Below are 111127 nucleotides of genomic sequence, written 5' to 3' on the forward strand. Positions count from 1 at the left end.
AGATCGCCGGGGTGCCTTTCGACGCCGACCGCCAGCTGGTGCGCGGCGATCCGGCCGGCGGCGCCTTCTCCGTCTTCTTCTCCGTCTTCCATCTGAGCGGCGACAGGATCGTGGCGGTGGAGGCGGTCAACGCCCCCGCCGACTTCATGGGCGGGCGTTTGCTGATCGGGAAGGCGGCAGCGGTGGACGACGCCCTGCTGGCCGACCCGACAGTGTCGATCAAGGCGGTCGCCAAGCCCCAGGTGTGACCTGCGTGTGACACCTGTTTCGCAAGTGCGATTTAATCGCAGGAGTCAGATTGTCGCACCCTGAAATGGTGCTAATGCGAGCCGGTCTCATTCATTGACCGGTTCCTCCCCATGTCCGACACTCGCTCCGCCGCCCTCAAGGCGCTCCTGTTCGCGTCCAGCGCCGCCGGCATGCTGTGCGCCGCGCCCGCGATCGCGGCGGCTGACCAGGCCGCGCCCGCCGATGGGGTGATCAGCCAGGACGCCACCAACCTGGGCACGGTGGACGTGCACGGCCATCGCGTGAAACGCGAGCCGAAGGAGCCGCAGTTCGTCACGCCTCTGGTCGATACGCCGCGCACCGTGACGGTGATCCCGCAGCAGATCATCGAACAGACGGCCGCCACCTCCTTGCAGGACATCCTGCGCACCTCGCCGGGCATCACCTTCGGCGCGGGCGAGGGCGGGCAGCCCCTGGCCGACCGGCCCTTCATCCGCGGTCAGGCCTCGGGCAACAACATCTTCGTCGACGGCATCCGCGACACCGGCGGCCAGCAGCGCGAGGTCTTCAACCTGGAGCAGGTCGAGGTCATCAAGGGCGCCGATTCCGTTTACTCGGGCCGGGGGTCGGGCGGCGGCAGCATCAATCTGGGCTCCAAGTCGCCGCGTCTGACCAACTTCGTCCACGGCTCGGCCGGCGTCGGCACGGACGACTATCTGCGCGGCACGGTGGACGCCAACTGGCAGGTCGGGCCGACCGCCGCCATGCGCCTGAACGTCATGGCTTCGCAGGGCGACGTGCCGGGTCGCAACGGCGTCGATTTCGACAAGTGGGGCGTCGGGGCTGCGGTCGCCGTGGGTCTGGGCACGCCGACGACGCTGACGGCCAGCTACTACCATCTCGACAGCAATCAGACGCCCGACTACGGCGTCCCGCTCTACACCAAGCTGGGTGGGGCGAACGCGCCGCGTCCGGACGCCTCGGGCATCCTGGACGTGCCCTATGACAGCTTCTACGGCCTGAAGGCGCGCGACTATCTGAACAATACGGTCGACAGCCTGACGCTGGAGGTCGAGCATCGCTTCAGCGACACCCTGGCCCTGCGCAACGTCACCCGCTACTCGCAGACGCTGAACGACTATGTCGTCACCAACCCCGGCGACGGCGGCGCGGCCCAGCAGATCAACGGCGTCTGGTGGATGAAGCGGGGCCTGAAGTCGCGCTGGAACCCGGCCGAGACCCTGGCCAACGTCACCGACCTGCACGGCTCCTTCCTGACCGGTTCGATCAAGCATGACTTCGACGTCGGTCTGGAGCTGTCGCGCGAGAAGAACCGCAACGCCTCCTATACGGTCACGACCCTGACCGGCGCGGCCTGCCCGGCGCCGCTGACGGGGCTGGACTGCACCCAGGTCTATGCGCCGAACCCGAACGACCCGTGGACGGGCACGATCACGCGCGGTCTAGTCAGCACGACCGACACGGATTCCGTGGGGGTCTACGCCTTCGACGCCATTCACCTCAGCGACAAGCTGATCGTGAACCTGGGCCTGCGCTGGGACGACTACTCGGTCGACGCGGTCAACGCCTCGGGCACGGTTTCGGCGCCGGTCTACAAGCCGGTCAGCAGCGGCTGGGACTTCGTCAACTATCAGGTCGGCCTGGTTTACAAGCCGACGGCGAACAGCAGCATCTACGCCTCCTATTCCACGGCCTCGACGCCGCCCACCATTTCAGCCGGGGATCAGAACGGCGGCACGGGGACGGGATCGGGCGATCTGGCCAATGTCGTGCTGGACCCGGAAGAGACCGAAAACTTCGAGATCGGCGCCAAGGCCAATCTGTTCGGCGACCGCCTGGCGCTCAGCGGCGCCCTGTTCCACCTGACGCGCAAGAACGCGGCCATCCTGATCTCCGGCTCCGACTATGAGCAGGTCGGCGAAGCTAAGGTCCAGGGCCTGGAACTGGGCGTGTCGGGCAACGTCACCGACAAGTGGCAGGTCTTCGGCGGCTACACTTGGATGGATTCCGAACTGGTCAACGGCGCGGTCAACAAGGGCGCGCAACTGGCCAATACGCCAGAGCACAGCGCCAGTCTGTTCACCACCTACCGCGTCCTGCCGAAGCTGAGCCTGGGCGGCGGCGTCTATTACGTCTCCAAGTCCTGGGGCGGAAACCAGGGCGGGGCCGGCGGCGGCGCCAACCGCGTCTATGCGCCGGAATACACCCGCGTCGACCTGTTCGCCTCCTACGACATCAGCGACCGCGCCTCGGTGCAGCTGAACGTCCAGAACGCCGGGGATGAGGAGTACATCATCCGCACCAACGGCGTGCACCACGCCGATGTGGCCCCGGCGCGCCAGGCGATCCTGACGCTGAACGTCCGCTACTAAGAGGCCGCGTTTCGCGCCATCATGTCGGCCCCGTCGTTCGTTCGAGCGGCGGGGCCGATGCGTTTCCAGACGGTGAGAGAGCCATGCTGCTGCATATCCCCGAAGTCTTCACCAAGGCCGAGGTGAAAGCCCTGCGCCAGACGCTGGAAGCCGGGCCCTGGGCCGACGGCAACATGACCTCGGGCCATCAGTCGGCGACGGCCAAGCGCAATCAGCAACTGCCCGAGGACAGCGCCCAGGCGCGCGAGGTGTCGGCGCTGGTGGTCCAGGCCCTGAACGCCAATCCGATGTTCGTCTCGGCCGCCTTGCCGCACACGATCTTTCCGCCCCTGTTCAATCGCTATGAGGGCGGCGGCGAGTTCGGCACCCACGTCGACAACGCCATCCGCCAACGCGACGGCCATCGCATCCGCAGCGACCTGTCGGCCACCCTCTTCCTGTCCGAACCCGAGGACTATGACGGCGGCGAACTGATCATCGAGGAGATGTACGGCGCCCAGTCGGTCAAGCTGCCGGCGGGCGATCTGGTCCTCTATCCGTCCAAGAGCCTGCACCGGGTGACGCCCGTGACGCGCGGCGCGCGCGTCTCCAGCTTCATGTGGCTGCAGAGCCTGATCCGCGACGACGCCGACCGCGAGAATCTGTTCCGCCTCGACGTGGCGATCCAGCGGGTGAATCTGGACAAGGGGCCGAAGGATGCGGCCGTGATCGAACTGACCGGCGTCTATCACAACCTCCTGCGGCGCTGGTCCGAGGTGTGACGCCTCGGCGCGCTCAGGCCGCCTGCGCCGCCTCGCTGCGCGACAGGACTAGGCGGACGGCGTTCAGCAGGGCCTCGGGCTGGATCGGTTTCTGGGCCACGCCGTCCATGCCCGCCGCCAGATAGTTCGCCTCGTCGCGCGGATCGGCGTTGGCGGTCAGGGCCAGAATGGGCAGGGTTGCGACCGGGCCAGGCAGGGCGCGGATCGCCCGCGTCGCCGCCACCCCGTCCATCACCGGCATCTTCACATCCATCAGGATCAGGTCGAACGGCGCAGCAGCCGCGCGCTCCACCGCTTGCCGGCCGTTCTCGGCCGTTTCATGGGTGCAGCCGAACAACTCCAGCACCTTGCCCGCCACGAAGCGGTTGGCGGCGTTGTCGTCCACCACCAGCACATGCAGGGTCGCGTGGGCGGTTGGGTCGGCGACGGCGCCGTCTTCGCGCCGTCCGTCGGCCTCGGCCAGCGGCAGGCGCAGGTCGAAGCGGAAGCGGGCCCCGCCCAGGGGCGAGCGCTCGACGCTCAGACGCCCCTCCATGCGGTCGATGATCTGGCGACAGATGGCCAGGCCCAGCCCCGCGCCGGCGCCCTGGCGGCCCGCCTCGCCGGTGTTGAACGGCTCGAAGATGGCGCGCGCGGCGTCTTCGCTGACGCCGGGGCCGCTGTCGTCGACCGTGGCCGACAGACACACCTGTCCGTCCTCCAGCGCCGTGTTCACGCGCACCTCGACGGCGCCGCCTTCCGTGAACTTCAGGGCGTTGCCGATCAGATTGTTGAGCAGCTGCTTCAGCCGCATTTCGTCGCCGAGGATCCAGCGCGCGGCGCGCAGATCGCCGTGGACGCGCAGGTCCAGCGCCTTCTCTTCGGCGCGGGGGCTCCACAGGGCCGACAGGTCCGCCGTCACCGTCTGCAGGTCCAGCGGGGCGGGCTCCAGCGTCAGCATCCCGGCTTCGGCGCGGGACATGTCCAGCGCATCGGTCAGCAGGCGCAGCAGGCTGTTTCCGGAGTCCAGTATGGTGCGGACATGGGGGCGCAGATCCTCCTGCGTCAGTTGGCGCTCCATCAGGGCGGCCACCCCCAGCACGCCGTTCAGGGGCGTGCGGATCTCATGGCTCATGACGGCCAGGAATTCGGATTTGGCCCGGCTGGAGGCGCGGGCCTCGGCCTCGGCGCGGACCAGGTTCTGGGCCAGCTCGGCCATGGCCTCGGCGCGGCGCTTGTGAATCTCCACCCCGGCCTGAAGCACGTGCAGCCCGGCGCCGACCCCGACATAGCGGCCGCGTGAGACGACGATGAACCCTTTCAGCAAGGCGCCCAGCCCCGCCGTGTCCATCGAGGCGAACAGGACGTCGGCGGAGGCGTCGGCCTCGACGATCATGGGCGCCGGGTCCATCAGCGCAGAGACCGGGCGCCGGGCGTAGAGGGCGCGGCCGAACTCGGCGGCCAGCTTCAGGGTGAAGGCGTTGCGCTCGATCAGGCCGGCGGGCCGCCCGTCGGCGTCGGCCACGGCGATGACCAGGGTCTCGGGCTCGGCCTCGAAACGGGCCAGGGCGTCGGCCCCCGGCGCGTCCGGCGCCATGGGCGCCGAGGCGTCCATGAAGTCTCCGATCCTGGCCATTTCCAGCCGTCTCCTGCATCTTGCGAGAGCAGGGTTAGGCCAGGGCGCTTAACAGGCGATTTGCCGGAAGTGAATGTTTTGCAAGGTTAATCTGACAGATGATCCGAGAGCGGATGATCAGAGGCGCGCCAGCAGTTCGGCCGCGAAGGTCGACAGGCTGTCGTCGCGCGCGCCCATGACCACGATCCGGTCGCCGGGCTGGGCGATCTCGACGATGCGGTCGCCGCAGTCGGCGCGCGTCGCCAGCGCCTGCGCCTGACGACCCGCCGCGCGGACGCCCGCCGCGATGTCCTCGCTGCCGACGCTGCGGTCGGTGGTGCCGCCGTAATAGACCGGCTCGGGCATCAGCAGCACGTCGTCACGGCGCATCAGACCGGCAAAGCCTTCGATGAACTCGCGCTGCATCAGCTTCAGCGGGCCGAAGCCGTGCGGCTGGAACAGGATCAGCAACCGCCCGTCGAAGGCGTGCAGGGTCTTCAGGGTGGCGGCGATCTTGTCCGGGTTGTGGGCGAAGTCGTCGATGACGGTGACGCCGTTTCGCGCGCCCACCACTTCCAGCCGCCGCCGGATGCCGCTGAAGGTCTCCAGCGCCGCGACCGCCTGATCCATGCCGACGCCCAGCGCCTTGACCGCGCCCAGCGCCGCCAAAGCGTTGGCGACATTGTGCGCGCCCGGCACGTTCAGCCGCGCGGCCCGCGCCGCTTCGCCGCGCGCGCGCAGTTCGAACGTCATTCCGGTGGGCAGCGGGTGCAGGTCGTGCGCCGACAGATCGGCCTCTTCCTCGCCCAGGGCGAAGGTGATCGCCTTGCTTGTCTCAAGCGTTTGCGCCAGCGCCGCCGTCTCGGGGTTGTCGAGGTTCAGCACCGCCGTCGTCGCCCGACCGACGAAGCCGCCGAACAGATCGCGCAACTCCTCCATCGACTTGTGGTCCAGCGAGATGTTGGAGACGACCGCCACCGTCGGGTCATAGCGGGCGATGGAGCCGTCGCTCTCGTCCACTTCAGCGACGAACAGATCAGGGCCGCCGATCAGGGCGCTGGCGAACGGGTGGTCTGCGTCGGCGAAGTTCTTCATCACGGCGCCGTTGACCACGGTCGGCGCGCGGCCCGCCTGATCCAGGATCCAGGCGACCATGCCGGTGATGGTGGATTTGCCGCTGGTGCCCGCCACGCCGATCGAAGTCGGAGCCGCGTTGAACAGTTCGCTCAGCAACTGAGGCCGGGTCTTGATGAGTGCGCCGACGCGCTTGGCCGCGCCGATGTCGGGCACCGTGTCCTCGACGGCGCCGGTGGCGACGACGATCTGATCCGCGCTGACCACGCCCGATCCGTCCTGCGGGTGCAGAGTCACGCCGTGGGCGCGCAGCCAGTCGAACTTGTCCGGCGTGCGGCCCTGATCCAGGGCGCGATCGGAGCCCGCGATGCGGTTGCCTTGCGCCTGAACGATCATCGCCAGGGGCAGCATGCCGGAGCCGCCGACGCCGCAGAAGAAATAGTCTTTGTTCATCGGCTTGATTTCAGGGCTGGAAACCGGGGAATGTCCGGCGGCCTGACTAGCACGTGAGGCGCCCGAGGCCACCCCGTCCATGCAGACCAGACCGTTCCGAATCGGCGTCGTCAACGCCAGCTCCCGCCTGGACCCCGCGCGGGGCGAGGCGATCCGGGCCTGGGCGGCGGCGACCTGGCCGAACGGCGAGGTCGAACTGGTGCTGCATCCGGCCCTGTTCGAGGCGCACGGCCATTTCGGCGGCGACGACGCCACCCGCGCCCGCGCCTTCGTAGAGACCGCCAACGACCCCGATATCGACGCCGTCTGGTTCGCGCGCGGCGGTTACGGCGCCTGCCGCATCGCCGAGGCGGTGATCCCCGAGTTGACCGCCCCCGCCTACGCCAAGCGTTACCTCGGCTATTCCGACGCGGGCAGCCTGCTGGCGGCGCTGTATCGCGCGGGCTTCCCCCATGTCGCGCACGGGCCGATGGCTTCGGACGGATCGCGCCATGACGCCACGGGCCTGCGGGCGGTGAACTGGCTGCGGAGCGGCGACGCGGCGTCGCTGGAGCCGTCCCTGCTGACCGATCCTCGGCCCGCGGTCGGCTTCAACCTGACCATCCTCAATGAACTGGTCGGCACGGCGATCGAGCCGGACCTGACCGGCCACGTCCTGATGCTGGAAGAGGTGTCCGAGGCCCTCTATCGCGTCGATCGGATGATGTTCCACCTGACCGGTCAGGCATCGATCCGCCGGGTCGCGGGCATCCGTCTGGGCCGGGTGTCGGACGTGACGGCGAATGATCCCGACTTCGGCCTGACGGCGGAGGAGATCGTGCGCTACTGGTGCGTGCGCTCCGGCATTCCCTATCTGGGCGACGCCGACATCGGCCATGACCGGGACAACAAGGTCGTGCCCTTCGGTCGGCGCGGCTGAGCGCGTTCAGCCCCTCAGGATCAGGCCGTCGGGTCGCGCCTCGAAGGCCGACAGGCGGCCGAGGAAGCTCATGCCCAGCAGGGCCGCAGGCATGTCGCGATCGACGACCAGGGCCTCGACCGAGGTCATCTCGACCCCCGCCACCGAGAGGGAGGTCAGCAGCACCCGCGCGGCGGGCACCTGGCCCGAGGCGGTGTTCAGCGTCTGGTTGAAGTCGTGCGGTTTCAGCCGCACGCCCAGCCGTTCGGCGTCGGCGCGGCTCAGCGTCACCACGCTGGCGCCGGTGTCGACCAGCATCCGCATCGGGCGCCCCTCGACGGTCGCGTCGGCCCAATAGTGGCCGTCGGCGGCGCGCGTCACCGACGGCGCCTCGTTCATGGCCACGGCGGCGTAGGCCTGGGCCGGGCCTTCCCACCACATCAGGGCGCCGGCGCACGCCGAGGCCGACGCCAGGGCGGCGGCGAAAACGACGGCGGAGCGCGGGTCAAAGCGGATCATGAAGCGGACTATGCCGCCTTGGTCTTCCCATGCGGTGAAGCGACGTGGCGAACGAAAGGTTGACGACCCAGGGTCTTCATTCGCCCAGCAGGCGAGGATCGATCCGCCCCTTGCGGCCCGGCAGGTCGGTCATGACGGCGGCGCGGGCCTCGTCCGTCATCCGGCTCCAGGTCGCGATCTCCTGAAGCGTGCGGAAACAGCCCAGGCACAGGCCCGAGGCGCCGTCGACGGTGCAGACCATGACGCATGGGCTGGCGACGGGGCGCGGCGGGCGAGGGACGGGGGCTTCGGTCATGATTCGTGACGCTATCGCTACAATGAGTCCGAGAACGGACTATAATTCTTGACTTTTTCCACAGCTTCGCTATCTTCATCATCGACGCGAAACGACTGACAGGGTGAGAGTCCCAGTAAGCACGACGTGTCTTCTTTCATCGTTCAGCGAAAGGAGACGCCAAAAATGAACGAAAACAAAGAGCGCAATCTCCAGCACGCCATGCTGTCCTTCGCCCTATTCGGCGGGATGCTGGTGAACACGAAGCAGATGAACGGCGCAGGCGACCGCGTGGTCAGCCATCCGTCCAACTTCGTGCCCATAACGATCAAACGGCCGCGCGCGTAGTCGCGAGACTGGATGATCCAGCAAGAAGCCCCGGTCAGAACGACCGGGGTTTTTCAATTCCGCCCTTGCCGTCGCGCTGCGCCCTGACACTCTCACGCGCCTTGTTCATCCCATCCGTCATCCTCGGGCTTGTCCCGAGGATCCAGACGCTCCGCCGAAAACAATTCTGAGCGATCAGCTTAACCCAGGCTCACGTCGAATGTCTGGATCCTCGCCACAGGGGCGAGGATGACGCAGGTTTAAGCGACGTCGCCATTAAACAGTTCATCAAGAGGAAGCCCGCCATGAGTCTGATCGTCCAACAGCGCAAAGGCGCGGTCATGGTCTGGACCCTGGATCGGCCCGACCGTCTGAACGCCCTGCCGGACCTTGAGGACGGCGAGGCCTTCGCCGCCGCCTGCGACGCCGTCAACGCCGACCCTTCGATCCGCTGCGTGGTGATGACGGGGGCCGGGCGCGCCTTTTCGGCGGGCGGCGACCTGAAGGCGATGAAGGACCGCCGCGATCTGTTCGAGGGCTCGGGCGCCGCCATCCGCGAACGCTATCGCCGTGTCGTCCATCGCATCGTGCGCGCCCTCTACGGCCTGGAGGTTCCGCTGGTCAGCGCCGTCAACGGCCCGGCCATGGGGCTGGGCTGCGATATCGCCGGGCTGGGCGACATCCGCATCGCCTCGGACCGCGCCAGCTTCGGCGTGCCCTTCATGAAGCTGGGCATCATCCCCGGCGACGGCGGCTCGTGGCTGCTGCCCCGGAACATCGGCTACAACCGCGCCGCCGAACTGTTGTTCACCGCCCGCTCGATCGACGCCGCCACGGCCGAGCAATGGGGTCTGGTCAATCGCGTGGTCCCGCATGAGACCCTGATGGACCAGGCGATGGAGACGGCCGGTCAGATCGCCGCCCAGCCGCCCCAGGCCCTGCGCATGGCCAAGACCCTGTTATGCCAGGGCCGCGACATGAATTTCGACCAGATGCTGGAGCTGTCCGCCGCCATGCAGGCCCTGGCTCACCTGACCGACGACCACATCGAGGGCGTGACGGCGGTGCTGGAAAAGCGGAGTGGCGAGTTTACAGGGCGCTGAATCCCCGTTCACCCGAGCGGACGCCGGGATGAGCGAGAGAGTAGGCGGAAACAAAAAAAGGGGCCTCTTGCGAGGCCCCTTTCCTTATGCGGCGTGCGCCGGTCTTAGGTGCGCGCCGGCGTCTTCATGGCGCGGGCAGCGGGCACGCCGGTCGAGGCGGTCTCGCGCTTGGCGCCGGCCGTTTCGCCCGGCTTCATGAACTTCACCAGGACGCGCTGACCGATCAGCAGCGGAGCTTCGTCGACGGCGACCACCACCTCGACCACGCGCTCGTCGGTGCGTTGCGAAGGATCGTCCGAAGCCAGCTTGCGGGCGCCGAAGACGGCGGCGCGGCGCAGCACCTTGCCGACATAGACCTTGGACGGGTCGCCTTCGGGGGTGATCTCGACGGCCTGATCGACGGCGACGTTGGGGATGTCGGCCTCGACGATCTCGGCGCGGGCGATGCGCGGGGCGGCCGGCTCCAGGTCGAACATGTTCGACACGTTCAGGGTCGAGGCGCCGGCGCCGGGGTTGGCGTAGCGACGTACGATGCGGCCGTCGGCGGGGGCGCGGATGACCGTCATCTCGACGTTGTAGGCGGCTTCGTCGCGACGGGCGCGGGCGCTCTGCACCGCCGACTGCTGCGAACCGAGGCGGGCCTGGGCCTGGGCGATGGCGTCGCGGGCCTGGTCCAGACGCTGGGCGGCGACGAAGTTGGTGGCGACCAGCTTCTGCAGGCGGTCATACTCGCGCTGGGCCGTGGCGATGTCGACGTTGATCAGGCGCAGCTGGCTTTCGGCTTCGCCCAGGGTGGCCGAGGCGGTCTGCAGCGCCAGGCGCGGCTCGTCGTCTTCCTGACGGGCCAGGATCTGACCGGCCTTCACCAGGTCGCCTTCCTGCACCAGAACCTCGCGCACCACGCCGCCGCGGCGGGCTGCGATCTGGATGATGCCGCCCTCAATGTCGATCTTGCCGTTAGCGATGGCGGAGTAGGGGCTTTCGACCTTCTTCTCGGCGGCCTGCGCCAGCTCGGCCTTCTTCGCGGCGCCGGCCTTCTGCATCATGCTGAAGCCGACGATCAGCACGATCAGCAGCGCCAGGCCGATCCAGAGCCATTTGTTTTTCAGAAATGCGGGCATGTGAGTCCTCAGAGGATCGGGGTCAGTGCGAGGCCAGGACGGCTTCGGGATTGGGGGTGCGGCGCTGATCGTCGGTAATCACGCCGTCTTCGATGTGGATGACCCGGTCGGCCCAGGCTTCCAGGCGCGGGTCGTGGGTCACGCAGATGACGGCGGCGCCGTGCTCGGTCGCCGCTCGTCGCAGCAGGCGGATCACGATCTGGCCGTTCTCGCCGTCCAGAGCCGAGGTCGGTTCGTCGGCGAACAGGATCTGCGGATCCTTGGCCAGGGCGCGGGCGATGGCGACGCGCTGCTTCTCGCCGCCGGACAGGGCCGCCGGGCGCTGATGCAGGCGATGGCCGAGGCCGACCTCCTCCAGCGCCAGGGTCGCGCGCTTCCTGGCCCTATCCGGCGACAGGCCCTGATATTTGAGCACCGTCGTCACCTGCTGCAGGGCGGTCAGCGCCGGAAACAGGTTGAAGCCCTGGAAGATGAAGCCGCAGTGATCCAGGCGGAATTTGTCGATCCGACCGGCCGACAGCTTCCACAGGTCGTCCACGTCCAGGGCGTCGACGCGCCCTTCCTCGGGCCGCAGCAGACCGGACAGGGCGGCGATCAGCGTCGACTTGCCCGAACCCGACGGCCCCATGACCATGGTCAGGTCGCCGTGGCGGGCGTCGAAATTCACGCCCTTCAGCACCTCGACGAAGGAGCGGCCGGACTTGAACCGCTTGGTCAGTCCCTTGGCCTCCAGGGCGAACTCGCCGTGCTTGCCGTGGACCTTGGTGTGTCCGAGTGACAGGTCGTTCATCGCAGCAGGTCCGCAGGTTGGCTCTTCTTGAGGATGCCCATCGACAGGAACCCTGACAGCATGGAGATGCCGATCAGGCCGCCGCCGACCACGAGCAGCAGGCTCGGGGGCATGGAGATGATGACGGCGTTGGACAGGGCGAACAGCGACAGCAGCCAGGTCAACAGGATGGCCGCGCCGACCCCGACCATGCCGACCCAGAAACTCAGCTCCATGACGATGCGGCGCAGGGAGCCCATGCCGACGCCCAGGGCGCGCAGGGAGGCGAACTCCTTGATGTTGGCCATGATGGCGCCGCGCAGGGTCTGCCAGGTGATGGCCACGCCGATGATGATCCCCAGCACGACGCAGCCGCCGATGATGATGACCAGTATGCCTTCCTCGAACATGGCGCCGGCGTTGGCGTCGGCCAGTTGCTGACGGGTCCAGGCCTTCCACTGGCCGTTGCCCATGGCGTTCAGCTGGGCCACCACATGCTCGGCGCGGGCCGGATCCTTGACCTTGATCATCAGCGGGCCGACGCGCGGGCCTTCGAAGGCCTGGCCCAGCATCCGCAGGCTGTCGCGCGACATGACGATGGTCGGCTGCATCATGTTGGGATAGCCGCGCAGCACCCCGACCACCGTCACGGTCTGGCCGTTGAACAGGGCCTTGTCGCCCAGCTTGACGCCCAGCGGCGTCAGCGCCGTCTCGTCCACCGCCACGGTGAAGGGCTGACGCAGGGCCTCGACCAGTTCCTCGGAATAGTCGCGCGGGATGGTGACCGAGCCGGGCGCCGTGTCGATGATGTTGACCAGGACGCTCTTCTGCTTGGGCGCGCCCTGCTTGGCGCGGTCCGCCGCCGACATCGTCGGGTCGACATCCTTGATGTTCTGGAAATTGCCGCCCGACATGTCGAGCGTCTTCACCTCGACCACCTCGGGATGGTTGTAGGCCAGGGGCACGAAGCGGCGCGGCATGCCCATCGGGCCGCTGAACAGCGCCTTGGCGCCCGGCTGCATGATGAAGATGTCGGCGCTCGAGCGCTCGATGGCGGCGGTGAAGCCCTTGCCGATGCCGATGAAAACCCCGGTCATGGCCAGCACGAGCAGACCCGAAAGGGCCAGCGCCATGACGGCGGCCATATAGCGGCGCCACTCGAAGAGCAGCGTGGATAGCGCGAGCGACATGACGCGTTCTTATTCCCCTGACTTGCGCTGTTATCTGACCGCGCGCTGGTCCGGGGCCAAGTTAAATCGGGGTAAGGCTTCGGCTTCCCCCGGACGGCTTGCGGGATTAAGGGGGCTTGAGGCGCGTCCTTCGACGGCGCTAGTTATAAGATAACAATTGCGGGGCGTTGGGCCCTGCGCTCCGGGAGAGCCTGAATGTCGCTTCGCCGCACCGTTTCCTTCACCGCCTCGCTGGCCGCCCTTGGCGTGGCCGCCGTGGTGGTCAACGCTCCCGCGTCGGCCGCGCGCGCTGACGAGGGCATGTGGACCTTTGACAACTTCCCCATCCAGACGGTGAACGACAAATACGGCACGCGCATCGACCAGTCGTGGCTGGATCGCGTGCGCAATGCGGCTGTGCGCCTGCAGGGCTGCTCGGCCTCGTTCGTGTCGGGCGAAGGCCTGATCCTGACCAACCACCACTGCGTCATCTCCTGCGTCCAGGATCTGTCCACGGCCCAGAACGACTACGTTAAGAACGGCTGGATGCCGGCCACGCGCGAGGAAGAGAAGACCTGCCCCGGCCAGACGGCGGAAGTCCTGACCGACATCACTGACGTCACCGAGCGCGTCCTGGGCGCCGGCTCGGGCCTGGAAGGCGCGGCCTTCGTCGCCGCCCGCTCGGCCGAGATCGACGCGATCCAGAAGGAAGCGTGCGGCGACGACCGCAAGCTGACCTGCCAGGTCATCAGCTTCTATCGCGGCGGCAAATACGCCCTCTACAAGTTCCGCAAGTATGAGGACGTGCGTCTGGCTTTCGCGCCGGAGTTCCAGGCGGCCTTCTTCGGCGGCGACCCGGACAACTTCAACTTCCCGCGCTACGCCCTCGATGCCGCCTTCCTGCGCGCCTATGAGGACGGCAAGCCGGTCGCCTCGCCGAACCATCTGAAGTGGAACCCCAACGCCCCGGTCGACGGCGAAGTCACGTTTGTGGCGGGCAACCCTGGCTCGACCTCGCGTCTTCTGACCATCAGCCAGTTGGAGCGTCTGCGCGACCAGCAGATCCCGATCACCCTGATCCAGAGCGCCGAACTGCGCGGCCGTCTGGTCGAATATTCGACGACCGGCGAGGAAGAGAAGCGCGTCGCGCTGGACCCCATCTTCGGCCTGGAGAACAGCTTCAAGGTTTATTACGGCCAGCAGGGCGCCCTGACGGACCCGACCTTCATGGGCAAGAAGCGCCAGGAAGAGGCTGAACTGCGTCAGCGCGTCGCCGCCGACCCGGCCGTGGCCGAACGCATCGGCGACCCGTGGGGCGATCTGGAGAAGGTGCAGGTCACGGCTCGCGACCTCTATCTGCCCTATCGCCAGCTTGAGGCGAATGCGGGCGGCGGCTCGACCCTTTATTCTTACGCTCGCGCCATCGTCCGCGCCTCCAAGGAACGCGCCAAGCCGGTCGCCGAACGCCGCGCCGGATACGCCGACAGCGACATCGCCGCTCTGGGCCGCCGTCTGGCCTCAGAGGCGCCGATCCCGGTCGGCGTCGAGGAGATCCAGCTGTCGCACTGGATGCTGAAGACCCGCGAATATCTGACGGTCGACAGCGCTGACGTGAAGACCATGCTGGGCGCCGAAAGCCCGGAAGTCATCGCCGCTCGTCTGGTGCAGAGCCGCCTGATCGACCCGGCCTATCGCGCGCAGGCCCTGGCCATGACGCCGGAGCAGCTGGCCGCCTCGGGCGACCCGATGATCGCCTTCGTCCTGGCCAACGACAATGCGGCGCAAGCGATCCGCACCCAGTGGGACGCCGGCGTCAACGCTCCGACCGCCCGCGCCGCCGAAAAGGTCGCCCAGGCCCGCTTCGCCGTCTATGGCGACAATCTCTACCCCGACGCGACCTTCTCCTTGCGCCTGTCCTACGGTCAGGTGAAGGGCTGGACCTATCGCGGCGTGACCGTGCCGTCCTTCACCCACATGGGCGGCCTGTACGAGCGCGCCACCGGCGCCGAGCCTTTCAACGCCTCCGAGCGTTTCGTCGCGGCGCAGGACCGGATCAACAAGAACGTCGTCTACGACTTCGTCTCGACCAACGACATCATCGGCGGCAACTCGGGCTCGCCGGTGATCAACGCCAAGGGTGAAGTGATCGGCGCCGCCTTCGACGGCAACATCCACTCCCTGGGCGGCTCGTTCGGCTACGACGGCGAGCTGAACCGCACGGTGTCGGTCTCGACCGCCGCCGTCACCGAGGCCCTGCGCACCGTCTACAACCAGCCGCGCCTGCTGCGTGAACTGGGCGTGCGTCGCTAAGCCTGTCGGATTCAGGTCCGGGATTTGAGGGGCGTCTTCGGGCGCCCCTTTTTCTTGACCTGCTTAGGACTACTGCGGCTTGCCCCGGCTTTTCTCGACGAGCACCGCCTGCTGCCAGCGACTGGGCGCCTTGTCGGTGCGGTGGATGCATCCCGCCCAGCAGCAGGGCCGCCGCTTGCCTTCGCGCAGTTCCTCGACCGCACGCTCGATCCGCTTCTGGCGGGTGGCGTCCTGTTTGGCGTCTTCGACCCAGCAGATGAACTCATTGCGGCCCAGCGGGGTCAGGCCTCGCCACAGGGCCAGGATGTCGGCGTCGGAGGACAGCCGCGCCTGCATGTCTTTTCCGGCGACGTGCACCACGCCTTGGGGGAAGTCGTCAGACATGGCGTCAATCCCGTCCCGTTTCGTTATTCGCCGAATCTAGACCCGCGAACGCGCGCTGTGAATGCGCTCGTCAGGGGTTGCGGTTTCACTCCAGGTTCTGTTCAGACTGACCGCAAGACGGCTCTGGTTTCCAGAAGCTGCAACCTGGGCCTCGACGAGGGTCGAGGCGGCGACGCCGAGGATATTTCATGCGCCCTGCTCACACCCTTTCGCTTTTCGCCTCGGCCGCTGTCCTGGCCTTCGCCGCCGCGTCTTCGGCCAAGGCGGAGGAGGGCATGTGGACCTATGACAACTTCCCCATCGCTCGCGCCAATCAGACGCTGGGCACGAGCATCGACCAGGCCTGGCTGGACCGCGTTCGCCAGTCGTCGGTGAAGTTCGGCGGTTGCTCGGCGGGCGTCATCTCGGCCGAGGGGCTGGTGATGACCAACAACCACTGCGTCGCCACCTGCGTCGCCAACCTGTCCACGCCGCAACTGCAATACGCTGAGACCGGCTTCACCCCGAAGAGCCGCGAGGAAGAGCTGAAATGCCCCGGCGGCTCGGCCGAGATCCTGACCGACATCACCGACGTCACCGCGCGTGTCCAGAAGGCCGGCGAGGGCCTGGACGGCCAGGCCTATACTCAGGCGCGTGAGGCCGAGGCCGGCCGTATCGAGACCGAAGCCTGCGGCTCTGATCCCAAAATCCGCTGCCAGGTCGTCAGCCTGTATCGCGGCGGTCAGTTCAAGCTCTACAAGTTCCGCAAATACTCCGACGTGCGACTGGCCTGGGCGCCGGAAGACCGCGCCGCGACCTTCGGCGGCGACCTGGACAACTTCTCCTTCCCGCGCTTCGCCATCGATGCGGCCTTCATCCGCCTGTACGAAGACGGCAAGCCCGCCGCGACGCCGACCCATTTCACCTGGAACCCGAACAAGCCGACCGAGGGCGAACCCGTCTTCGTCACCGGCAACCCCGGCTCGACCCAGCGCCTGCTGACCCAGGCCCAGCTGATGACCATTCGCGACGTGGTGCTGCCGCTGGATCAGCTGATCGCGTCGGAGCTGCGCGGCCGTCTGATCCGCTATTCGGAAGAGGGCGAGGAACAGGCCTTCATCGCCATGGATCCCATCGTCGGCGTGGAGAACACCTACAAGCGCGGACGCGGGCGCATGGCCGCCCTGATCGACCCGGCCTTCATGGACCAGTTGGCCGGTCAGGAGACCGTCTTCCATCGCCGCGTCGCCGAGAATGAAGCCCTGTCGGCTGAGGTCGGCGATCCCTGGGCCGCCCTGGCCGAGGTGCAACCGATCGCGCGCGAGCTCTATGCCCCGATGGCCCTGCTGGAAGGCGGCACGGGCATGGGCACGACCTCGGTCGCGGGCGGCTCGCCGCTGTTCAGCTGGGCGCGGGCCATCGTGCGCGGGGCGCAGGAGCGCGCCAAGCCGTCGGACCAGCGTCTGCCCGAGTTCGCCGACAGCCGTTTGCCGGGCGTGCAGTCTAGCCTGTTCGCCGAGCGCCCGACCTATCCGGAGTTGGAGCAGATCCGTCTGGAGTGGTGGCTGTCCAAGACCCGCGAATGGCTGACCGTCGACAGCCCCTACGCCCGCACCCTGCTGGGCAAGGAAAGCCCCGAAGTTCTGTCGGCGCGCCTGATCGAAGGCACCAGGCTGGCCGACCCCGCCGTGCGCCGCGCCCTGTGGGAAGGCGGCCTGCCCGCCGTTCAGGCCTCGACCGATCCGCTGATCCAGTATGTCCTGGCCATCGACGCCGACGCCCGCGCCGTCCGCACTGAGTGGGACAACAAGGTCAAGGCGCCGACCGACCGCGCCTCCGCGCAACTGGCCGCCGCCCGCTTCGCCGTCTTCGGCGACGCGGTTTATCCGGACGCCACCGGCACCCTGCGCCTGACCTACGGCCGGGTCGAGGGCACGGACGTTCCGGGCCAGCGGATCGGCGCCTTCACCACTTTTGCGGGCCTGTGGGATCGCGCCACGGGCGCTGAACCGTTCAACGTCGCGCCCAAGCTGCTGGCGGCCAAGGACCGCATCGACCCCAACGCGGTGATGAATATGGCCGTCTCATCCGACACCATCGGCGGCTCGTCGGGTTCGCCCGCCGTCAACGCCAAGGGCGAGATCATCGGCGCCAATTTCGACTCCACCGTCCTGACCCAGCGCAACGCCTACGGCTATGATCGCAACGTCAACCGCAGCGTCATCGTCACCACCCAGGCCGTGACCACGGCCCTGCGCGACGTCTACAGCATGGATCACCTGATCCGGGAGCTGGGCGTCCAGTGAGCGAAGCGACCTTCCGCCCTGCGGCACCGGACGATGTTCCGGCGCTGCACCGCCTGATCGAGAGCGCCTATCGCGGCGACAGCGCCAAGGCGGGCTGGACCCATGAAGCCGACCTTCTGGATGGCCAGCGCACGGATGAGGCGGAGCTGCGCGATATCCTGACCGATGCGTCGCGGGTGATTCTGCTGGCCGAAGTCGAGGGTGTTCTGACCGGCTGCGTCCAGGTGGCCGATCAGGGGCAGGGGCTGTCCTATCTGGGTCTGCTGACCGTCGATCCGGGGCGTCAGGCAGGCGGTCTGGGCCGTTTGCTGATCGACGCCGCCGAGGCCGAGGCCGCCGCCCGCTTCGCCGCCACGCGGATGGAGATGACGGTCATCCGTCAGCGCGCCGAGCTGATCGCCTGGTACGAGCGGCGCGGCTATGGCCTGACCGGCGAGACGCGGCCCTTCCCGGTGGATGACGAGCGTTTCGGCCTGCCGCGCACACGCGAGCTGGAGTTCGTGGTGCTCGAAAAGACGCTCTGACGTCCTTCTCCCACGAGGAGAGAAGGAGACTACAGATCCCGCATCTGCTTTTGCGCTGCGCTGAAATACTGCCAGCCGGTCCACAGGGTGACGATGGCGGCCAGCCAGATCAGGGCGTCCGAGAACAGCTGGAAGGCTGGCAGATAGTCGAACGGCAGACCCCAGCCGTCCCAGTTGCGAGCGAACAGCTGGCAGCCCAGCGCCACCATCTGCAACGTCGTCTTCCACTTGGCGGCCAGGGTGACAGGCAGGTTGATGCGCCCCGCCATGGTCTCGCGCAAGGCCGAGACCGCGAACTCGCGGAACAGGATCAGGCCGCACGGAATGATGATCTGCTGCACCGAACCCGAGGTCAGCACGCCCAATACGGCGCCTGTCACAAGAATCTTGTCAGCGATCGGGTCCAGGATGGCGCCCCAGCGCGTCGTGGCGTTCCAGCGACGGGCCAGATAGCCGTCGATCCAGTCCGTCGAGGCGGCGATGACGAAGATCCAGAAGCCCGTCCGGTACATGGCGAACTGGTCGTCGGGGCTCAGCCAGGCCGAGACGAAGGGGAAGCCGCTGGTCGCGCCCGCCAGCAGCAGGAACATGACGATCCCCGCCGCAAGGCGCAGGCTGGTCAGGATGTTGGGGATGGCTTTGTAGGCAGGGGCCATGACGTCTTCCGTTGCAACACGCCGGGTGTGCCACGGTTCGCGGCCAGAGGCGAGGGCGCCGCGCCGGACCGAACGCCTCAGTCCAGCCGCTCGAACCGTCCCGGTCCCGTCAGCTTGGACAGGATGCCCAGCGCGATGCCGAAATGCAGGCCGCTGAGCTTCAGTTCGCCCGCCGCCTCCTTCTCCGCGATCCAGGGGAAGGTGCGCAGATTGTCCAACGACAGGCGCACCACGGCTTCTTCGGCGGCGCACTCGACCTGTTCGGCGGGCAGGGCCTCGACCGCGCGGCGCACGCTGGGGGCGGCCTGCTCGACCCACGGGGCGACGAAGTCCTGACAGTTGGCCGGGGCGCCGTTCAGCATGGCGTTCACCCCGCCGCAGGAAGCGTGGCCCATGACGACGACGTGTTTGACCTTCAGCACATTGACGCCGAACTCCAGCGCCGCCGAGACGCCGTGCAGCTTGCCGTCGGGCTGATAGGGAGGGACCAGATTGGCGACGTTGCGCACCACGAACAGTTCGCCCGGCGCCGTGTCGAAGATCAGCGCCGGGTCGGCGCGGCTGTCGGAACAGGCCACGACCAGGGTGTGCGGCTTCTGACCGTTGGCGGCCAGGGCTTCGTATTCGGCGCGTTCGGACGGCCACCGGTTCTGGCGGAAGCGGTGATAGCCCTTGGTCAATTCGTTGGTCATGAAGCGTTTCCTAGACCCGCGACGGTTGGTCGCTCAACCCGAAATCGGCGTCCCTCACGACTTGTGAAAGAAGCCGTGGATGCGTTCGGCCAGCGCCTGGCTGACGCCGTCCACCTTGACCAGATCGGCGACCGAGGCGCGGCCGACCCCCTTGGCCGAGCCGAAGGCGTGCAGCAGGGCCTTCTTGCGCCCCGGCCCGACGCCCTCGATTTCGTCCAGCGGGTTCTTCTTGATGTCCATGGAGCGGCGCTTGGCGTGGGCGCCGTTGGCGAAGCGGTGCGCCTCGTCCCGCAGCCGCTGGATATAGTAGAGGGCCGGGCTCTTCAGCGGCAGCATGAAGGGCGGCTTGCCGGGCATGAAGAAATGCTCCTTGCCCGCGTCGCGGTCCGGCCCCTTGGCCACGCCGACCACGGCGATGTCGTCGACGCCCAGATCGGCCATGACGGCCAGCACCTCGGCCAGCTGGCCCGCCCCGCCGTCGACCAGCAGCAGGTCGGGGCGCTCGACCGCCTCGCCCGCTTCCTCGTCCTTGACCATCTTGCCGAAGCGGCGGCGCATGACCTCGCGCATCATGCCGTAGTCGTCGCCGGGCGTCAGATCTTCGCCCCGGATGTTGAACTTGCGGTACTGGTTCTTGCGGAAGCCCTCCGGCCCTGCGACGACCATGCCGCCGACGGCGTTGGTCCCCTGAATATGGGCGTTGTCATAGACCTCGATCCGCTCGGGCGGGGCGTCCAGGCCGAAGGCCTCGCACACCTCGTCCAGAATCTTCGACTGGGCCGAGTTCTCGGCCAGCTTGCGGCCCAGCGCCTCGCGGGCGTTGGTCAGGGCGTGGTCGACCAGACTGGCCTTGCCGCCGCGTTGGGGGCGGGCGATTTCGACCTTGTGTTCGGCCTTCATGCTGAAGGCTTCTTCCAGCAGTTCCAGCTCATGCGGGCGGACGTTGGACAGGATCAGGCGCGGGACCGGCTTGTCCTCATAGAACTGCCCCAGAAAGGCGGCGAGGATTTCCGGGTCGCTGTCGCTCTTGTCCACGCGCGGGAAATAGGCGCGGCCGCCCCAGTTCTGGCCCGCGCGATAGAAGAAGACCTGAACGCAGGCCTGACCGCCCTCGGCGTGCAGGGCGAAGACGTCGGCCTCGGCCACGCCTTCGGCGTTGACGCTGTTCTCCATGGCGATGGCCGACAGGGCGCGGATACGGTCGCGCACCCGGGCGGCGGTTTCGAAGTCGAGGTCGTCGGAGGCCGCCTGCATTTCGGCGGACAGACGGCCGATGACGGCGCGCGACTTGCCGCGCAGGAACTGCTCCGCCTCCGTGACCAGATCGCCGTAATCCTCCAGCGAGATCAGGCCGGTGCAGGGCGCCGAGCAGCGCTTGATCTGGTGCAGCATGCAGGGGCGGGTGCGGGTCTCGTAAACGCTGTCCGAACAGGACCGCAGCAGGAAGGCCTTCTGAAGCGTGTTCAGCGTGTGGTTGACCGCCCAGGTCGAGGCGAAGGGACCGAAGTAGTCGCCGGGAATCGTATGGGCGCCGCGGTGCTTGCGGACCTGGGGCGCGCGGTGGTCGCGGCGGATCATCAGTTCGGCGAAGGACTTGTCGTCGCGCAGCAGGACGTTGAAGCGCGGCTTCAGCTTCTTGATGAAGTTGGATTCGAGCAGCAGGGCCTCGGTCTCGGACGCCGTGACCACCAGCTCCATCGAACGGGTCAGCGACACCATCAGGCCGATGCGCTGGGTGTGGAACCGGCCTTGCGCATATTGAACCACCCGCTTCTTCAGCGACTTGGCCTTGCCGACATAGAGGCAGGCGCCGTCCTCGCCATACATCCGATAGACGCCGGGCTTGTCAGGCGCGCGCCGGGCTTCGTCCGCGATCAGTTCGGCGGCCTGAAGCGGAAGGGCGTTCGCCTGCGAGTCGGGCGTCTCCGGGATGTCGGGTGTCGGGTCGGTCATCAGGCGGGATATAGGCTCAGCCGCGCCGGACCAGAAGCACCCCGCCGATCACCAGCAGCACCCCGGCGACGCGGGTCAGGCTGATCGACTGCTGAGGCACGCCCATGACGCCGAAGTGGTCGAGTATGAGGCTCAACGCCAGCTGGCCCGCCACCATCAGGGTGATGGTCAGCGCCACGCCGATCTTGGGCACGCCCCAGGCGGCGGCCACCACGAAGACGCAGCCGTAAAGGCCGCCCAGCCAGGCCCAGGCGGGCAGGGCCTTCATCGCCTGCACGTCCGGCCGGGCCTGCAGCGTCACGGCGACGAGGGCCAGGGCGACGGTTCCCACGAAGAAGGAGACGAGCGCCGCATTGACCGGCGAGCCGACGGCGCTGGCCAGCCGCGCATTGGTCGGTCCCTGCAGAGCGGTGGCGGCGCCGCCCAGGATCATGGCCAGCAGGGCGAGGACGGGAAGCTGCATCGGCGGTCTCACCAGTTCGGATCGGGTGCGGCGCCGTCGAATATCTCGGCCAGACGGTCGCGGGTGGCGCGGGTTGTGTCTTCGGGCAGGGCGTCGGGGTGAAACCAGCCGATCTCGGCGATCTCGCCGTGGCTGGTGCGCTCGGTCAGGTCGAAGGCGTCGATGCGAAAGACCAGAACATGATCCCCCGGAAAGAAGCGCTCATTGGAGTGCACCGACAGCAGGCGCGGCTCGCCCCGGACGATCAGTCCGGCTTCCTCGCGCAGTTCGCGGATGACGGCGGCTTGCGTCGTCTCGCCCTTGTCCACCCCGCCGCCGGGCAACCACCAGCCTTCCAGATAGGTGTGCTTGACCAGCAGCACCCGCTCCTCGCCGTCGACCGCCGCGCCGCGCACGCCCAGCGTCATCCCCCGGCTCATCCGCGACCAGGCGAAGAACAGCGGTCGGGTGAAAGGTTCGATGCGGGTGCGCCAGTTTGCCATGCGGGAACGATAGGCTGTCGCCGGGCGGCTTGAACAGGGGCGCGCTTGCCCCTATTCGGGGGCGGAACAGGAGACCCATCATGCTGGCCATCGCCACCATCTTCGCCTTCATCGCCGTCGTCGCCGCCTTCAACTACTTCGAGTTCGGCCGGGTTGACTGAGCCCAGGTCGGCTGACGCCCCTTCGAGGGGCGTGGCGCTGGTCACGGCCGCCTCGCGCCGGATCGGGGCGGTGTTGACGAAGGCGGCGGCCCAGGCGGGCCATGACGTCGTCGTCCACTATCGCTCGGACGCGCAAGGCGCGCAGGCCGTGGTCCAGGGCATCGAGGCCATGGGACGGCGCGCCGTCGCCGTCCAGGCCGAGCTGACGGACGCCGGGGCGCGCGCCGCCCTGATGGATCAGGCCGCCGCCTTCGGGCCGTTGCGGGCGCTGGTCAACAACGCCTCCCTGTTTGTCTATGACCAGCTGGAGACCTTCCAGGAGGCGGACCTGCGCCTTCATCACGAGGTCAACGTCCTGGCGCCCCTGGCCCTGATCCGGGACTTCGCCGCGCGCCTGCCTGACGGGGACGAGGGCGTGGTGGTCAATATGCTGGACTATAAGGTCACGGCGCCGAACCCCGACTTCTTCTCCTATACCGTCAGCCGCGTGGGCATCGCCCATATGACCGGGGCCTTAGCCCTGGCCCTGGCGCCGCGCATCCGGGTCTGCGGCATCGCGCCGGGTCTGACCCTGCCTTCCGCCGGATGGCCCGAGGCCGACTATCAGGCGGGGGCCGAGGCCACGCCGCTGAAGCGGCCGGTGGCGGTCGAGGATCTGGCGGCCGCCCTGACCTTCATCCTGACGGCGCGCAGCCTGACGGGGCAGAACCTGGTGGTGGACGCCGGCGCCGGCCTGACCCGCCGCGAACGCGATCTGGAATTCGCCTGAAGGCGTTCGTCGTCACATGACCTTTATTTGCCGATAGGTTGGTGCTTTAGCTGCCGCCATTCATCCTGAGACCTTCATGCCTGCTGTCCGTTTCACTCGCCGCTTCTCGATGGCGCACCGGCTGATCGCCGATGCGGGGTCGAAATGCGCCGTGCCGCATGGGCACAATGAGTTCGTGACGGTGACGCTGGAGCCGACGGCAGAGATTGCCTTCGGCGGGGCCAATTACGCAGCCTCGTTCGAGCGGCTGAAGGCGCGCTGGCACGGTTTCGTCGACCGCAGCCTGGACCACGCCTTCCAGCTGAACCGCGCCGACCCCCTGCTGGCCTGGTTCCAGCAGCACGAGCCGCATCGCCTGAACCAGGTGCTGACCGTGGACGGGGATCCGACGACCGAGGCCCTGGTCATCGCCCTGTGGCGCAAGCTGGAGGCCATCCTGGCCGCCGAGGGCCTGCCGTTCCGCCTGGCCGAACTGGCCATCGAGGAGACGCCGACCAACACCGTTCTGACGCGCGGCCTGACCGAGGCGGAGCGGGCCTGGGAGTTGGGCGCCTGGTGCGACCGGGCCGATTTCAGCATCAATGATCTTCTGCCGCCGGAGACCTGGTCTTGAGCGCCGTCGTCACCCCCCTGCCGTCCGTCGAACCGCGCCGCCTGGGCCTGAAGGTCATGGTCCGCGCCCTGAAGGTCGAGGCCTCTATCGGCTTCTATGATCATGAGCATGGGCGGCTGCAGCCCCTGGTGGTGGACGTCGAACTCGACCTGGGCGCCGCGCCGGTCGAGCGGCTGGCCGATACGCTGGACTATGACGGCGTGGCCCGCATCGTGCGCGAGTTGGCGGCCGGGCCGCACATCGCCCTGATCGAGACCTTCGCCGAGCGCGTCGCCGTCGCCTGCCTGGCCGATCCGCGCGTGCTGAGCGTCGTCGTGCGGGTCGAGAAGCCCGGCGCCATTCCCGATGCGGCGGCCGCCGCCTGCGAAGTCGCCTATTCGCGCTGAGGCCGGTTGCGCGGGATCGTCCGTCCCGCCATCATCCCGGCCTGACAAGAGGTTCCGATGGTTCAGTCCGGCGATTACAGCAGCAACAGCGGCGGCGAGGTCTCGGCCGATCTGACGGGTCTCTATGCGGGTTACGCCCTGATCCTGCTGGCGGCGCCGACCTTCGGCGCGGCGGCGGCGATCGGCCTGCTGCGCGTGTGGCGTCGGCCCGCGCCCGTCGATCCGATGCTGCGCAGCCACTTCGTCTTCCAGCAGCGGACCCTGCTCGCGGCGGTGGTCGCCATCATCGCCGGGGCGGTGCTGATTCTGGTCAACGTCGGGGTCTTCGTCCTGTTCGTCATGGCGGTGTGGACCATCGTGCGCGGCGCCCTGGGGCTGAAGGATCTGCTGACCGGGCGACCCATCGCCGAGCCGCGTCGTCTCTTTTACTGAAAGGCCCGCCGTCATGAGCGATCAGAACACCGCCGCGCCCGTCGCGGGCCGAGACGGCGCCGTGGTGGCGTGGATCCTCTATATTCTGTCGATCCCCAGCGCGAACCTGCTGGTGCTGGTCGGGCTGGTGCTGGCCTATGTGAACCGGGGCTCGGCGACGGGGCTGGCGGCCCAGCACGTCGAGGCGCAGATCAGGCTGTTCTGGTCGGTGTTCTGGATCAGCGCCGTCCTGTGGGTGTTGGTGGCGGTCAGCGCCGTGGCCTCGGCCTTCCTGATCGGGATTCCGTTCCTTCTGCTGTTCGGGCTTCTTTTGCTGCTGGTGTCGATCTGGTTCACGGTGAAAAGCGTTCTGGGTCTGCTGGCCCTGCTGAATGATCGGCCGGCCTGAACTGACTTATTCGGGAGGAGCCGCCGTGCCCGCCTTCAAAGACCACGCCGCCGACCGCCGCTTCCAGCAGATGTTCGCAGACGCGGACGGGACCGAGCATCCCGTCTGGGCCGAGTATGCGGTGCGCGGCCACGCCCGCGTCATTCTGCACGTTGAGGCGCATCCGGCCCTGCGCGGGACGGGGGCGGCGGGCCGCTTCATGCAGGCCCTGGCCGAGCACGCTCGCGCCGAGGGGCTGACCCTGATCCCGCATTGCAGCTATGCGGTCGCCTGGCTGAAGCGCCATCCCGAGTACGAAGACGTCCTCGGTTCCTAGCGGGCTGCGGTCAGAAGGCTCCGCCTTGCGGCTGCTTCTCGCCGCCCTTCGGGTCGACCCGACGCGGCCTGGCGCTTCGCGCGCGCTCAAACAGCGAGCCGCCGCGCGGCGAGCGGTAGCACCCTTAAATCAGGAATGACTCTTCGCCACGATGGCCTTCATGGTCTCGGCCTTGGCGGGCAGATCCTGGACCAGGCGGGCGGCCAGTTCGCGGGCGCCGACGGGATAGGCGTCGCCGCCGTCGGCGATCTCCTTGGCCATGTCGGCGGCGTTGCACAGGGCGACTTCAAGGGCCTCGACCTGTTCAAGCGCCAGGGCGCGGGCTTCGGCCTGCAGGCGCTTGACCCGTTCGGCGGTGGTTTCGGGCGCGCGCATCAGGTCATAGACCTCGGCTTCCGGCGAGGAGACCACGCGCAGGGCGGCGCGGGCGTCGGATTCATTGCTGGACTTGGTCATCGGCGTCTCTCCTTAACGCACCATGCCGCATTTTCGCCGCAAGGTCGCATCCCATTTTGCGGCCAAGCTCAAGGGCGCGCCGCCATGTTGCCCGCAAGCCTCATGAACTGGGCCTCATGAACTGGGCCTCATGAATCGGGCCTCATGAATCGGGCCTCATGAATCGGGGATGAAGGGCGGCCGAAAGCGAGAACTCTTACCGCCCCTTCCTGAACGCCTCCGCCTTCTCGGCCGCCGCCTCTTTCCGCCAACGTTTCGGCGCTGACCTGTCGACCTCTTCCCCCGCGCCCGTCAGGGCTTCGTTGGCGAATTCGAGGTCGAGGAGCTTCATCTTCTTGATCTCGTCGCGCAGACGGGCGGCTTCCTCGAACTCGAGGTTGGCGGCGGCGTCGCGCATCCTGCCTTCCAGATCCTTGAGGGCGGCCTGGAAGTTGGAGCCGACGAAGGGCTTGGCCTCCTCGGCGACGCCGGGGCGGGTCAGGCGGTCCAGGTCGCGGGACTCATAGGGGCTCTCGAGGATCTCCTTGATGTCGCGCTTGACCGTCTCGGGCGTGATGCCGTGTTCGAGGTTGTAGGCCTGCTGCTTCTCGCGGCGGCGGTCGGTCTCGGCGATGGCGCGCTCCATCGAGCCGGTCATGCGGTCGGCGTAGAGGATGACGCGGCCGTCGACGTTGCGCGCGGCGCGGCCGATGGTCTGGATCAGGGAGGTCTCCGAGCGCAGGAAGCCCTCCTTGTCCGCGTCGAGGATGGCGACCAGGCCGCACTCGGGGATGTCCAGGCCCTCGCGCAGCAGGTTGATGCCGATCAGCACGTCGAATGAACCCAGGCGCAGGTCGCGCAGAATCTCGATCCGCTCCAGCGTATCAACGTCGGAGTGCATGTAGCGGACGCGCACCCCTTGCTCATGCATGTATTCGGTCAGGTCTTCGGCCATCTTCTTGGTCAGGGTGGTGACCAGGGAGCGGTAGCCGGCGCGGGCGGTGGCCTTCACCTCGTCGATGACGTCGTCGACCTGGTTGCGGGTCGCGCCGGAGACGGGGCGGATCTCGACCGGGGGGTCGATCAGGCCGGTGGGGCGGATGACCTGTTCGGTGAAGACGCCGCCGGTCTTGTCCAGCTCCCAGGCGCCGGGGGTGGCCGAGACGAAGACGGTCTGGGGCCGCATGGCGTCCCATTCCTCGAACTTCAGCGGGCGGTTGTCGATGGCCGACGGCAGGCGGAAGCCGTACTCGGCCAGGGTCGACTTGCGGCGGTAGTCGCCGCGGAACATGGCGCCGATCTGGCCGACGGTGACGTGGCTCTCGTCCACGAACAGCAGGGCGTTGTCGGGGATGTATTCGAAGAAGGTGGGCGGCGGCTCGCCCGGCGCGCGGCCGGTCAGCCAGCGGCTGTAGTTCTCGATGCCGGCGCAGGAGCCGGTGGCCTCCATCATCTCCAGATCGAAGCGGGTGCGTTGTTCGAGGCGCTGGGCCTCCAGCAGCTTGCCGTTCTCGACCATCCAGTCGAGCGTCTCCTTCAGCTCGGCCTTGATGCCGTTGACGGCCTGATTGAGCGTCGGGCGCGGGGTGACGTAATGGCTGGCGGCGTAGACGGTGACCTCGTCCAGCGCATTGGTCTTCTTGCCGGTCAGGGGGTCGAATTCGTCGATGGCCTCGATCTCGTCGCCGAACAGGCTGATGCGCCAGGCGCGGTCTTCCAGGTGGACGGGGAAGATTTCGAGCGTGTCGCCGCGCTTGCGGAACATGCCGCGCTCGAAATGGACGTCGTTGCGCTTGTACTGCAGGGCGATCAGGTCGGCGCGCAGCTTGGCCTCGTCGATCTGGTCGCCGACCTTCAGGTTGAAGGTCATGGCGGTGTAGGTCTCGACCGAGCCGATGCCGTAGATGCAACTGACCGAGGCGACGACGATGACGTCGTCCCGCTCGAGGATCGCGCGGGTGGCGGCGTGGCGCATCCGGTCGATCTGCTCGTTAATCGAGCTGTCCTTCTCGATGTAGGTGTCGGTGCGCGGGACGTAGGCCTCGGGCTGGTAGTAGTCGTAGTAGCTGACGAAATACTCGACCGCGTTGTCGGGGAAGAAGGCCTTGAACTCGGAATAAAGCTGGGCCGCCAGCGTCTTGTTGTGGGCCAGGATCAGGGCCGGGCGCTGGGTCTGTTCGATGACCTTGGCCATGGTGAAGGTCTTGCCCGAGCCGGTGACGCCCAGCAGCACCTGCTCGCGATCCCCCTCGTCCGCCTGGGCCACCAGTTCGGCGATGGCCGAGGGCTGGTCGCCGGCGGGCTGGTATTTCGTCTCCAGCCGGAAGGGGATGCGCTTCTTGTTGGTCGGTCGATCGGGGCGGTGAGGAACCCAGTCGGCGGGGGCGGCGGGGGCTTCTTCAGGCGTCAGGCGCGGGCCGTTCACCGGCGCAAACATCGGCGCGCGGCCGTGGTCGAAGGCGACCGGCGCCTCGCTGAGACCGGGATTGGGCGTGTGGACGGGCTTGGTCGGTTTCGCGGGAGAACGGGCCATGAACATCAAGGTAATGCGCGCGCGCGCAAGGCGCTAGGGTCGAGCGAGCGGAGATTGAGGTCGGTGCGGCCGTCACGGCTTCGACGAAGCGTCGCCATAATCAGGCGATGAGGCTGCCGCATTTGAGGCGGTAATGGCTCAATGGGGACATATTTCGGAGAAAAATGTCCAAATTGGACAATATATCGGTATGAACTCGGCATTCGAGCGTCAAAATTGCCTCACAAATCTGCCTAACAACGATTTTTTGAAAGATTTTGGTTGATGGTATGTCGTTGCATCCATAGCCATGCTTTCAGCCAAGAAACGTAAAGTCGAACATTGGTATTCGCCTACGTTCATCGAACGTGGTGATGTTTATTAGTAATCGTACAGGTACACAGAGGCATATGCGCACTCGTAAAGACTACCTGCTTGGCACGACGATGGCGGCTGGAGCCGCTGCACTGTCGATGGCCATGCTTGTTCCGGGGGCGGCGCTTGCTCAAAGCGCCACGAACACTGACCAGGAAGCGACCCAAGTCGATGAAATCGTCGTCGTCGGCTCGCGCATTCGTCGCGACAACTACAATGCGCCGTCGCCGACCCAGGTCGTGACGCGCGAAGAAGCCACGCTGCAAGGCTTCGCCTCGACCACGGAAGCTCTGCAGAGCACGGCCGTCACCGGCGGTTCGTCGCAAGTGACCAACGCCTACAGCGGCCTTGTTACGGACGGCGGACCGGGAGCCAACACGATCGGCCTGCGCGGCATGGGCCCCAGCCGCACCCTGGTGATGCTGAACGGCCGTCGCGTCTCGCCGGCCGGTTCGCGCGGCTCGGTCGGCTCGGCCGACCTGAACGTCCTGCCGACCGCCATGATCGACCGCGTCGAAGTCCTGCGCGACGGCGCCTCGTCGGTGTACGGCTCGGACGCCGTGGCCGGCGTGGTCAACATCCAGACCCGCAAGAATTTCGAAGGCCTGATCTTCGAGGCCCAGCACAACGCTCCCATGGAAGCCAACGGCAACGGCGGCTCGACGCGCCTGTCGCTGACGGCCGGCGCCCGTGGCGACCGCTGGCGCGCCGCCGGTTCGATCGAACGCTATGAGCGTGACGAACTGACCATGCGCGACCGTGAATTCACGCGCTGCCAGACCGACGGCCGCCGCAACGGCCGCGACTACATCGATCCGATGACCGGAATGTCGAAGTGCTATCCGATCACCGGCACGGGGTCGAACGGTTCGTCGATCAACACCATCGGCACTGGCGCCCTGACCAGCGACGCCATGCTGGCCGGTCTGGGCGGGATCGCCCTGCGCCCGGACCTGGTGGCCGCCGCAGGCGTGCCGGCAGGAGCTTTGGCGAACGGCGCTTATTTCGACCGCTGGCGCCCGAATGTCGGCGCGACCACGGGCGTGGAGGGCTTTGAAGCTGTCGGCGGCGCCTATCTGGTCGATCGCAACGACCCGGACAAGGGCCTGGCGGCGCTGAACTCCAACATCCGCGACACCTTCGACGATCGGATGCTGAACCGCTCGTTGATTTCGCCGGTCGACATCACCACCCTGTACGGTGAAGCCGGCTATCAGCTGAACGCCCTGGGCGACGCCGAAGTCTACGGCGAGTTCCTGCTGAACGTGCGCGAGTCGTCGCAGACGAGCTATCGCCAGCTGGCGCTGGACTACGCCAAGGACAGTCCGCTGATCCCGGGCAGCCTGACGTGGAGCACCTTCTCGGCCGATCAGGGCCTGAGCAAGGACAAGGACGTCGGCGTGCGCGCCTTCATCGGCTTCGGCAACGACCGTTCGACCCAGGAACAGCGTTTCAACCGCAACGTGATCGGCATCAAGGGCGACTTCTTCGTCCCGGAATGGCGCTATGACCTGTCGGCCAGCTATTCCAAGTCGCGTTCGGAATACACCAGCCAGCAGTTCCTGACCGATCGTCTGAGCGAGAGCCTGGACGTTGTCAGCAACGGCGCCGGCGGCTTCCAGTGCCGCGAGCTGGCGTCAAACCCGGGCTGCGTCGCGGCTCCGGCCCTGACGTCCCAGACCATCGGCGGCGTCCTGCCGAAGGATTGGGTCGACTACGTCTTCCGTCCGATCACGGGCGTCACCGAATACGAAGAGAAGATCGTCAGCCTGGGTCTGGACGGTCCGCTGTTTGACCTGCCGGCCGGCAAGGTGATGGGCTTCTTCGGCGCCGAATGGCGCGACTCGGAAATCGACGACACGCCGGCGTACGACTCGCAAATCGGCAACACCTACAACTTCTCGACGGCCGCCATCACGCGCGGCTCCGACTCGGTGTGGGAGGTGTTCGGTGAAATCGAAGCGCCGCTGCTGGCCGACGCGCCGTTCGCCAAGGAACTGACGCTGAACGCCTCGCTGCGCTACACGGACTATGACTCCTACGGCGACGACACGACCTACAAGATCGGTCTGGTCTACCGTCCGATCGACTGGGTGACGGTCCGCGGCACCTACGGCACCTCCTACCGCGCCCCGGCGCTGTTCGAGCAGTTCGTGGGCGCCACCACCGGCTTCCTGTCGGCAGGCGCGGACGTCTGCAACGACTATACCGGCGGCGACGTCAATCCGAACCGCGCCGCCAACTGCGCCGCCGACGGCTTGCCGTCGGGCTTCAACTCCAAGAAGGGCGTGACGGTCATCAACGAGGGCGGGGCCGCCGCCGGCCTGGCGGCTGAAACCTCGACCAATATGACCATCGGTCTGGTGCTGCAGCCGCCGCTCCCGCTGGCCTGGGGCGACCTGGCCTTCGCCGTCGACTACTATGAAATCGAAGTCGAGAACGGCGTGGCCCAGTACGGCGCGACCAACATCATGGAGCGGTGCTACGATTCCAATCCGGAAGACTACGCGGCGGGCGTTGGTTTCTGCTCGCTGGTGGACCGCGGGGCCGACCTGGCGCTGACGGTGCAGAACGGCTACGTCAACCTGGCGACCGACATCGTCAAGGGCCTGGACTACACCGTGCGTTACCGCAAGGATGTTGGACCGGGGACGGCCCTGCTCAACCTGGCTGTGACGCAATACACGGAAATGTCGAGCAAGCTGTTCGCTGAAGATCCGCTGATTGACTACAAGGGCATGTTGAACACGCCTGAGTTCACCGGAACGGCGGACGTATCCTATGCCTGGGATCAATGGCGCGTTCGCTATGGCGTCGAGTGGATCCAGGGCATGGACAGCTACGACTACTATCGCCAGAATCCGTCGACTAGCCAGTACGACCTGGAGGTCGATGACTACTTCCAGCACAATGTCTCCGTGCAATATACGAGCGAAGGCTGGACGGTTACCGCCGGCGTACGCAACTTGCTGAACGAAGACCCGCCGACGATCTCATCGGGCTACTACAACCGGGTCGGCAACGCCCCGCTGTACTCGGGCTACGACTACCTGGGACGGACGGCCTTCGTGAACCTCACGAAGTCCTTCTAAGCCTGACCTGATTTCAGGTTGAGGAGAGGGCGGCGGACTTCGGTTCGTCGCCCTTTTTGCACGTCGCAATATGGCGAAAATGTTTCATCTGAAGGGCAAATATCAAAATATCGACGTTATGCGAACGTAATCGCTTGCGCAGCGGAGGCGTTCGAGCGGAAAAGTCGCGCGTTGCGGACGAGGGGTCTTGCAACGCGTCTAGGAAAAACAAAAATGCTCAGCAAAAATAAGCTGTTGGGATCGACTCTGATCGCCGGTATGGCGATCGCTGGCGGCATGGCCGTCGCGCCGACCGTCGCCTACGCCCAGGACGAACAGGTGAGCCAGGTCGACGAGATCGTGGTCACCGGTTCGCGCATTCGCCGTAGCCCGGCCAACTCGCCCACGCCGCTGATCCAGATCGGCCAAGAGGAGCTGATGCAGTCGGGACAAGTCAACGTCATCGACTTCCTGGCTGATATTCCCGCCCTGTCGACTTCTGTCGTGCCGGAAGACACCACTGGTTCGAACCTGAACGACGGCGGTCTGTCGCTGCTGAGCCTGCGCGGTCTGGGTTCGGTGCGCACCCTGACCCTGGTTGACGGCCGTCGCCACGTGGGCTCGTCGCCGGGCGGTCTGTCGGTGGACGTCGACACCATTCCGCGTTTGCTGGTCGCCAGTACGGAAGTGATCACCGGCGGCGCCGCCGCCGTTTACGGCGCTGACGCCGTTTCGGGCGTGGTCAACTTCGTTCTTCGCAAGGATTTTGACGGCCTGGAGATCGACGGATCAATCGCCGAGATCAACCAGGACCACCAGCTCAGCCAGCGTCTGTCGGTGCTGTGGGGCCAGAACCTCCTGAACGACCGATTGAACTATTACGTATCGGGCGAGTATCAGCGCAGCGACGAGGTGCTGGATTCGGATGTCGACTGGCGTCGTGAATCGTGGGCCCTGATCGGCAATGACTCCGATCCGGCCTCGGCGCCGTCGGACGGCGTGCCGGACCAGATCCTGATCCGCAATGCCCGCACTTACATCCGCGGCACCAACTTTGGCGGCATGACCGTGCTGGCCACCGGCGTGAAGCCCAGCCTGTCCAGCGATCCAGACGTGCCGTTCGGTAGCTGCTCGTCGACCTCCTTCGCCGCCAACTGCTTCGGCCTGGCGCCCGACAACCGCCCGGACAACGCCTATCTCTACGATGAAAACGGCGTGTCGCGCGGCGTCACCTTCGGTTCGATCCGTCAGGGGACGGGCATCAATCGCACCACCAGCAACGGCGGCGAAGGCCAGGTGTCGAACACCGAGCAGGGCCAGGCCAGCCGCTTGCCGGAATCGACCAATTACCGCTTCCAGACGGGCCTGAACTTCGACATCACGAACAACATTCAACTGTTCGCTGAAGCCAAGTATGTCGAGGAAGAAACCTACGACGCCGGCCAGCGCGTCTTCCATGACTTCAACATCCGCCAGCTGGCGCCGAACACCATGGGCGCCATCACCAGCACCTCGGCGTTCGAGATCGGTCTGGATAACGCCTACCTGCCGGAAAACGTGCGTACTGCGATCCAGAACAATCGTCGTGACGTATACAACTCGGCCGGCGTCCTGACAGGCAACGTCGCCGACGCGCGCGCGCAGCACAAGCTATACGGCCCGGCCCGCAATCAACTGAACAACCGCGACCTGCAGCGCTACGTCGTTGGTCTGCGTGGTGATCTGGGTGACATCGGTTTCGTCAAGGACGTCAACTGGGAAGCCGGTTACACCTATGGCGAGATGAACAACAAGAACCGCGAACTGGGCGTGGACGTTGTCCGCTATCAGGCCGCCGTGGACGCCGTGGTCGACACCGCGGGCATCGTCAACGGGCGTGCGGGCGAGGTCGTCTGCCGCGTGCAACTGATGAAGGCGCGGGGCGTCGCCGTGCCGGACGCCCGCGTGACCAGCGGCGGCGTGACCACCACCTACTCGCGTCAGGGCGCGGTCATCGACGAGTGCGCGCCGATCCGCGTCTTTGGTCCGGGCGGCTTCAGCCAGGAAGCCCTGGAGTACATCCAGGCCTCGGTCACGGTCACGGATCAGAACAAGCAGCACGACTTCATGACCTATGCTTCGGGCAAGTTGTGGGACTTCTGGGGCGCCGGCCCGATCGGCGCATCGATCGGTTATGAATACCGCAAGGAACTCACCAGCGGCACCGGTCGCGACCGCGATCGTGCGGGCCGGTATCTGTTCCTGAACGCGGGGCCGGACTTCCCGGAAGCCAGCTACGACACCAACGACATTTTCGCTGAAGTCAGCATTCCGCTGCTGCGCGACTCCGTCCTGGGCCGCTCGGCTGAGATCAGCGGCGCCTATCGCTTCTCTGACTACTCGCACGTCGGCAAGCAGGACACCTACAGCGCTCAATTCCAATGGCGTCCGGTCGATCAATTCATGTTCCGCGCCACGACCGCAACCGCGATCCGCGTTCCGAACCTGGCCGAGACGCATGACCCCTACAGCCAGACCTTCGCAAACGGTTTTGTTGATCCCTGCAGCGCTACGGTCATCAATAACCTGGCTGACCGTTCGATCGCTACGAACCGTATTGCCAACTGCGGCGCTCTGGCCAAGGCGGCGGGCCTGGATCTGAGCTTTGCGGATCCCTCTGCGGCCAACGCCTATCTGCCAAACTATGGCAGCGGCTCAGTGACGGGCCTGGCGGGCGGCAACCGCCTGCTGAAGCCTGAAACTTCTGAGAGCTTCACAGTTGGCGGCGTCTGGACTCCTGACTTCCTGCTGCCGAACCTGCAGGTCGTAATGGACTACTATGACATCGAGATCAGCGATGCGATCGACGCGGTGACGGCGCAGGACGCGGCAAATCAGTGCGTGAACGGTGACGCTGTGAACACCGGCGCGTGCGCCACCCAGACCCGCGACGCCACGTCCTTCCTGGTCACGAGTTTCGTTCAGGGCTCGTTGAACTATGCGGCGCTGACGGCCAAGGGTGTGGATTTCACGGTCTCCTACCGCACTGACCTGCCGGAGTTCTTCGGTCGTCCGTGGGGCGAATTCAGTCATTCGGTCCGCGGCAACTGGTTGATCGAGCAGCACGACTTCGTCAACATTGAGGATCCGTCGGATGCGGACATCAATGAGGACACTGTCGGGAATCCACGCGTGCGCTTCCTCTCGACCGTAACCTGGTCGCCGACCTCGACCCTGGCCTTCTCCTGGGCTTGGGACTGGCAGGCCAGCCAGGAAATCCTCGACATCGACAACATGCGGGATAACCCGGACCTGTACGCGACCTCGAAGTACCTGGAGACGGGCGACTTCTCCCAGCACGACTTCTCGGTCCGCTGGGCGGCGCGGGACAATCTGACGATCCGCGCGGGCGTGGTGAACGCGTTCGACGCTGAGCCGGCGCGTTGGCTGGGCAATACGACCTCGGACAACTTCGACCTGTTCGGACGTCGTTTCTTCCTGAGCTTCAACTATCGTCCGTTCTAAGCCTGACCTGATTTCAGGTTGAGGAGGGGGCGGCGGACTTCGGTCCGTCGCCCTTTCTGCTTTTGAAACGGCAGTTTCTGGGTTGTGCGAAGCGGGGCGGGTCGCCAAGCTTCGCGCCATGAGTGAGCTTCGTGACGTCTTCATCACCGGGACCGGCGCCGTCCTGCCCGGCGAGCGGATCGGCAATGATCGGATGGAGGACTTCATCGGCCGCATCGGCGGGCGGGCGTCCGCCGTGGGGCGGCGCGCCCTGCGCTGGAACGGGATCGAGGGGCGGCATTACGCCCTGAACGCCGAGGGGGCGCCGTTTCATTCCAACGCCTCCATGTGCGCGGACGCCGTGCGGGCGGCGCTGGATGGGGCGGGATTGAGCCTCGGCGATCTGCAGCATCTGGGCGCGGCGGCGACGCAGGGCGACTATCTGGTGCCCGGTCACGCCAGCGCGGTTCAGGCCGAACTGGGCGCGGGGCCGCTGGAGGCGTTCAGCTATCAGTCGGTCTGCGCCAGCGCCCTGATGGCGGCCAAGGGGGCGTGGCTGAGCGTGCGCGCGGGGGAGGCGGACGTGGCCGCCGCCTGTGCGGGGGAGTTTTCATCGCGCTGGTTCCGGCCGGCCTTCTATGAGGGCACCGCGCTGGTGGACGAGAAGGGGCGGGCGCGGATCGAGGCGGATTTCCTGCGCTTCACCCTGTCGGACGGGGCGGGCGCCGTGGTGATGGAGCCGAGGCCCAAGCCCGACGGCCTGAGCCTGAAGGTCGAGTGGATCGACATGACGTCGCTGGCCGGGCGCTTCGATCCCTGCATGTGGGCCGGATCGACGCCGGAAGCGCGCGCCGACATGACCAGCGCCTGGAGCCACGCAGGCCCTGTGGCCGCTCATGCGGCGGGGGCGGTGGCCCTGTTGCAGGACTTCGACCTGCTGAAGATCGTCATCCGCGCCTGGATCGGCGTCTGGCTGGAGAAGGTGGACGCCGGAAGGATCGTCCCGGATCAGGTCGACCACCTGCTGTGTCACTACTCGGCGCGGTCGCTGCGTCAGGAGATCGTCGGCCTGCTGGAAAGCACCGCCGCGATGATCCCGGAAGAGAAGTGGTTCACGACGTTGGCCGACAGCGGCAATGTCGGCTCAGCCTCGATCTGGGTCATGCTGGACGCCTTCCTGAAGTCGGGACGCGGCAAGCGTGGAGACAGGGTGCTGTGCATCGTGCCCGAGAGCGGGCGGGCGATGATCGGCTTCATGATGCTGGAGATTGTGTGATGGCGGAACAACTGGCCGAGGCGGCGGTCGCCGACACCCTACGGAAGCTGGCGGTGGTCTTCGCCGACTTTGAACAGCGGCTGGAGGCGACGCCGCTGATCCGCAAGTTGACGCGCGGGCGGTTCGAGGTCGCCGACTATCACGCCTTTCTGATCAACCTGCGCCAGCAGGTGAAGGACGGGGCGCTGTGGATGAGCCGGGCGGCCTCCAACATCGGCGAGAACCATCTGGAGCTGCGCTCGACCCTGATGCGCCATGCGGTGACGGAGCATCGGGACTTCCGCCTGCTGGAGGCTGATTTCACAGCCTCGGGCGGGGCGCTGGAAGACATTCAGTCGGCGCCGAAGAACGTGGGGTCTGAGGCCCTGTCGGCCTGGATGTTCCATGAGGCGTCGAAGCCCGACCCCTTCGGCCTGCTGGGCGCCATGTTCATCATCGAGGGGCTGGGCTCGATCAAGGCGCGGCCGTGGGGCCTGAAGGTGCAGGAGCGGCTGGCGCTGCCCGACGAGGCGGTGCGCTTTCTGCTGTATCATGGCGACAACGACGCCGAGCACATGAAGGAGTTCGAGGAGATGCTGGGCATGGTGCTGCCCGATCCCTTCATCGCCGAACGCATCGTGACGACGGCCAAGGTGACGGCTCGCCTCTACGCCTTGCAGATCGAGGAGATCGCGGCGTGAGATACTTCAAGCCGGGGGAGGATCCGTTCGACCCCGCGCGGTTCGATCCCAAGGATCCCGATCCGTGGATGGCGCTGTATCTGGATCACAGCCTGCCGATCGACGACGGGGCCAAACGCGACCTGTTGCTGGGCGCGCGATCGCGGTCGCGGCGCTGGCTGTTCCCGGTGGCGCGGCCGCTGGTGTTCCTGTTCTTCTGCCTGGTGAAGGTGCTGCGGGTCATCTCGCCCAAATATCCGAACCTGAACGGCCTGTTGCACAAGACCATCCACTGGGGCCTGCGGACCTTTGTGACGCCCGAGGGCAACCGGGTGATCCTGCGTCACTTCCACGTCGGGTCCGAGCTGACCGCCTTTGTGCGCGAGAACGCGGGCGTGGGCGACAAGGTGACGAAGTGGCCCCTGACGCCGACGCGGCTGAAGGACATCGAGCCGGACCTGTTCCTTCAGCACGACCTGAACATCTTCAACTTCGTCATCGAGATGAACGCCGCCCTGCGCGCCGAAGGGCGGGAGCTGATGCCGCCCGAGCGGATCGACTTCTCCATGATCTCGGACGAATTCCCGCCGTTCGAGGAGTTTCCGCGCAAGTGGCACAACTTCGTCGACGTGCAGACGGCGGTGGAGTTCTACACTCCCATCTATGCGCTGATGCTGCCGCGCGACGACTTCGTGCGGGCGTCCAGTTCGCTGCAGCTGGACGAGGTGATGGCCATCTATATCGCCCGCATCCTGGGCACGAGCTATCACATGGCCTTCGTCAAGAACGGCCATCCGCTGGTGGCGCTGTCGACGCTGCAGGCGGGCTATCGGCTGATGATGCACGGGCTGGATTCAGAGGCCATGCACGGCTGGCTGCGGGTGATGAAGGCGCGTCAGGCGGCGGGCCTGCCGCTGGACCCGGCCAACTCGGGCGCGCCGAAGTAGGACGCTGCGGTCCAACACCGTCACCCTCGGGCTTGTCCCGAGGGGCCACGGCGGCTGCAAGCTCAAGGGCGCGTCGTTTTCATACCGGCGCCTCCACATCCCGCGCCAAGCCAAGAGGAACCCTGGGCCCTCGGGACAAGCCCGAGGGTGACGAGGGAAGAGGGTTGATTTCCGCTGGCGCGCGGCGCGGCGGCTGCTAGCGTGGCCGATATGAAATCGGCGCGCTCCTTTCTGACCTCCCTCAGCACGATGGTGCTGCTGTCGCTTGTGCTGGGCCTGCTGGCCGGGGCGGCGGCGCAGACTTGGGGTCTGCCGGGCGGCCATGTCACGGCGGACTTCATCCAGGCGCTGGGCCAGCTGTGGCTGAATGCGCTGCGGATGACGATCATCCCCCTGGTGTTCAGCCTGCTTGTGACGGGCATCGCCTCCATCGCCGATGCGGCGCGGACCGGGCGGCTGGCGCTGAAGGCGGTGTCGTGGTTCGGGGGGCTGATCGTCTTTGCGACCATCTATGCGGTGGCGGCGGCCTATGGCCTGCACGCCCTGTGGCCGATCGACCCGGAAGGCGCGCGCCTGTTGCTGGCGATCAAGCCGGAGGGCGCCGAGGGGCTGGGCGCGGGCGCGCCGTTCAGCGAGTTCCTGAAGACCATCGCCCCGTCCAACCCGATCCGTGCGGCGGCCGAGGACGCCATCCTGGGCATGGTGGTGTTCGCGGTCTTCTTCGGCTTCGCGGCGTCGGGCCTGCCCGAGCGGTTGCGGGTTCCGCTGATCACCTTCTTCGAGGCGGTGGGCGAGACGATGATCGTCATTGTCCGCTGGGTGCTGAAGGCGGCGCCGCTGGGCGTCTTCGCCCTGTCGATCGGGGTGGGGCTGACGGCGGGGGCCAGCGCAGCGGGGGTGCTGCTGCACTATGTGGCGCTGATCTCGCTCGCCTGCATCGGCATCGGCCTGATCTTCTATCCGCTGGCGGTCCTCTTCGGTCGGGTGTCGCTGGGCCGGTTCGCGCGGGCGGCGGCCCCGGCGCAGGTGGTGGCCTTCTCGACCCAGTCGTCGCTGGCCAGCCTGCCGGTCATGGTCGAGCGGGCGGTCGACGAACTGGGCGTCAAGCGGGCGACGGCGGGCCTGGTCCTGCCGCTGGCGGTGGCGGTGTTCCGCATCACCAGCCCGGTCGCCAATCTGGGCGTGGCCATCTATTGCGCCCATCTGTTCGGGCTGGAGCCTTCGGCGGGGCAGCTTCTGGCGGCCATGCTGACGGCGGTGCTGATCTCGATCGGCACGGTGGGGTTGCCGGGGCAGGCCAGCTTCTTCGCCTCCATCGCCCCGATCTGCATCGCCATGGGGGTGCCGTTGGAGCTGCTTCCCCTGTTGCTGGCGGTCGAGGTCGTGCCCGACATCTTCCGCACCCTGGGCAACGTCACGGCCGACCTGGCCGTGGTCCGCATCGTCCAGGGCGGAGAGGTCGAAACTTCAGACTGAACGTCGGTTGACGAGGCGCGCGCGCCGAGGCCAAGCTTCCCCACGGGGCATAAGGGAAGCGACCATGAACAAGACGATTCTGCGTGCCGCCGCCGCGATGGCGACGGTCGCGGCCATGACCTGCGGCGCAGCGGCGCCCGCCCAGGCCCAGCAGGCGGCGACGGTCGAGGCGCGCTCGGCGCCCGGCGGAGTGGCCGTGACCTGGCGCCTGGCCGAGCCGACGACGCGCGCGGCGTTCCTCAATCAGAACATCGTCCGCACCGAGTGGACTATGACGACGCCAGGCCTGACCTTGACGGATGGGGCGGTCGAGGGCGAGGCGCCGTTCCAGTCCTTCGAGATTCTGATCACGCCCGATACGACCGAGCGCGACCGCGGCTACCTTGCCTTGTCGCGGATCGGATCGGGAAGCATCCTGTACGGACCCGCCGTGGCGTTGCGGGGCATGGACGCCGAGCTGACCGCGCGCCCGGCGGCGGGCGAGACGACCCTGCCGACGACGAAGGCGGAGAGGGGCTCTGTCTATCTCGGCCCTCAAAGCCAGGTCGAGACCTATCCAGGCGCCAAGCTGGTGATCGGCGAGACCGTATCGCCGACCTTGGCTGGGATCATGCGCGACGGCTTCTTCGCGGCCCAAGCCTTCTTCGGCGCGCGGCTGGGACGGGATCTGCCGTATGAGCCGGTGCTGCTGGTGACGACCGACAGTCTGGGGCCGGTGGATTTCCGTGGCGACGTGAGCGACAGCGGCGTCATCTCGACCCGGTTTCACGGGGCGGCCTGGGACGAACCGCCAGCGCACGTGGCGGCCGGCCTGGCGACCTTCGTCTGGCATGAGACCTTTCATCTGTGGAACGGACATCGGCTGGAGAACCGGGACGGCGAGGCCGCGCCCTGGCTGCATGAGGGTGCGGCTGAATACGGCGCCTGGGCGGCGGCGGTCTTCACCGGCGCGGTGACGGAGACGGCGGCGCATGAGGCCCTGTCGCAACGGTTGAACGGGTGCCGGAAGGCGCTGGGCGACCGCGATTACGACCCGGCGCGGCTGCGCTCGGGGTCGGCGGTCTATGATTGCGGGACGGTGGTGCAGTGGCTGGCCGATCTGGAGACGCGCCAAGCGTCGTCAGGCGCGCGGGACGTTTTCGACCTGTGGAAGGACATTTTGGATCAGGGCATGGCGGGCGACGGCTACGGCGTCGCCGAGTTCCGCGCGCGACCCGAGGGCGAACGCGCGGTGGCTTTGTTGATGGACGGTTCAGGGGCGACGCGCTGGGGCGGCGTCGCCGCGCGGCTGGCGACGCTGGGCGTCACCCTGGAGGAAAAGCCTTCGCCGGACGAGTACCGCGCGGCGGCCCTGTTCCACCTGAACGGCGAGAACTGCAGCGGGGGGAGCACAGGCTTCTATCGGACCGAGAAGGGCGTGCGGCTGGATACGGGCGACAAGTGCGGCGTGCTGTCGGGGGATCCCTTGCTGGCGAAGGTCGAGGGCCATGATCCGATGGCGGACGCGACGGCCATGTTCTTCGCCGTCCAGGCGCGCTGCGCGTCCGCCTCGCCTGTGCGCTACAGCACGCAGGAGGGGCGGGTGGTCGAGGCGAAGTGCGACAGGCCTTTGGTCGCTCCCCGGGCTTGGAGCGTTACGGCCGCCCCGCCGTTGGCGACGCGGGCGCAGTGATCGCCGGGAAATCGTAGCGGATCGCGCTGCGCTGGACGGAGGGCCAGGGCAGGAAGGCGTAATGGCGGCGCTCTGTCCGGGTCTGGATGATCAGGCCGCCGTCAGGGCCGACGGACACGACGCCGAGGGCGCGGGTCTCGGTCATGGTCTCATACTGGGTGCGGACGGCGCTGAGGCCGATCCACAGTCGTCCGTTTGCACAACCGGCGACGCGGGAGCCATGGGCCGACCAGTCGGGGTCCAGGGGGGCGGGCGCTCCATCGGCGGCCAACAGAGCCTCGCCATGGGCGTCGGACAGGAGCCAGGCGTCGTCGCCTGCGGCGCGGGCGATGGTCACGGTCGCGGCCGGTTCGGCGTTCACGGCCAGCAGCCGCGTAAGGCCCAGCTCACGGCCGAGCACGGACTGAAGCGCCGCCGCCTTCGTCTCGTCGCCCTGGGCCTGGCCGGTCGAGTCGTAGGCGCCGTCGAGGGTCGGGCAGTCGCCGGACGGAGCGGTCACGACCGGCGGGCCGTCGGTGCGCCACTGCACGGGCAGGCCGCCCACGGTGGAGGCGCAGCCGCTGAGCAGGACGGCGCTCGCCAACAGGGCGGGCCAGGCGGTGCGGCTCAATCCTCCATCGCCTCGAACATGGCCTCGGCCTCGTCGAAGGTGTCGTAGTCGAGGCGCTCGGGCGGGCGCAGGATGACGAAGCGGCTGATGACGGGCGCGTCCGGCTCGGGGCGACGATCCCACTGCCAGAAGCTGCGGTCGATCCGGCTTTGCAGCAGGGTCCAGTCGCCGTCATCGGCGGGCGGTTGCGGCGTCTGGACGGTCATGCGTGGTCAACTCCCCTGCGGGTGAAGGCAGCAAAGCCTGTGCGGGGGCGAGTGTCAAAGCCCGCCTGCTGTTCCTTCTCCCCTTGTGGGAGAAGGTGGCCGAACGGAGTGAGGTCGGATGAGGGGTTGCGAGACCTTAACCTCGGCCTCTCGTCAAACCTCAAACAGACTCCTCATCCGTCCGGCTTCGCCGTCCGCCTTCTCCCACAAGGGGTGAAGGGCGGTTAGTCGCCCTTCGTCCCTGACGTATGCGCCGGGCCGCGGAAGACGGCGTTGAGGAACAAGGGCTTCAGCCCTTCCAGGAAGGCGCGCATGGTCACGTCTTGGGTGAAGGCGACGACCTGGCCGCGACCGACTTCGGAGGCCATGGCGACGGGCTTGTAGGCCAGTTGACGGCGGTTTTCGGCCCACAGCTGGCCGGACGCCAACACCTGGTCCGGTCCGGCCAGACGCACGACATTGGTTCCCTGGTCGCGGGCCAGCGGGGTGTAGATGTCCGAGCCGCGCACCATGACGCTGAGGGTCGGGGCGACGCCCGCGCCCAGCCAGTGTTCGTTGTCGACCACGGCGCTGGCCAGGACGCCGGCGACTGGATCGGGCGCGCCGCCGTGGTGGCCGGTCAGGGCCAAATATTCGGCGTCGGTGGCGATTTCGCTGCCGCCGTCCTTCTCACTCTTGTCGCCGTCGCCGGAGACGGCGCTTTCGCGGCGGCTTTCCAGCAGCTTGGAATCGGGGTCGGTCAGCAGGCGGCTGGCCGAGCCGACGCCGATCAGGACGCCGCCCGCCTGGACCCAGGCGCGCAGGTTGGCGACGCCGCTCTCGCCCAGGATCTGCTCATAGTTTCCACCGGACGGCAGGATCAGCACCTGGTAGCGGGACAGGTCGGCGTTCGCCAGGCGGCGGGTGCGGACGGCCGTGACCGGCCAGCCGTATTCGCGCTCCAGCACATGGCGGATGGAGCCGGCGGATTCCGGCTCGGTCGGGTCGTCCCAGGCCATGGCGACGCGCGGGGCGACGATGACGGTGGCCTTGTCCGAACCGACGCTGGGGCCGCTGGAGACCCAGGAGGTGGCCAGGGGAGTCACCTGGGCGCCGCTGCCGGCGGCCAGGCGGCGCACGCGCTCGTCCAGGTCGGCGGGCGAGCCGGCGCGCGGCACGATGAAGGTTCCGCCCGGATAAGCGCGGCCGTCCAGGGTGAAGGGCTCCTCGACCGAGCGGACCGGCAGCTTGTCGGTCAGGGCGGCGGTCAGGAAGCGCATCCCCGCCGTGCCCGGATGGATGGCGTAGCCGTAGGTCGCGTCGCCTTGGGCCACGGCGGCCGGGCGGATCAGTTCGGGGCCGACGGCGGCCGTCTGGACCGAGGGAGCGCCGGTGCAGCGCTGGCTCGGCACATTGAACAGCAGAGGCAGGGACCAGCCGGTCAGGTCGTAGATCTCATCGCCCAGGCCGCGCGCGCGGCGGGCTTCCTGTTCGGCCAGGAATTTGGCGTCCAGCGGTACGTCCTTGGCCAGCAGGGTCTCGGCCATGCGGCGCTGGGGCTGGGCCAGGTTCACGATATAATCGCCCGCCTGATAGGTCTGACCGCAGGCGGAGAAGGATGCGGTGGCGCGCCCGACCTCCAGCCCCGAACGCACCAGCAGGCCCGCCAGCTTGTCGGCCGCGGCCGGATCTGCGGCGGCGGAGCGCGACAGGACATAGGCGCCGCGTCCGCCCGCGATCCCGTCGCGGTGGAAGGCGTAGAAGTCGCTGAGCAGCTTCTCGCGGTCGCGGGCGGCGGTCTCGATGGTCGACAGGGTGGCGGTCAGATGGCCCTTGACCGTGTCGGCGTAGGTCAGCATTTCGCCCGACGATCGGCGCGCCAGCAGACCGCGCGACGAGCCCTGCTCATAGGTCATGGAGACGGCGCCGAAATAGGCCGGCCAGCCGTCGCCGTAGCCGGGATAGAAGGCGTCGAAGGTCTCGCGGGTGAAATAGTCCAGCCCGGCCTGGTCGAAGCGCCCGGCGGTGTTGCGGCCGAACCGCTCGCGCGCGTCCAGGATCGGCGGATAGATCCAGGGGTTCAGCGGCTGGGCCTCGGGCGGGAAGAAGAAGCTGGAGTCGGTGCCCATCTCGTGGGAATCGACCACCACTTGCGGCCGCCATTCGCGGATCAGGGCCGAGTGGCCTTGCGTCTCCGGCTGGGACTGGATGAACCAGTCGCGGTTCAGGTCGAACAGATTGTGGTTGAAGCGGCCGGACGGCCACGGCTCGGCCCGCTCGGCCGACAGGGGGTCGCCGTTGGGCTGGGCGCCGAGGCCCGCCTCGAAGCTGTTGATGAAGCGCTCGCGCCCGTCGGGGTTCTGGGTCGGGACGAAGACGACCACGACGTTCTCCAGCCAGCCCTGCGCCTCGGCGTCGAGGCTGTCGGTCAGGCGGCGCGCGGCGATCAGGGCGGCGTCGGCGGGGCTGATCTCATTGCCGTGGACGGAATAGGCCATCCAAACGATGGCCGGGGTGTCGTTGATCAGGGCGCGGGCCTGTTCGGGTGAGGTCTTGCGCGGATCGGCCAGGGCGTTGGTCGCGGCCTTGATGGCGTCCAGCCGGGCGATGTTGCGCGGCGAGCCGACGGCGGCCCAGAACAGGGGGCGGCCTTCCCACGACTGGGCGTAGTCGCCCATGACCATGCGGTCGGGATTGGCGGTCCGCAGCGCCTCGAAATAGCGGCGCACGTCGGCCGAGCGGGTGATGCGCTCGCCGCTGTCGTGGCCGACGACGGCCAGAAGTTCGGGCGGATTCTGTTGCGCCAGGGCGGGCGCGGCGCCCAGGGCCAGGCTGAGCGCCAGCAGAGAACAGGCGACGCGGCGACGATACGGCATGAGAATACTCCCCCTACGGAACGCCGACCTTAACCGTGGAGCCGAGGGGAAGGGAAGCGGCGTCGCGCCGTCATTTCTTCCGCTTTTAAGCCAGAACTCAGCGGTAAGCGCAGGCGCGGCGCAATCGCCGAGCGACCTTCTCTCCGCCGATAACAGGTGCGCCCTTATGACGAATGGGTTGAAGCCGTTATCCGGCCTATGGGCGTGATCTCCCGTCGCAAGCGCGTGTTTCCTCCATGATTTCCCTGCAGAACCTCGAAGGCTCCGTGGTCGTCGTTTCCGGCGCGGGCAGAGGCTTGGGCGCAGCCCTGGCCATCAGTCTGGCCGAATCGGGGTGCCGGCCGATCTTGTGCGGCCGCCGTCGCGAGGCGCTCGAGGGCGTCGCCTCGACCATTCTGGAGCGCACGGGTTTTCAGGCGACTGTCGTTGAACTCGATCTCGGCGACGCCGCCAGCGTGGCGCGGGCCGTGGCGCAACTGAAGGCCGAGCACGAGGTCGTCGACATCCTGATCAACAACGGGGCGATGTGGCTCGAAGGGAGCGCGGAGGACCATCGTGCCGAAGAGGTGCTCGGCGTGGTGAACGCCGCCGTCTCAGGAACCTTCCTTCTGACGCAGGGGCTGATGCCCCTGCTGCGCGGATCGAGCCGCCCGGACATCGTGACCATCGGGTCGATCAGCGGCCTGCCCGGCGCGGCGATCCAGACCGCGTCCTTGCCCTTTTACGCCGCCAAGCGCGCGCAGGCCGCCCTTGCTGAAGGCTTCGCCCAGATGCTGGCCGGGACGCCGGTGCGATCCCTCGTCGTTCACCCGCCCTATCTCGATGACGTCGAGCCGGGCGCAGAGGCGTGGGAGACTGCGTCCGAGCGCCGCAAGGGCGAGCGCGCCACCAATCGGGACATCGTGGAGGCGGTGCTGTTCGCCGTGACGCGGCCCCGGCACGTCTCCCTGTCGATTGTCGTCGACGCCGACGAGGGCGGGCGCTTTTCACATCTCTAGGCGCCGATGATCGCCTCTGCGGGCGATCATGCGCTGATGTCAGATAGCGAAGGTCGTTGACAGTCTCATACGGTATGCCGCATACACTGTGTATCACACACTATGTGACGGCAGGTGAGGCGGCGACGTGGATCGGGAACTGTTCGAGACGATGCGGCTGGAACTGCGGCGCGGGACGCTGGTCCTGGCGGTGCTCGCCTGCCTGCGGACCGAACGCTACGGCTACACCCTGCGGCAGGCGCTGGCGGCGGACGGGCTGGAGATGGAGGAATCCACCCTCTACCCCCTGCTGCGGCGGCTGGAGGGGCAGGGGCTGCTGACCAGCGAATGGCGCGAGGAGGAGAAGCGAAAGAAGCGCTTCTACGTCCTGTCGCCGGGGGGCGAGGCCATGCTGGCCGCCCTGACCGAGGAATGGCGCGGCATCAACGCCTCGCTGGAACGAATTCTCTAAAAAGGGATGGGAGAGGGCGCGATGGACATCATCGAACGCTATCTGGAGGCCGTGGCGGCGCAACTGCCGACCGAGGACCGCGAGGACATCGTCGCCGAACTGCGCGACCTGATCCTGAGCCGCGTCGAGGCGCGCGAGGAGGAGCTGGGCCGGGCGCTGAACGACGAGGAGAAGGAGGCGATCCTGCACGAGATCGGCCACCCGCTGATCGTCGCCGCCCGCTATCGCAAGGGGCCGGACAGCCTGATCGGCCCGGAGCTGTTCCCCTACTGGCTGTTCGGGGCCAAGGCCGGGCTGATCGTCATCGCGGCGGTTCAGGCGCTGGGGCTGCTGATCAGCGTGCTGGGCGCGCCGGCCGATTTCGGGCGGGCGATCAGCCAGGCCTTCCACGGCTTCTTCTCCGGAGCGCTGACCCTGCTGGGGGCGCTGACCCTGGCCGGGGCGATTATGGAGCATTACGACATCAAGCCGAAGTGGTTGACGAAATGGCGGGTGCGCGACCTGTCGGCCTTCGGTCTGGCGGATCCGGCGAAATGGGGCGCGTCCCTGTCGGGGTCTGAGAAGGCCAAGGCTGAGTGGTTGCCGAAGGGCGCGCGCGTCTGGGGCGTGACGGCGAACGACAAGCCGGGGCTGGAGGCGCTGGCCTCCCTGATCGTCGGGGGCGTCTTCGTGATGTGGTGGATCGGCGTGATCCGCTTTCCGGGCCTGGGCGAGTTCTCCTTGAGAAGCGGCGCGGTGGGGATCGAGGCGGCGCCGGTGTGGGCGGCCCTCTACGGCCCCATCCTGGCCCTGGCCGTCGGCGGCATGGCGGTGGACGCGGTCAGCCTGATCCGCGGGCGCGAGGGGCGGTTGACCTGGCTGCTGAAGATCCCGCTGGCGGGCGCGGCGCTGTGGGTGCTGTGGCGGCTGTTCGATGCGGGCTGGTGGCTCACCCTGACCCAGGGCGCGGCGAGCGCCCGCGTCGAGGGCGGGGCGACGAACATCAATCTGGACGCCCTGCGCGCGGTGAGCGAGGCCAGTCGTGACCTGGATGGCACGGCCCTGACGCTGGGTACGGTGCTGACCTGGGTGTTCGCGGTGATGGCGATCAGCTTGGTCGTCAATATCGCGACCTATGTTTGGCGGCTTGCGACGACGCGCGAGGGGTGAGCCGTTGAGCTGCGGCGCCGTCATGTCCGAAAACCGCGAGACAGGGCGGCGCGGCGGGCGCATGTTACGGGTATGGAAAACGCCCGCGACATGCTGGATCAGGAGGCCTGCTACCGGGCCGTCCTGACGCGCGACCCGCGCTTCGACGGGCGCTTCTTCACCTGCGTGAAGTCCACCGGAATCTATTGTCGCCCGGTCTGTCCGGCGCGGACGCCCAAGCGCGAGAACATGCGCTTCGTCGCCAGCGCGGCGGCGGCCGAGGAGGCGGGCTTTCGCGCTTGCCTGCGCTGTCGACCCGAAACGGCGCCCGACATGGGGGCGTGGCGCGGGACGTCCAATACGGTCAGCCGGGCGCTGAACCTGATCGAGGCGGGCGCGCTCGATGAAGGCGACGTCGACGCCCTGGCCGCCCGTCTGGGCGTGGGCGAGCGGCACCTGCGCCGCCTGTTTCGCCAGCATCTTGGCGCCGCCCCGGTCAGCGTGGCCCAGACGCGCCGCGTCCTGCTGGCCAAGGCCCTGATCCACCAGACCGATCTGCCGATGGCCGAGGTCGCCATGGCGTCCGGCTTCGGCAGCGTGCGGCGCTTCAATGAGACGTTTCAGGCCCTGTATGGACGGCCGCCGTCGGCGCTGCGGGCGCGGGCCGAGCGGCCGTGGGATGGAGGCGTGCGGCTGAGCCTGCCCTATCGTCCGCCCTATGAGGTCGAGGCCATGCTGACCGCCCTGAAGGCGAAGGGCGAGACGGTCGAGGGCGGGGTCTGGCGCCGCGTTCTGGCCCCGGCGACGGACGGGGCGGCGGGCGAGGTCTCGGCCCGGTTCGAGGCGGAAAACCGACTGGCGGTGACGGCGGCGCTGGATGACCTGAAGGCCTTGCCGGGGGTGCTGGCGCGGGTGCGGCGGCTGTTCGACCTGTCGGCCGATCCCGAGGCGATCCGGCGCGACCTGTCGGCGGACCCTATGCTGGCCCCGCTGGTCGAGGCGCGGCCGGGGCTGCGTCTGCCGGGCCTCTGGAGCGATGAGGCGGCCGACATGGCCAGCGACCGGCTTGAGGACGAGCGGCTGGCGGGGCGGGCCGAGCAATGGCGGCCCTGGCGGGCCTATGGCGTGCTGCACCTGCGCGAGGCGGGGATCGACGGCTCGCAAATCATGGAGAACGACGATGAAAAAGACGCAGCCTGAAGCCTTCACCCTGGACCGCATCGCCACGCCGGTCGGCGAGGTGCTGCTGGTCACGGACGCGGACGGCGCCGTGCGCGCCTTCGACTTCACCGACTATGAGGCGCGGATGATGAAGCTGCTGGCCCGCCACTACGGCGAGGCGCGGCTGACGCCGGGGCGGGCGCCGGAAGCGGTGCGGAGCGCCGTCGCCGCCTATTTCGACGGCGATCTGACGGCGTTGGACGGCCTCGCCGTGAAGACGGGCGGCACGGAGTTCCAACGCGCCGTCTGGGCGGCGCTGCGGACCATTCCGGCGGGACGGACGTGGAGCTACGGTCAACTGGCCCAGGCCATCGGCAAGCCCGCCGCCGTGCGCGCCGTGGGCCTGGCCAACGGCGCCAATCCGATCGGCGTCATCGTGCCTTGCCACCGGGTTGTCGGCGCCAATGGAACCCTGACCGGCTATGCGGGCGGGCTGGAACGCAAGCGGTGGCTGCTGGCGCACGAAGCGTCGCAGGAGGGAACGGTGCAAGGGGCGTTTGCGCTAGACTGACAGCGCCCTCCCTTTCGGCGCTCATTTCTGGAGTCTGATGATGAACCTGCCCAACGGGGCCCTGGTCGCCGTCGCCGACGGCGAGAAGCTGAGCCTGTTCCGCAACACCGGCCACAACCTCGACATCCAGCTCAAGCCGATGGCGACGCCCGAGATCCCCGAACGCCTGTCCGGCGCGCCGGGCCGCCGTTCCAGCGACGCCAACCCCGACAACGACACCCAGGCCGAGGACGGCTTCGCCATGGGCGTGGCCGAGGCGCTGAACCACATGGCGCTCACCAACAAGATCGAGGCCCTGGCCGTGATCGCCGCGCCCAAGACCTTGGGCCAACTGCGCAAGCATTGGCACAAGACGCTGGAGGAGCGACTGGTCGGCGAGATCCCCAAGGCCCTGGCCGGCCATCCGGCCGAGAAAATCGCCGAGGCGATCAGCCGGGCGTGAAGCCGGCGCTGCGGCGTTGACATCGGCCGCCGTGCCTTTTCTGGTTCCGGGCATGACGACGCCGCGGCGCAAGGCCCTGATCGATTCCCTCTGGTATGTGATCCCGCTGGCGATCGCGGTCGTTCTGAACGCGGTGGTGCGCCCGGTCATGGCCGAGCGTCTAGGCGGCGAGATGATCCGCAGGGGCGCCGGCGTCAGGGGCTCGGATACATGGTGGACGTTCGACGCCCCCACGCGCGCCGCCCATCCCTGGCAGACCGGCTTTCTGGAGATGTCGCACGGGGCGGTGGCCTTTGTGACGATGGGGGTGATCGCGGTGCTGTTCGTCTGGCGCTGCGTCGCTCGGCCGAGGGGTTAGGACGCGCCGTCCAGGAACAGGCGACAGGCCGGGTTGTCCGTTTCGTCGACGTAGGGGTAGCCCAGTTCGTCCAGCGCCGCGTTGAGAGCCGCCTGCTGGTCCGGGGGGACGCTGACGCCCGCCAGCACCCGGCCCGCGTCGTCGCCGTGGTTGCGGTAGTGGAACAGGGTCAGGGCCCAGGCGGGCTGAAGGCTGTTGAGGAAGCGCAGGAAGGCGCCCGGCCGCTCGGGAAACTCAAAGCGCAGCAGCCGCTCGTGCGGCAGGCCGATGGTGCGGCCGCCGACCATGTGGCGGACGTGCAGCTTGGCCGTCTCATTGTCGCTCATGTCCACGACGGAATAGCCGTCGGCGGTCAGGTGTCTGAGCAGGCTTTCGCGCTCGACGGCGCCGTCGCGCAGGGCCACGCCGACGAAGATCTGGGCCGTGCCGTCGCCGGACCAGCGGTAGTTGAATTCCGTGATCGAGCGGCCGTCGAGACTGCGCAAGAAGCGGTGATAGTCGTCGCGCCGGTCGGGCATGGAGACGGCGAACAGGGCCTCGGCGCCCTCGCCGATCTCGGCCCGTTCGGCGACGTGGCGCAGGCGGTCGAAGTTGACGTTGGCGCCCGAGTTGATCGCGACCAGCGCGCCTGATCCGGGGTGGCGCGCGGCCCACGCCTTGAGGCCCGCCAGCGCCACGGCGCCTGACGGCTCGGCCACTGCGCGCACGTCGTCGAAGATGTCCTTGACCGCTGCGCAGATGGCGTCGGTGTCGACCAGAACGATCTCGTCCAGCAGGTCGCGGCACAGGCGGAAGGTCTCGGACCCGGCGCGGCGCACGGCCACCCCGTCGGCGAACAGGCCGACCTGATCCAGATCGACGACGCGCCCGGCCTCGATGGCGCTCTTCATCGTCGGGGCCTCGGCCGGTTCGACGCCGATCAGCCGCGTCTCGGGCCGCAGAAAGCGGACGATGGCCGCCACCCCCGCCGCCAGCCCACCGCCGCCGATGGGGATGAAGACGGCGTCGATGGGGTCCGGGTGCTGGCGCAGGATCTCCAGCCCGACCGTGCCTTGCCCCGCGATGACGTCGGGGTCGTCGAAGGGATGGACGAAAGTCGCGCCGGTCTGTTTCTCCAGCGCGCGGGCGTGGGCGTAGGCGTCGTCGAAGCTTTCGCCGTGCAGCACGACCTGGCCGCCCAGCCCCTGAACCGCCGCCACCTTGATGCCCGGCGTGGTGGTCGGCATGACGATAGTCGCCGCCGCCTCGCGTCTGGCCGCCGCCAGCGCCACCCCCTGCGCGTGATTGCCCGCCGAGGCGCAGATGACGCCGCGCACCAGCTCGGCCTGCGTGAGGGCTGCGATCCGGTTGTAGGCGCCGCGGATCTTGAACGAGAAGACCGGCTGCAGATCCTCGCGCTTCAGCAGGGCGGGGCGCCCGATCCGCGCCGACAGCCGCTTCAGCGGGTCGAGCGGGGTCTCCTCGGCCACGTCATAGACGCGGGCGGTCAGGATGCGGCGGACGGTGTCTTGCACGATGATCTCGGTCAGGCGGCGCAGGAGAGGATGAAGCGTGTCCCGGTCTAGGCGATGCTGCGGCGCATGAGAACGAAAATTGCGTTCTAGCCTTCTCCCCTTGCGGGAGAAGGAAGGTTGGGGTCTTGCGATGTAACCCGTAGGTGATATGTAACCTGTAGGTGTCATGTGAGGGGCGGATGAGCGACGAACTCGAAAGAGCGAAGGCGAACGAACGGCGTCGGGTAAGGCGGCTGCGGATGATCGCGGCGCTGGGCGGTGTTGGTCTTGCAGTTGCTTTCTGCGGTGTATTTCTGGCCCAGCGTAGCGAAGAGCACGCAGCGACCGTTGGAGCTATCCTCGCCTTGCTCGGACTCTGCGCTGTCGTCGCTTCGGCGGTGCTCGGAATGCACAATGGGCCGGATTCCGACACCATCCGGGTGGAGCGCGCCAAGGAAGGCTATCGCGACCGCGTTCAGAAGAAGCGCGCTGTGTCGATGGCGATCATGCCGTTGACGTCGCTCATTCTCGTTTATCTGGGCACGAAGTCCGCGTGGGCTATCGCCGGAGGGCAGGGGGATTCGGGCGATTGGCACATGGCTGCACTGTCGCCGGTGGTTTCCGGCTTGTTGCTGTCGATGGTCACGGGTTTCGACATTCGCGCGGACAGAAGGCTGAAGCGGCTGCTGGAGGACGAACTCACCCTGTCGTTCCGGCGTTCGGCGCTGAACGCAGCCCTGGGCGTGGCGCTGGCGGGGATGGTGGTCGTCTTCGCCCTCGGCCTGTGGAAGCCGCAGGCGGCGGTGGCGGCCATGCCGGGGCTGATGTTCGTCACGGCCTCGGCGGCGGGGCTGCGTTACTGGCAGCTGGACCGGCGGGCCGCCGGTGGCTGATCCGCGTCTGGTCGTGAAGCTGAAGGCCGTCCGCACGGCGGCGGGCCTGACGCAGCAGGAACTGGCCGACCGGGCCGGGCTGTCGCGCAAGACGGTGAATACGGTGGAGAACGGGGTCTTCACCCCTTCGGTGCTGGTGGCCCTGACGCTGGCGCAGGCGCTGGGCGTGCCGCTGGACGCTTTGTTCACCCTGGAAGACTGAGCCGATTTCCCTTGCGCCGTGTGCGGAACAGCCTACATTGCGCCTGCTTATGCTAAGTTTGAGCATAAGTCGGGGCCGCGCAGACGGTCGTTGAGGGAGTAGGGACGATGGCGGACGGCGCTTTCGGTCTGTCGCAGGAACTGGCGGAAGAAACCGCCCCGGTGTGGGAGAAGGTCAAGGACCACGTCACCCCGCTGGAGTGGCCGCAGCAGGCCCGACTGATCAGCGAGATCAACCGGCTGAAGCGCGAGCGCGACGCGGTCATCCTGGCCCACAACTATATGACCCCCGAGATCTTTCACGGCGTAGGCGACTATGTCGGCGACAGCCTGGGGCTGGCCAAGGAGGCCGCGCGCTCGGACGCCAAGGTGATCGTTCAGGCGGGCGTTCACTTCATGGCCGAGACCTCCAAGATCCTGTCGCCGGACAAGACGGTGCTGATCCCTGACCTGCGTGCGGGCTGTTCGCTGGCGTCCTCGATCACGGGGGCGGACGTGCGGCTGATCAAGGAGCGGCATCCGGGCCTGCCGGTCGTCACCTATGTGAACACCACGGCCGATGTGAAGGCCGAGACGGACATCTGCTGCACCAGCGCCAACGCCGTTCAGGTCGTCGAATGGGCGGCCAAGGAATGGGGCGTCGACAAGGTCATCCTGATCCCCGACGAATATCTGGCGCGCAATGTGGCGGCCCAGACGACGGTGGGCATCATCGCCTGGGCGGGTCACTGCGAGGTGCACAAGCGCTTCACCACGCAGGACATCGCCGACATGCGCGACGCCTGGCCGGACGCCGAGGTGCTGGCTCACCCCGAATGCCCCGAAGAGATCCTGCGCGCCGCTGACTTCGCCGGTTCGACGGCCGCCATGACCGAATATGTCGAGCAACGCCGGCCCAAGCGGGTGGTGCTGATCACCGAATGCTCGATGGCCTCGAACATCAAGGGCGACGTGCCCGAGGTGGAGTTCGTCGGCCCCTGCAACCTGTGCCCGCACATGAAGCGCATCACGCTGGAGAACATCCGCGACTGCTTGCTGCACATGCAGTTCGAGGTGACAGTTCCGGACGAGATGCTGGAGAAGGCGCGGCTTGCGGTGCAGCGGATGATCGACCTGCCGCCGCCGTCGAAGCCCGCGCGCTATGATTTGGTCAAGGCGCGGCATCATGTCGATGTGGAGCTGATCTGACGGCCCTGCGGCGACGCGGCCCGTTGCGGGGCCGTCGCCGTGCGCCCAGTTCGAATCCATGAGCGACACAGACAACACCCTTCCCCCCGGCGGCCGCAGACCCGGACCCTGGGATGCGCGGCCGGAAGAGACGACGCCTGCGCTCGCGCGCGAGACGCCCCGCTACAGCGCGCGCCATGAGGCGCCGCAGGAGGACAAGGGCCAGCACCCGGTCTGGGCGGTGGTCTCGACCCTGCTGATGGCGGGTTTCCTGTGGTTCCTGACCGGCAGCTGGGTCGTGGCGGGGGCGGTGCTGTTCGGCCTGTTCGTGCACGAGTACGGTCATGTGCTGGCGATGAACCGCGTCGGCATGGGCCCGGCGCGCATCTACATCATCCCCTTCCTGGGCGGGCTGGCGAAGGGCCAGCGCGAGCCGAAGAGCGAGTGGCACGGCGTGTTGGTGTCGCTGGCGGGACCGGCGTTCGGGCTTCTGGCCATGATCCCCTTCGTGGCCGTGGGTCTGGCGATGAAGTCGCCGGAATGGCTGATGGGCGCCTTCTTCATCGCCATGATCAATCTGCTGAACCTGCTGCCTGCGCCGCCGCTGGACGGGTCCAAGGCGCTGGGCCCGGTGCTGACGCGAGTGCATCCGCGGCTGGAGCAGGTGGTGTTGCTGCTTATCGGCGGCCTGGCCGTGTGGTGGGGCGTGTCGACGGGGCGGTTCATCCTGGCGGTCTTTCTGGGGTTGGCGGTGTTCGGCCATCTGAAGCGCGGCGTCTGGCGCGCGGCGTGGGGACGGCTGAGCTGGCCCGAGGCGGGGCGCAGTCTAGCCCTCTATCTGCTGACGGCCGTGGTGTGCGCGGCGGCGGCGATCGGCGCCCTGCTGCCGCTGACGGGCGGGGCGGTTGAACCGGCGTTCGAGATGGGCCTGCGGTTCTTCGGCTTGGGAGGCCGCTAGGCGAATGGCGCGGATCCGGCATGACGGACCTCTGATCATCGGCGGCGGGCTGGCGGGCCTGTCGGCGGCGCTGGAGGCCGAAGCGGCGGGCGCGGAGGGTCTGGTGGTGACGCCCGAGCCGTTGTTGAGCGCCTGCTCCTCGGCGTGGGCGCAGGGCGGGATGGCGGCGGCCCTGTCGCCGCAGGACAGCGCGGCCCTGCACGCCAAGGACACCGAAGGCGCGGGCGCCGGTCTGGTCGAGGCCGAGGCGGCGCGCGCCCTGACGATGCGGGGACGCGAGACGGTCGAGTGGCTGGCCGCGCTGGGCGCGCCCTTTGATCGCGACGACGACGGCGGTTTTTCGGTCAGCCTGGAGGCGGCGCACAGCCTGCCGCGCGTGGCGCGGGTGGGCGGCGACGGCGCGGGGCGGGCCATACTGTCGGCCGTGGTCGCCGCCGCGCGGGCGACGAAGGCCATTGAAATCTGGGAGGACGGACGGCTGCGCGGCCTGATCCGCGACATCGACGGCCGGGTGCGCGGCGCGGTGATCGAGCGGCGCGGCGGCCGTCTGGATGAAGTGTTCGCGCCCGCCGTGGTGCTGGCGACCGGGGGGATCGGCGGCCTGTTCGAGGCGACGACCAATCCGTCGGCCCTGCGCGGCGAGGGGCTGGCGCTGGCGTATCAGGCCGGGGCCGAGGTGCTGGACCCCGAGTTCGTGCAGTTCCACCCGACGGCCATAGACGTGGGGCTGGACCCGGCGCCGCTGGCGACCGAGGCCCTACGCGGCGAGGGGGCGCGGCTGGTTGACGGGCAGGGCGGCTTCCTGCTGGGCGACCATCCCGACGCCGATCTGGCGCCGAGGGACATCGTGGCGCGGGCGGTTCATGCGGCGCGGGTCGAGGGGCGCGGCGCTTTCCTTGATGCGACCAGGGCGGTGGGCGAGGCCTTTCCGCATGAGTTTCCGGCGGTCTTCGCCGCCTGCATGAGGGCGGGGCTGGACCCGCGCGTCAGTCCGATTCCGGTGGCGGCGGCGGCTCACTATCACATGGGCGGGATCGTCGCCGACGACGAGGGGCGCACTACGGTTCCCGGCCTGTTCGCCATCGGCGAGTGAGCGGCGGCGGGGGTGCATGGGGCCAACCGGCTGGCGTCCAACTCCCTGCTGGAAGCGGGCGCCTTCGGACGGCGCGCGGGCCGGGCGGCGGCGGCCGAGGTCCAGCCCGAGCGGCGGCCGCTGGCGGCGGCGCAGGCGATGACGGATCTGCCGCCCGAGGCGCTGGCGACCTTGCGCGCCGCCATGACGCGCTATGCGGGCGTGGTGCGGGACGAGGCGGGGCTGACGGCGCTGCTGGCTCTGATCGACGACCTGGCGAAGGCGCATCCGACGGCGGCGTGCCTGACGGCGGCGCGGCTGGTGGCCGAAGGGGCGCTGAAGCGGCGCGAGAGCCGGGGCGGCCACTATCGCCGCGACTTCCCCGACAGCCTGCCGAGGGCCGAGCATACGCGGATGCGTGGGACGGTTGAGGCTGGCCTTGCGCACGTCGGCTCCACCCCCGCCGTCATCCCCGGGCTTGTCCCGGGGATCCAGAAACGCTCAGCGTGAATGTCAGACGTCGCCGTTTTGAATATCGGCCTCGGCGAGTCTGGATTCCCGGGACAAGCCCGGGAATGACGAAGACAAGAAGACAGTAAGAAGGACGCTCCCGTGACCCGAACCCTGCCGGACCTGCTGATCGAGCCCGTGGTGCGCATGGCGCTGGCCGAGGATCTGGGCCGCACCGGCGACGTGACGGCGCAGGCCTGCATCCCCGAGGACGCGCGCTTCAGCGCCGTCTTCTGCGCGCGTCAGGCCGGGGTGATGGCGGGCGGGGCGGTGGTCAGGACCGCCGTCCACGCGCTGGACCCGCAGGCGACGGTGACGGTGAAGGTCGCCGACGGCGAGGCGTTCGAGGCCGGAACCGTGCTGGTCGCCGTCGAGGCGAACGCGCGCGCCCTGCTGTCGGCCGAGCGGACGGCGCTGAACCTGCTGGGCCGGATGTGCGGGATCGCGACCCTGACGCGGACCTATGTGCAGGCGGTCGCCGGGACGCACGCGCGCATCGCCGACACGCGCAAGACCACGCCGGGTCTGCGCGCGCTGGAAAAGCACGCGGTGGCCTGCGGCGGCGGGCTGAACCATCGCTTCGGTCTGGATGACGCCATCCTGATCAAGGACAACCACGTCGCCGTCTGCGGCGGGGCGGGCGAGGCGGTGCGCCGGGCCAAGGCCTTCGCCTCCCACCTGATGAAGGTCGAGGTCGAGGTCGACGGTCTGGATCAGCTGGACGAGGTGCTGCCCGAGCGGCCGGACGTCGTCATGCTGGATAACTTCAGCCTGGACGACATGGCCGAGGCGGTGCGCCGCGTGCGGGACAGCGCCTTCGGGCCGGTGGTGCTGGAGGCGTCGGGCGGGGTGAACCTGAGCACCGTCGCAGGCATCGCTGCGACCGGCGTCGACGTGATCTCCGTGGGCGCCCTGACCCACTCGGTCATGCAGCTGGACATCGGCCTGGACGCCGGCTGAGCGGACGCGGACCGAGGTTTTTCGGGGAACGGGCCCGGCGGGGGGCCGTTTTCATGGGGCGGGAGGGCGCGACCCCTAAGGAGAGACGCCATGACCAGGGCCCCGCAGCCGCCCAGGGAGCAACGCAGCTTCGCCGATCACGGCGTGCAGTCCGGCCAGCCGGGCGACGCGGACGTCAACCTGAGCCAGCAGGGGCGCTACGGCAATCTGCAGCAGAATCTGACGACCCACCGCAAGACGCACCCTTAAGGCGCGCGATCAGGCTTCGGCGTTGAGCGTGGCGGTTGCGGCGGGCTTGGCGGAGGCCGGGGTCACGGCGACCGGGGCGGCGGGCGTCGCCGCAGCGCGCGGCGCGGCGGCCGGACGCTCTTCCGTCTTGGCCGACGTCAGGGCTTCGCGGGCCAGGACGGCGGTGTAGGCCACGGCGCCCGAAGCGTTGCGGGCGGTCTCCACCGGATCGAGGCTGGCCTGGATCAGGCGCGGAGCCTGCTCGACCGGACCCGACGGGCGCGGGTTGTAGGCGAAGGCCTGGTTGGCGCCCGAACGACCGCCGAAGCGGTAGAACAGGTGGTCGCCGACCTGGTTCACACGCACCAGGCTGTTGCGCCACGACGGCGAGACGGCGGTGGTGTGGAAGTGGGTGGCGTTGCCGACGGCGGCGAACACCTGGCCCGACAGGGCCTTGGTCGCCACGTCGCGGGCGCGATCCCAGGCGGCGCGGTTGACCCGGCCGCGCATGGCGCCGTTGCAGGTGAAGCTGAACTGGCAGCCCGTGCCGCGATTGGCGCCCTGATAGACGACGGCGCAGACGGTGTTGGGGAAGGCGGGGTGGCGGGCGCGGTTCAGCACCACCTGGGCCACGGCCTTCATGCCGTCGCGGCCTTCGCCGCGCGCTTCATAATAGGCGGCCTGGGTCAGGCAATCGAGGTCGCGCGACCGGTCCAGGGCGCCGTCGAGGCGGAAGGGACGGGCGGCGGAAACCTTGGTCGCGGACTCACGGCGCAGGCCGTCCTGGCCCTGAAGCTGTTCCAGGCGGGCGGTCAGCAGTTCGGCCTGGCGATCACGCTGGGCCGAGCCGGCGACGGAATAGGGGTCGTGGCGATGGGCGATGGTCAGGGCGCTGGCGTCCAGGCCGCCGGCCGCTTCGGCCAGGGCTTCCTGAGTATAACCGCCGGCGCCGGCGCCCTGCAGGCGCTCGGCCTGGGCGCGCACGGTCGAGGCCTGGGCGGCCAGGCCGCCCAGATAGGCCCCTCCGACTGCGAGGCCGACGACGCCGCCGAACGCCGCCGCAGCCGTCGTGGGGCGCAGGCGGAATGAGCGGGCGGCGTGCATCAGCGCACGCGTCTGCGAGGAGAGAAACAAAGGCGTAGTCCTGTACAACAGGGCGAGGATGCCGCCCCCGTAGATCCCGAACCCCGGCGACAAGGACGCGTCGCGCTTAAGCAGGTCGGGCGAACGCCGACTGAACGCCGGCCCTCGAAGGCGGGCCTTTATCCATCCGATCATGGCCTCAATGTGACTGATTCGCTAGAATTGTAATTTCCTCAGCATAGAGAAGGTGGTGTTTAGTCGTTGTTTTGATTGTTTTTAATCATGACGAAATTGCGCCTTAGCATTTCTTGCAAGAACTGTATTTGTATGCTGGTGGAAGATTATCTCTGATGTTCGTGGTGCGCGAATAAGCTATTGGGCGAGGTATGACATCTTGTTCGTCAGAGTCGCGCCATAGATGGGAACTCGCCTGCGACTCTCGCGTTCCAAGCTGTGCTATTTCAAGGAGTTGACCCATGACCCGCATCGCTTCCCGTCTGGCCGTCCTGGCGCTGGCCGGCGCCGGAGCCCTGGCCCTGTCGGCCTGCGGCCACAGCATTGAACAGAAGGCGGCTACCGGCGCGGTCGCCGGGGCCGTGGTGGCCGGTCCGGTCGGGGCGGCGGTCGGCGGCGCCGCCGGCGCGGCCGTCGGCCACGCCCAGAAGCCGCACTGATCCATCGACATGGATACGGCCGCGTCGTGCGGCCCCATTCTGCGTCCTGGCGGCCCCATTGCCGCTAAATCCCATGAAAACGGGCCGTAGAGCTTGATTTCGGCGCGAAATTCGGCTTTGGCCTCGCGCCGGGTCGAGCGCGTCGAGATGCGTCTCCCGATCTGATCTATGGCCGTCGCTCCGGCGATCGGCCTTTTTCGCCGTCTCCATTCCCTATCAAGGACACCCGCCTCTCAGCATGCGCGACCTCAAGAACACCGGCTTCAACGACCGCCTGTCCGCCCAGAAAGACGCCAAACAAGCCCTGCTGGCCCGGTTCAAGCCGAAGCCGACGGTTCAGGATCCCGAGTTCGAGAAACTGGCCGAAAAGCGCGCCGCCGAGAAGGAGGCGATCCGCCAGCAGCACGAACTGGCCAAGGCCGAGGTGCGCCGCGAGAAGGCCGAGAAGGAGGCCGCCCGTCTGGCTGCCGAAATGGCCGCTCAGGACGAGGTCGACGCCGCCAAGCGCGCCGCCCGCAAGGAGCGCAAGCAGCTGACCAAGGAAGAGCAGAAGGCGGCCCGCGACGCGCGCTACGCCGCCCGCAAGGCGCGCCAGCGCTGAGTAGAAGTCGCCCCGGCCTAGGCCGGGGCGCACACATGCGGTTTACTGATAGATGGTGCCTTTGCTGGAGCAAGTACCGGTTCGGATGAGCTCGTAGTGGGAGGTCACCGTTCCGGTGGCGAATTCAGCTACGCCAGCATAGCCGTTGTAGCAGACGCCCACATGGTAGCCGACCTGAACCGTCTTGGTTGCGTCGCTGTAGTAGATGTAGTCGTAGAGGGGTTCGGACCATGGCGTGGCGAGCGCTGCGGTGGATAGAGCCGCGCTTACGATCGCCGTCACGCATGCAATAGCCTTGATTGAACGAGTCATCTTCGGGTTTCCGTTGATTATCGATCCGTCACGCTCTCATGGAAAATGATGGTTTCTCAAATCGCAAATCCGTGATCTTTGAGTTCAACGCTGGATCGCGCTGTGCGAAAGCAACGAGGGCATGGCTTCAGCGTTACAGGGGCGAAGATTCCTGCGACGCGTCGCCGCCCGCCCCTTGGATCGTGCGTTCGACGACCTAACTGCAAGGCTGATCTTCACCCAGCACTGCCAACGGGAGCCGTCATGAACGCCATTGACACCGGTTTGAAGCCCAAGGAGCGCGCCGACGTCGCGCGCGAGCTGTCCAAGGCTCTGGCCGACAGCTACGCCCTCTATCTGAAGACGCACGGCTATCACTGGAACGTGCGCGGGCCCGAGTTCTTCAGCCTGCACAACCTGCTGGAAGAGCAGTACCGCGAGATCTGGGCCGCGCTGGACGATATCGCCGAGCGCATCCGCGCCCTGGGTGAGCTGGCCCCGCAGAGCGGCTCGGCCTTCGCCAACCTGACCTCGATCAAGGACGGCGATCCCGAGAAGGATTCGTCCGAGATGCTCAAGGAGCTGATCAAGGACCACGGCGTGGTCATTTCGACCGCCCGCGCGGCCCTGGACGCCGCCGACGAGGTGGGGGATGAGGCCTCGGTCGATCTGATGACGCAACGCCTGGCCGCCCACGAAAAGGCCGCCTGGATGCTGCGCTCCAGCCTGGGCGATCGTTAAGGCGAAGGGGATGGCCGCTTCCGCCTCACGGAACGGTAATCTTCGCGTCTGAAAAGCGCCGGATTGGGCGGTCATGCAGATCGCTGATTTCCGGCGCCGCCAGACGCCGCTATACGGACATCGCATGAAACTCGGCCGCCTCACGCCGCTGAAGACGACCGGACGCCGGGCAGCCGCTGCGGCGCCCGCCGTCATGGCCGTCACCGTGGCGGTTATGGGCGTGGCCATGTCGGCCAGTTCGACCCCCCGTCCCGACATCGACCGCACCGCCGAAGCCGTGGCCCGCGCCACCGGCGGTGACCTGGGGCCGGACGGTCTGGCCGCCGTGACGGCGCGGATGGATGCGGGACAACTGGCGATCGCGCGTCGGCACGACCCGGCCCTGGGCCTGCCCGAGCTTTACGGCCTGACCCCCGGCTGGGAGAGCCTGACCCTGGGCGGCAAGCCCTCTCTGGATCAGGGCGTGGCGGGCGTCGCCGCGCAGCAGTTGAACGCCGCCATGCCCAACGCCTTCGGCGCGCTTCAGCCCGCGCGGCCCTTCCTGTTCCGCCCGGCGGACGAGGCGTCGCGTCGGCGCGCCCTGCGCTGCCTGACCCAGGCCGTCTATTACGAGGCGGCGCTGGAGCCGACCGAGGGGCAGGAGGGCGTGGCCCAGGTCGTGTTGAACCGGGTGCGCGATCCCAACTATCCCTCCAGCATCTGCGGCGTCGTCTATCAGGGCGCCGAGCGGACCACGGGCTGCCAGTTCAGCTTCACCTGCGACGGCTCCCTGGCGCGCGGGCCGGTGCGCTGGGCTTGGGACCGGGCCGAGAGGGTCGCGGCCCGCGCCCTGAACGGCCATGTGTCCGAGCGCGTGGGTACGGCGACCCATTACCACGCCGACTACGTCCACCCCTGGTGGTCGCCCAGCCTGGCCAAGATCACCCAGGTCGGGGCGCATATCTTCTATCGCTGGAAGGGCGCGGCCGGAGAGACCGCCGCCTTCGTCACCGCCTATTCCGGCCGCGAGCCGACGATCGACGAGGCTCGCTTCGCCCAGTCGCGCGTCCTGCTGGCCACGGCCGCCGACAGCGTCGAAGCGGCGCTGGACGGCGCCAAGTCGGGCGAACTGCGCACGGTCGAGATCGACGGCCAGACCCGCGTGGTGGGCGTCGCCAGCCTGGGCGGCCGCCGTCAGGCCGGCAAGGACGAGATCGCCGCCATCAACGAACGGCTCAAGGCCTTCGAGACCGGCGCCGTCCCCAGCGTGACCGTGACCGCCCCGCCGCCCGCCGGCGTCACCCCCATGGCCGTCGAAGAGGTCGGCAAGCCGCAGGGGTGAGGGCGCGGGCGAGATCGCCCTATTCGGCCTGCTTCCGGCCATACTATCGTCGCTTCGAGCTTCACCATATGCCGGTGATCCGCGCTGGAGGGAGTGCGGGGGGTGTTGTCGAAAGGGGAAGTCATGGCGTTGCGTTTCGGAGACGGGCGGCTCGGCCTGGCCATGGGGCTTGTCCTGTTTTCGGCGGAGGCCGCCCTGGCGCAGGTGAGACTGGACGCCGCCTCGGCCACGACGGTCTTCGGACAGGCCCAGGCCTTGTGCGACGCGGACGCCGGTCGGGCGTGGGGCGTGTCGCTATGCGGGCCGATCCTGATCGCCGATCCGGCGTCGCGCGACTTCATCGCCAATGCGGACGGCGTCGATGCGCCCCTGGCGCAGGAGGGCGCGCTCTTCATAGGGCGGCTGCCGGACGCCGTGCCCATCGCGAATACGGCGGTGCGCTGGAACGGTCGGGTCTGGACCATGCTGATGACGCCGCTGCCGGAAGATGAGGCGGCGCGGTCCATCCTGCTGATGCACGAGGCCTGGCATCGTATCCAGGACCAGATCGGTCTGAAGACGACCCATGCCGACCAGCCTCAACTGGAGACCGAGGCGGGTCGGCTGTCCCTGCGTCTGGAGTTGCGGGCCCTGTCGGCGGCGCTCGCGGCGGTCGAGCCGGCGGAGCGCCGTCGGGCGGTCGAGGACGCGCTGGTTTTCCGGGCCTGGCGACATGCCCGATTCCCGAAGTCGCAGGCCGCCGAGGACGCCATGGAGCGGAACGAGGGCGTTGCCGAATACACCGGCCGCCTGTTGTCGCGCGATGATCAGATGATGTCTCGCCTCGCCGCCCACCTGGCCAGGGGCGACCGGGTACGCGCATACGCCCGATCCTTCGCCTATTACACCGGCCCCGCCTATGGCGTCCTTCTGGATGAGGCTGCGCCGGGCTGGAAGGCGGACTGGGATCGTCGCGAGGGACTGGTGCGGATGCTGGCGCGCGCGCTGGAGTTGGCGGTCGCCGTCGATGACGAGGCGTTCGCGGAACGCGGCGCGCGATACGGGGCGGCGCAGATCGAGGCCGAGGAATCGGCAAGGGCGCGCGAACAGGCGGCGCGCGTCGCCGCCCTGAGGGCCGGACTGGTGGACGGTCCCGTTCTGACGGCGCCCGTATCCGGCGCCAGCTTCAGCTTTGACCCCAATCAGGTGACCCCTCTGCCGCCGGAAGGGTCGGTCTATGGCGTCATTCGCGCCGCGGCGGACTGGGGCGTGCTGGAGGTCAAGAAGGGCGGCGCCCTTCTGTCGAGCGATTGGTCGCGCCTGTCCGTGGCCATTGCCGAAACGAGCGCGACGCCGGACGGGATGACGGGGGACGGCTGGACCCTGACGCTGAAGCCGGAGTGGATGGCGACGCCGGGACCGCGCGAGGGAGATTGGACGATCAGGCGGCGGCCCTGATCGGGAACCGCCGCCCTTCGAGTGGGGAAGGATCGGCCGCCGGGGCGGCCGAGGTTCACCAGGCGCCGATCTTCTCGGCTTCCTTGTGGCTGATGGGGTGTTGGGCGGCCTTGTGGTCTTCCTCGGCGAGGAAGCGGGCGGCTTCCAGGGCGGCCATGCAGCCCATGCCCGCCGCCGTCACGGCCTGGCGATAGACGTCGTCGGTGACGTCGCCGGCGGCCCAGACGCCCTCGATGGCGGTCGCGGCCGTGCCCGGCTTGACCCGCAGATAGCCGCCGGAGTTGGTTTCCAGCTGGCCCTTGAACAGTTCGGACGAGGGGGCGTGGCCGATGGCGATAAAGACGCCGTCGGCGGGGATTTCGCTGATCTCGCCGGTCTTGACGTTCTTCAGGCGCACGCCGGTGACGTTGCGGGCCACGCCGTCGACCACGCCGACCACTTCCTCGACGGACACGTCCCAGATCACCTTGATCTTGGGATGGGCGAACAGGCGGTCCTGCAGGATCTTCTCGGCGCGGAACTCGTCGCGGCGGTGAACCACGGTGACGGTCTCGGCGAAGTTGGTCAGGAACAGGGCTTCCTCGACGGCGGTGTTGCCGCCGCCGACCACCACCACCTGCTTGCCGCGATAGAAGAAGCCGTCGCAGGTGGCGCAGGCCGAGACGCCGAAGCCCTGATACTCAGCCTCGGAGTCCAGGCCCAGCCACTTGGCCTGGGCGCCGGTGGAGATGATGACCGTCTCGGCCAGGATTTCAGTCCCTGAGTCCAGCGTCAGGCGGAAGGGGCGCTGGGACAGGTCGGCCTGGGTGACGATGTCGTGGATGACCTCCGTGCCGACGTGTTCGGCCTGGGCCTGCATCTGCTGCATCAGCCAGGGGCCCTGGATGGTCTCGGCGTAGCCGGGATAGTTCTCGACGTCCGTGGTGATGGTCAGCTGGCCGCCGGGCTGCAGGCCGGCGATGATCACCGGGTTCAGCGAGGCGCGGGCGGCGTAGATGGCGGCGGTCCAGCCGGCGGGGCCGGAACCGATGATGGCGACGCGGACGGTGCGGGCTGGGGCTTTGGCTTGGGTCATGGCTCCTATTTAGGCGCTGATTCCCGATTTCGCGACGCCTGTCGTTCCGTCACGCTTCGTGGAGGGATATGAAACGGGCATGACCGCAGAAACGCCCGCCGCCGCCCAGACCCGAAACCTGCTGCGTCGTCTGCTGGTCAGCGCTCGGCGCGGCGTGGATCACGCCGAGGCCGCCGCCGCCGTCTATGAGAACGGCGGGCTGAGCGGCCGCTATCTGATGATGACGGTGATCTCGGCCGCCATCGCGGCCCTGGGCCTGATGCTGTCGTCGCCGGCGGTGGTGATCGGGGCCATGCTGGTGTCGCCGATGATGGGGCCGATCGTGGCTCTGGGCTTCTCCCTGGCGCTGCTGGACTGGAACGAGCTGAAGCAGTCGCTGACGGCGCTGGGCGTCGGGGTGGGGCTGGCCCTGTTTGTGGCGATCCTGCTGACCCTGCTGTCGCCGCTGAAGGAGCCGACAGCCGAGATTCTGGCGCGCCACCCGGCCCAACTTCTTCGACCTGCTGATCGCGGTCTTTTCCGGCGTGGCGGGCGCCTACGCCGTGATCCGACAGCGCGGCGAGACCATCATCGGCGTGGCCATCGCCACCGCCCTGATGCCGCCCGTCGCGACGGTGGGCTTCGGCCTGGGGACCGGCGACCTTTCGATCGCGGCGGGCGCCTTCTTCCTGTTCATGACCAACCTGGTGGCCATCGCCTTGGCGGCGACGGTGACGGCGGGCTTCTACGGCTTCCGGCCGCGCCTGCTGGAGCGGCCCAAGCCGTGGCGCGGGGTGGCGGTCATGGTGGTCTTCGTCCTGCTGGCCGTGCCGCTGGCCCTGTCGCTGCGCAGCATCGCCCTGGAGAGCCGGGCCACGGCCGAGACCCGGCTGGCGGTCGAGGACATCTTCGCCGGCGCCGAGTCGCGCATCACCCTGCTGGACGCGCGCAGCGAAGGGAAGGGCGTGACCGTCTCGACCCTGGTCAGCACGCGCAAGCTGGTGGCTGACGCCCAGGCGCGGCTGCAGGAGCGGCTGACGGCGGCCCTACATGTGCCTGTCACCGCCACCCTGGACCAGATCGTCGTGGCCGATCCGCAGGCGGCGGCTCGCGCCGTCCAGACCAGTCAGGCGAGCGCGCCCGATCCGGCGGCGGCCCTGCGCAACCGTCTGACCGACGCCGTGCCCTTCGCCACCGATGCGGTGATGACCGACGCCGAGGGGCGGCGGGCCATCGTCCTGCTGCGGCCCGACGCCGGGTTGGATCTGGACAGCGCCTATGCGCTGGAGGCGGCCCTGCGGACGCGGTTCGACGGGGTGGACGTGTGGGTGACGCCGCCGGTGCAGGAGCCGAAGGCGGTCGACCTGGGCGACGCCGAGGCGCGCGCCCGCATGGTCTGGGCCCTGGCGCGCTGGCGCGCCGCGCCGACCGTGAGCCTGTGCCGACCGGCGCCGGGCGCGCCCGCGGCCGAGGGGCGCGAGGCCCAGCCGGACGCCGGACAGGTCTTCCTGGCCGAACTGGCGGCGGCGGGGGTGTCGATCCGTTCCGAGAGCGGGCCGACCTGTCAGCGCGGCGATCAGAATCTGGCCCGGCTGTCGCTGGGCTAGGTCGGGACTTCAACGAGGGGAGACGAGATGAAGCAGGTGAACAAGGCGGCCTGGATGCCGGTCGGCATCGGCGCGGGCATCGCGATCGGCGCCGGGATCGGCGCGGCGACCGACAATCTGGCGATGTGGCTGGCGCTGGGCGTGGCCATCGGTTCGGGTCTGGGCGTGGCCCTGATGGGGCTGAGCGGCGTCAAGCGAGCGGACAATAAGACCGAAGAGGCTGCACCGCTGACGGACGGCGTTCCCAGCGTGAACAGCCACCACAGCGACGGCGGCGGCGACTAGGCTCGACGTATCGCCGCCAGCACGGCGCGGGCCGCGCGTTCGGTCTCGTTCAGCGGTTCATAGATCCACGACGCCAGCGTGCCGTCGAACGCACGGGCGGCGCCGCGCGCCTGAAGATGGGCGTGCAGGCGGGCGAACTTGCCCGGCGCCTTCTTCGCGACCATCGGCAGGATGTGGACGGGCTTGCCGGTCGAGGCGGCCTCGGCGGCCATGTTGGCGCTGTCCTCGGTGACGAGGATGTGGTCGGCGCCGTCCAGCATGGCGAACAGGGGATTGTCGCCCTCGCCGTCCCAGATCCAGCCGGGCAGGGTCGACAGGCGTTCGCTCATCGCCGCCTTGGCCGCCTGCGGCGTGCGGCGCGAATAGGTCAGCAGCAGGGCGCCGTTCGCGGCGGTCACGGCCTCGGCGATCCGGTCGGCCAGATCGGCGGCGTGGGCGGGCGGCAGGTCGAAGGCGGCGGACGCTCCGCCCACCATCACCGCCACGCGCGGATGGGACAGGGGGGCGATGCGCGCGGCGAAGGCGGGCGCCGCCTCGGCCAGACGCTCGCGGGTGATGCGGTGGGGGCTGCCGGTGATCGACAGGACGTTGGGGCCGCTGAGGCCGTCATGGGCGGGGGCGACGATCAGGTCGTAGCGGTCGTTGCGCCAGCGCGGGTTCTGGGTCTGGACGACGAAGGTCTTGCCGCCGCTCCAACCGCGCACGCGCGCCGACAGCGGCAGGCTGGCGCGCCCCGTGGCGATCCAAAGGTCGGGCCATTCGGTCACGCCGCGCGGATCGAACGACCCCGGCGCCAGCATGGCGGGGGTCTTCAGCGCCGACGGCCAGCGGTCGAAGGCGGGGCGCCAGCGGACGGTCTGGATCTTGATTTCGGCCGGGGTCAGGCGGGCGACGGCCTCGGCCAGCCCTAGGGCCTGATTCTGGATGCCGGTGCGTCCGTCGGACACGACCCAGATGGAAAGAGGGCGCGCGGCTGTGCCGCGCGCCCTGCCTTCAGCCTCGATGTCGGCGGAGGTTACTTCCACTCGACCTTGAGGATCTCATAGGCCTTCACGCCGCCGGGCGTGTTGACCTCGACCACGTCGCCGACCTCTTTCGAGATCAGGGCGCGGGCGATCGGCGAGGCGATGGAGATCTTGCCCAGCTTCACGTCGGCTTCGTGTTCGCCGACGATCTGATAGACGCCCTCTTCCTCGGTGTCCTCGTCCACGAAGGTGACGGTGGCGCCGAACTTGACCTGGCTGCCCGACAGCTTGGACACGTCGATCACCTGGGCGCGCGACAGCTTGTCCTCGATCTCGGCGATCGAGCCTTCGATCCAGCCCTGGCGTTCCTTGGCTGCGTGGTATTCGGCGTTTTCAGACAGATCGCCATGTTCGCGGGCTTCCGCGATGGCGGCGATCACGCTGGGTCGTTCCACCGATTTCAATTGCTTGAGTTGATCGTCGAGGGAGCGATATCCCTCGGCCGTCATCGGCACTTTTTCCATTGTGTCGTGAGTTTCTTGCTACGCCCGAAGACAGGTGAGAGACGTTCCGGTACCGCTGCGGCCACGGGGGCGTTGCGTGACCGGCCAAGGAAGTTAGGGCGCCCGACGCCCAAACTCAAGATGGCGAAACGACGCCGCCCGGCGCGGCGCAAACGCGCAGCCGTGTTTCAGTGTTTTCTTACGGCCCGGAGGGCGGCGCGGGCGGGGACGACGGCCCGCGATCCTTGCTGAACGCGCGTCGCAGGGCCGTCCAGGCGATGAAGCCCAGGGCGGTGACGGCCAGAAGCATGAAGACGCCCGATACGACCGCGACCCCTGCGGCGATGAAGGCGATGACGAGACAGACGGCCGCGAACAGGGCGGCGATGACCTGGATAACGGACAGACGCATAAGAGGTTAACGCGGACGGCCGATCGAGGTTTCCTCTGCCTGATACAGTGCGGTCAGCGGCGCCGTCCGCTCCAGCGCTGACGCCGGTGCGGCGCGCGGGCGGCCCCTCCGCCCGGCGGCGCGCCCTGGATCGGCGCGCGGCGGCTCTTCCACAGCCGCCAGGCCAGGGTCGCCAGGGCGATCTTGCCCGCGTGGCGGGCGGCCAGGCTGCGTCCTCGGCGTGACAGCAGCAGGCCGCCCAGCAGGGTGGAAAGGCGAGACAGGGACATGGGCGGCGTTTCCTCTGGAAGCGGGTTCCTCAGAGGAACGGCCGGGACGCCGCCGGGTTCAGCGCCCTTGCCTGGCGTTTGGGCATCAGGGCTTCTGCGGCCCGGACCGGGCCTTCGACGCTCAGGGTCACGGCGGGTTCGGGCGTTATGGGGCGCATGCACACTCTCAGCCGTCATCTTCGGGTCAAGCCTGAGGATGACGGCGACTATATGGGGATGGCGGCGCCTAGGCGGGGCCACGAAAAAGCCCCCGGCGATTGCTCGCCGGGGGCCGTTGTTCAGCACGGGGCCTGATCTCAGTTGTAGCTCTGGATCGGGCGCACATCCATTTCGCCGTGGCGGACGGCGGCGATGCCTTGCGCGGCGGCCAGGGAGCCGGACGCCGTGGTGTAATAGGGGATCTTCATCATCAGCGCCGTGCGGCGGATCGAGAAGCTGTCGGCCAGGGCCTGCTTGCCGTCCGTGGTGTTGAAGACCAGCTGGACCTCGCCGTTCTTCATGGCGTCGACGATGTTGGGACGGCCTTCCAGCACCTTCTTGACCAGACCGACCTCAAGGCCCTGTTCGGTCAGATAGGTGTGGGTGCCGCCGGTGGCGATGACCGAGAAGCCCTGCGCCAGCAGGGTCTTCACCGCCTCGACGATGAAGGGCTTGTCGGCGTCGCGCACCGAGACGAAGGCCGTGCCCTCGGTCGGCAGGATGGTGCCGCCGCCGGTCTGGGACTTGGCGAAGGCGCGGGCGAAGGCGGGGGCCAGATCGGCCTCGCCCTCACGCTTCCAGTCCAGGCCCATGACCTCGCCGGTCGAGCGCATTTCCGGGCCCAGGATGGTGTCGACTCCGGCGAAGCGGGCGAAGGGGAAGACGGCTTCCTTGACCGCGATGTGGTCCAGTTCCTTGTCGACCAGACCGAAGGACGACAGCGGAACCCCGGCCATGACCTTGGCGGCGATGGCGGCGACCGGCTGGCCGATGGTCTTGGCGACGAAGGGCGCCGTGCGGCTGGCGCGCGGGTTCACTTCCAGCACGAAGATGCGCGGGTTCTCGCTGTGCGGCTCCTCGATGGCGAACTGCACGTTCATCAGGCCGCGCACCTTCAGGGCCTTGGCCATGGCGGTGGTCTGACGCTTCAGCTCGGCCACGGTTTCGGGGCGCAGGGAGAAAGGCGGCATGGAACAGGCGCTGTCGCCCGAGTGGACGCCGGCTTCCTCGATATGCTCCAGAACCCCGGCGACGAAGACGGTCTCGTCGTCGCACAGGGCGTCCACGTCCACTTCCGTGGCGCGGTTCAGATAGTGGTCGATCAGCACGGGATCGTCGCCCGAGACGCGCATGGCCTCGCCGACGTAGCGGTCCAGACCCTCGCGGTCGTGGACGATCATCATGCCGCGGCCGCCCAGCACATAGGAGGGGCGCAGGACGACCGGATAGCCGACCTCCTCGGCCTTGATCGCGGCTTCCTCGGCCGAGCGGGCCAGGGCGTTGGGCGGCTGTTGCAGGCCGATGGCCTGAAGCATCTGCTGGAAGCGCTCGCGGTCCTCGGCCAGGTCGATGCTGTCGACGCTGGTGCCCAGGATCGGCACGCCGTCTTCCTGAAGCGCATGGGCCAGCTTCAGCGGGGTCTGGCCGCCGAACTGGACGACCACGCCCAGCAGTTCGCCCTTCGAGCGTTCGACGTCGATCAGCTCCAGCACGTCCTCGGCCGTCAGCGGCTCGAAATACAGGCGGTCGGAGGTGTCGTAGTCGGTCGAGACCGTTTCAGGGTTGCAGTTGACCATGATGCTCTCGACGCCGATGTCGTCGAAGGCGAAGGCCGCGTGGCAGCAGCAGTAGTCGAACTCGATGCCCTGGCCGATGCGGTTCGGTCCGCCGCCCAGAATGACGGCCTTCTTGCGATCCGACACCTCGGCCTCGCAGGCCGGGATCTGACCCAGCGCGCCGGTCTCATAGGTCGAATACATATAGGCGGTGGCCGAGGCGAACTCGGCGGCGCAGGTATCGATGCGCTTGAACACCGGGCGCACGTCCAGGGCGCGGCGGGCCTTGCGGACCTCGCCCTCGGTCTTGCCGGTCAGGGCGCCCAGACGGGCGTCCGAGAAGCCCTTGGCCTTCAGCTTGCGGAAGGCGGTCGCGTCGGTCGGCAGTCCCTGAACGCGAACGTGGCCCTCGGTGCGGATCAGATCGGCGATCTGGCGCAGGAACCACGGTTCATAGGCGCAGGCGGCCTGCACTTCTTCCACGGTCAGGCCGTGGCGGAAGGCCTGGGCGATGACGCGGATGCGGTCCGGCGTCGGCAGGCCCAGGGCGCGGATGACGGCGGCCTTGATCGCGGCGTCGTCCTCGGCGCCGGCCACGCCGTCGATCTCGATGTCGTCGAAGCCGTTCAGGCCCGTCTCCAGCCCGCGCAGGGCCTTCTGCATGGATTCCTGGAAGGTGCGGCCGATGGCCATGACCTCGCCGACCGACTTCATCGCCGTGGTCAGCGACGGCTCGGAGCCCGGATATTTCTCGAAGGCGAAGCGTGGGATCTTGGTGACGACATAGTCGATGGCCGGCTCGAAGCTGGCCGGGGTCACCATGGTGATGTCGTTCTTCAACTCGTCCAGCGTATAGCCGACGGCCAGCTTGGCGGCGATCTTGGCGATCGGGAAGCCGGTGGCCTTGGACGCCAGCGCCGATGAGCGCGACACGCGCGGGTTCATTTCGATGACGACCAGACGGCCGTCCTTGGGGTTGACCGCGAACTGGACGTTCGAGCCGCCCGTCTCGACCCCGATCTCGCGCAGCACGGCGATCGAGGCCGCGCGCATCATCTGATATTCCTTGTCCGTCAGGGTCATGGCCGGGGCGACGGTGATGCTGTCGCCGGTGTGGACTCCCATCGGGTCGATGTTCTCGATCGAACAGATGATGATGCAGTTGTCCGCATGATCGCGGACGACCTCCATCTCATATTCCTTCCAGCCCAGCACCGACTCTTCGATCAGCACTTCGGTGGTCGGCGACAGGTCCAGACCGCGCTCCACGATCTCGTGGAATTCCTCGACGTTGTAGGCGATGCCGCCGCCGGTGCCTGCCAGGGTGAACGACGGGCGGATGATGGCGGGCAGGCCCACGAAGGCCAGGGCGTCGTCGGCTTCCTCGATGTGGTGGATGGCGCGCGAGCGGGGCGATTCCAGACCCAGCTTGTCCATCGCGTCGCGGAACTTCTGACGGTCCTCGGCCTTGTCGATGACCTCGGCCTTGGCGCCGATCATCTCGACGCCGTGGCGGGCCAGGGCGCCCGAGGCGTTCAGAGCCAGGGCGGTGTTCAGCGCCGTCTGGCCGCCCATGGTGGGCAGCAGGGCGTCTGGCTTCTCCTTGGCGATGATCTTCTCGACCATCTCGGGGGTGATCGGCTCGATATAGGTGGCGTCGGCCACCTCCGGGTCGGTCATGATGGTGGCGGGGTTCGAGTTGACCAGGATGACCCGGTAGCCCTCGGCCTTCAGCGCCTTGCAGGCCTGAACGCCCGAATAGTCGAACTCGCACGCCTGGCCGATGACGATCGGACCGGCGCCGATGATCAGGATGGACTTGATGTCTGTGCGCTTGGGCATCGGCGTTCGTCTCAGTTCGTCACGACCGCGCACTCCCAGCCGTCGTAGTCGAGCTGGAAGGCCGCGGCCCAGGTTTGCATCATGGCCGACACAGGCGAAAACGACGCCTCGTCGACCGGCATGGTGGTCTCCAGGACGGTCATGTCGCCCTGGCCCCGCGTCAGGAAGCCCGCACGGCGGGCCACCTCGCACAGGTCGCCGTGCGCCTCTTCCTCGCCGTAGAAGTAGAACAGCGTATGGCGCGGGGTGATCCCGCTGTCGCCTTGCTCAATGAGCGCGGCGCGCACCATGGCGTCCTTTTCTTCATGACTGGTCAGGGCGGCGGTCTCCACGCGCGCAGACGGACGGGCGCGAGCGCGCTCGCGGCCGATCCGTTCGGGTTGTCGGTTAAGCGGCCCGTTTAGAGACGCAGGGGCCGGTGGGCAAGGGCTTATCCCTGCTGAGCGCACAAGAAAAAGGGGCGGCCCGTAAGGACCGCCCCCAGAGTTTCAAACCTTGTCCGTTCTTAGAAGGGACGGAAGTTCAGGCCGACGAAGAAGCGACGGCCGTAGGGGTCGTAGTTCGAGTAGATGGTGGTGCCCAGGATGTCGCGCTGTTCCGCGTCAAACAGGTTCACCACGCCGGCGCGCAACGTCAGGTCGTCACGGACATTGTAGCGAACCGTGATGTCGTGGCGCGTGAAGGCGCCGGTTTCCATCTGGTCACCCAGACGAGAGTCGGCGTTGTTGATGAAGTTGCGGGCGCGAACGATGTTCGCGCTCGACTGCCAGTCGGCCGTCCAGTTGACATTCCAGATGTCGTTCGGACGCCAGGACAGCGACGACGCCAGGCGGACACGCGGATAGGCGTTGGTGCCGCTCAGGGTGATGCTGCCGGCCAGTTCATCATAATCCGACGGATCGGACTCGTTCAGGAACTGCTTCTGCTCGATCAGCCACGAACCGTTCAGACGCCAGTCGAAGGCGCCCCAGTTCTTGCCCCAATCCGCGGTGTCCCACGAATAGTTGGCGCCGAAGTCGAGACCACGGGTTTCCAGAGCGGCGTAGTTGAACGAACGCTCGATGAAGCCGCCGATCGGATCGCCGTTCGGCGCGCCGACGCCGAACGGAATGTTCGGGTTGTTGCGGAAGACCGAGTTACAGGCGTCCATGTTGAGTTCGGCGCCGCTGACGCAGTTGGCGGCGATGCCGGCGGCCGACACCGAGGCGATGACCTTGTCGATGCTGATCTCATAGTAGTCCAGCGACACGGTCAGACCCGGCGCGAAGCGGGGCTGGAAGACGGTCGAGAAGGTGAACGATTCCGACTCTTCCGGTTGCAGGTCCGGGTTGCCGCCCGAGACGCCCGTCAGGCCCGAAGTGTAGTTCGGACGGAAGTCGTCGGTGTTGGTGGCCGTGGCGCCGGCGAAGTCGAACGACAGGCCTTGTTGAGCGGCCAGGGTCGTGCAGTTCTTCACGCGGTTGGCCTTGGTCTCCTGGTCGTCAAGACCAGCGATCGTGGCGGTGGCGCAGGGGTCGACAAAGTTGTTGGCGAACGTTTCGCCGTACGGCGAGAAGTTCTCACCCAGGTTCGGCACGCGAACCGAGGAGTTGAAGCTGGTCTTGAAGGTGATGTCGCGGATCGGACGGTAGACCAGGTTCACGCCATAGACGTCGACGTTGCCGACGGTCGAATAGTCGGCCCAGCGGTACGAGCCGCTGAGTTCGGCGTACTCGCCCAGCTTGGAGTCGCGGAACAGCGGCACCGAGACTTCGGTGAACAGTTCCTTGGACTCGTAGCTGACTTCCGGGAAGTCCGCGCCGCCGTTCAGGAACAGCAGACGGTCGCCGGCGGTGGTGCTGCGGCCAACGGCCGAAGTGCTTTCCTTGCGCCATTCGCCGCCGAAGGCGAAGCCCAGGTTGCCGGCGCCCCAGAAGTCCCACAGCTCGGTCGAGATCGAGCCGATGGCCTGGTGCTGTTCGTTCATCTCCTCGACGCGAACGAAGGCGTCGACGTATTCCAGAGCTTCAGCCGACTGGTTGCCCGCGCCGAAGATGTTCAGCGGGGTGCACTGAGCGATGGCGTTGCGGCCGTACTCGGTGTCGCGCAGGTCGCCGCCACGGTGACGGTCGGCGATGACGGCGTCGCCGCGAGCGTTCATCAACGACGAACGGCAGACGATGGCGCCCGGGGTGCCCATGATGCCGGCCGTATCGACAACGGCGTCAGCGGCCAGGGCCATGCGCTGGCTGTCGACGGCGCGTTCGATGTTCTCGATCTCGGCCTTGCCGTAGGTGTAGCCCAGATCCCAGGACAGCGACTTGGCGAAGCCCACGGGGCCGTGGTTGCCGTCGAAGCCCACGACATAGCGTTGGATGTCGCGGGTGTTGGCCTGTGAGCGTTGCGGACCGAAGAAGGTGTGACGCGCGATCGGCAGGCTTTCGGTGCCGATCAGTTCGCCGGCGTTCGCGGCGGTCGGCGGCGCATAGATGTCGATGCGGTTGTTGGCGATGGCGTCCTTCACCGTCTGCGGTAGGAAGGCGTTATCGGCCCAGCGCAGGTCGAAAGCGGACGAACCCCAGATGGAGTTGGTTTGACCAGCGCCGTAGGAGTCGTTGTCCAGATCGACGTCGAAGAACGTCCGCTGGCCGCGCATGAAGGTTTCTTCGGTGACGTACTTGGCCGACGCGTGGAAGTTGATCGAGTCGGTGATCTTGAAGTTGGTCCCGACCTGATAACGCTGCGACTCCGAAGCCGGAACGCGGCTGAAGCCGGCGACTTCGCCCAGCGGCATGCCGTCGCCGCCGATGTTGTACGGGCGGTTGATGCCGACGTTGCCCACGCGCTGGCCGAAGTTGGCCGGGCGGGCGCCGCCGTTTTCATACCAGAAGGTCTTGCCCGGCATGATGCCGAAGCAGTTGGCGGCGTAGGAGAAGTTGCCGCCGGGGAGGCAGTTCTCGTAAGGCACGTTCGGGTTGGTCAGGTCGCTGGGACGCTGCAGGTTGGCCAGGGTGGTCTGGCCCCACGGCACGATGTCCAGGCGGTTCACGCCGTAGAAGACGCCGGCGTCCAGCAGGCCGTCGTACGGACGGTTGGTCGGGTCGGCGTCGATGGCCAGACGGATCGGGCCGCGACGGATCCAGTCGATGTCCATCGAATCGACGTTGTCGATCTTCTCGTACTCGGCGTGAGCATAGACGTTCAGGCGATCGTCCATGAAGTTCTTGCCGATCAGGCCCGAGATGCGGCGGGTGGCTTCGCCGTTGTCGTTGATCTGACCGTAGTTGGCGTCGATCTCCAGGCCTTCGAAATCCTTCTTGAGGATGAAGTTCAGCACGCCCGAGACGGCGTCTGCGCCGTAAACCGACGAGGCGCCGCCGGTGATGATTTCGACGTTCTGGATCAGCAGGCGCGGGATGGTGTCGACGTCAACCGACAGGTCGCCGCCCGAGGAACCGACATGACGGCGTCCATCGACCAGGGTCAGGGTGCGGTTGGAGCCGAGCGAACGCAGGTTGGCCAGCGACAGGCCGCCGGCGTTCAGGCTGGAACCCGTGGTGTCGGACGGCACCGTCGAGTTCTGCAGGGCCGGGATGGTGGACAGGTAATCGATCAGGCTGGTCTGGCCCGTCGACAGGATTTCTTCCTGCGTGACCTGGATCAGCGGCGTCGGCGCATTGGCGGCGCTACGACGGATACGCGAACCAGTGACGACAATTTCACCGACTTCGGTGGCTTGGGCGTCTGAGGTGGGTTGTTCGACGACCTGGGCGGAAACGGCGCCGGCGGCGACGAGGGCGCTGATCAGGACAGTGCTGCCCAGAAGGCGGGAGCGGGTGAATCGCATACAGTTAAGCCTCACATAACGACACGGTATGAACCATGATCCGCCACAGGATTGCCTCATCCGGGTCGGGTCAAGTTGGATCATGCGCGATGTGGAGCAAGTGCGACGGTAATGTTGCCGTGTTGCAAATTTGGGACGAATTTTGTCCAATAAAGACGGAATTGTGTCTCGTTATTGCGTCAATTGAGGCAATTTGCGTTCGAAATTGGGCGAAGAAGTCGTGTTACGGATTGAGCGTGCGCAGCCAGTCCGGAACCTCGTCGAAACGGCTCAGGCTGACGTAGCGAGGGTGGCCTTCGGGCGCGTCGGCGAGCTCATGGGCCCAGGTAATATGGTACGGAATATGGATTCCCCAGGCGCCCGCAGCGATTGCCGGGAGAACATCCGACTTCATGGAATTTCCCACCATAGCTGCGTCGTCTGGTGCAACGCCATGGCGCGAAAAGATCGTTTCGTAGGTCAAACGATCCTTTTCGGACACAATCTCGACGCCAGAGAAGTAGTCGCCGAGTCTGGAGGCGGCGAGCTTGCGTTCCTGATCCATCAGATCGCCCTTCGTGATCAGAATGAGGCGGTATCGCGTCGATAGATCGGCGACGGCCTCCGCGACGCCGGGCAGGGTCTCGACAGGGTGGACAAGCATCTCGCGGCCGGCGGCCAGGATCTCGCGCACGATGTGGGGCGGGGCCGAGCCGTCGCACAACTCCATCGCCGTCTCCAGCATCGACAGGGTGAAGCCCTTCACGCCGTAGCCATAGAGCCGCAGGTTGCGGCGCTCGACCTGCGCCAGGCGGTCCATCATCACCGGCTCTTCGGCGTGGTCGGCCAGCAGTTCGGCGAACCGTTTCTGGCTCAGGCGGAAAATGGTCTCATTGTGCCAGAGGGTGTCGTCGGCATCGAGGCCGACCGTGGTGACGGGCATGGGGGAGGCTCCAGAACTTCTGGCCGGGGCATTAGCATGGTTCCCTGTCCCGCTCATCCTGAAGGGAAGGCGGGAAAATCTTCATGGCGACGGCTGCGACATTTCAGTCTATGCGGCGAGCATGAGCCAAGTCGACATCCTGCCTGAACCCTCGCACCGCATCGGCTGGGGCCTGGCCGCCCTGGTGGTGGCGGGGAACATGATCGGATCGGGCGTCTACCTGTTGCCCGCCACCCTGGCGCCGACCGGCAGCAGCAGCGTCATCGGCTGGCTGGTCTGCGGGATCGGTGCGGTGACGCTGGCGCTGGTGTTCGGCGGTCTGGGGCGGATGCAGCCGGAGGCCGACGGCCTGTCGGACTTCGCCCGGCGCGGTTTGGGGCGGTTCCTGGGCTATCAGACGGGGCTGGCCTATTGGGCCGCCTGCCTGACCGGCAACGTGGCCGTGGCGGTGGCGGGGACCGGCTATCTGGCCTTCTTCTTTCCGGCGCTGAAGGAGCCGATGTGGGGGGCGGTCAGCAATCTGGCGCTGATCTGGCTGACGACGGCGGCCTATGCGGCCGGGTCGAAGACGGCGGCGCGGTTCGGGGCGATCACCCTGGTGCTGGGACTGATCCCGATCGGCCTGGCCATCATCGCCGGCGTCATCGCCTTCAGCGGAGAGACCTTCGCCGCCTCATGGAGTCCGGCGGGCGAGCCGCTGATGAAGACGGTTCCGGCGTCGCTGGCCGTGATCTTCTGGGCCTTCCTGGGCGTAGAGAGCGCGGCGGCCCTGTCCAGTCAGGTGAAGAACCCGGCGACCGACGTGGGCCGCGCCTCGCTGGGCGGAGTGTTGTTGGCCTTCGTCGTCTATGTGGCGGCCAGCGTTGCGGTGTTCGGCGTCATCCCGGCCGATGTCTTGGCCCATTCGACCAGTCCTTACGCCGATCTGGTGGCGCGGGTCATGGGGGCCTCGGTGGCCGGGCTGGTTGCGGCCTGCGCCGTCATCAAGGCGACCGGCACCATTGCGGGCTGGACCATGATGGGCGGCGAGACGGCGCGCGCCTCGGCCGAGGCGGGCTGGCTGCCGCGCTGGTTCGGCGGGGCGCAGAAGGGCAAAACGCCCCTGTCCAACCCCCTGATCAACGGCGTCATTATGAGCGCCATGGTGATCGCCAGCGCCCAGCCGACGCTGGGCCAGCAGTTCGGCGTGCTGATCGGCGTGACCTCGGTGCTGACGCTGTGCCTCTACGCCCTGTGTTCGGTGACGCTGTGGAAGCTGACGACCAAGCCGGGCTGGCGTCTGCTGGCCGTCGGCGGGGCGGTGTTTTCGGCCTTTGCGGTCGCGGCGGCGGCGGGCGGCTACATCTGGCCCAGCGTCGGCTTCTTCGCCGTGACCAGCCTGGCCTGGCTGTGGGTTCGCAAGCGACAGGGACGCTTCCAGGCGGCATAATCAGAGGCCGTGTTGACACGGCCTCTTCATCTCTTTAGCGACGCCGCCGTTTGTCCGCCCGTATTCACTGCTAGGAGCCCTGCGCCATGACGACTCAAATCCTGTCCGGCGCCACCGGCGTCCTCGTGCTTGCAGATGGAACGGTCCTGTCGGGGATCGGCGTCGGCGCGACCGGCTCGGCCCTCGGCGAGGTGGTCTTCAACACCTCGATGACGGGCTATCAGGAAATCCTGACCGACCCCTCGTACATGAGCCAGATCCTCGCCTTCACCTTCCCGCACATCGGCAATGTCGGCGTGAACCTAGAAGACGTCGAGCAGGTCGGCGAGGCGCCCGAGCGCGCGGCGCGCGGCGTCATCCTGCGCGACGTGCCGACCGATCCGGCCAACTGGCGCGCCACGGGCGGGCTGGACGCCTGGATGAAGTCGCGCGGCGTCATCGGCCTGGCGGGCGTCGACACCCGCGCCCTGACCCAGCTGATCCGCGAGAAGGGCGCCCCGCACGCCGTCATCGCCCATGATCCCGACGGTCAGTTCGACCTGGAGGCCCTGACCGCCCAGGCGCGCGACTGGAAGGGCCTGGTCGGCCTGGATCTGGCCAAGGACGCCTCGACCACCCAGGCCTTCGAATGGACCGAGGGCGCCTGGGAATGGCCGACCGGCTACGCCCAGCCCGAGGCCGGCCACAAGTCGGTGGTGGTCGTCGACTACGGCGTGAAGCGCAACATCCTGCGCGCCCTGGCCTCGACCGGGGTGAAGATCACAGTGGTCCCCGCCTCGACCACGGCGGAAGAGATTCTGGCCCGCAGCCCCGACGGCGTGGTTCTGTCGAACGGTCCGGGCGATCCGGCCGCGACCGGCGAATACGCCGTGCCCGAGATCAGGAAGCTGCTGGACAGCGGCAAGCCGCTGATGGGCATCTGCCTGGGCCACCAGATGCTGGCCATCGCCCTGGGCGCCAAGACGCTGAAGATGGAGCAGGGCCACCACGGCGCGAACCACCCGGTCAAGGATCTGACCACGGGCAAGGTCGAGATCGTGTCGATGAACCACGAGTTCTCGGTCGACCGCGACAGCCTGCCTGAGGCCGTGGTTGAAACCCATGTGTCGCTTTTCGATGGTACGAATTGCGGGATTGCGTTGAAGGATAAACCCGTGTTCAGCGTACAGCATCACCCGGAGGCCTCGTCGGGTCCGACCGACAGCCTCTATCTGTTCAAGCGTTTCGTGGATTCCATGAGGGCGTAAATGGGGGCTCCCGCAGCGAAGTCCGCTTATCTCGGTTGGGTTTCTGCTGCGATCGCAGGGGAGAGGGGGGGCTCTCTCGCTACTGCGGCGGCCGAGCATGATCTGATCCTGGGCTACGCCACAGGGTATGAGGCCGCCGACGTGGCGGTCTTCGTGCGCTCATTGCGCGCGGTCTATGCCGGCCCGGTGGTGCTGGTGACGGATCAGGAGCCTGAACTGCTGGCCTTCCTGGCTGAGCATGACGTTGAGTCCGTACCGCCCGCGTGCCTGTGCAACAGCGCCTGGCGGCCTCATCCGGTGATGCAGCGGTTCGCCGCCTTCGACATGCTGATGAGCGAACGGCCCTGGGCGCGCAGCGTCCTGCTGACCGATGTGCGCGATGTGGTCTTCCAGGCGCCGCCGTTTGATCCGCCGCCCGCCAAGCCGGAATTCTTCGTCGAGTACGACGGGGGCCTGAAGGGGCATGCCTTCAACATGAAATACCTGCGTGGTGTCGGCGGCGAGGACGTGGCGCGCGCCCTGGCGGACAAGCCGTGCGTCTGCGTCGGCACCGTCATGGGGCCGCGCGAGTGCATGATCCGCTTCTGCCGCACCCTGTTGATGCTGGCGGCCATTCCCCGATCCGAGATCGGCGGCGCCTTCGGGGCCGATCAGGCGGCCTGCAACATCGCCCTGCATCTGGGACTGGTCGAGGGGGAGGCGGCGGCCAACTACGGCCGGATCGCCACGATCGGCCTGACGTCGAGCGAGACCCTGTCGCTGGCGGACGGCCGGATCGTGAACCCGGACGGCGGGACCAGCGCGATCGTGCACCAGTACGACCGCCACCCGATCCTGATGGCCGCCATGCACGAACGCTGGGGCCAGGGCTTTGAGGTGCGCGAACGGCGCCGGGGCAAGAGCCTGTCCGAGCGCGGTCGCAAGCTGAAGGAATCCCTGGCGCGGCGCCTGCCCGAACTGCGTTGAGCTTCTAGGGCAGGGACGCAGGTTCGGCGCGACGCAAGGCGGCCGCCTTGCCGATGGCGATGACGGCGGCGTGCAGCCAGTAGTCGGCGTCCTCGCTGCGATCCTCCTGCCGACGCAGCCAGCCGCGTTGACGTCGCAGGGCGGCGTTGGCCAGTAGGCGGGCATGCAGGGCGCGAGGCTTGAGCAGGGGAACAGCGGGAGAGCCGGGGACGGCGACGGCGTCGGGGCCTTGGGGCTCCACCGCCGGGCGGGCGATGGCGATGAACATGAGAAAACCCATCTGACAACGGCGTCGTTCGCGGTCTGCGGCGGCTCCGTCTGGAACAGCCCCTGCTTCTCAGGGGCGCAGGAAGAATCCACAGGCTCTGTGGACAGTTCCGCCGTTATACGAAAAATATTGTTCGTAATCAGATGGTTGCGGCCGCATTGCGGACAATATGGTTAACCAATTCCTAACCGACAGGTGGGGCGATCACGACCGCTGGCGGCGCTTGTTCCCTGTGGCGGCGGCGGGATTGACGTGGTTCCGACGGATCAACGCGCCGCTCGAAAGCGCGACCGGCCTGGGCCTCGTTCTCGCCCGCTTGGAACAGGGCGGTCATGTGGGCCTGGGTGAAGTCCAGGGTGTTGGCCTCGACGTGGTCGGGGATGGCCGCCACCGACAGGGTCAGGCCATAGCGACGGGCGAACTGGGTGACGGCGGTCAGGTCGGAGCGCTGCAGGGCCTTCATCATGGTGTCGAAGCTGCGGGCGGCGATGCTGATGGCCGAGATGCGCGAGACCTCGAAACGCGGATCCCACTTGCCGTTGACCACGACCCAGATGCGGGCGTCGCCCAGGGGGCGGGCGTCGGGCGTCTCCAGCAGCAGGGCCTGGGGCACGACCAGGAAGCTGGAGACCGTGCCGCCGTCGACGTGCAGTTCCTGAATGCGGCGGCCCTGATGCTCGACGTCCAGCAGGACGGGCGGGAAGGCGCCGGGGATGCTGGCCGAGGCGATCAGCACATTGACGAACAGCAGGCGCGAGGCCGGGTCGGTGCGCTGGGCGATGGCGCCCATGTCCCAGACGACCTGGGTCTGGGTGTCCAGGCTGGTGGTCGAGACATAGAGGCGGCGGCCCTTGCGGTGCTCCTCGGCGATGGCCGCCAGCAGCTCGGGCGAGATGTTGTTCAGCACCAGATTGGTCAGGGGCTCGGGCTTGAAGACGCCGGGCAGCATCAGGGCCAGCACGCCGCGCGACTTCAGCAGGTCATCGGTCTGGCCGCTGGTGTAGGCGTGCTCCAGCGCCGGATCGAAGCGCGGGCCTGCGAAGACGAAGGGGGCGATCAGGGCGCCGGTCGAAACGCCCGTCACCACCTCGAACTGGGGCCGGTTTCCGGCCTGGCTCCAGCCGACCATGACGCCCGCGCCATAGGCGCCGTTGGCTCCGCCGCCGGACAGGGCCAGGATGTCGAAGGTTCCATCGCGGGTGGCGTTCTGGGTGTTGACCGTCTCGCGCACGAAGCGGTCGCGGGCCTCGGGGGTCAGGAAGTCGTAGCGCCAGGGCGGGCTGGCGGCGGCCAGATCGGCGGCGTCGAAGGCCGGGCGCGGAATGGTCTGGCAGGCGCCGAGGGTCAGGAAGACGGCGGGCAGCAGCAACAGAACAAGCAGACGAAATCGGCGCATGATCGCAAGGGCTCCGGCAGGGCTGGAACGACTTAAAGCGCAGTCGTGCGACAGAAGGAAGTCAGGCGGTTGTCCACGGACTTATCCCCAGGCGGTGTTTTGGTCGGGGGCCGTCGTCGCGGCGAGCGGGCGAGGGCTGGCCTTTGCCCGCCATCGGACGGCATAGGTCAGGCGTGCGATTTGACGAACGGTTCATCGAGGAGTTGAAGGCCCGCCTTCGGCCGTCCGACATCATCGGGCGGACGGTGAAGCTCAAGCGTCAGGGACGCGAGTTCGTCGGCCTGAGCCCCTTCTCGAAGGAGAAGTCGCCCAGCTTCTTCGTCAATGACGACAAGGGCTTCTTCCACGACTTCAGCTCGGGCAAGCACGGCGACGTCATCAGCTTCCTGCAGGAGACGGAGCGGCTCAGCTTCGTCGAGGCGGTCAGCCGCCTGGCGGGCGAGGCGGGCATGCAGTTGCCCGCCGAAGACCCCCAGGCCGCCGAGCGCGAGCAGAAGCGTCAGGGCCTGGCCGACTGGATGGACCTGTCCCAGAAGTGGTTCGCCGCCAATCTGCGCCGCAGCGTCGGCAAGGCGGCGCGCGAGTATCTGGAAAAGCGCGGCCTGCCCGAGGACCAGTGGGAGCGCTTCGGCCTGGGTTATGCGCCCAACGACCGCGAGGGTCTGAAGCAGGCGCTGGTCCAGCGCGGGGCGCGGCCGGGCGATCTGGTCGAGGCGGGGATGCTGATCGCGCCGGAAGGCGGGGGTCAGCCCTATGACCGCTTCCGTGACCGGCTGATGTTCCCGATCCTGGACGCGCGCGGGCGCATCGTCAGCTTCGGCGGCCGGGCGATGAACCCGGACGACCGGGCGAAGTATCTGAACGGGCCGGAGACCTCGCTGTTTCACAAGGGGGCGACCCTGTACGGCCTGCCGGAAGCGCGGCGGATCATGGGCGCCGAGAGCCGGGGCGAGCAGGGCATCATCGTCGTCGAAGGCTATATGGATGTCATCGCCTGCCACCGGGCGGGCCTGCCTGCGGTCGCGCCGATGGGCACGGCCCTGACCGAGGAGCAGATGGAGCGTCTGTGGCGCGTGTCAGCCGAGCCGGTGCTGAGTTTCGACGGCGACGCGGCGGGCCTGCGGGCCGCCTATCGATCGATCGAGCGGGCGCTGCCGCTGCTGAAGCCGGGCAAGTCGTTCCGCTTCGCCCTGCTGGAGGGCGGGCAGGATCCGGACGACATTCTGCGCGATCGCGGGGCGCCCGCCCTGCGTCAGGCGATGGCGACGACCCGGCCCTTCGCCGAGGTGCTGTTCCGCCGCGAGGTCGAGGCCGAACCGCTCGACACGCCCGAGCGCAAGGCGGGGCTGAAGGGGCGTCTGCGTCAGGCGGCCAACGCCGTGCAGGACAAGGATCTGGCCGAGCAATACAGGCGCGACCTGTTCGACCGCTTCGACGCCCTGTTCCCGCGTCAGCAACAGCAGCGGCCGCCGCAGTCGGGCGGACGGCCGGGGCCGGGCGGGCGCTGGCGCGGTCCGCCGCCCTTGCAGGGGCAGACGGTGGAGGGGGCGCAGGCCATGCAGGCGCTGTTCCGCTCGGTCGAGCCGATCGCCGCCGCCCTGGCCCACGGCGCCATCGACGACCCGGAGCGGCTGGACGATCACATGGAGGCGGTGGCGCGCTACGGCTTCGGCGATCCGGCCCTGGACGGGCTGGCCCAGGAACTGGTTCGATTGCGTTTCTCGGGTCGGACCCTTGACTCCGCCGCCCTGCGCCGCCATCTGGCCCAATCGGGTCATGATGCCTTGATGCACGAGGTCGAGAAGGCGGCGGCGAAGTCCGGCGCGCCATTCCTGGCTGCAGACAAGCCCCTCGGCGAGGCGAGGATCCGGTGGTCGCAAGCGTTCGACGCTCTGACCCGCGCAGCGGCGTTGGACGAGGCGCTGGCTTCAGCGAAGTCGGAGGCTCATCGGGCCTTCGATAACTCGGCTTTCGCTCTGGTGAAGGCTGAGCGCGATGCCCTGCGGCGAGCCATCAAGACCGGAACGATTTGGGAAGACTCGGCTTCTTCGTAACCAACGAAGTCGTCGGGCGTTGTATTTTCGCCGCAGGGGACTGATCACCCCCGGCCGGCCGTGGAGACAGACTGAATGAGCGCGCAGACCGAGACGCAGGACGCCGAAACCAACGCCGACGGGCCCCTGCTCGATCTCACCGACGCCGGGGTGAAGAAATTCATCCGCCAGGCGAAGACGCGCGGCTATGTGACGATGGAGGAGCTGAACAAGGTTCTGCCGTCCGAAGAAGTCACGCCGGACCAGATCGAAGACATCCTGGCCATGCTGTCGGAGATGGGCGTCAACGTCGTCGAAGCCGAAGAGGACGCCGCCGAGGCGACCGGCACCGACGTGGCCGCCGCCGCCGAGACCTCGGTCGCCGAAGCCCCGGCCAAGGCGGCCTATGACCGCACGGACGATCCGGTGCGGATGTATCTGCGCGAGATGGGCTCGGTCGAGCTGCTGAGCCGCGAGGGCGAGATCGCCATCGCCAAGCGCATCGAGGCCGGCCGCGACGCCATGATCTCGGGGCTCTGCGAAAGCGCCCTGACCTTTGAGGCCATTATGGTCTGGCGCGAGGAACTGGCCAACAACCGCATCCTGCTGCGTGAAGTGATCGACCTGGACGCCACCTACGGCATCCTGAATCCCTCGTCCTTGCCGCACAACCAGCCCGCCCCGGCCCAGCCGACCGGCGAGCCGGACGGCGACGGCGAAGAGGATGACGACGAGGACTTCGACGACGGCGGCGCCATGTCGATCTCGGCCCTGGAGGCCGAGCTGCGCGACGGCGTCATGGAGGTGCTGGACGCCATCGCCGTCGATTTCGGCGAGTTCCGCAAGCTGCAGGACAAGCTGGTCGAGGCGCGCCTGAAGGGCGAAGTCCTGACCGCCAAGGACCAGAAGACCTATGAATCCCTGACGGCGTCCATCTCGGACCGCCTGAAGACGATGAAGCTGAACAACGCCCGTATCGAGGCGCTGGTCGAGCAGCTGTACGCCATCAACAAGCGCCTGATCGGCCAGGAAGGCCGCCTGCTGCGTCTGGCCGACGGCTACGGCATTTCGCGGCCCGAGTTCCTCAAGGCCTATTTCGGTTCGGAAATGGATCCGAACTGGGCTGAGCGCATCAAGGAGATGGGCGTCCGCTGGACCAAGTTCAGCGAGAACGAAGCCGCTCAGATCGATGCCATCCGCACCCATATCGCCAGCGTCGCCACCGAGGCGGGCGTGCCGATCGACGACTATCGCCGCATCGTCCAGATGGTGCAGAAGGGTGAGCGCGAGGCCCGTCAGGCCAAGAAGGAGATGGTCGAGGCCAACCTGCGCCTCGTGATCTCCATCGCCAAGAAATACACCAACCGCGGCCTGCAGTTCCTGGACCTGATCCAGGAGGGCAACATCGGCCTGATGAAGGCGGTCGACAAGTTCGAGTACCGTCGCGGCTACAAGTTCTCGACCTACGCCACCTGGTGGATCCGTCAGGCCATCACCCGCTCGATCGCCGACCAGGCGCGCACCATCCGTATTCCGGTGCACATGATCGAGACGATCAACAAGATCGTCCGCACCCAGCGCCAGATGCTGCACGAGATCGGCCGCGAGGCGACCCCGGAAGAGCTGGCCGAGCGTCTGGCCATGCCGCTGGAGAAGGTCCGCAAGGTGCTGAAGATCGCCAAGGAGCCGATCTCGCTGGAAACCCCGATCGGCGACGAGGAAGACAGCCACCTGGGCGACTTCATCGAGGACAAGAACGCCGTCCTGCCCATCGACGCCGCCATCCAGTCGAACTTGCGCGAAACCACGACCCGCGTGCTGGCCTCGCTGACCCCGCGCGAAGAGCGCGTCCTGCGGATGCGTTTCGGCATCGGCATGAACACCGACCACACCCTGGAAGAGGTCGGCCAGCAGTTCTCGGTCACGCGCGAACGCATCCGTCAGATCGAGGCCAAGGCCCTGCGCAAGCTGAAGCACCCCTCGCGGTCGCGGAAGCTGCGGTCCTTCCTGGACAGCTGATTCGGGGGAAATGATTGGAAAAGGGCGGCTCCGACGGGGCCGCCCTTTTTTATGGCTGTCTTCACGTGAAGTGTCGGCGAACGAGCGATCCCACGCGCGTTGTTTCTTCTGCGCGTCATCCTCGCCCTTGTGGCGAGGATCCAGAACCTCGACGTGCGCCTTGGTCTAAGCGGATCGTTCAAAACGGCTTCGGCTGCGTGTCTGGATCCTCGCCACAAGGGCGAGGATGACGCAGTTGTAAGCGAGGACGCCAACACTCAACGTGAATTCAGCCTTTTTTATTGACGCGGTCTCCCTTCCCCCATCAAGGGGGAGGGCTTTGGGGCCGCCTTACTGCTTCTCGTCGAAGACGGTTTCGAAGCCGCCCCACATCATGCGCTTGCCGTCGAAGGGCATGTCCATGTTCGCCATGGCGGGGTCGTCCTGCATCTTGGCCCAGGCGTCGTCGGCGGTCTTCTTGTCGGGCCAGATCAGCCAGGAGAAGACGACGACCTCGCCGTCCTCCAGCTTCACCGACATGGGGAAGCTGGTGACCTTGCCGTCGGGCACGTCCACGCCCCAGTTCTCGACATGGGCCAGGGCGCCGTAGCCCTTGAACAGCGGCCAGGCGACGCGGGCGGACTCGATGTAGCGGTCCTTGTTCTCGGTCTTCACGGGGGTCAGGAAGCCGGTGATGTAGCTCATCTTGTTCTCCTTCGGAGGTTGGCCCCAATCGCTCGCCGCGCGGCGGCTCGCTGTTTGAGGGGGCAGGGCGGATCGTCGGGGCGGGCGGGGTCGTCGTCTTGGTCGAAAGCGACAGATCGAAAGGCTTAGCTTCTTGGCCTACCCGATCCTGTCAGCAGCGGCCTCAATGGCGGCGATGTCGATCTTGTGCATCGTCATCATGGCCTCGAAGGCGGCCTTGGCGCGGGCCGGGTCGGGGTCGTCATAGAAGGCCATCAGGCGGCGCGGGGTGATCTGCCAGTTCACGCCCCAGCGGTCCTTGCACCAGCCGCAGGCGCTCTCGGCCCCGCCGTTTCCGACGATGGCGTCCCACAGGCGGTCGGTCTCGGCCTGGTCGTCGGTCATGATCATGAACGACACGGCCTCGGTCTGGGGAAAGTTCGGACCGCCGTTCAAGCCGACGTAGCGGCGCCCGGCCAGGGTGAACTCGACCACCAGTTCGGACCCTTCGGGGCTGGACGGATTGTCGGCGGGGCTGGCGACGACGCGCTCGATGCGGCTGTCGGGTAGGCCCAGCGAAACGTAGAACTCGGCCGCCTTCTTCGCCTGGCCGAGGTCGTACCAGATACAGGGAATGATCTTGTCGCTCATGGCGCGTTCTCCTGCGGGGTGAGGTTTTCGGCGACCTGGGCCAGTTGGTCTGCGGCGGCGCCCCAGCCGGGCTCGAAACCCATGTCGCGGTGGGCCTGCATGGCCTTTTCGTCCCAGTGGCGGGCGCGGGCGGTGTAGCGCGTGCCGTCGCCTTCGGGCTCGAAGGTGTCGATGCGGACGAAGTTCATCTCGCCCGGCTGCGGGATCCAGCCTTCGGTGAAGGCGCCGGTCGTCACCAGGCGGCGGCCCGGTTCGACCTCCAGCACCACGCCGCGATACTCATGCCGCTCGCCCTCGGGCGACTGCATGACGACGTCGGCGCGGCCGCCGGGGCGCAGGTCATGGTCGACCGACACCGTGCTCCACGGGCGCGGGGTGAACCATTCGGTCCCGTGTCGGGTCCAGGCTCGCCACACCGTCTCGGGCGGGGCCTTGATGAAGCGGCTGACGCTGAGTTCGTAGAGGTCGCTCATGACTCAGCCCCCGCCGACCTGAGAGGCGAAGGCTTCCGGCCCCTGGGCGGCGGCTTCCGGGTCCATCCACATGATCTCCCAGATGTGGCCGTCGGGGTCGGCGTAGCTGCGGCCGTACATGAAGCCGTAGTCCTGCCTGGCGTTGGGATCGGCCTGGCCGCCGGCGGCTGCGGCGCGATCGACCACGGCGTCGACGCCGTCGCGGCTGTCCTCCGACACGCAGATCAGCACCTGGGCCGTCTTGTGCGCGTCCGGAATGGCGCGGTCGGTGAAGGTCGCCCACTTCTCATGCGTCAGCAGCATGGCGTGGATGGTGTCGGAAAAAACCATGCAGGCCGCCGTCTCGTCCGAGAACAGTGGGTTCAGGGTCGCCCCGACCGTCTCATAGAAGGCGACGGAGCGCGGCAGGTCAACGACCGGCAGGTTGATGAAGATCAGCTTGGGCATCGGCGGTGGTCCTCCCTTGCGCGGCCCTCCCTCCCCGGACGGCCTGCCCTATGATGTTGGTCGTTCTGCGCCTTGATGTTATGTTAGTCAACCATGAAGTTAGAAAAAGTAACTACTAAGTCCGAATCCCGATCCCGGCGCTATCACGACGCCTGCGGGGCGGCGCACGGGCTGGACCTGGTGGGCGAGCGGTGGGCCTTGCTGGTCATCAGAGAACTCATGATGGGGCCGCGGCGTTTCAGCGACCTGCGAAAAGACCTGTGCGGCCTGTCGGCCAATGTGCTGACCCAGCGGCTGGAGGGGCTGGAGGCCTCGGGCGTGGTCCGGCGCCGCAAGCTGCCGCCGCCCGCCTCGGTCCAGGTCTATGAGCTGACCGACTGGGGCTATGAGATCGAGCCGGTCTTCATGGTGCTGGGCCGCTGGGCCGCGCGCTCGCCCCAGCACGACCCGACCCTGCCGATCAGCGCCGTCTCCATCATGCAGTCGTTCAAGACCATGTTCGATCCCGCCCGCGCGCAGGGCGCCGAGATGCGGCTGGGCTTTGTTCTGGGCGAGGACCGGATGGTCGTAAGCGTGGCGGGCGGCGCTATCGACGCCGTGCGCGGCGAGGTCGAGGGCTGCGACGTCGTGGTGCGCGCCCCGGCCCAGGTCGTGGCCGCCGCCGTCTACGGCAAGGTTCCGCTGGAGGCGCTGGAAGGCGAGGGGGCGATGACGATCGAGGGCGATCGGGCGACGTTCGCGCGGTTCGTCGACTTCTTCCACCTGCCGGAAAAGGCGGGGTGAGGCGAGGGACGGGCCGGGTGAAGCGGCGCGCGCGAAGGGCTGTCGGCGAACGCCGGGCTATTTCGCCCCACCGCCGCCGTTATTCGTGTATAGGGAGCGCCTTCCCCGACGCCCGGCAGGCTGCGACGCCTCGCCGGGCGCGGCCGTTTGACGGTCGCCTCGCATCTGAACTCCAGGCCTTTCATGCCCTTTCCCGCGATCCATCCCGCGCTTGACCGCGCCCTGCTGAACAAGGGCTACCTTGAACCGACGCCGGTTCAGGCCGCTGTCCTGGAAGGCCATGGCGAGGCGGACCTGCTGGTTTCGGCCCAGACCGGATCGGGCAAGACGGTGGCCTTCGGTCTGGCGGCGGCGCCGACCCTGCTGGGCGAGGACGAGCGGTTCGGCCAGCCGGACACGCCGCTGATGCTGGCCATCGCCCCGACGCGCGAGCTGGCGCTGCAGGTCGCGGCCGAGCTGGAATGGCTGTACGCCGAGGCGGGCGCCAAGATCGTCACCTGCGTCGGCGGCATGGACGCCCGCAAGGAAGCCCGCGCCCTGAACTACGGCGCCCACGTCGTCGTCGGCACGCCGGGCCGCCTGAAGGACCACATCGACCGCGGGGCGCTGGACCTGTCGGCCGCTCGCGTCGTCGTGCTGGATGAAGCCGACGAAATGCTGGACATGGGTTTCCGCGAAGATCTGGAATACATCCTCGACCAGGCGCCGGAAGAGCGCCGCACCCTGCTGTTCTCGGCCACCATCGCCCGCGACATCGCGATCATGGCCAAGCGCTATCAGAAGGACGCGGTGCGCATCGACACCGTCGACCGCAGCCAGCCGCACAACGACATCGAATACCGCGCCATGCGGATCGCGCCGAACGAGATCGAGCGCGCCGTGGTCAACGTGCTGCGCTATTTCGAGGCGCCGGGCGTGCTGGTCTTCTGCTCGACGCGGGATTCGGTGCGCCATCTTCAGGCCTCGCTGGTCGAGCGGGGCTTCGCCTCGGTCGCCCTGTCGGGCGAGATGGGCCAGCGCGAGCGCAATGAGGCGCTGCAGGCGCTGCGCGATCGCCGCGCCCGCGTCTGCGTCGCCACCGACGTGGCCGCGCGCGGTCTGGACCTGCCCGATCTGGGGCTGGTGATCCACGCCGAGCTGCCGATCAACAAGGCGACCATGCTGCACCGTTCGGGTCGCACCGGGCGGGCGGGCAAGAAGGGGATCTCGGTCCTGCTGGTCCCGCACAGCCGCCGCCGCAAGGCCGAGATGCTGCTGGGCTCGGCCGGGGTCGAGGCCGTCTGGTCGGGCGCACCGACCGCCGATGAAATCCGCGCCCAGGACGAGCAGCGCCTGCTGGCCGCCCCCGTCTTCGCCGAGGAAGGCGCGGACGAGGATGCGGGTTTGGTCGAAAAGCTGGTCAAGGAGCGCACGCCGGACGATCTGGCCCGCGCCCTGCTGGTGCTGCTGCGCAAGAACCTGCCGGCGCCGGAAGACCTGACCGATCCGGGCGAAGGCCCGCAGCGCAAGCCGCGCCGCGAACGCGATGCGGCGGGCGGCGACGACTACGCCCCCGCGCCGTGGCCGGGCGATCGTCTGCAGCCGGACGAAGTCACCTGGTTCCGTCTGGACATCGGCCGCAACCGCAACGCCGATCCCAAATGGCTGATCCCGCTGATCTGCCGCATCGGCGGCGTGACCAAGCAGCAGATCGGCTCCATCCGCACCTTCCCCGAAGAGACGCGCTTCGAGATCGCCCTGAGCCACGCCGATGCCTTCCGCGCGGCGGCGGCCCAGAGCAAGGAAGAGGCTCGCATCACCCCGTCCGAGGCGCCGACGCCCGGTTCAATGAAGGGCGCGCGCAACCGCAATTTCGAACGCGACGGCGAGGCCCGCCCCTACGCCAAGAAGCCCTTCCGCCGCGACGAGGACGGTCAGGGCCGCCCGCCGTTCAAGAAGAAGCCGTGGAGCCCGGAGGGCGACGCAGGCCGCAGCGCGGACGGCGAACGTCCCTTCAAGAAAAAGCCCTATGCGCCCCGCATCGATGCGGCGCCGGGCGAGGGCGGTTTCAGCAAGAAGCCGGGCTTCAAGGACAAGGGCGACAAGAAGCCCTTCACGCCCAAGGCGGGCTTCAAGGGCAAGCCGGACTTCAAGGGCGGCGCCAAGCCCTTCGCCAAGGGGCCGAAGAAGGCGGGCAAGCGTTTCGACTGACCTCTGATCCCTGACTTGCCCCCGGCGCGATCCGGGGGCAGGCTGGGGCCATGAGCATCGAGCAACCCCAAGGGCGGTACGCCTCGTTCGAGGCCTTCTACCCCTATTACATCCATGAGCATTCCAACCGGACGTGCCGCCGCATCCATGTGGTCGGGACGGGGCTGGTGATCGCGGCCTTTCTGGCGTTTTGCTTCACCCTGAACCCCTGGTGGCTGCTGGCCATGCCGCTGGTCGGTTACGGCTTCGCCTGGGTGGGGCATTTCTTCTTCGAGAAGAACCGGCCCGCGACGTTCAAATATCCGCTGTGGAGCCTGATGGGCGACTTCCGCCTGTTCTTCGAGACGGTCAGCGGCAAGCGGAAGTTCTGAAGACGGGCCGAGGCCTAACGAAAAAGGGCGGCCGGTTCGATCCGGCCGCCCTTTTTGTCGTCAGGCTGAAAAGCCTCAGTTCGAGGCCGTTTCCCACGCCGGGGGGCAGCCGTCGAAATCGCCCGCGTCGGCGATGGTCAGGGTCTTCATGTTCAGGCTCATGGCCGGGCGCATCGAGGCGCGGCCGTGGCCGGTGTAGAGGTCGATCTTGGCGCCCTTGATCGCGCCGCCGGTGTCGGAGGCGTACCAGTAGCCGTCGTGCACCGTGCCGTCGGCCATCTGCAGGCCGACCGTCTCGCGGATGAACAGCTTGGTGCGGCGCGGAATGACACGCGGGTCGACCGCGACCGTGCGCATCGGAATCGGGCGGCAGCCCAGGGAATCGTTGCCGGTCGCTCCGCCGCCGCCGGCATGATAGAGGCGGGCCGAGGCGCGCCAGTCGGGATCGCCGGCCATCAGCTCGAGCTGTTCAGCCGACAGGTCCGCCGTTTCGGCGGAATCGATGGAACCGGGGGCCGTCGCGGCGGCTTCTACGATTGCGGCGTCGCGGGCGACGGCCGTTTCGTAAGGGACAGGCTCTCCGGACCCGGAGAAGGCCATGGTCCACAACATGGCAAGCGCGGCGGCCGTGCTCAACATCGATCAAACTTCATGCGGCACCGGTCCCGACACGCTCCGGCAGGGCGGTTTCTGACGACGAATTACGGCGCAATTGCGGCGAATAAGATCAGTCGCTGTATCGGTAGTGGATAAGGCGCAAATGGGGCCAGTCTATCGCGCATCTGTCTCAGACTATCGCGACTATATGATATCAGTATTGATCGAATTCAAGTTCTATACTGGTGCGCGTCTCTTCGCCGTTAACATCTTGATCGTGCGCGCTAACACTTTATTGGCAAGAAAAGCTGGCCGCGGCGCCAAGATAACGACGGCGTGATCGGTGTTGCAGCTGGCGTGATCGGCGGGTGGAGGCCGGCGCGGGAATGGGATAAGCCGTCGTTTCCCCTTCTGAAATTTCCCACGGCGCCGTCTCATGAACCGACAAGTCAAACGCCTGATGATTTCCGCCGCCGCCCTGATGCTGGTCGCGGCGCCCGCCGTTCAGGTCGAGGCCTGGGGCAGTTCGGGCCACCGGGTGATCGGCGTGGCGGCCATGCGGGCCCTGCCGGGCGATCTGCCCGCCTTCCTGCGCACGGCCGGGGCCGCGTCTGACGTCGGCGAATATTCGCGCGAGCCGGACCGCTGGAAGGGCGCGGGCCAGCCGCATGACCGCGAGCGCGACACCGCCCACTTCGTCGACATGGACGATCAGGGCCGGGTGATGGATGCGCGGGGCATGACCATGGCCGACCTGCCGCACCTGAAGTCGGAATACGACGCCGCCCTGACCCGCGCCGGTCTGGACGTGGATAAGGCCGGATACCTGCCCTACGCCATCATGGACGCCTGGCAGAATCTGGAGCGCGACTTCGCCTATTGGCGCGTGCTGACCGCCGCCGAGGCGCGCGAGTCGGACCTGGCCAAACAGGCCTGGTATCGCGCCGACCGCGAACGCCGCGAGCAGTTGATCCTGCGCGACATCGGGGTGCTGAGCCACTTCGTCGGCGATGCGTCCCAGCCGCACCACACGACCATCCACTTCAACGGCTGGGCGGGCGAGACCAATCCCGAGGGCTTCACCAAGTCGCGCCGCACCCACGGCGATTTCGAGGGCGCCTTCACCAGCCGGACCCTGCGTCTGGATGCGGTCGAGGCGGCCATGGCGCCCATGAACGTCGAAGGCTTCGACCTGCGCGCCCGCACGGCCTCGCATCTGAACGCCACCCTGACGACCGTCATCCCCTTTTATCGGATGGAGAAGGCGGGCGCGTTCAAGGACACGGATCCGCGCGGCGCCGTCTTCGTCAATGAGCGTCTGGCGGCCGGGGCTTCGGAACTGCGCGACTTCGTGTCGGCTGCCTGGCGGACCTCGGCAAACAGCAATATCGGCTGGCCCGCGGTCAAGGTCGCCGAGGTCGAGGCGGGCCGCGTCGATCCCTGGACCTCGATGGTCGGCGAGGATTGAGTCGGGTAAAGGGCGATTGATTCAGGCGGCGGCAGGCGGCACACCGGATCGGTGAAACAGAGCCTGATCATTGATTGCGACCCCGGCGTGGACGACGCCACGGGGTTGCTGACCGCCTTCGCCTCGCCTGACCTCGACCTGCTGGCCGTGACCACGGTCGGCGGCAATGTCAGCGCCGCCAAGACCGCGCGCAACGCCCGCATCCTGCGCCAGATCGCCAGGCGCGAGGACGTACCGGTCTACGGCGGCGCCGACCGCCCCCTGCGCCGCGATCCGGCCGGGGCGGGCGAGTTCCACGGGCCTGAGGGGCTGGGCGATCTGACCCCGTTCGAGCCCGCCGCGCCTGTGGCCGAGGGTCCGGCGGCGCAGGCCATCGTGCGGCTGGTGATGGCGCGGCCTGCGGGTTCCGTGGCGCTGGCCGTCATGGGGCCGATGACCAATCTGGCGCTGGCCATGCGGGCCGAGCCGGCGCTGGCGGCGCATCTGGGGCCGGTCGTGGTCATGGGCGGCGCGCGCTCGGAAGGCGGCAACATCACCGCCTCGGCCGAGTTCAACATCTGGGCCGACCCGGACGCGGCGGCCGAGGTCTTCGCCTCGGGCTGCCGCATGATCGTCATGGGGCTGGACGCCACCCATCAGGTGCGGGCGACCGAGGATCGGATCGCGGCGATCGAGGCCCTGCCCACGGCCTCGGCCCGCACGGCGGCGGCCATGCTGCGCTTCTCCCAGCGGGTGGAGCGGCAGGTCGTCGGCTGGGACGCAGGGCCGCTGCACGACCCCTGCACCGTCGCCTGGCTGCTGAAGCCGGACCTGTTCGAGCTGACGCCCTGCCGCATCGCGGTGGAGACGGACAGCGACCTGACCCGAGGCCACACGGCGGTCGAATTCCGCGTCGAGGCGGCCGGGGCCAACCATTTCTGGGCGACGAAGGCCGACGCGGCCGGGATCTTCGCCCTGATCACGCAGAGGCTGGGAGAAGCCGCATGAGGATCACCGTCGTCGGCTCGATCAATCTGGATATTGTGGCGGCGGCGCCGTCCCTGCCTGCGCCGGGCGAGACGGTGACGGGGGCGACCTTGTCGCGCCATCCCGGCGGCAAGGGCGCCAATCAGGCTCTGGCGGCGCGTCGGCTAGGCGCCGAAGTCTCGCTGATCGGCCGGGTCGGCGATGATGAGATGTCGGGCGCGGCCGTGGCCCTGATGCTGGCCCACGGCGTTGACCTGTCGGGGGTGGAGACGGACCTCGCGGCGCCGACCGGCGTGGCCCTGATCACTGTCGATCCGACGGGCGAAAACCAGATCACCGTGGCCGCCGGGGCCAACCACTTCGTTACGCCGGAGCAGTTGCCCGCCCGGATCGAGACGCCGCTGATCGCCCAGTTGGAGCTGCCGATCGAGACGGTGGAGGCGGCGGTCGGCCGGGCGACGGACTTCGTCTGCGTGAATCTGGCGCCCGCCGCGCCGGTGTCGGAGGCCCTGCTGCGCCGCGCCGACCTGCTGGTGGTCAATGAGACGGAGGCCGCCTTCTACGGCGACGCCCTGCACGTCGGCGGCGGGCTGGTGGTCGTGACCAAGGGCGCGCGCGGAGCGGTCATGTATCGGCGCGGGGTGGCGATGGCCTGGGCCACGCCGCCGCGCATCACGGCCGTGGACGCGGTGGGGGCGGGCGACGCCTTCGTCGGGGCGATCGCCGTGGCCCTGCTGGAAGGCATGGAGCCGGACGCCGCGCTTCACTTCGCCTGCGCCGCCGGGGCGCTGGCGGCGACCCGGCCGGGGGCGCAGCCGTCGCTTGGCGACCGCGCTGAGGTCGAGGCTCTGATGGCGGGCTAGGGGAGGCCTAGTCCCGATCGTAGAGACGCAGCACGGCCAGGGCGCCGATGGTGGTCAGCACGCCCAGCGCAAAGGCGCCGACCAGCGAGCTTGTGGCCGCCGCGGTCGACACCGTGACGGGCCGCTTGGCGTACCACTGAACGATCTCGCCGGCGTGGGCGTGGTCGATGCCCTCGTCATAGGCTTCGTCCAGATAGGTGTCGTCGGCGGCGGCCATCGGCGTCTCCAATTCATGCCTGCGCATAATCCCCGGCGCGTTCGGGCGGTTCCCCTCTCGTGACAGAGGAAGCGGCATCCAGTAAAGGGCGCCCCTCAGCATATTCGACATCTGGCGAGCGACTCCATGGCCGGCCATTCCAAATTCAAGAACATCATGCACCGCAAGGGCCGCGCAGACGCGGTCCGTTCAAAGCTCTTTTCACGCCTGTCACGGGAAATCACCGTGGCGGCCAAGTCGGGGATGCCCGACCCGGCGATGAACCCCCGACTGCGTCTGGCGGTGAACAACGCCAAGGCCGAATCGATGCCGAAGGACAACATCGAGCGCGCCATCAAGAAGGCCTCGGGCGGCGAAGTCGATGCGATGGAGGAGATCCGCTACGAGGGCCGCGGCCCCGGCGGAGTCCAGGTCATCGTCGAAGTCCTGACCGACAACCGCAACCGCGCCGCCTCGGGCGTGCGCTCGGCCTTCGCCAAGAACGGCGGCGCCCTGGGCGAAAGCGGCTCCGTCACCTTCATGTGGGACCGGGTCGGCAAGATCCACTATCCGGCCGAAGCGGGGTCTGAAGACGCCGTGATGGAGGCCGCCATCGAGGCCGGCGCCGCCGACGTCGAGAGCGACCTGGTCAAGCCCGACATCTATGAGGACGCGCCGGGCCACACCATCTGGACCGCCTTCGAAGACCTGAACGACGTGGCCGAGGCCATGTCCAAGGTGCTGGGCGATCCCAAGTCGACCGCCATCGTCTGGAAGCCGCAGTCGGAAATCGACCTGACGGGCGATTCGGTCGGCGTCCTGTTCAAGCTGCTGGACGCGCTGGACGGCGAAGACGACGTGCAGCAGGTCTATTCGAACGAGAACATCTCGGACGAAGACGCAGCCAAGTTCGCGGGCTGATCCGCACGCAATGATCCTGACCCCGGCGCCCTTCCCCTGCGGGAGCGGCGTCGAGGGTTCAGGAACCGGACCTGAGTCCGAGGGCTTCTTAAGGCGCAAGCCTTGCTGCGAGGAGCCCGCACTATGGATATCACCCAGCTGATTCTTGACGACCATGCCGAACAGCGCAGGCTGTTCTCCCTGATCGAGCAAATCGGCGCGGACGACGTCGAGGCGCTGGAGGCGGTGTGGGGGCGGCTGTCGGCCTTTCTGGACGCCCACGCCGAGGCCGAGGAACGGCATTTCTATCCCGAACTGCTGAAACTGGGCGAAGGCGCCAATGACGCCGAGGACGGCACGGTCCAGGGCGAGACCGAGGACGCCATCGAGGATCACAACAAGCTGCGCGACGCGGTCAAGGCCGTGGCCGGCCACACGGTCGGCAGCCGCGCCTGGTTCGACGCGGTCGGCGCCGCCAACGTCGTCAACTCCAAGCACATGGGCGAGGAGGAGCGGCAGGGGCTGACCGATTTCCGCCGGAACGCCGACCTGCAGACTCGGCACGATCTGGGCGTGCGCTTCGCCGCCTTCCAGGCCCGCCACATCACCGGGGTGAAGCCGGTCAACAAAGACCCCGAAGCTTACGTCGAGAAACATGGCTGACGCCGCTTGGCTGGAAACCGTCGTCCTGCCCATCGCCGGCGCACTGATCGCCGGCGGGATGATCGGCTTCGAGCGCGAGTGGCGCGGCCGACCGGCGGGGTTCCGCACCCACATCCTGGTCAGCCTGGCGTCCTGCCTGCTGATGCTGGCGGCCATGACCCAGGCCGACTGGGCCTTCCGCGCCCTGCCGAACGAGAACATCGTCACCGACCCGACCCGCATGGCCCACGGGGTGCTGACGGGAATCGGCTTTCTGTGCGCCGGGGTGATCTTCCGCACCGGTTTCTCCATCCACGGCCTGACGACGGCGGCCTCGCTGTGGATCACCTCGGCCATCGGCCTGCTGTTCGGGGCGGGGCTGTTCGCCCTGGGCGCGGCGGGAACGGTGATCACGGGCCTGATCCTGGTCGCGCTGCGGCTGGTCAGCGCGCGTCTGCCCGACCGCACCCTGACCGACGTCGAGGTGCGCTGGCGCCGCGACGCCCCTTCGCCCGAGGCCGAGGTCGAGGCCGCCCTGCGCGCGGTCGATCCCAGGCCCGCGCCCGACCGTTTCGAACTGATCGACGACGGCGCCGTGGTGCGACGCAGCTGGCGCATCCAGTGCGAAGGCGAGGCGGCGCTGAAGACCCTGGCGGTGCGGCTGGCCGCCCTGCCCGCGGTCTGCGGCTATGCGCTGGACCCGCGCGACGACTGACGACTTGCCGCAGCCTGCGCGGAGGTCCAACCTGAACGGTCGTTGGGAGCGTTTGGATCATGGCGATCGACTGGGGCGTGACGCATTGGGGCGTCGAGGAACTGAGCCTGCTGGCGCCGGTGGCCTCGGCCATGGTGGCGGGCGGGCTGATCGGCATCGAGCGGACCTATCACGGCCACCCCGCGGGGTTCCGCACCCACATCCTGGTCTGCATGACCTCCTGCGTCCTGATGCTGGCGGCCATGCATCAGGCCAGCTGGGGCTTCGTCGCCCTGCCCGAGCAGCGGCTGGTGATCGACCCGACGCGGATGGCGCACGGCATACTGACCGGCATCGGCTTCCTGTGCGCCGGGGTGATCTTCCGCGAGCGCTTCTCGGTGCACGGCCTGACCACGGCGGCGTCGCTGTGGACCACCTCGGCCATCGGGGTGATGTTCGGCGTAGGCCTGTGGAAGCTGGGGCTGATCGCGGCGGGGGCGACCCTGCTGGTGCTGGCCATTCTGCGCTTCCTCGACGCGCGCCTGCCGCACGTCGGCGTGCTGGACGTCACCCTGCGCTGGACGCGCGGCGCGGCGCCGGAAGAAAAGGCGCTGCGCGCCCTGTTGGCCGAGAACGGCCTCAGCCCCACGCGCATCGGCCATGTCGTCAGCCCCGACGGCCAGATCCACGAACAGCACGTCAAGGCGCGCGGCCCCATGCCGCTGAAGGTCGACGCCCTGTCCCGCGTCCTGGCCGACCAGGCTGGGCTGGCCGGCTTTTCCGTCATGCCGAGGGATGACTGAGCCAACGACTGAGCGCCCGGTCATTGTTCGCTAACCCTCTTTGGGGCAATAGGAACGGATGGCGAACGAAACGACTCGGATCCTGGGGCTGGACCCCGGCCTGCGCCGCACCGGCTGGGGCGTCATCGAAAGCGAGGGCAGCCGCCTGCGCTGGATCGCGCACGGCGTCGTCGCACCCGATGAAAAGGCGCCCTTCTCCGAACGGCTGCTGCATCTGCTGGAGCAGGTGGGCGAGGTCTGCGCCGCCTATAGTTGCGACGAGGCGGCGATCGAGGAGGTCTTCGTCAACGTCAATCCGGCCTCGACGCTGAAGCTGGGCCATGCGCGGGCGGCGGTCATGCTGGCTCCGGCGCGGGCGGGTCTCAGCGTCGCCGAATACGCCCCGACCCTGATCAAGAAGGCGGTGGTGGGGGCCGGGCAAGCGGACAAGAGCCAGATCGCCTTCATGGTCAAACGTCTCCTGCCCGCCTCGGGCGATGTGAAGGCCGACGCCGCCGACGCCCTGGCCGTGGCCGTCACCCATGCGCATCATCGCCGGTTCAAGGCGGTCGCCGTGCGAGGCGCGGCATGATCGGTCGCCTGCGTGGAATCTTGGCCGAGGTCGGCGAGGCGGAGTGCCTGATCGACTGCGGCGGGGTGGGCTATGTCGCCGCCTGCGGGGCGCGGACGCTGGGCCGCCTGCCCGCGCCGGGCGACGAGACCCTGCTGTTCATCCAGAGCCAGTGGAGCCAGGACCAGGGGCCGCGCCTCTACGGCTTCCTGAGCCGGGACGAGCGCAAGGTCTTCAACTTGATGCTGACCATTCAGGGCGTGGGGCCGAAGGCCGCGCTGGGCGTGCTGGACGTGCTGCCGCCCGCCGAATTGGCCGCCGCCGTCGCGCGCGAGGACAAGGCCGCCGTCGGCCGCGCCAACGGCGTGGGCCCGAAGCTGGCGCTGCGCATCGTCACCGAACTGAAGGGCAAGAGCCTGAGCGAGGGCGTCTTCGCTCCGAGCGCGCCGGGCGTCCATGCCGAAGCCGCCGTCGCCCCGCCGCCGCCCAGCGTCACCGGCGAGGCGGTCGCCGCCCTGCTGGGCCTGGGCATCGCCGAGGTCAACGCCCGCCGCGCCGTCGATCACGCCCTGATCAAGCTGGGCGAGGACGCCGAACTGCCGCTGGTCATCCGCACGGCCCTGCAGGAGCTGGGACGATGAGGCGCGCCGCATGACCGACGACCGCATCATCTCGCCAGCCCCCGCGCCCGGCGAGCAGTACGACCGCGCCCTGCGGCCCCAGACCCTGTCGGAGTTCGTCGGCCAGTCGGCGGCCAAGGGCAATCTGAAGGTCTTCATCGACGCCGCCCGCGCCCGCTCTGAGGCGCTGGACCACGTCCTGCTGTTCGGTCCTCCGGGGCTAGGCAAGACGACCCTGGCGCAGATCGTGGCGCGCGAACTGGGCGTGGGCTTCCGCGCCACCTCCGGCCCCATCCTGGCCAAGGCGGGCGACCTGGCGGCCATCCTGACCAACCTTGAACCGCGCGACGTCCTGTTCATCGACGAGATCCATCGCATGGCGCCCCAGGTGGAGGAGATCCTCTATCCGGCGATGGAGGACCATGTGCTGGATCTGATCATCGGCGAAGGCCCGTCGGCGCGCAGCGTGCGCATCGACCTGGCGCCCTTCACCCTGGTCGGCGCGACGACGCGGGCGGGGCTGCTGGCCACGCCGCTGAGGGACCGCTTCGGCATTCCGCTTCGGCTGGAGTTCTATACGCCCGAGGAACTGACATCGGTGATCCGCGGCGCGGCGCGCAAGATGGGCGCGGCCATCACCGAGGACGGGGCGATGGAGATCGCACGCCGCGCGCGCGGCACGCCGCGCATCGCCGGACGTCTGTTGCGCCGGGTGCGGGACTTCGCCGATGCTGAAGGCGGCCCCATCGACCGGCTGGCGGCGGCGCGGGCGCTGGCGCGGCTGGAGGTGGACGAGGCGGGGCTGGACAGTCTGGACCGCCGCTTCCTCAAGGCTCTGATCGAGAACTACGGCGGCGGACCGGTCGGCATGGACACCCTGGCCGCCGCCATCGCCGAAGCGCGAGACGCGGTCGAGGACGTGATCGAGCCCTACCTGCTGCAGCAGGGCTTCATCCAGCGCACCCCACGCGGCCGCATGGCCTGCGCCCGCGCCTATGAGCATCTGGGGCTGGAGGCGCCTCAACCCCAGCCCTCGCCGCCGCCCGACCTGTTCGGAAAGTAGCGCGACTCTTTCGCAAGAGGGCTTCACCTCGACGGCAAAGCCGGTCATCCTTCGATTTCCCAGAAGGAGGCGACCCTTGGCGCATCCCCGCAGGATGAACCGGATGATCGTCGTGCTCGGCGCGGCGGTCGTCGTGCTGGGCGGTTTCAGCGTCTACGCCCTGATGCAGGGCGCGCATTTCGGACCGAGGCAGACGACCCCGGCCGAACGCGCCCTTGATCAGGTGCGCGAGCAGATGGGACCGCAGGCCGAAGTGCGCCATGTCGAGTCGGGGCGCGGCCGCGCCGCCTGCGGCTATGCCGGATTGAAGGGCAGCCGGGAGGCGGTGGCCTTTGTTTCGCGGCCCAACCGCATCCTGATGAGCAATGATCCGTTGACCGGCGAGTTCGCGACATTGAAATCGCGCTATTGTCCGGGCTTCGACGCCCCGGCGCCCGTCGCTGCTTCCGGCAAGAGCTGAACCATGATCGACCAACCCAGCGCCGGCCGCTTCGACGGCCGCGATCACCTGTTGCCCGTGCGGGTCTATTACGAGGACACGGACTTCACCGGCCTGGTCTATCACGCCAACTACGTCCGCTATTTCGAGCGGGGTCGGTCGGACTTCCTGCGTCTGGCGGGGGTGGGGCATGTCGACCTGTTGGAGCAGGACGAGCCGCTGGCCTTCGTGGTGTCGGACCTGGCGATCAAATACCTGAAGCCCGCGCGGATCGACGACGCCCTGGTGGTGCGTACCCGCTATGAAGCGATCAAGGGGCCGCGCCTGATCATCCGCCAGACGGTCGAGCGCGACGGCGACGTATTGTGCCGGGCCGATGTGACGGCCGCCTGCATCCATCTGGACGGGCGCCCGCGCCGTCCGACGAAGCGGCTGGTCGAGCTGGTGACGCCCTGGCTCTCCGGTGAAGCTTCGCAATAACGAGGTTGTCAGCGGGCGCCCTCGTGACGCCGGGCGCGACGCCCGTTAGACCCGCCGCCATGAAACCGCCACGTCCGCCCGGTGCAAAAGGCGGATGAACGGACTTTCCGCCAAGGACCAAGCATGACTCCGCCCGCCGACGCCTCCCTGCTGAATCCCATAGAGCTGTTCATGACCGCCGATTGGGTGGTCAAGACGGTGATGATCGGCCTGGCCGCGGCCTCGGTCTGGTCCTGGACCATCATCATCGACAAGGCGGTGCGTTTTTCGCGCATGAACGCCCGCGCGACCGAGTTCGAGAAGCAGGTCGAAAGCGGCCGTTCGCTGGAGGAGGTCGCCGCCCAGGCGGGGCCGCAGCCCGTCGATCCCCTGCCGCGCATGCTGGTGCTGACGCTGCAGGACTGGCGCGAGGCGCGCACGCGCGGCGCCATGACGGACACGCAAGGCTCCATGCTGATCGCCCGCATCGACCGCGCGCTGGATTCGGTCATCGCCCGCGAGAGCCAGAAGGTAGAGAACGGCCTGGGCGTGCTGTCGGTGGTCGCCACCGCTTCGCCCTTCATCGGCCTGTTCGGCACGGTGTGGGGCATCATGAACGCCTTCGACAGCATCGCGGCGGCGGGCAACACCAATCTGACGACGGTGGCGCCGGCCATCGCCGAGGCCCTGTTCGCCACGGCCATCGGCCTGGCGGCGGCCATCCCGGCCTATATCGCCTTCAACGCCTTCTCGGTGTCGGCGGGCAAGTTCACCGGCCGTCTGGAAGCCTTCGCCGACGACCTGCAATCGGCCATCGCCCGGCGTCTGGGCGCGCCGGCGACCCCGCCGCCGCCGCCCCCGCCCCCGCCGCCGCCGTCTGACCTGAACCTGCGCCGGAGCGCCTGATCCATGGCCATGGGTGGTGCAGGAGGCTCCAGCGGCGGCCGCGGCCGTCGCCGCGCGCGCAAGCGGCCGCTGAGCGAGATCAACGTCACGCCGCTGGTGGACGTCATGCTGGTGCTGCTGATCATCTTCATGATCTCGGCGCCCCTGCTGACGGTCGGCGTCCCGGTGGAGCTGCCCAAGACCGAGGCCAGCGCGGTCGAGACGACCGACAAGCCGGTCACGGTCAGCATTGACCAGAACGGCGCAATCTTCATCGGCGAGGGCGAGGTCCGCTGGGAACAGCTGGCCCTGCGCGTGGCTGAAGAGGGCGGCGAGAAGGCGCGCGAAAAGGCCATCTTCATCCGCGCCGACGGCCGCGCCCCTTATCAGGCCGTGGCGCGCGTGATGGCGCGCCTGTCGGCTTCGGGCTTCACCAAGCTGAACCTGATCACCGACACCGCCGCCGACGAGCCGACGGAGGGCTGACGGACCTTGCGCCGCCCCAGCCCCGCCATCCTCGGATCCATCGCCCTGCACGCGGGGGTGGTGGCGCTCGCCTTCGTGTCCTGGTCGTCGAAGGACGAGCCGAAGCCGTTGGTGAACTCCGTGCCGGTGTCGATCATCTCTGACATCGAGATCGCCGCAGCGCCGGCCGACAATCCGCAGGAAGAGCCTTCTGTGGAAGACGGCGAGACCGCGCCGGTCGAAACGCCGCCCGAGCCGACTCCGCCGGAACCGGAGCCGACGCCGCCCGCGCCGCAACCGCGCCCCACGCCCACGCCGCGTCCGACCCCGACGCCGCCCGAGAAGAAGGCCCCGACGCCGCGCCCCACGCCCACGCCGCGTCCGACCCCGACGCCGCCTGAGAAGAAGGCGCCGTCGCCCCGGCCCACGCCGACGCCGCCCGAGAAGAAGGCCCCCGCCACGCCGCCGCGCGCCCGCCCGGCGCCCGGACTGGACCTTGACGCCCTGGCCGGTCCGCCGCGCCCGACCCAGAATCGCGGCCGCCCGGCGCCGGGCCAGCAGGGCGCGGGCTCCGCTCCGCGCGCGACCGGGCCGCAGCTGGCCGCCCTGGGCGCCCAGGTGACGCCGAACTGGAACCTGAACTGCGACATGCCGGGCATGGACGACCTGGTGATCCGCGTGACGGTGCGGTTGAGCGCCGACGGCCAGATCATCGGCACGCCGCGCCTTCAGGACACCCAGAACGACCCGACCTGGCGCGCGGCGTCCGAGGCCATGTTGCGCGCGCTGCGGGCGACCTCGCCCTTCACCGTGCCCGATGGCTTCCAGGCGCAGGAAGTGCCCTTCCGCTTTGAAACCAAGCGTCAATGCGGGAACCGTTAGGACGTAAATCGCCTATCACCCCAAACTCGCCCAAATCCCCGTGAAGCTGGCGATCATCCGCCGCGCTGATGCTAAAGAGGGGCGGCCAGCCTGACCGTAACGACCCGAAGGATCGACCCATGCGCCTGAACCGCCTTCTCGCCTCGGCCGCCGTGCTTGCGATGACCGCGCCCCTGGCGCTGGGCGGGTCTGTCCAGGCGCAATCCGCCCCGGCCGTCGGCGCGCCGATGCAGGATGTGGTGGTGGACGAAGGCGTGCTGCGTCCTCTCCAGATCGCCGTCGTGCCCTTCACCGGCCAGAACGGCTCGCAGATTTCGGGCGTCATCAGCGGCAATCTCAAGCGATCCGGCTTCTTCGATCCGCTGAACCCGTCCAGCTTCGTGGAGACGGGCCTGACCCTGGCCAACGCCCCGAACTTCCCGCAGTGGACCTCCATCGGCGCCCAGGCGGTACTGTACGGCGGGGTGACGGAGCGGCCTGACGGCCGGATGGATGTCGGCTTCCGGCTCTATGACCCTTACCGTCAATGCCAGCTGGTCTCCTACCAGTTCACCGCCACCTCTGAGCAATGGCGCCGCATTGCGCACAAGATTTCGGACGTGGTCTATCAGCGCCTGACCGGCGAGGCGGGCTTCTTCGATTCGCGCGTCCTGTTCGTGTCGGAAAGCGGCACCCAGCTGAACAAGCTGTCGCGCCTGACCATCGTCGATCAGGACGGTTTCAACCCCGTCTTCCTGACTCAGGGCGATGAGGTGATCATGTCGCCGCGCTTCTCGGCCTCGAACCCTGACGAAGTGACCTATGTGGCGCTGGGCAAGGACTACAGCCGCATCTACCTGTACAATCTGTCGACCGGTCGCCGCGAAAGCCTGGGCGAATTCGACGGCCAGGTGCTGGCGCCGCGTTTCTCGAACGATGGTTCAAAGATGGCCTTTTCGATCATCCGGGGCGGCAACACCGACGTCTATGTGATGAACCTGCGCAGTCGTCAGCTGTCGCGTCTGACAACCGACCCCGGCATCGACACCTCGCCCTCGTTCAGTCCCGACGGAGCGCAGATCGTCTTCACCTCCGACCGCTCGGGCTCGGCGCGGCTCTACACCATGCGGGCGGACGGCTCGGGTCAGCGCCCGATCAGCCGCGGCGGCGGCAGCTACACCGCCCCGGCCTGGAGCCCGCGCGGCGACCTGGTGGCCTTCACCAAGCAACAAGGCGGCCGCTTCCACATCGGCGTGATGAAGTCCGACGGCACGGGCGAGCGCATCTTGTCGTCCTCCTATTTCGAGGAAGGCCCGTCCTGGGCGCCGAACGGCCGCTACATCGCCTTCGCGCGTCAGAGCCCCGGCGGCGACACCCGTCTGTGGACCGTCGACCTGTCGGGCCGGGTGGTGTCGCAAGCGGGGTATGACGGACGCGGTTCGGACCCGGCCTGGTCGGGTCTGCTGGACGCCCCGCCGGTCAACCTGGGCGTCGGCCAGGGGCCGGATTCCTGCCCGGCCTGACGGGCTTACGGCTTCGTGAGATCACGAGCGGAGCCATTCCCATAAACTGTGCGTTATCGCGTCTGGCGCGGCGCTGCGCCGCGCGTTAGCAGCGCTCGCATACAGTCAAGCTAGAGGCGTCGGCCTCGAACCGAATGAGAAGGAGACGATCCATGAACACCTCCACCCTGATCCGGCTCGCCGCTGTCGGCGTCGCCATGGCCTCGCTGGCCGCCTGCACCAAGCCCAAGGTCGAGCCCGCCGTCCCGGTTGAAACGGCGCCCCCGCCGGCCGTCGGCCCGCAGTATCCGACCGCCCCGACCGGTCCCGTGACCGGCGGCAACGTCGGCGCGCCGGCGCCCGGCTCGGAGCAGGACTTCGTCGTCAACGTCGGCGACCGCGTCTATTTCGACCTGGATTCCTACTCGGTCCGCGCCGAGGCTCAGCCGCGTCTGGACGCCCAGGCCGCCTGGCTGGCCCGCTATCCGCAGGTCACGGTCCGCATCGAAGGCAACGCCGACGAACGCGGCACGCGCGAATACAACCTGGCCCTGGGCGCCCGCCGCGCCGAGGCCGTGCGCTCGTACCTGATCAGCCGCGGCGTTCCGGCCGCCCGCATCGACACCATCAGCTTCGGCAAGGAGCGTCCGATCGCCGAGGGTTCGAACGAGTCGGCCTGGGCCCAGAACCGTAACGGCCGCACCGCCATCGTGTCGGGCGCGCCGCGCTAAGCCGCACGGCGAAAAAAACAGACGGATGGAGGCGTCGGCGCAAGCCGGCGCCTCTTTTCTTTGCGCCTTCACGCGGTCAAAGTCCGCCGCGAATCCTGGGAGGGACGGCATGGATCTGGAAGCGGCGGGCGGGGCGGTGACGGCGGGCGTCATCGCCGGAGCGATCGAGAAGCCGACCGGCCATGCGGGCGCGCCTCATGGCGCGTGCGCCGACTGCGGGGCTGAGGTCGCGGGCAACTTCTGCTCCAACTGCGGCCAGGCGGCTCATGTTCACCGCACCCTGCTGCACCTGGGCGAAGAGATTCTGCACGGGGTCATGCATTTCGACGGGCGGTTGTGGCGGACCCTTCCTCTGCTGATCCTCAATCCAGGGCGGCTGACGCGCGAATGGGCCCAGGGCAAGCGGACGCGCTACGTCTCGCCGCTGGCGATGTTCCTGTTCACCCTGTTCGTCATGTTCTTCGCCCTCAGCTTCATGCCGCATCAGGCGGTGACGCTGCCGTCCCTGCCGCAGCAGATCGAGGCCCAGAAGGAGGCGATAGCCGAAGCGGAGCAGGTCGCCGCCGCCGCCCGCAAGGAAGTCGATGCGGCTGCGACGGCGATGGAGACGTCGGACGGTTCGCCGCCGGCGTTCAACAGCGGCGCGCGGGCCGGCGCCGCCGCCGGCGTTCTGGCCGGGGCCGAGGCTGGCGTCATCGCTGAAAAGGCCAAGCTGGAACGCCTGCAGAAGGACGCGATCGAGGGCCGCAAGGACGGTCTGGCCTCGGGCAGCTGGCAGGCGCAGGTGGCGGACATCGCCGCAAGTGCGGGGGAGAGCGGGCAGACCAACGGCCTGACCAAGGCCGTCGCCAAGAAGCTGAAGAACCCGGACCTGGCGCTCTATAAGTTGCAGCAGACCATCTACAAATTCGCCTTCCTGCTGGTGCCTTTGTCGATTCCCTTCGTGGCCCTGCTGTTCCTGTGGAAGCGGGGCTTCACCCTGTACGATCACGGGGTCTTCGTCCTCTATTCCCTGACCTTCATGTCCCTGCTGCTGATGGCGGTCGTGCTGGTCGCGACGACGCTGAAGGGGGCGGGTGCGGCGGCGGGAACGATCGCGGCCCTGATCGTGCCGGTGCACATGTTCGCCCAGTTGAAGGGCGCCTACAGCCTGAAGGTCTTTTCAACCCTGTGGCGGACGGTGGCGCTGCTGATCTTCTGCGAGATCGCGGCGACGCTGTTCATCGTCTCCATCATCTATCTGGGCCTCGGACATTGATCGGGGCCTTGCCGTCGCCGCAAATCGATGGGACGACAGGACCATGCTGAAGACGCCATTCCGCCTCACCAAACCCGCCGTGCTGACGGCGATCGGCCTGACCCTGATCGGGGGCGCCGTCGTCGCCCAGGTCCAGCCGATGGAGCCGATCCAGTGGGACAAGCGCCGCCTGGACCAGCTGGACCGCAACGTCCGCCGTCTGGAACGCGCCCTGACCCAGCGCAACGCGGCCGGCGAGCCGGTGCTGGTCGAGACGGATCCCGAGGTCGTGGCCCTGCAAGGTCAGGTCTCGATCATGGAGCGCCGCCTCAGCGACGTGGAGCAGACCTTCCAGCGCATGAACGCCGACAGCGAGCGTCTGACCTTCCAACTGGACGAGGTCACGCGTGAGAACACGCAGATGAGCCGCCGCCTGCGCGATCTGGAAGGCCGCGTCGAGCGCGCCGAAAAGGCCGCCGAGGAAGCCGCTGAACTGAACGGCCCGATCGTCGCCAACTCGCCGACCGGCGACGCGGCGCAGGATCTGCAGGCCGCCATGCGTCTGGCGGGCGAGGACGCCGCGCGCGGCGGACGCGCGTTGGAAACCGTCATCGTCACCTGGCCGAACACGCCCCAGGCGCGCGAGGCCAACAGCCGTCTGGGCGATCTGCACGTCGCCGCGCGCGACAACGCCTCGGCGGTCCAGGCCTACGCCGCCGCCCTGAACGGCTGGCCGCGCACGCCGTGGGCGCCAGAAACGACGCTGAAGCTGGCCGAGGCCCTGCGCGCCAGCGACCGCGCGACCCAGGCTTGCGGCGCCCTGACCGAGTTCGGCCGCCGCTACGCCGAGGCGGCCACGGCGGCGCAGAAGACCCGCGCGACCCAACTGCGGACGCGCGCCAACTGCAGCTGATGGATGATCTGACCGGGCGGGTCTTCGCCCGGCTGGACGCGCGCCTGAACCATCTTGGACCCGAGCCGGTCGCCCTGGCCCTGTCGGGCGGGGGCGACTCCATGGCCCTGCTGGACCTCGCCGCCGCATGGGCGCGGGCGAGGGGACGGCGGCTGTTGGCCTTGACGGTCGACCACAATCTCCACCCCGACAGTGCTGACTGGACCCGTTTCGCCGCCGAAGCCGCGCGCGCGGCGGGCGCTGACTGGCGGGGGCTGGTCTGGCAGGGCGCGCGCGGCGGCCCCGGCGCCCCTGCGCGGGCGCGCGCGGCGCGCCACGTCCTGCTGGCCGAGGCCGCGCGGGAAGCAGGCGCGCGCGTCATGCTGACCGGCCACACCGCCGACGATGTCGCAGAGGGCGACTGGATGCGGGCCGAGGGCGCGACGCTGGGCCGCCTGCGCGAGACGTCGCCGTCGCCTGCCTGGCCGGAAGGGCGCGGGCTGTTGCTATTGCGGCCTGTGCTGGGCGAGGGGCGTGTGGCGCTGCGGGATCATTTGCGCGCGCGCGGCCTGACATGGCTGGAAGACCCCGCCAACGCGGACCTGCGCTATGGGCGGGGCAGGGCGCGGGCTGCTCTGGCGCAGGCGCTTAATGCTGTTGAGCCTTCCTCGGTCCTCGTTTTTTCGCGCGCAGCTCATGAGCCGGGCGATCAGGCTTGGGTCGGGGTTCTGCCTTTATCGCGCGACCTGCCCGCCTCGGTGCTGGCCGCCGTCCTGTTGTGCGTAGGCGGAGGCGCGACGCCGCCGCGCGGGGATCGCCTGGCGACCCTGCAGGCGCGGCTGGCGGGAGGCGAGGATTTCACCGCCGTCCTGTGCGGCGCTCGCGTCGAGGCGGCCGGCGGCTGTGTTCAGGCGATGCGCGAACCGGGAGAATGGAAACGCCGCCCCTCCGCCTCGCTGGCCCTGACTCCGGGCCGGTCGGCCGTCTGGGACGGGCGCTTCGAGATCACTACCGATAGGCCTGACCTGCGCGTCGAGGCGGCGGTCGGGCGGTTGGCGCGGTTGTCGGATCAGGATCGCGCCGTTCTGGCGCCGCTTCCGCCCGCCGCGCGGGCCGCCGCACCGATTCTGATCGACCCCGAGGGGCGGACGGTGCTGGCCTGGCGCGGGGCGGATGTAAGGGCGCTGGGGCTGCGTCGCCTGGCGCTCGCTTTGGCGGCTTTCGGGGGCGAAACGACGCAGGAAGACGGACTCTTTCAATCCCTTCATGGCGAAACGCCGCCGTCTGACCTATTTTCAGAGAAAGACTGCTGATCGACGGACCGAGCGCGGCCGCGTCGAGGAACCGAGGACCGAATGAACCTGCGCAATTTCGCCATCTGGGGCGTCATCCTTCTGGGACTGGTGACGGTCTACGCCGCGATCAGCCAGAACGGCGGCGCCCCCGCCATGCCCGGCGCCAAGGGCGCCGCGGCCGCCGGTCGCCCCGAACCCATCACCTATTCCCAGCTGATGACCGCCGTTGAGCGTCAGGAGATCAAGTCGATCGTCGCGCGCGGCGAGACGATCACCGGCGTCTTCAAGAACGACAGCAAATTCACCGCCGTGACGCCGGTGCCCAACGCCGAGCTGGTCGAGCAGATCCGCAAGTCGGGCGTCGAGGTCGAAACCAAGAGCACGCGTCAGCCGTGGTGGTCGGGCCTGCTGGGCCTGCTGCTGCCGGTGGCGCTGATCATCGGCTTCTGGCTGTTCATCATGAACCGCATGCAGGGCGGGGCGAAGGGCGCCATGGGCTTCGGCAAGTCCAAGGCCAAGCTGCTGACCGAGCACAAGGGCCGCAAGACCTTTGACGACGTCGCCGGCGTGGACGAGGCCAAGGACGAGCTGCAGGAGGTCGTCGACTTCCTGAAGGATCCGGCCAAGTTCCAGCGTCTGGGCGGCAAGATCCCCAAGGGCGCGCTTCTGGTCGGCCCTCCCGGCACCGGCAAGACCCTGCTGGCGCGCGCGGTGGCGGGCGAGGCGGGCGTGCCCTTCTTCTCGATCTCGGGTTCGGACTTCGTCGAGATGTTCGTCGGCGTCGGCGCCAGCCGCGTGCGCGACATGTTCG

General features: G+C 68.0%; 109 protein-coding genes and 3 pseudogenes (1 of these 112 cut by a window edge). 74 read left to right on the plus strand and 38 right to left on the minus strand.

All coding sequences use genetic code 11. From position 1 onward, the window contains the following. From EGK63_RS06605 to EGK63_RS06615, 3 genes are all read left to right on the plus strand, one after another. The coding region (locus EGK63_RS06605; protein WP_305764429.1) for an oxidoreductase C-terminal domain-containing protein at positions 1-248 on the plus strand (248 nt) is incomplete at its 5' end. A gap of 111 nt (positions 249-359) precedes the next feature. After that, entirely contained in the window at positions 360-2621 is a 2262-nt protein-coding gene (locus EGK63_RS06610; RefSeq protein WP_125900496.1) for a TonB-dependent siderophore receptor, read from the plus strand. A gap of 83 nt (positions 2622-2704) precedes the next feature. Beyond that, positions 2705-3382 (plus strand): Fe2+-dependent dioxygenase, encoded by a 678-nt coding sequence (locus EGK63_RS06615; RefSeq protein ID WP_125900497.1) that lies wholly within the window; start codon positions 2705-2707, stop codon positions 3380-3382. Between the two features lie 13 nt (positions 3383-3395). Here EGK63_RS06615 and EGK63_RS06620 read toward each other — a convergent pair whose 3' ends face one another. Both EGK63_RS06620 and murC read right to left on the minus strand, forming a co-directional pair. After that, positions 3396-4997 carry an ATP-binding protein gene (locus tag EGK63_RS06620; protein WP_125900498.1) on the minus strand — a complete coding sequence of 534 codons (1602 nt, stop codon included), beginning with the start codon at positions 4995-4997 and terminating at the stop codon, positions 3396-3398. A 117-nt stretch (positions 4998-5114) separates the two neighbouring features. Continuing rightward, positions 5115-6503 (minus strand): UDP-N-acetylmuramate--L-alanine ligase, encoded by a 1389-nt coding sequence (gene murC / locus EGK63_RS06625; protein ID WP_125900499.1) that lies wholly within the window; start codon positions 6501-6503, stop codon positions 5115-5117. A 79-nt stretch (positions 6504-6582) separates the two neighbouring features. Between murC and EGK63_RS06630 the strand changes: the two genes are divergently transcribed. Then, positions 6583-7422, plus strand: a complete 840-nt coding sequence (locus EGK63_RS06630; protein ID WP_125900500.1) for an LD-carboxypeptidase — start codon at positions 6583-6585, stop codon at positions 7420-7422. A gap of 6 nt (positions 7423-7428) precedes the next feature. Here the strand turns inward: EGK63_RS06630 and EGK63_RS06635 are convergent, their stop codons facing one another. After that, a complete protein-coding gene (locus EGK63_RS06635; RefSeq protein WP_125900501.1) occupies positions 7429-7920 on the minus strand; it encodes a TIGR02281 family clan AA aspartic protease in 492 nt (163 codons plus the stop codon). A gap of 76 nt (positions 7921-7996) precedes the next feature. Beyond that, entirely contained in the window at positions 7997-8215 is a 219-nt protein-coding gene (locus EGK63_RS06640; protein ID WP_125900502.1) for a DUF1289 domain-containing protein, read from the minus strand. A gap of 165 nt (positions 8216-8380) precedes the next feature. Between EGK63_RS06640 and EGK63_RS16465 the strand changes: the two genes are divergently transcribed. Both EGK63_RS16465 and EGK63_RS06645 read left to right on the plus strand, forming a co-directional pair. After that, positions 8381-8542, plus strand: a complete 162-nt coding sequence (locus tag EGK63_RS16465; RefSeq protein ID WP_162938831.1) for a hypothetical protein — start codon at positions 8381-8383, stop codon at positions 8540-8542. Positions 8543-8826: 284 nt separating this feature from the next. Then, positions 8827-9624: a crotonase/enoyl-CoA hydratase family protein gene (locus tag EGK63_RS06645; protein WP_125900503.1), complete on the plus strand. Its 798-nt coding sequence runs from the start codon at positions 8827-8829 to the stop codon at positions 9622-9624. A gap of 104 nt (positions 9625-9728) precedes the next feature. Here EGK63_RS06645 and EGK63_RS06650 read toward each other — a convergent pair whose 3' ends face one another. Genes EGK63_RS06650 through EGK63_RS06660 form a run of 3 tightly spaced genes read right to left on the minus strand, consistent with a single transcriptional unit; the run spans position 9729 to position 12704 of the window. Next, the gene (locus tag EGK63_RS06650; RefSeq protein ID WP_125900504.1) at positions 9729-10745 is read right to left on the minus strand and encodes an HlyD family secretion protein; all 1017 of its coding nucleotides are present in this window, start codon (positions 10743-10745) and stop codon (positions 9729-9731) included. A 22-nt stretch (positions 10746-10767) separates the two neighbouring features. Beyond that, on the minus strand, positions 10768-11535 hold the full coding sequence (locus EGK63_RS06655) for an ABC transporter ATP-binding protein (RefSeq protein ID WP_125900505.1): 768 nt from the start codon (positions 11533-11535) through the stop codon (positions 10768-10770). Then, positions 11532-12704: an ABC transporter permease gene (locus EGK63_RS06660; protein ID WP_125900506.1), complete on the minus strand. Its 1173-nt coding sequence runs from the start codon at positions 12702-12704 to the stop codon at positions 11532-11534. Before EGK63_RS06660 ends, EGK63_RS06655 begins: the two co-directional genes overlap by 4 nt. Positions 12705-12899: 195 nt before the next feature. Here EGK63_RS06660 and EGK63_RS06665 point away from each other — a divergent pair, with 195 nt between their 5' ends. After that, positions 12900-14993: a S46 family peptidase gene (locus EGK63_RS06665; protein WP_125900507.1), complete on the plus strand. Its 2094-nt coding sequence runs from the start codon at positions 12900-12902 to the stop codon at positions 14991-14993. A 69-nt stretch (positions 14994-15062) separates the two neighbouring features. Here EGK63_RS06665 and EGK63_RS06670 read toward each other — a convergent pair whose 3' ends face one another. Then, a complete protein-coding gene (locus EGK63_RS06670) occupies positions 15063-15377 on the minus strand; it encodes a YdeI/OmpD-associated family protein (protein ID WP_125900508.1) in 315 nt (104 codons plus the stop codon). A 188-nt stretch (positions 15378-15565) separates the two neighbouring features. Here EGK63_RS06670 and EGK63_RS06675 point away from each other — a divergent pair, with 188 nt between their 5' ends. Both EGK63_RS06675 and EGK63_RS06680 read left to right on the plus strand, forming a co-directional pair. Then, positions 15566-17662: a S46 family peptidase gene (locus EGK63_RS06675; protein WP_125900509.1), complete on the plus strand. Its 2097-nt coding sequence runs from the start codon at positions 15566-15568 to the stop codon at positions 17660-17662. Beyond that, complete coding sequence (locus tag EGK63_RS06680) at positions 17659-18186, plus strand: GNAT family N-acetyltransferase (RefSeq protein ID WP_125900510.1); 528 nt, start codon at positions 17659-17661, stop codon at positions 18184-18186. The genes EGK63_RS06675 and EGK63_RS06680 overlap by 4 nt, the downstream gene beginning before the upstream one ends. A 29-nt stretch (positions 18187-18215) precedes the next feature. Here the strand turns inward: EGK63_RS06680 and pgsA are convergent, their stop codons facing one another. The 5 genes from pgsA to EGK63_RS06705 form a co-directional block, all read right to left on the minus strand. Beyond that, positions 18216-18842: a CDP-diacylglycerol--glycerol-3-phosphate 3-phosphatidyltransferase gene (pgsA, locus tag EGK63_RS06685; RefSeq protein ID WP_003166118.1), complete on the minus strand. Its 627-nt coding sequence runs from the start codon at positions 18840-18842 to the stop codon at positions 18216-18218. A gap of 77 nt (positions 18843-18919) precedes the next feature. Beyond that, positions 18920-19534 carry a carbonic anhydrase gene (locus tag EGK63_RS06690; RefSeq protein WP_087138988.1) on the minus strand — a complete coding sequence of 205 codons (615 nt, stop codon included), beginning with the start codon at positions 19532-19534 and terminating at the stop codon, positions 18920-18922. A gap of 54 nt (positions 19535-19588) precedes the next feature. Next, positions 19589-21487 (minus strand): excinuclease ABC subunit UvrC, encoded by a 1899-nt coding sequence (gene uvrC, locus EGK63_RS06695; protein WP_125900511.1) that lies wholly within the window; start codon positions 21485-21487, stop codon positions 19589-19591. A gap of 16 nt (positions 21488-21503) precedes the next feature. After that, positions 21504-21950: a DMT family transporter gene (locus EGK63_RS06700; protein ID WP_125900512.1), complete on the minus strand. Its 447-nt coding sequence runs from the start codon at positions 21948-21950 to the stop codon at positions 21504-21506. Between the two features lie 8 nt (positions 21951-21958). Then, a complete protein-coding gene (locus EGK63_RS06705; protein ID WP_125900513.1) occupies positions 21959-22432 on the minus strand; it encodes an NUDIX domain-containing protein in 474 nt (157 codons plus the stop codon). 29 nt (positions 22433-22461) lie between these two features. Between EGK63_RS06705 and EGK63_RS16885 the strand changes: the two genes are divergently transcribed. The 7 genes from EGK63_RS16885 (at position 22462) to EGK63_RS06735 (ending at position 25497) form a co-directional block, all read left to right on the plus strand. Beyond that, the gene (locus tag EGK63_RS16885) at positions 22462-22593 is read left to right on the plus strand and encodes a hypothetical protein (RefSeq protein ID WP_003166112.1); all 132 of its coding nucleotides are present in this window, start codon (positions 22462-22464) and stop codon (positions 22591-22593) included. 31 nt (positions 22594-22624) lie between these two features. Continuing rightward, on the plus strand, positions 22625-23362 hold the full coding sequence (locus tag EGK63_RS06710) for an SDR family NAD(P)-dependent oxidoreductase (RefSeq protein WP_125900514.1): 738 nt from the start codon (positions 22625-22627) through the stop codon (positions 23360-23362). 76 nt (positions 23363-23438) lie between these two features. Next, positions 23439-23975 (plus strand): 6-carboxytetrahydropterin synthase, encoded by a 537-nt coding sequence (locus EGK63_RS06715; RefSeq protein ID WP_003166110.1) that lies wholly within the window; start codon positions 23439-23441, stop codon positions 23973-23975. Next, a complete protein-coding gene (gene folB, locus EGK63_RS06720; RefSeq protein WP_125900515.1) occupies positions 23972-24361 on the plus strand; it encodes a dihydroneopterin aldolase in 390 nt (129 codons plus the stop codon). Before EGK63_RS06715 ends, folB begins: the two co-directional genes overlap by 4 nt. Before the next feature lie 57 nt (positions 24362-24418). Beyond that, positions 24419-24793 (plus strand): serine/threonine protein kinase, encoded by a 375-nt coding sequence (locus tag EGK63_RS06725; RefSeq protein ID WP_125900516.1) that lies wholly within the window; start codon positions 24419-24421, stop codon positions 24791-24793. Between the two features lie 13 nt (positions 24794-24806). Beyond that, positions 24807-25181 carry a hypothetical protein gene (locus EGK63_RS06730; RefSeq protein WP_125900517.1) on the plus strand — a complete coding sequence of 125 codons (375 nt, stop codon included), beginning with the start codon at positions 24807-24809 and terminating at the stop codon, positions 25179-25181. Positions 25182-25206: 25 nt separating this feature from the next. Further along, on the plus strand, positions 25207-25497 hold the full coding sequence (locus EGK63_RS06735; RefSeq protein ID WP_125900518.1) for a GNAT family N-acetyltransferase: 291 nt from the start codon (positions 25207-25209) through the stop codon (positions 25495-25497). 129 nt (positions 25498-25626) lie between these two features. Here the strand turns inward: EGK63_RS06735 and EGK63_RS06740 are convergent, their stop codons facing one another. After that, the gene (locus EGK63_RS06740) at positions 25627-25953 is read right to left on the minus strand and encodes a hypothetical protein (protein ID WP_125900519.1); all 327 of its coding nucleotides are present in this window, start codon (positions 25951-25953) and stop codon (positions 25627-25629) included. Positions 25954-26149: 196 nt separating this feature from the next. Continuing rightward, positions 26150-28465 carry an excinuclease ABC subunit UvrB gene (uvrB, locus tag EGK63_RS06745; protein ID WP_243637606.1) on the minus strand — a complete coding sequence of 772 codons (2316 nt, stop codon included), beginning with the start codon at positions 28463-28465 and terminating at the stop codon, positions 26150-26152. Between the two features lie 389 nt (positions 28466-28854). Here uvrB and EGK63_RS06750 point away from each other — a divergent pair, with 389 nt between their 5' ends. The 7 genes from EGK63_RS06750 (at position 28855) to EGK63_RS06780 (ending at position 41403) form a co-directional block, all read left to right on the plus strand. Beyond that, positions 28855-31911 (plus strand): TonB-dependent receptor domain-containing protein, encoded by a 3057-nt coding sequence (locus EGK63_RS06750; protein ID WP_125900521.1) that lies wholly within the window; start codon positions 28855-28857, stop codon positions 31909-31911. 213 nt (positions 31912-32124) lie between these two features. Continuing rightward, positions 32125-35394 (plus strand): TonB-dependent receptor domain-containing protein, encoded by a 3270-nt coding sequence (locus EGK63_RS06755; RefSeq protein WP_125900522.1) that lies wholly within the window; start codon positions 32125-32127, stop codon positions 35392-35394. Positions 35395-35512: 118 nt separating this feature from the next. Continuing rightward, positions 35513-36649, plus strand: a complete 1137-nt coding sequence (locus EGK63_RS06760; protein WP_125900523.1) for a beta-ketoacyl-ACP synthase III — start codon at positions 35513-35515, stop codon at positions 36647-36649. Beyond that, positions 36589-37329 carry an iron-containing redox enzyme family protein gene (locus tag EGK63_RS06765; RefSeq protein ID WP_125900524.1) on the plus strand — a complete coding sequence of 247 codons (741 nt, stop codon included), beginning with the start codon at positions 36589-36591 and terminating at the stop codon, positions 37327-37329. The genes EGK63_RS06760 and EGK63_RS06765 overlap by 61 nt, the downstream gene beginning before the upstream one ends. Beyond that, complete coding sequence (locus EGK63_RS06770; protein WP_125900525.1) at positions 37326-38255, plus strand: hypothetical protein; 930 nt, start codon at positions 37326-37328, stop codon at positions 38253-38255. Before EGK63_RS06765 ends, EGK63_RS06770 begins: the two co-directional genes overlap by 4 nt. 210 nt (positions 38256-38465) lie before the next feature. Next, positions 38466-39731, plus strand: coding sequence for a dicarboxylate/amino acid:cation symporter (locus EGK63_RS06775; protein ID WP_125900657.1), 1266 nt, complete (start codon positions 38466-38468; stop codon positions 39729-39731). Positions 39732-39795: 64 nt separating this feature from the next. Continuing rightward, entirely contained in the window at positions 39796-41403 is a 1608-nt protein-coding gene (locus EGK63_RS06780; RefSeq protein ID WP_125900526.1) for a hypothetical protein, read from the plus strand. Here EGK63_RS06780 and EGK63_RS06785 read toward each other — a convergent pair. The 3 genes from EGK63_RS06785 to EGK63_RS06795 all read right to left on the minus strand — a co-directional run bounded on the left by EGK63_RS06785 (position 41366) and on the right by EGK63_RS06795 (position 45074). Further along, positions 41366-42013 carry a hypothetical protein gene (locus tag EGK63_RS06785; protein WP_125900527.1) on the minus strand — a complete coding sequence of 216 codons (648 nt, stop codon included), beginning with the start codon at positions 42011-42013 and terminating at the stop codon, positions 41366-41368. The genes EGK63_RS06780 and EGK63_RS06785 overlap by 38 nt on opposite strands. Beyond that, entirely contained in the window at positions 42010-42219 is a 210-nt protein-coding gene (locus EGK63_RS06790) for a hypothetical protein (RefSeq protein ID WP_125900528.1), read from the minus strand. Before EGK63_RS06790 ends, EGK63_RS06785 begins: the two co-directional genes overlap by 4 nt. Before the next feature lie 224 nt (positions 42220-42443). Beyond that, complete coding sequence (locus tag EGK63_RS06795; protein WP_125900529.1) at positions 42444-45074, minus strand: M14 family metallopeptidase; 2631 nt, start codon at positions 45072-45074, stop codon at positions 42444-42446. A gap of 236 nt (positions 45075-45310) precedes the next feature. Here EGK63_RS06795 and EGK63_RS06800 point away from each other — a divergent pair, with 236 nt between their 5' ends. From EGK63_RS06800 to EGK63_RS06830, 7 genes are all read left to right on the plus strand, one after another. Continuing rightward, positions 45311-46072: an SDR family oxidoreductase gene (locus EGK63_RS06800; RefSeq protein WP_207896351.1), complete on the plus strand. Its 762-nt coding sequence runs from the start codon at positions 45311-45313 to the stop codon at positions 46070-46072. 151 nt (positions 46073-46223) lie between these two features. Beyond that, positions 46224-46523, plus strand: a complete 300-nt coding sequence (locus EGK63_RS06805; protein WP_046652788.1) for a PadR family transcriptional regulator — start codon at positions 46224-46226, stop codon at positions 46521-46523. Between the two features lie 21 nt (positions 46524-46544). Beyond that, entirely contained in the window at positions 46545-47672 is a 1128-nt protein-coding gene (locus EGK63_RS06810; RefSeq protein WP_125900530.1) for a hypothetical protein, read from the plus strand. 72 nt (positions 47673-47744) lie between these two features. Beyond that, positions 47745-48851 (plus strand): bifunctional transcriptional activator/DNA repair enzyme AdaA, encoded by a 1107-nt coding sequence (locus tag EGK63_RS06815; protein ID WP_125900531.1) that lies wholly within the window; start codon positions 47745-47747, stop codon positions 48849-48851. Further along, a complete protein-coding gene (locus EGK63_RS06820) occupies positions 48832-49383 on the plus strand; it encodes a methylated-DNA--[protein]-cysteine S-methyltransferase (RefSeq protein ID WP_125900532.1) in 552 nt (183 codons plus the stop codon). The genes EGK63_RS06815 and EGK63_RS06820 overlap by 20 nt, the downstream gene beginning before the upstream one ends. 40 nt (positions 49384-49423) lie before the next feature. Continuing rightward, a complete protein-coding gene (locus EGK63_RS06825; protein WP_243637607.1) occupies positions 49424-49825 on the plus strand; it encodes a host attachment protein in 402 nt (133 codons plus the stop codon). Between the two features lie 52 nt (positions 49826-49877). Next, complete coding sequence (locus EGK63_RS06830) at positions 49878-50183, plus strand: hypothetical protein (protein WP_125900534.1); 306 nt, start codon at positions 49878-49880, stop codon at positions 50181-50183. On the opposite strand, the gene ilvA is transcribed toward EGK63_RS06830, so the two are convergent. Further along, positions 50180-51700 carry a threonine ammonia-lyase, biosynthetic gene (ilvA, locus tag EGK63_RS06835; RefSeq protein WP_371412935.1) on the minus strand — a complete coding sequence of 507 codons (1521 nt, stop codon included), beginning with the start codon at positions 51698-51700 and terminating at the stop codon, positions 50180-50182. The genes EGK63_RS06830 and ilvA overlap by 4 nt on opposite strands. A gap of 176 nt (positions 51701-51876) precedes the next feature. Between ilvA and EGK63_RS06840 the strand changes: the two genes are divergently transcribed. From EGK63_RS06840 to EGK63_RS16470, 7 genes and pseudogenes are all read left to right on the plus strand, one after another. Next, positions 51877-52569: a hypothetical protein gene (locus EGK63_RS06840; protein WP_125900536.1), complete on the plus strand. Its 693-nt coding sequence runs from the start codon at positions 51877-51879 to the stop codon at positions 52567-52569. Beyond that, positions 52562-52771 carry a helix-turn-helix transcriptional regulator gene (locus tag EGK63_RS06845; RefSeq protein ID WP_046652219.1) on the plus strand — a complete coding sequence of 70 codons (210 nt, stop codon included), beginning with the start codon at positions 52562-52564 and terminating at the stop codon, positions 52769-52771. The genes EGK63_RS06840 and EGK63_RS06845 overlap by 8 nt, the downstream gene beginning before the upstream one ends. A 107-nt stretch (positions 52772-52878) precedes the next feature. After that, positions 52879-53958, plus strand: a complete 1080-nt coding sequence (nadA, locus tag EGK63_RS06850; protein WP_125900537.1) for a quinolinate synthase NadA — start codon at positions 52879-52881, stop codon at positions 53956-53958. A 58-nt stretch (positions 53959-54016) separates the two neighbouring features. Beyond that, positions 54017-54895 (plus strand): metalloprotease, encoded by an 879-nt coding sequence (locus EGK63_RS06855; protein ID WP_125900538.1) that lies wholly within the window; start codon positions 54017-54019, stop codon positions 54893-54895. A 4-nt stretch (positions 54896-54899) separates the two neighbouring features. Beyond that, a pseudogene (locus EGK63_RS06860) lies at positions 54900-56477 on the plus strand (L-aspartate oxidase). A gap of 147 nt (positions 56478-56624) precedes the next feature. Beyond that, positions 56625-57437: a carboxylating nicotinate-nucleotide diphosphorylase gene (gene nadC, locus EGK63_RS06865; RefSeq protein WP_125900659.1), complete on the plus strand. Its 813-nt coding sequence runs from the start codon at positions 56625-56627 to the stop codon at positions 57435-57437. Positions 57438-57527: 90 nt separating this feature from the next. Continuing rightward, positions 57528-57686 (plus strand): hypothetical protein, encoded by a 159-nt coding sequence (locus tag EGK63_RS16470; protein ID WP_165906550.1) that lies wholly within the window; start codon positions 57528-57530, stop codon positions 57684-57686. A gap of 9 nt (positions 57687-57695) precedes the next feature. On the opposite strand, the gene EGK63_RS06870 is transcribed toward EGK63_RS16470, so the two are convergent. After that, positions 57696-58769: a cell wall hydrolase gene (locus EGK63_RS06870; RefSeq protein ID WP_125900539.1), complete on the minus strand. Its 1074-nt coding sequence runs from the start codon at positions 58767-58769 to the stop codon at positions 57696-57698. Between the two features lie 455 nt (positions 58770-59224). On the opposite strand from EGK63_RS06870, the gene EGK63_RS06875 reads away from it, so the two are divergent. Continuing rightward, a complete protein-coding gene (locus tag EGK63_RS06875) occupies positions 59225-59422 on the plus strand; it encodes a hypothetical protein (protein WP_125900540.1) in 198 nt (65 codons plus the stop codon). A gap of 238 nt (positions 59423-59660) precedes the next feature. Next, entirely contained in the window at positions 59661-60023 is a 363-nt protein-coding gene (locus EGK63_RS06880) for a DUF6481 family protein (RefSeq protein ID WP_125900541.1), read from the plus strand. Positions 60024-60065: 42 nt separating this feature from the next. Here EGK63_RS06880 and EGK63_RS06885 read toward each other — a convergent pair whose 3' ends face one another. Further along, complete coding sequence (locus EGK63_RS06885) at positions 60066-60335, minus strand: hypothetical protein (RefSeq protein ID WP_125900542.1); 270 nt, start codon at positions 60333-60335, stop codon at positions 60066-60068. Positions 60336-60578: 243 nt separating this feature from the next. Here EGK63_RS06885 and EGK63_RS06890 point away from each other — a divergent pair, with 243 nt between their 5' ends. From EGK63_RS06890 to EGK63_RS06900, 3 genes are all read left to right on the plus strand, one after another. After that, entirely contained in the window at positions 60579-61055 is a 477-nt protein-coding gene (locus EGK63_RS06890) for a Dps family protein (RefSeq protein WP_125900543.1), read from the plus strand. 124 nt (positions 61056-61179) lie between these two features. Further along, positions 61180-62376 carry a cell wall hydrolase gene (locus EGK63_RS06895; RefSeq protein WP_125900544.1) on the plus strand — a complete coding sequence of 399 codons (1197 nt, stop codon included), beginning with the start codon at positions 61180-61182 and terminating at the stop codon, positions 62374-62376. A gap of 123 nt (positions 62377-62499) precedes the next feature. Beyond that, the gene (locus tag EGK63_RS06900; RefSeq protein ID WP_125900545.1) at positions 62500-63813 is read left to right on the plus strand and encodes a hypothetical protein; all 1314 of its coding nucleotides are present in this window, start codon (positions 62500-62502) and stop codon (positions 63811-63813) included. Between the two features lie 55 nt (positions 63814-63868). Here the strand turns inward: EGK63_RS06900 and trxB are convergent, their stop codons facing one another. Beyond that, positions 63869-64888, minus strand: coding sequence for a thioredoxin-disulfide reductase (gene trxB, locus EGK63_RS06905; protein ID WP_125900546.1), 1020 nt, complete (start codon positions 64886-64888; stop codon positions 63869-63871). A 292-nt stretch (positions 64889-65180) separates the two neighbouring features. On the opposite strand from trxB, the pseudogene EGK63_RS16985 reads away from it, so the two are divergent. From EGK63_RS16985 to EGK63_RS06915, 3 genes and pseudogenes are all read left to right on the plus strand, one after another. Next, positions 65181-65342: pseudogene (locus tag EGK63_RS16985) on the plus strand (DUF389 domain-containing protein); the annotation flags it as partial. A gap of 25 nt (positions 65343-65367) precedes the next feature. After that, positions 65368-66474, plus strand: a pseudogene (locus tag EGK63_RS16720) (DUF389 domain-containing protein); the annotation flags it as partial. A gap of 27 nt (positions 66475-66501) precedes the next feature. After that, positions 66502-66759, plus strand: a complete 258-nt coding sequence (locus EGK63_RS06915; protein WP_125900548.1) for a hypothetical protein — start codon at positions 66502-66504, stop codon at positions 66757-66759. On the opposite strand, the gene EGK63_RS06920 is transcribed toward EGK63_RS06915, so the two are convergent. The 8 genes from EGK63_RS06920 to EGK63_RS06955 all read right to left on the minus strand — a co-directional run bounded on the left by EGK63_RS06920 (position 66756) and on the right by EGK63_RS06955 (position 77252). Continuing rightward, complete coding sequence (locus tag EGK63_RS06920; protein ID WP_125900549.1) at positions 66756-67784, minus strand: mitochondrial fission ELM1 family protein; 1029 nt, start codon at positions 67782-67784, stop codon at positions 66756-66758. The two genes, EGK63_RS06915 and EGK63_RS06920, sit on opposite strands and share 4 nt — an antisense overlap. Next, a complete protein-coding gene (gene greA / locus EGK63_RS06925) occupies positions 67775-68248 on the minus strand; it encodes a transcription elongation factor GreA (RefSeq protein ID WP_125900550.1) in 474 nt (157 codons plus the stop codon). Before greA ends, EGK63_RS06920 begins: the two co-directional genes overlap by 10 nt. Before the next feature lie 178 nt (positions 68249-68426). Beyond that, on the minus strand, positions 68427-68639 hold the full coding sequence (locus EGK63_RS06930) for a hypothetical protein (RefSeq protein ID WP_125900551.1): 213 nt from the start codon (positions 68637-68639) through the stop codon (positions 68427-68429). A 53-nt stretch (positions 68640-68692) separates the two neighbouring features. Then, a complete protein-coding gene (locus tag EGK63_RS06935) occupies positions 68693-68908 on the minus strand; it encodes a cysteine protease (RefSeq protein WP_125900552.1) in 216 nt (71 codons plus the stop codon). Between the two features lie 296 nt (positions 68909-69204). Then, entirely contained in the window at positions 69205-72504 is a 3300-nt protein-coding gene (carB, locus tag EGK63_RS06940; RefSeq protein ID WP_125900553.1) for a carbamoyl-phosphate synthase large subunit, read from the minus strand. 11 nt (positions 72505-72515) lie between these two features. Next, a complete protein-coding gene (locus EGK63_RS06945; protein WP_125900554.1) occupies positions 72516-72836 on the minus strand; it encodes a ribonuclease E inhibitor RraB in 321 nt (106 codons plus the stop codon). A 173-nt stretch (positions 72837-73009) separates the two neighbouring features. Further along, a complete protein-coding gene (locus EGK63_RS06950; RefSeq protein WP_165906551.1) occupies positions 73010-76330 on the minus strand; it encodes a TonB-dependent receptor domain-containing protein in 3321 nt (1106 codons plus the stop codon). Between the two features lie 223 nt (positions 76331-76553). Further along, positions 76554-77252, minus strand: coding sequence for an HAD family hydrolase (locus EGK63_RS06955; protein WP_125900556.1), 699 nt, complete (start codon positions 77250-77252; stop codon positions 76554-76556). Positions 77253-77373: 121 nt separating this feature from the next. On the opposite strand from EGK63_RS06955, the gene EGK63_RS06960 reads away from it, so the two are divergent. From EGK63_RS06960 to EGK63_RS06970, 3 genes are all read left to right on the plus strand, one after another. After that, positions 77374-78681 (plus strand): amino acid permease, encoded by a 1308-nt coding sequence (locus EGK63_RS06960; RefSeq protein WP_125900557.1) that lies wholly within the window; start codon positions 77374-77376, stop codon positions 78679-78681. 86 nt (positions 78682-78767) lie between these two features. Next, positions 78768-79928, plus strand: coding sequence for a glutamine-hydrolyzing carbamoyl-phosphate synthase small subunit (gene carA, locus EGK63_RS06965; protein ID WP_125900558.1), 1161 nt, complete (start codon positions 78768-78770; stop codon positions 79926-79928). Continuing rightward, positions 79929-80894 (plus strand): hypothetical protein, encoded by a 966-nt coding sequence (locus EGK63_RS06970; protein ID WP_125900559.1) that lies wholly within the window; start codon positions 79929-79931, stop codon positions 80892-80894. A gap of 4 nt (positions 80895-80898) precedes the next feature. Here EGK63_RS06970 and EGK63_RS06975 read toward each other — a convergent pair whose 3' ends face one another. After that, positions 80899-81162, minus strand: coding sequence for a hypothetical protein (locus EGK63_RS06975; protein WP_125900560.1), 264 nt, complete (start codon positions 81160-81162; stop codon positions 80899-80901). Positions 81163-81346: 184 nt separating this feature from the next. Next, on the minus strand, positions 81347-82558 hold the full coding sequence (locus tag EGK63_RS06980) for a patatin-like phospholipase family protein (RefSeq protein WP_125900561.1): 1212 nt from the start codon (positions 82556-82558) through the stop codon (positions 81347-81349). Positions 82559-82731: 173 nt separating this feature from the next. On the opposite strand from EGK63_RS06980, the gene dnaG reads away from it, so the two are divergent. Together dnaG and rpoD are read left to right on the plus strand one after the other, a co-directional pair. Then, positions 82732-84612 (plus strand): DNA primase, encoded by a 1881-nt coding sequence (gene dnaG / locus EGK63_RS06985; protein ID WP_125900562.1) that lies wholly within the window; start codon positions 82732-82734, stop codon positions 84610-84612. A 75-nt stretch (positions 84613-84687) separates the two neighbouring features. Beyond that, positions 84688-86610 carry an RNA polymerase sigma factor RpoD gene (gene rpoD / locus EGK63_RS06990; protein ID WP_125900563.1) on the plus strand — a complete coding sequence of 641 codons (1923 nt, stop codon included), beginning with the start codon at positions 84688-84690 and terminating at the stop codon, positions 86608-86610. Positions 86611-86940: 330 nt separating this feature from the next. Here the strand turns inward: rpoD and EGK63_RS06995 are convergent, their stop codons facing one another. The 4 genes from EGK63_RS06995 to EGK63_RS07010 form a co-directional block, all read right to left on the minus strand. Continuing rightward, positions 86941-87294: a DUF1428 domain-containing protein gene (locus EGK63_RS06995; RefSeq protein WP_003166060.1), complete on the minus strand. Its 354-nt coding sequence runs from the start codon at positions 87292-87294 to the stop codon at positions 86941-86943. A 138-nt stretch (positions 87295-87432) separates the two neighbouring features. Then, the gene (locus EGK63_RS07000; RefSeq protein WP_003166059.1) at positions 87433-87924 is read right to left on the minus strand and encodes a VOC family protein; all 492 of its coding nucleotides are present in this window, start codon (positions 87922-87924) and stop codon (positions 87433-87435) included. Continuing rightward, positions 87921-88397, minus strand: a complete 477-nt coding sequence (locus EGK63_RS07005; RefSeq protein ID WP_125900564.1) for an SRPBCC family protein — start codon at positions 88395-88397, stop codon at positions 87921-87923. The genes EGK63_RS07000 and EGK63_RS07005 overlap by 4 nt, the downstream gene beginning before the upstream one ends. A 3-nt stretch (positions 88398-88400) precedes the next feature. Continuing rightward, entirely contained in the window at positions 88401-88844 is a 444-nt protein-coding gene (locus tag EGK63_RS07010; RefSeq protein ID WP_125900565.1) for a VOC family protein, read from the minus strand. 93 nt (positions 88845-88937) lie between these two features. Here EGK63_RS07010 and EGK63_RS07015 point away from each other — a divergent pair, with 93 nt between their 5' ends. From EGK63_RS07015 to EGK63_RS07025, 3 genes are all read left to right on the plus strand, one after another. Further along, entirely contained in the window at positions 88938-89627 is a 690-nt protein-coding gene (locus EGK63_RS07015) for a helix-turn-helix domain-containing protein (protein WP_125900566.1), read from the plus strand. Positions 89628-89810: 183 nt separating this feature from the next. Continuing rightward, positions 89811-91817: a DEAD/DEAH box helicase gene (locus tag EGK63_RS07020; protein WP_125900567.1), complete on the plus strand. Its 2007-nt coding sequence runs from the start codon at positions 89811-89813 to the stop codon at positions 91815-91817. 50 nt (positions 91818-91867) lie between these two features. Next, positions 91868-92188, plus strand: coding sequence for an Mpo1-like protein (locus EGK63_RS07025; protein ID WP_024353661.1), 321 nt, complete (start codon positions 91868-91870; stop codon positions 92186-92188). Between the two features lie 75 nt (positions 92189-92263). Here the strand turns inward: EGK63_RS07025 and EGK63_RS07030 are convergent, their stop codons facing one another. Next, entirely contained in the window at positions 92264-92827 is a 564-nt protein-coding gene (locus EGK63_RS07030) for a 3D domain-containing protein (RefSeq protein WP_087138784.1), read from the minus strand. A 394-nt stretch (positions 92828-93221) separates the two neighbouring features. Here EGK63_RS07030 and EGK63_RS07035 point away from each other — a divergent pair, with 394 nt between their 5' ends. From EGK63_RS07035 to EGK63_RS07045, 3 genes are read left to right on the plus strand one after another with little or no spacing between them, the layout of a single operon-like run. Beyond that, positions 93222-94253: a S1/P1 Nuclease gene (locus tag EGK63_RS07035; protein WP_125900568.1), complete on the plus strand. Its 1032-nt coding sequence runs from the start codon at positions 93222-93224 to the stop codon at positions 94251-94253. Positions 94254-94304: 51 nt separating this feature from the next. Beyond that, entirely contained in the window at positions 94305-95240 is a 936-nt protein-coding gene (locus EGK63_RS07040) for a nucleoside hydrolase (protein WP_125900569.1), read from the plus strand. Beyond that, positions 95237-96082 (plus strand): ribokinase, encoded by an 846-nt coding sequence (locus tag EGK63_RS07045; RefSeq protein WP_076223382.1) that lies wholly within the window; start codon positions 95237-95239, stop codon positions 96080-96082. The genes EGK63_RS07040 and EGK63_RS07045 overlap by 4 nt, the downstream gene beginning before the upstream one ends. A gap of 7 nt (positions 96083-96089) precedes the next feature. On the opposite strand, the gene EGK63_RS07050 is transcribed toward EGK63_RS07045, so the two are convergent. Continuing rightward, positions 96090-96299, minus strand: coding sequence for a hypothetical protein (locus EGK63_RS07050; protein ID WP_087140890.1), 210 nt, complete (start codon positions 96297-96299; stop codon positions 96090-96092). A gap of 126 nt (positions 96300-96425) precedes the next feature. Here EGK63_RS07050 and EGK63_RS07055 point away from each other — a divergent pair, with 126 nt between their 5' ends. From EGK63_RS07055 to ftsH, 18 genes are all read left to right on the plus strand, one after another. After that, the gene (locus EGK63_RS07055) at positions 96426-97199 is read left to right on the plus strand and encodes a YebC/PmpR family DNA-binding transcriptional regulator (protein ID WP_125900570.1); all 774 of its coding nucleotides are present in this window, start codon (positions 96426-96428) and stop codon (positions 97197-97199) included. 123 nt (positions 97200-97322) lie between these two features. Next, positions 97323-97841: a hemerythrin domain-containing protein gene (locus EGK63_RS07060; protein ID WP_125900571.1), complete on the plus strand. Its 519-nt coding sequence runs from the start codon at positions 97323-97325 to the stop codon at positions 97839-97841. Then, a complete protein-coding gene (locus EGK63_RS07065; protein WP_125900572.1) occupies positions 97834-98535 on the plus strand; it encodes an MgtC/SapB family protein in 702 nt (233 codons plus the stop codon). The genes EGK63_RS07060 and EGK63_RS07065 overlap by 8 nt, the downstream gene beginning before the upstream one ends. Before the next feature lie 59 nt (positions 98536-98594). After that, the gene (locus EGK63_RS07070) at positions 98595-99317 is read left to right on the plus strand and encodes an MgtC/SapB family protein (protein ID WP_125900573.1); all 723 of its coding nucleotides are present in this window, start codon (positions 98595-98597) and stop codon (positions 99315-99317) included. A 58-nt stretch (positions 99318-99375) separates the two neighbouring features. Continuing rightward, on the plus strand, positions 99376-99888 hold the full coding sequence (gene ruvC / locus EGK63_RS07075) for a crossover junction endodeoxyribonuclease RuvC (protein ID WP_125900574.1): 513 nt from the start codon (positions 99376-99378) through the stop codon (positions 99886-99888). Beyond that, positions 99885-100508: a Holliday junction branch migration protein RuvA gene (gene ruvA / locus EGK63_RS07080; RefSeq protein ID WP_125900575.1), complete on the plus strand. Its 624-nt coding sequence runs from the start codon at positions 99885-99887 to the stop codon at positions 100506-100508. Before ruvC ends, ruvA begins: the two co-directional genes overlap by 4 nt. 10 nt (positions 100509-100518) lie before the next feature. Continuing rightward, positions 100519-101550, plus strand: coding sequence for a Holliday junction branch migration DNA helicase RuvB (gene ruvB, locus EGK63_RS07085; protein WP_125900576.1), 1032 nt, complete (start codon positions 100519-100521; stop codon positions 101548-101550). A 76-nt stretch (positions 101551-101626) separates the two neighbouring features. Beyond that, positions 101627-102010: a hypothetical protein gene (locus EGK63_RS07090; RefSeq protein WP_243637608.1), complete on the plus strand. Its 384-nt coding sequence runs from the start codon at positions 101627-101629 to the stop codon at positions 102008-102010. A gap of 3 nt (positions 102011-102013) precedes the next feature. Next, positions 102014-102469, plus strand: a complete 456-nt coding sequence (gene ybgC, locus EGK63_RS07095) for a tol-pal system-associated acyl-CoA thioesterase (RefSeq protein ID WP_125900577.1) — start codon at positions 102014-102016, stop codon at positions 102467-102469. 123 nt (positions 102470-102592) lie between these two features. Further along, on the plus strand, positions 102593-103354 hold the full coding sequence (gene tolQ, locus EGK63_RS07100; protein ID WP_125900578.1) for a protein TolQ: 762 nt from the start codon (positions 102593-102595) through the stop codon (positions 103352-103354). A 3-nt stretch (positions 103355-103357) separates the two neighbouring features. Beyond that, a complete protein-coding gene (locus EGK63_RS07105) occupies positions 103358-103819 on the plus strand; it encodes an ExbD/TolR family protein (RefSeq protein ID WP_087140878.1) in 462 nt (153 codons plus the stop codon). A gap of 6 nt (positions 103820-103825) precedes the next feature. Continuing rightward, positions 103826-104680 carry a TonB C-terminal domain-containing protein gene (locus EGK63_RS07110; RefSeq protein ID WP_125900579.1) on the plus strand — a complete coding sequence of 285 codons (855 nt, stop codon included), beginning with the start codon at positions 103826-103828 and terminating at the stop codon, positions 104678-104680. A gap of 119 nt (positions 104681-104799) precedes the next feature. Further along, complete coding sequence (gene tolB, locus EGK63_RS07115) at positions 104800-106182, plus strand: Tol-Pal system beta propeller repeat protein TolB (RefSeq protein ID WP_125900580.1); 1383 nt, start codon at positions 104800-104802, stop codon at positions 106180-106182. A gap of 152 nt (positions 106183-106334) precedes the next feature. Then, positions 106335-106892 (plus strand): peptidoglycan-associated lipoprotein Pal, encoded by a 558-nt coding sequence (pal, locus tag EGK63_RS07120; RefSeq protein WP_125900581.1) that lies wholly within the window; start codon positions 106335-106337, stop codon positions 106890-106892. A gap of 109 nt (positions 106893-107001) precedes the next feature. Then, positions 107002-108150, plus strand: a complete 1149-nt coding sequence (locus EGK63_RS07125) for a DUF3667 domain-containing protein (protein ID WP_125900582.1) — start codon at positions 107002-107004, stop codon at positions 108148-108150. Between the two features lie 43 nt (positions 108151-108193). Continuing rightward, positions 108194-109042: a tol-pal system protein gene (locus EGK63_RS07130; protein ID WP_125900583.1), complete on the plus strand. Its 849-nt coding sequence runs from the start codon at positions 108194-108196 to the stop codon at positions 109040-109042. Then, positions 109042-110334, plus strand: a complete 1293-nt coding sequence (gene tilS, locus EGK63_RS07135; protein WP_125900584.1) for a tRNA lysidine(34) synthetase TilS — start codon at positions 109042-109044, stop codon at positions 110332-110334. Before EGK63_RS07130 ends, tilS begins: the two co-directional genes overlap by 1 nt. A gap of 42 nt (positions 110335-110376) precedes the next feature. Continuing rightward, on the plus strand, positions 110377-111127 hold the start of the coding sequence (gene ftsH / locus EGK63_RS07140; protein ID WP_125900585.1) for an ATP-dependent zinc metalloprotease FtsH. Its footprint extends 1226 nt past the window's final position; the window shows 751 of its 1977 coding nt (coding positions 1-751); its start codon is at positions 110377-110379; its stop codon lies beyond the right edge, outside the window.

Origin of the sequence: Brevundimonas sp. 357 (assembly GCF_003938605.1) — a bacterium.
Lineage (GTDB): Bacteria > Pseudomonadota > Alphaproteobacteria > Caulobacterales > Caulobacteraceae > Brevundimonas.

Coding starts and splice junctions, on each gene's coding strand:
- nadC (WP_125900659.1), top strand. CDS start 56,625: ATGGCGCTGGCCGAGGATCTGGGCCGCACCGGCGACGTGACGGCGCAG.
- EGK63_RS16470 (WP_165906550.1), top strand. CDS start 57,528: ATGACCAGGGCCCCGCAGCCGCCCAGGGAGCAACGCAGCTTCGCCGAT.
- EGK63_RS16465 (WP_162938831.1), top strand. CDS start 8,381: ATGAACGAAAACAAAGAGCGCAATCTCCAGCACGCCATGCTGTCCTTC.
- EGK63_RS06665 (WP_125900507.1), top strand. CDS start 12,900: ATGTCGCTTCGCCGCACCGTTTCCTTCACCGCCTCGCTGGCCGCCCTT.
- EGK63_RS06715 (WP_003166110.1), top strand. CDS start 23,439: ATGCCTGCTGTCCGTTTCACTCGCCGCTTCTCGATGGCGCACCGGCTG.
- carA (WP_125900558.1), top strand. CDS start 78,768: ATGACGACTCAAATCCTGTCCGGCGCCACCGGCGTCCTCGTGCTTGCA.
- EGK63_RS06630 (WP_125900500.1), top strand. CDS start 6,583: ATGCAGACCAGACCGTTCCGAATCGGCGTCGTCAACGCCAGCTCCCGC.
- EGK63_RS06915 (WP_125900548.1), top strand. CDS start 66,502: ATGAAGCAGGTGAACAAGGCGGCCTGGATGCCGGTCGGCATCGGCGCG.
- EGK63_RS06980 (WP_125900561.1), bottom strand. CDS start 82,558: ATGCGCCGATTTCGTCTGCTTGTTCTGTTGCTGCTGCCCGCCGTCTTC.
- EGK63_RS06960 (WP_125900557.1), top strand. CDS start 77,374: ATGAGCCAAGTCGACATCCTGCCTGAACCCTCGCACCGCATCGGCTGG.
- EGK63_RS06885 (WP_125900542.1), bottom strand. CDS start 60,335: ATGACTCGTTCAATCAAGGCTATTGCATGCGTGACGGCGATCGTAAGC.
- uvrB (WP_243637606.1), bottom strand. CDS start 28,465: ATGGCCCGTTCTCCCGCGAAACCGACCAAGCCCGTCCACACGCCCAAT.
- EGK63_RS06875 (WP_125900540.1), top strand. CDS start 59,225: ATGACCCGCATCGCTTCCCGTCTGGCCGTCCTGGCGCTGGCCGGCGCC.
- EGK63_RS07130 (WP_125900583.1), top strand. CDS start 108,194: ATGCTGAAGACGCCATTCCGCCTCACCAAACCCGCCGTGCTGACGGCG.
- EGK63_RS06800 (WP_207896351.1), top strand. CDS start 45,311: ATGATTTCCCTGCAGAACCTCGAAGGCTCCGTGGTCGTCGTTTCCGGC.
- EGK63_RS06775 (WP_125900657.1), top strand. CDS start 38,466: ATGAAATCGGCGCGCTCCTTTCTGACCTCCCTCAGCACGATGGTGCTG.
- murC (WP_125900499.1), bottom strand. CDS start 6,503: ATGAACAAAGACTATTTCTTCTGCGGCGTCGGCGGCTCCGGCATGCTG.
- ruvA (WP_125900575.1), top strand. CDS start 99,885: ATGATCGGTCGCCTGCGTGGAATCTTGGCCGAGGTCGGCGAGGCGGAG.
- EGK63_RS07000 (WP_003166059.1), bottom strand. CDS start 87,924: ATGAGCGACAAGATCATTCCCTGTATCTGGTACGACCTCGGCCAGGCG.
- tilS (WP_125900584.1), top strand. CDS start 109,042: ATGGATGATCTGACCGGGCGGGTCTTCGCCCGGCTGGACGCGCGCCTG.
- EGK63_RS06620 (WP_125900498.1), bottom strand. CDS start 4,997: ATGGCCAGGATCGGAGACTTCATGGACGCCTCGGCGCCCATGGCGCCG.
- EGK63_RS06930 (WP_125900551.1), bottom strand. CDS start 68,639: ATGCGTCTGTCCGTTATCCAGGTCATCGCCGCCCTGTTCGCGGCCGTC.
- EGK63_RS06955 (WP_125900556.1), bottom strand. CDS start 77,252: ATGCCCGTCACCACGGTCGGCCTCGATGCCGACGACACCCTCTGGCAC.
- EGK63_RS07070 (WP_125900573.1), top strand. CDS start 98,595: ATGGCGATCGACTGGGGCGTGACGCATTGGGGCGTCGAGGAACTGAGC.
- EGK63_RS07105 (WP_087140878.1), top strand. CDS start 103,358: ATGGCCATGGGTGGTGCAGGAGGCTCCAGCGGCGGCCGCGGCCGTCGC.
- EGK63_RS06670 (WP_125900508.1), bottom strand. CDS start 15,377: ATGTCTGACGACTTCCCCCAAGGCGTGGTGCACGTCGCCGGAAAAGAC.
- EGK63_RS06825 (WP_243637607.1), top strand. CDS start 49,424: ATGAACCTGCCCAACGGGGCCCTGGTCGCCGTCGCCGACGGCGAGAAG.
- EGK63_RS06705 (WP_125900513.1), bottom strand. CDS start 22,432: ATGGCAAACTGGCGCACCCGCATCGAACCTTTCACCCGACCGCTGTTC.
- EGK63_RS07015 (WP_125900566.1), top strand. CDS start 88,938: ATGAAGTTAGAAAAAGTAACTACTAAGTCCGAATCCCGATCCCGGCGC.
- EGK63_RS07030 (WP_087138784.1), bottom strand. CDS start 92,827: ATGTTGAGCACGGCCGCCGCGCTTGCCATGTTGTGGACCATGGCCTTC.
- EGK63_RS06880 (WP_125900541.1), top strand. CDS start 59,661: ATGCGCGACCTCAAGAACACCGGCTTCAACGACCGCCTGTCCGCCCAG.
- trxB (WP_125900546.1), bottom strand. CDS start 64,888: ATGACCCAAGCCAAAGCCCCAGCCCGCACCGTCCGCGTCGCCATCATC.
- EGK63_RS06780 (WP_125900526.1), top strand. CDS start 39,796: ATGAACAAGACGATTCTGCGTGCCGCCGCCGCGATGGCGACGGTCGCG.
- EGK63_RS06830 (WP_125900534.1), top strand. CDS start 49,878: ATGACGACGCCGCGGCGCAAGGCCCTGATCGATTCCCTCTGGTATGTG.
- EGK63_RS06900 (WP_125900545.1), top strand. CDS start 62,500: ATGGCGTTGCGTTTCGGAGACGGGCGGCTCGGCCTGGCCATGGGGCTT.
- EGK63_RS06750 (WP_125900521.1), top strand. CDS start 28,855: ATGCGCACTCGTAAAGACTACCTGCTTGGCACGACGATGGCGGCTGGA.
- EGK63_RS06790 (WP_125900528.1), bottom strand. CDS start 42,219: ATGACCGTCCAGACGCCGCAACCGCCCGCCGATGACGGCGACTGGACC.
- EGK63_RS06655 (WP_125900505.1), bottom strand. CDS start 11,535: ATGAACGACCTGTCACTCGGACACACCAAGGTCCACGGCAAGCACGGC.
- greA (WP_125900550.1), bottom strand. CDS start 68,248: ATGGAAAAAGTGCCGATGACGGCCGAGGGATATCGCTCCCTCGACGAT.
- EGK63_RS06700 (WP_125900512.1), bottom strand. CDS start 21,950: ATGCAGCTTCCCGTCCTCGCCCTGCTGGCCATGATCCTGGGCGGCGCC.
- EGK63_RS06725 (WP_125900516.1), top strand. CDS start 24,419: ATGGTTCAGTCCGGCGATTACAGCAGCAACAGCGGCGGCGAGGTCTCG.
- EGK63_RS06935 (WP_125900552.1), bottom strand. CDS start 68,908: ATGTCCCTGTCTCGCCTTTCCACCCTGCTGGGCGGCCTGCTGCTGTCA.
- tolQ (WP_125900578.1), top strand. CDS start 102,593: ATGACTCCGCCCGCCGACGCCTCCCTGCTGAATCCCATAGAGCTGTTC.
- EGK63_RS06805 (WP_046652788.1), top strand. CDS start 46,224: ATGCGGCTGGAACTGCGGCGCGGGACGCTGGTCCTGGCGGTGCTCGCC.
- EGK63_RS06975 (WP_125900560.1), bottom strand. CDS start 81,162: ATGTTCATCGCCATCGCCCGCCCGGCGGTGGAGCCCCAAGGCCCCGAC.
- pgsA (WP_003166118.1), bottom strand. CDS start 18,842: ATGGCCCCTGCCTACAAAGCCATCCCCAACATCCTGACCAGCCTGCGC.
- EGK63_RS06810 (WP_125900530.1), top strand. CDS start 46,545: ATGGACATCATCGAACGCTATCTGGAGGCCGTGGCGGCGCAACTGCCG.
- EGK63_RS07010 (WP_125900565.1), bottom strand. CDS start 88,844: ATGCCCAAGCTGATCTTCATCAACCTGCCGGTCGTTGACCTGCCGCGC.
- EGK63_RS06650 (WP_125900504.1), bottom strand. CDS start 10,745: ATGCCCGCATTTCTGAAAAACAAATGGCTCTGGATCGGCCTGGCGCTG.
- EGK63_RS06640 (WP_125900502.1), bottom strand. CDS start 8,215: ATGACCGAAGCCCCCGTCCCTCGCCCGCCGCGCCCCGTCGCCAGCCCA.
- EGK63_RS06675 (WP_125900509.1), top strand. CDS start 15,566: ATGCGCCCTGCTCACACCCTTTCGCTTTTCGCCTCGGCCGCTGTCCTG.
- EGK63_RS06795 (WP_125900529.1), bottom strand. CDS start 45,074: ATGCCGTATCGTCGCCGCGTCGCCTGTTCTCTGCTGGCGCTCAGCCTG.
- EGK63_RS06820 (WP_125900532.1), top strand. CDS start 48,832: ATGAAAAAGACGCAGCCTGAAGCCTTCACCCTGGACCGCATCGCCACG.
- nadA (WP_125900537.1), top strand. CDS start 52,879: ATGGCGGACGGCGCTTTCGGTCTGTCGCAGGAACTGGCGGAAGAAACC.
- EGK63_RS06995 (WP_003166060.1), bottom strand. CDS start 87,294: ATGAGCTACATCACCGGCTTCCTGACCCCCGTGAAGACCGAGAACAAG.
- tolB (WP_125900580.1), top strand. CDS start 104,800: ATGCGCCTGAACCGCCTTCTCGCCTCGGCCGCCGTGCTTGCGATGACC.
- EGK63_RS07025 (WP_024353661.1), top strand. CDS start 91,868: ATGAGCATCGAGCAACCCCAAGGGCGGTACGCCTCGTTCGAGGCCTTC.
- EGK63_RS06970 (WP_125900559.1), top strand. CDS start 79,929: ATGGGGGCTCCCGCAGCGAAGTCCGCTTATCTCGGTTGGGTTTCTGCT.
- EGK63_RS06950 (WP_165906551.1), bottom strand. CDS start 76,330: ATGCGATTCACCCGCTCCCGCCTTCTGGGCAGCACTGTCCTGATCAGC.
- EGK63_RS06660 (WP_125900506.1), bottom strand. CDS start 12,704: ATGTCGCTCGCGCTATCCACGCTGCTCTTCGAGTGGCGCCGCTATATG.
- EGK63_RS06730 (WP_125900517.1), top strand. CDS start 24,807: ATGAGCGATCAGAACACCGCCGCGCCCGTCGCGGGCCGAGACGGCGCC.
- EGK63_RS06755 (WP_125900522.1), top strand. CDS start 32,125: ATGCTCAGCAAAAATAAGCTGTTGGGATCGACTCTGATCGCCGGTATG.
- EGK63_RS06740 (WP_125900519.1), bottom strand. CDS start 25,953: ATGACCAAGTCCAGCAATGAATCCGACGCCCGCGCCGCCCTGCGCGTG.
- pal (WP_125900581.1), top strand. CDS start 106,335: ATGAACACCTCCACCCTGATCCGGCTCGCCGCTGTCGGCGTCGCCATG.
- rpoD (WP_125900563.1), top strand. CDS start 84,688: ATGAGCGCGCAGACCGAGACGCAGGACGCCGAAACCAACGCCGACGGG.
- EGK63_RS07045 (WP_076223382.1), top strand. CDS start 95,237: ATGAGGATCACCGTCGTCGGCTCGATCAATCTGGATATTGTGGCGGCG.
- EGK63_RS06855 (WP_125900538.1), top strand. CDS start 54,017: ATGAGCGACACAGACAACACCCTTCCCCCCGGCGGCCGCAGACCCGGA.
- EGK63_RS06840 (WP_125900536.1), top strand. CDS start 51,877: ATGAGCGACGAACTCGAAAGAGCGAAGGCGAACGAACGGCGTCGGGTA.
- EGK63_RS07060 (WP_125900571.1), top strand. CDS start 97,323: ATGGATATCACCCAGCTGATTCTTGACGACCATGCCGAACAGCGCAGG.
- EGK63_RS06610 (WP_125900496.1), top strand. CDS start 360: ATGTCCGACACTCGCTCCGCCGCCCTCAAGGCGCTCCTGTTCGCGTCC.
- EGK63_RS07020 (WP_125900567.1), top strand. CDS start 89,811: ATGCCCTTTCCCGCGATCCATCCCGCGCTTGACCGCGCCCTGCTGAAC.
- EGK63_RS07125 (WP_125900582.1), top strand. CDS start 107,002: ATGGATCTGGAAGCGGCGGGCGGGGCGGTGACGGCGGGCGTCATCGCC.
- EGK63_RS06645 (WP_125900503.1), top strand. CDS start 8,827: ATGAGTCTGATCGTCCAACAGCGCAAAGGCGCGGTCATGGTCTGGACC.
- EGK63_RS06690 (WP_087138988.1), bottom strand. CDS start 19,534: ATGACCAACGAATTGACCAAGGGCTATCACCGCTTCCGCCAGAACCGG.
- EGK63_RS06895 (WP_125900544.1), top strand. CDS start 61,180: ATGAAACTCGGCCGCCTCACGCCGCTGAAGACGACCGGACGCCGGGCA.
- carB (WP_125900553.1), bottom strand. CDS start 72,504: ATGCCCAAGCGCACAGACATCAAGTCCATCCTGATCATCGGCGCCGGT.
- EGK63_RS06615 (WP_125900497.1), top strand. CDS start 2,705: ATGCTGCTGCATATCCCCGAAGTCTTCACCAAGGCCGAGGTGAAAGCC.
- EGK63_RS06760 (WP_125900523.1), top strand. CDS start 35,513: ATGAGTGAGCTTCGTGACGTCTTCATCACCGGGACCGGCGCCGTCCTG.
- EGK63_RS07050 (WP_087140890.1), bottom strand. CDS start 96,299: ATGGCCGCCGCCGACGACACCTATCTGGACGAAGCCTATGACGAGGGC.
- EGK63_RS06870 (WP_125900539.1), bottom strand. CDS start 58,769: ATGCACGCCGCCCGCTCATTCCGCCTGCGCCCCACGACGGCTGCGGCG.
- EGK63_RS07065 (WP_125900572.1), top strand. CDS start 97,834: ATGGCTGACGCCGCTTGGCTGGAAACCGTCGTCCTGCCCATCGCCGGC.
- ruvB (WP_125900576.1), top strand. CDS start 100,519: ATGACCGACGACCGCATCATCTCGCCAGCCCCCGCGCCCGGCGAGCAG.
- EGK63_RS07035 (WP_125900568.1), top strand. CDS start 93,222: ATGAACCGACAAGTCAAACGCCTGATGATTTCCGCCGCCGCCCTGATG.
- EGK63_RS06815 (WP_125900531.1), top strand. CDS start 47,745: ATGGAAAACGCCCGCGACATGCTGGATCAGGAGGCCTGCTACCGGGCC.
- ruvC (WP_125900574.1), top strand. CDS start 99,376: ATGGCGAACGAAACGACTCGGATCCTGGGGCTGGACCCCGGCCTGCGC.
- ybgC (WP_125900577.1), top strand. CDS start 102,014: ATGATCGACCAACCCAGCGCCGGCCGCTTCGACGGCCGCGATCACCTG.
- EGK63_RS06890 (WP_125900543.1), top strand. CDS start 60,579: ATGAACGCCATTGACACCGGTTTGAAGCCCAAGGAGCGCGCCGACGTC.
- uvrC (WP_125900511.1), bottom strand. CDS start 21,487: ATGACCGACCCGACACCCGACATCCCGGAGACGCCCGACTCGCAGGCG.
- EGK63_RS06635 (WP_125900501.1), bottom strand. CDS start 7,920: ATGATCCGCTTTGACCCGCGCTCCGCCGTCGTTTTCGCCGCCGCCCTG.
- EGK63_RS07055 (WP_125900570.1), top strand. CDS start 96,426: ATGGCCGGCCATTCCAAATTCAAGAACATCATGCACCGCAAGGGCCGC.
- EGK63_RS07005 (WP_125900564.1), bottom strand. CDS start 88,397: ATGAGCGACCTCTACGAACTCAGCGTCAGCCGCTTCATCAAGGCCCCG.